The 114,503-nt window shown below is 34.7% G+C and carries 122 protein-coding genes and 5 tRNA genes (1 of these 127 running past the window's edge); 57 read left to right on the plus strand and 70 right to left on the minus strand.

The annotated features are described in order from the left end of the window. Positions 1-97 precede the first annotated feature (97 nt). From dnaA to queF, 4 genes are all read left to right on the plus strand, one after another. Positions 98-1,408 (plus strand): chromosomal replication initiator protein DnaA, encoded by a 1,311-nt coding sequence (gene dnaA, locus C3L23_RS00005; protein WP_127679129.1) that lies wholly within the window; start codon positions 98-100, stop codon positions 1,406-1,408. Between the two features lie 122 nt (positions 1,409-1,530). Then, positions 1,531-2,583: a DNA polymerase III subunit beta gene (gene dnaN / locus C3L23_RS00010; protein WP_127679130.1), complete on the plus strand. Its 1,053-nt coding sequence runs from the start codon at positions 1,531-1,533 to the stop codon at positions 2,581-2,583. Positions 2,584-2,616: 33 nt separating this feature from the next. Next, positions 2,617-4,893 carry a DNA topoisomerase (ATP-hydrolyzing) subunit B gene (gene gyrB, locus C3L23_RS00015; protein WP_127679131.1) on the plus strand — a complete coding sequence of 759 codons (2,277 nt, stop codon included), beginning with the start codon at positions 2,617-2,619 and terminating at the stop codon, positions 4,891-4,893. A gap of 8 nt (positions 4,894-4,901) precedes the next feature. Then, positions 4,902-5,291 (plus strand): preQ(1) synthase, encoded by a 390-nt coding sequence (gene queF / locus C3L23_RS00020; RefSeq protein WP_127679132.1) that lies wholly within the window; start codon positions 4,902-4,904, stop codon positions 5,289-5,291. Here queF and C3L23_RS00025 read toward each other — a convergent pair whose 3' ends face one another. From C3L23_RS00025 to C3L23_RS00060, 8 genes are read right to left on the minus strand one after another with little or no spacing between them, the layout of a single operon-like run. Then, positions 5,292-6,488 carry a type II secretion system F family protein gene (locus C3L23_RS00025; RefSeq protein WP_127679133.1) on the minus strand — a complete coding sequence of 399 codons (1,197 nt, stop codon included), beginning with the start codon at positions 6,486-6,488 and terminating at the stop codon, positions 5,292-5,294. It lies immediately after the preceding gene. Position 6,489: 1 nt separating this feature from the next. Next, entirely contained in the window at positions 6,490-7,992 is a 1,503-nt protein-coding gene (locus C3L23_RS00030) for a GspE/PulE family protein (RefSeq protein WP_127679134.1), read from the minus strand. Next, positions 7,976-9,736, minus strand: coding sequence for a secretin N-terminal domain-containing protein (locus C3L23_RS00035; protein ID WP_127679135.1), 1,761 nt, complete (start codon positions 9,734-9,736; stop codon positions 7,976-7,978). The genes C3L23_RS00030 and C3L23_RS00035 overlap by 17 nt, the downstream gene beginning before the upstream one ends. Next, positions 9,723-10,502 (minus strand): PDZ domain-containing protein, encoded by a 780-nt coding sequence (locus tag C3L23_RS00040; RefSeq protein ID WP_127679136.1) that lies wholly within the window; start codon positions 10,500-10,502, stop codon positions 9,723-9,725. Before C3L23_RS00040 ends, C3L23_RS00035 begins: the two co-directional genes overlap by 14 nt. Beyond that, complete coding sequence (locus C3L23_RS00045; RefSeq protein ID WP_127679137.1) at positions 10,489-10,977, minus strand: hypothetical protein; 489 nt, start codon at positions 10,975-10,977, stop codon at positions 10,489-10,491. The genes C3L23_RS00040 and C3L23_RS00045 overlap by 14 nt, the downstream gene beginning before the upstream one ends. Continuing rightward, entirely contained in the window at positions 10,974-11,327 is a 354-nt protein-coding gene (locus C3L23_RS00050) for a hypothetical protein (RefSeq protein ID WP_127679138.1), read from the minus strand. Before C3L23_RS00050 ends, C3L23_RS00045 begins: the two co-directional genes overlap by 4 nt. Beyond that, entirely contained in the window at positions 11,320-12,168 is an 849-nt protein-coding gene (locus C3L23_RS00055; protein ID WP_127679139.1) for a hypothetical protein, read from the minus strand. Before C3L23_RS00055 ends, C3L23_RS00050 begins: the two co-directional genes overlap by 8 nt. Next, the gene (locus C3L23_RS00060; RefSeq protein ID WP_127679140.1) at positions 12,146-13,018 is read right to left on the minus strand and encodes a hypothetical protein; all 873 of its coding nucleotides are present in this window, start codon (positions 13,016-13,018) and stop codon (positions 12,146-12,148) included. The genes C3L23_RS00055 and C3L23_RS00060 overlap by 23 nt, the downstream gene beginning before the upstream one ends. Positions 13,019-13,304: 286 nt before the next feature. On the opposite strand from C3L23_RS00060, the gene C3L23_RS00065 reads away from it, so the two are divergent. From C3L23_RS00065 to C3L23_RS00110, 10 genes are all read left to right on the plus strand, one after another. Next, positions 13,305-16,817, plus strand: coding sequence for a hypothetical protein (locus C3L23_RS00065; protein ID WP_168175680.1), 3,513 nt, complete (start codon positions 13,305-13,307; stop codon positions 16,815-16,817). Between the two features lie 138 nt (positions 16,818-16,955). Beyond that, positions 16,956-20,285, plus strand: coding sequence for a hypothetical protein (locus C3L23_RS00070; protein ID WP_127679142.1), 3,330 nt, complete (start codon positions 16,956-16,958; stop codon positions 20,283-20,285). A gap of 193 nt (positions 20,286-20,478) precedes the next feature. Further along, the gene (locus tag C3L23_RS00075) at positions 20,479-21,351 is read left to right on the plus strand and encodes a hypothetical protein (protein WP_168175681.1); all 873 of its coding nucleotides are present in this window, start codon (positions 20,479-20,481) and stop codon (positions 21,349-21,351) included. Between the two features lie 25 nt (positions 21,352-21,376). Beyond that, positions 21,377-21,796, plus strand: a complete 420-nt coding sequence (gene gspG / locus C3L23_RS00080) for a type II secretion system major pseudopilin GspG (RefSeq protein WP_127679144.1) — start codon at positions 21,377-21,379, stop codon at positions 21,794-21,796. Then, positions 21,784-22,236: a prepilin-type N-terminal cleavage/methylation domain-containing protein gene (locus C3L23_RS00085; protein WP_127679145.1), complete on the plus strand. Its 453-nt coding sequence runs from the start codon at positions 21,784-21,786 to the stop codon at positions 22,234-22,236. The genes gspG and C3L23_RS00085 overlap by 13 nt, the downstream gene beginning before the upstream one ends. Further along, positions 22,233-22,610, plus strand: a complete 378-nt coding sequence (locus C3L23_RS00090; protein ID WP_127679146.1) for a prepilin-type N-terminal cleavage/methylation domain-containing protein — start codon at positions 22,233-22,235, stop codon at positions 22,608-22,610. Before C3L23_RS00085 ends, C3L23_RS00090 begins: the two co-directional genes overlap by 4 nt. Continuing rightward, complete coding sequence (locus C3L23_RS00095) at positions 22,607-23,089, plus strand: type II secretion system protein (protein WP_127679147.1); 483 nt, start codon at positions 22,607-22,609, stop codon at positions 23,087-23,089. The genes C3L23_RS00090 and C3L23_RS00095 overlap by 4 nt, the downstream gene beginning before the upstream one ends. Then, on the plus strand, positions 23,089-24,429 hold the full coding sequence (locus C3L23_RS00100) for an FAD-dependent thymidylate synthase (RefSeq protein ID WP_127679148.1): 1,341 nt from the start codon (positions 23,089-23,091) through the stop codon (positions 24,427-24,429). Before C3L23_RS00095 ends, C3L23_RS00100 begins: the two co-directional genes overlap by 1 nt. Positions 24,430-24,457: 28 nt before the next feature. Next, positions 24,458-24,844: an Hpt domain-containing protein gene (locus tag C3L23_RS00105; protein ID WP_127679149.1), complete on the plus strand. Its 387-nt coding sequence runs from the start codon at positions 24,458-24,460 to the stop codon at positions 24,842-24,844. 67 nt (positions 24,845-24,911) lie between these two features. Then, a complete protein-coding gene (locus tag C3L23_RS00110) occupies positions 24,912-25,820 on the plus strand; it encodes an SAM-dependent methyltransferase (protein WP_127679150.1) in 909 nt (302 codons plus the stop codon). Here C3L23_RS00110 and C3L23_RS00115 read toward each other — a convergent pair. The 14 genes from C3L23_RS00115 to C3L23_RS00180 form a co-directional block, all read right to left on the minus strand. After that, positions 25,817-26,692 carry an LPP20 family lipoprotein gene (locus tag C3L23_RS00115; protein WP_127679151.1) on the minus strand — a complete coding sequence of 292 codons (876 nt, stop codon included), beginning with the start codon at positions 26,690-26,692 and terminating at the stop codon, positions 25,817-25,819. The two genes, C3L23_RS00110 and C3L23_RS00115, sit on opposite strands and share 4 nt — an antisense overlap. Beyond that, on the minus strand, positions 26,692-27,630 hold the full coding sequence (locus C3L23_RS00120; RefSeq protein ID WP_127679152.1) for a hypothetical protein: 939 nt from the start codon (positions 27,628-27,630) through the stop codon (positions 26,692-26,694). The genes C3L23_RS00115 and C3L23_RS00120 overlap by 1 nt, the downstream gene beginning before the upstream one ends. Beyond that, positions 27,630-27,863: a hypothetical protein gene (locus C3L23_RS00125; RefSeq protein WP_127679153.1), complete on the minus strand. Its 234-nt coding sequence runs from the start codon at positions 27,861-27,863 to the stop codon at positions 27,630-27,632. Before C3L23_RS00125 ends, C3L23_RS00120 begins: the two co-directional genes overlap by 1 nt. A 167-nt stretch (positions 27,864-28,030) precedes the next feature. Next, positions 28,031-28,600, minus strand: coding sequence for a V-type ATP synthase subunit D (locus C3L23_RS00130; RefSeq protein WP_127679154.1), 570 nt, complete (start codon positions 28,598-28,600; stop codon positions 28,031-28,033). Further along, the gene (locus C3L23_RS00135) at positions 28,587-29,915 is read right to left on the minus strand and encodes a V-type ATP synthase subunit B (protein ID WP_127679155.1); all 1,329 of its coding nucleotides are present in this window, start codon (positions 29,913-29,915) and stop codon (positions 28,587-28,589) included. Before C3L23_RS00135 ends, C3L23_RS00130 begins: the two co-directional genes overlap by 14 nt. 1 nt (position 29,916) lies before the next feature. Further along, positions 29,917-31,632, minus strand: coding sequence for a V-type ATP synthase subunit A (locus C3L23_RS00140; protein ID WP_127679156.1), 1,716 nt, complete (start codon positions 31,630-31,632; stop codon positions 29,917-29,919). Further along, entirely contained in the window at positions 31,620-32,132 is a 513-nt protein-coding gene (locus tag C3L23_RS00145) for a hypothetical protein (protein WP_127679157.1), read from the minus strand. Before C3L23_RS00145 ends, C3L23_RS00140 begins: the two co-directional genes overlap by 13 nt. Further along, on the minus strand, positions 32,110-32,403 hold the full coding sequence (locus tag C3L23_RS00150) for a V-type ATP synthase subunit F (RefSeq protein ID WP_127679158.1): 294 nt from the start codon (positions 32,401-32,403) through the stop codon (positions 32,110-32,112). Before C3L23_RS00150 ends, C3L23_RS00145 begins: the two co-directional genes overlap by 23 nt. Beyond that, positions 32,400-32,687 (minus strand): ATP synthase subunit C, encoded by a 288-nt coding sequence (locus C3L23_RS00155; protein ID WP_127679159.1) that lies wholly within the window; start codon positions 32,685-32,687, stop codon positions 32,400-32,402. Before C3L23_RS00155 ends, C3L23_RS00150 begins: the two co-directional genes overlap by 4 nt. Then, positions 32,662-34,356 (minus strand): V-type ATP synthase subunit I, encoded by a 1,695-nt coding sequence (locus C3L23_RS00160; RefSeq protein ID WP_168175682.1) that lies wholly within the window; start codon positions 34,354-34,356, stop codon positions 32,662-32,664. Before C3L23_RS00160 ends, C3L23_RS00155 begins: the two co-directional genes overlap by 26 nt. Before the next feature lie 19 nt (positions 34,357-34,375). Continuing rightward, positions 34,376-35,131 (minus strand): V-type ATPase subunit, encoded by a 756-nt coding sequence (locus C3L23_RS00165; RefSeq protein ID WP_127679161.1) that lies wholly within the window; start codon positions 35,129-35,131, stop codon positions 34,376-34,378. Then, the gene (locus tag C3L23_RS00170; protein ID WP_127679162.1) at positions 35,119-35,415 is read right to left on the minus strand and encodes a hypothetical protein; all 297 of its coding nucleotides are present in this window, start codon (positions 35,413-35,415) and stop codon (positions 35,119-35,121) included. The genes C3L23_RS00165 and C3L23_RS00170 overlap by 13 nt, the downstream gene beginning before the upstream one ends. Before the next feature lie 234 nt (positions 35,416-35,649). After that, entirely contained in the window at positions 35,650-36,255 is a 606-nt protein-coding gene (gene coaE / locus C3L23_RS00175) for a dephospho-CoA kinase (RefSeq protein ID WP_246831071.1), read from the minus strand. A gap of 14 nt (positions 36,256-36,269) precedes the next feature. Next, positions 36,270-36,770 carry a spermidine synthase gene (locus tag C3L23_RS00180; protein ID WP_127679163.1) on the minus strand — a complete coding sequence of 167 codons (501 nt, stop codon included), beginning with the start codon at positions 36,768-36,770 and terminating at the stop codon, positions 36,270-36,272. A gap of 94 nt (positions 36,771-36,864) precedes the next feature. Here C3L23_RS00180 and C3L23_RS00185 point away from each other — a divergent pair, with 94 nt between their 5' ends. From C3L23_RS00185 to C3L23_RS00220, 8 genes are read left to right on the plus strand one after another with little or no spacing between them, the layout of a single operon-like run. Further along, the gene (locus C3L23_RS00185; protein WP_127679164.1) at positions 36,865-37,083 is read left to right on the plus strand and encodes a hypothetical protein; all 219 of its coding nucleotides are present in this window, start codon (positions 36,865-36,867) and stop codon (positions 37,081-37,083) included. A gap of 50 nt (positions 37,084-37,133) precedes the next feature. Further along, the gene (locus tag C3L23_RS00190; RefSeq protein WP_127679165.1) at positions 37,134-38,282 is read left to right on the plus strand and encodes an epoxyqueuosine reductase QueH; all 1,149 of its coding nucleotides are present in this window, start codon (positions 37,134-37,136) and stop codon (positions 38,280-38,282) included. A 15-nt stretch (positions 38,283-38,297) separates the two neighbouring features. Then, complete coding sequence (gene fabZ / locus C3L23_RS00195; RefSeq protein WP_127679166.1) at positions 38,298-38,738, plus strand: 3-hydroxyacyl-ACP dehydratase FabZ; 441 nt, start codon at positions 38,298-38,300, stop codon at positions 38,736-38,738. Positions 38,739-38,755: 17 nt separating this feature from the next. Further along, on the plus strand, positions 38,756-39,535 hold the full coding sequence (gene lpxA, locus C3L23_RS00200) for an acyl-ACP--UDP-N-acetylglucosamine O-acyltransferase (RefSeq protein ID WP_127679167.1): 780 nt from the start codon (positions 38,756-38,758) through the stop codon (positions 39,533-39,535). Continuing rightward, the gene (clpX, locus tag C3L23_RS00205; protein WP_127679168.1) at positions 39,519-40,742 is read left to right on the plus strand and encodes an ATP-dependent Clp protease ATP-binding subunit ClpX; all 1,224 of its coding nucleotides are present in this window, start codon (positions 39,519-39,521) and stop codon (positions 40,740-40,742) included. The genes lpxA and clpX overlap by 17 nt, the downstream gene beginning before the upstream one ends. Next, on the plus strand, positions 40,732-41,757 hold the full coding sequence (locus C3L23_RS00210) for a rod shape-determining protein (RefSeq protein WP_127679169.1): 1,026 nt from the start codon (positions 40,732-40,734) through the stop codon (positions 41,755-41,757). Before clpX ends, C3L23_RS00210 begins: the two co-directional genes overlap by 11 nt. Positions 41,758-41,791: 34 nt before the next feature. After that, positions 41,792-42,505, plus strand: a complete 714-nt coding sequence (mreC, locus tag C3L23_RS00215; protein ID WP_168175683.1) for a rod shape-determining protein MreC — start codon at positions 41,792-41,794, stop codon at positions 42,503-42,505. A gap of 27 nt (positions 42,506-42,532) precedes the next feature. Then, positions 42,533-43,108: a hypothetical protein gene (locus C3L23_RS00220; RefSeq protein WP_127679171.1), complete on the plus strand. Its 576-nt coding sequence runs from the start codon at positions 42,533-42,535 to the stop codon at positions 43,106-43,108. Here the strand turns inward: C3L23_RS00220 and C3L23_RS00225 are convergent. Continuing rightward, positions 43,105-43,803: a YaaA family protein gene (locus C3L23_RS00225; protein WP_127679172.1), complete on the minus strand. Its 699-nt coding sequence runs from the start codon at positions 43,801-43,803 to the stop codon at positions 43,105-43,107. The genes C3L23_RS00220 and C3L23_RS00225 overlap by 4 nt on opposite strands. An 8-nt stretch (positions 43,804-43,811) precedes the next feature. Beyond that, positions 43,812-45,194 carry a Do family serine endopeptidase gene (locus C3L23_RS00230; RefSeq protein WP_127679173.1) on the minus strand — a complete coding sequence of 461 codons (1,383 nt, stop codon included), beginning with the start codon at positions 45,192-45,194 and terminating at the stop codon, positions 43,812-43,814. 133 nt (positions 45,195-45,327) lie between these two features. On the opposite strand from C3L23_RS00230, the gene C3L23_RS00235 reads away from it, so the two are divergent. Continuing rightward, positions 45,328-45,723, plus strand: coding sequence for a hypothetical protein (locus C3L23_RS00235; RefSeq protein ID WP_127679174.1), 396 nt, complete (start codon positions 45,328-45,330; stop codon positions 45,721-45,723). Positions 45,724-45,877: 154 nt separating this feature from the next. Here the strand turns inward: C3L23_RS00235 and ribE are convergent, their stop codons facing one another. From ribE to dcd, 11 genes are all read right to left on the minus strand, one after another. Continuing rightward, a complete protein-coding gene (gene ribE / locus C3L23_RS00240; protein ID WP_127679175.1) occupies positions 45,878-46,483 on the minus strand; it encodes a riboflavin synthase in 606 nt (201 codons plus the stop codon). Continuing rightward, entirely contained in the window at positions 46,476-47,420 is a 945-nt protein-coding gene (locus C3L23_RS00245; RefSeq protein WP_127679176.1) for a tRNA-dihydrouridine synthase, read from the minus strand. The genes ribE and C3L23_RS00245 overlap by 8 nt, the downstream gene beginning before the upstream one ends. Then, positions 47,392-48,315 (minus strand): hypothetical protein, encoded by a 924-nt coding sequence (locus C3L23_RS00250; RefSeq protein WP_127679177.1) that lies wholly within the window; start codon positions 48,313-48,315, stop codon positions 47,392-47,394. Before C3L23_RS00250 ends, C3L23_RS00245 begins: the two co-directional genes overlap by 29 nt. Before the next feature lie 6 nt (positions 48,316-48,321). After that, a complete protein-coding gene (gene dksA, locus C3L23_RS00255) occupies positions 48,322-48,675 on the minus strand; it encodes an RNA polymerase-binding protein DksA (protein ID WP_127679178.1) in 354 nt (117 codons plus the stop codon). A gap of 14 nt (positions 48,676-48,689) precedes the next feature. Continuing rightward, the gene (locus C3L23_RS00260; protein ID WP_127679179.1) at positions 48,690-49,121 is read right to left on the minus strand and encodes a 23S rRNA (pseudouridine(1915)-N(3))-methyltransferase RlmH; all 432 of its coding nucleotides are present in this window, start codon (positions 49,119-49,121) and stop codon (positions 48,690-48,692) included. Further along, positions 49,067-49,762 (minus strand): thiamine phosphate synthase, encoded by a 696-nt coding sequence (locus tag C3L23_RS00265; RefSeq protein WP_127679180.1) that lies wholly within the window; start codon positions 49,760-49,762, stop codon positions 49,067-49,069. The genes C3L23_RS00260 and C3L23_RS00265 overlap by 55 nt, the downstream gene beginning before the upstream one ends. 130 nt (positions 49,763-49,892) lie before the next feature. Next, positions 49,893-50,738: an acetyl-CoA carboxylase, carboxyltransferase subunit beta gene (accD, locus tag C3L23_RS00270; protein WP_127679181.1), complete on the minus strand. Its 846-nt coding sequence runs from the start codon at positions 50,736-50,738 to the stop codon at positions 49,893-49,895. Positions 50,739-50,740: 2 nt separating this feature from the next. Beyond that, the gene (locus tag C3L23_RS00275; protein ID WP_127679182.1) at positions 50,741-51,430 is read right to left on the minus strand and encodes a suhb; all 690 of its coding nucleotides are present in this window, start codon (positions 51,428-51,430) and stop codon (positions 50,741-50,743) included. Further along, positions 51,427-52,161 carry a thioredoxin fold domain-containing protein gene (locus tag C3L23_RS00280; RefSeq protein ID WP_127679183.1) on the minus strand — a complete coding sequence of 245 codons (735 nt, stop codon included), beginning with the start codon at positions 52,159-52,161 and terminating at the stop codon, positions 51,427-51,429. The genes C3L23_RS00275 and C3L23_RS00280 overlap by 4 nt, the downstream gene beginning before the upstream one ends. Further along, positions 52,161-52,853: an orotidine-5'-phosphate decarboxylase gene (pyrF, locus tag C3L23_RS00285; protein WP_127679184.1), complete on the minus strand. Its 693-nt coding sequence runs from the start codon at positions 52,851-52,853 to the stop codon at positions 52,161-52,163. Before pyrF ends, C3L23_RS00280 begins: the two co-directional genes overlap by 1 nt. Next, a complete protein-coding gene (gene dcd / locus C3L23_RS00290; RefSeq protein WP_127679185.1) occupies positions 52,853-53,413 on the minus strand; it encodes a dCTP deaminase in 561 nt (186 codons plus the stop codon). The genes pyrF and dcd overlap by 1 nt, the downstream gene beginning before the upstream one ends. 113 nt (positions 53,414-53,526) lie before the next feature. Between dcd and C3L23_RS00295 the strand changes: the two genes are divergently transcribed. Genes C3L23_RS00295 through C3L23_RS00305 form a run of 3 tightly spaced genes read left to right on the plus strand, consistent with a single transcriptional unit; the run spans position 53,527 to position 55,590 of the window. After that, entirely contained in the window at positions 53,527-53,784 is a 258-nt protein-coding gene (locus tag C3L23_RS00295) for a hypothetical protein (protein WP_127679186.1), read from the plus strand. A gap of 9 nt (positions 53,785-53,793) precedes the next feature. Beyond that, a complete protein-coding gene (accB, locus tag C3L23_RS00300) occupies positions 53,794-54,255 on the plus strand; it encodes an acetyl-CoA carboxylase biotin carboxyl carrier protein (RefSeq protein ID WP_127679187.1) in 462 nt (153 codons plus the stop codon). Beyond that, positions 54,256-55,590 carry an acetyl-CoA carboxylase biotin carboxylase subunit gene (locus tag C3L23_RS00305; RefSeq protein WP_127679188.1) on the plus strand — a complete coding sequence of 445 codons (1,335 nt, stop codon included), beginning with the start codon at positions 54,256-54,258 and terminating at the stop codon, positions 55,588-55,590. On the opposite strand, the gene C3L23_RS00310 is transcribed toward C3L23_RS00305, so the two are convergent. After that, the gene (locus C3L23_RS00310) at positions 55,574-56,308 is read right to left on the minus strand and encodes a hypothetical protein (protein ID WP_127679189.1); all 735 of its coding nucleotides are present in this window, start codon (positions 56,306-56,308) and stop codon (positions 55,574-55,576) included. The genes C3L23_RS00305 and C3L23_RS00310 overlap by 17 nt on opposite strands. 157 nt (positions 56,309-56,465) lie before the next feature. Between C3L23_RS00310 and C3L23_RS00315 the strand changes: the two genes are divergently transcribed. Beyond that, positions 56,466-57,389 carry a D-2-hydroxyacid dehydrogenase gene (locus tag C3L23_RS00315; RefSeq protein ID WP_127679190.1) on the plus strand — a complete coding sequence of 308 codons (924 nt, stop codon included), beginning with the start codon at positions 56,466-56,468 and terminating at the stop codon, positions 57,387-57,389. Here C3L23_RS00315 and C3L23_RS00320 read toward each other — a convergent pair. From C3L23_RS00320 to secG, 10 genes are read right to left on the minus strand one after another with little or no spacing between them, the layout of a single operon-like run. Continuing rightward, a complete protein-coding gene (locus C3L23_RS00320) occupies positions 57,386-58,186 on the minus strand; it encodes a mechanosensitive ion channel family protein (RefSeq protein ID WP_127679191.1) in 801 nt (266 codons plus the stop codon). The genes C3L23_RS00315 and C3L23_RS00320 overlap by 4 nt on opposite strands. A gap of 54 nt (positions 58,187-58,240) precedes the next feature. Beyond that, the gene (locus tag C3L23_RS00325) at positions 58,241-58,933 is read right to left on the minus strand and encodes a glucosaminidase domain-containing protein (protein WP_127679192.1); all 693 of its coding nucleotides are present in this window, start codon (positions 58,931-58,933) and stop codon (positions 58,241-58,243) included. Between the two features lie 9 nt (positions 58,934-58,942). Next, complete coding sequence (locus tag C3L23_RS00330; RefSeq protein ID WP_127682091.1) at positions 58,943-59,518, minus strand: ribonuclease HII; 576 nt, start codon at positions 59,516-59,518, stop codon at positions 58,943-58,945. Next, positions 59,500-60,465 (minus strand): ATP-binding protein, encoded by a 966-nt coding sequence (locus C3L23_RS00335; RefSeq protein ID WP_127679193.1) that lies wholly within the window; start codon positions 60,463-60,465, stop codon positions 59,500-59,502. The genes C3L23_RS00330 and C3L23_RS00335 overlap by 19 nt, the downstream gene beginning before the upstream one ends. 28 nt (positions 60,466-60,493) lie before the next feature. Then, positions 60,494-61,540 carry an MFS transporter gene (locus C3L23_RS00340; protein ID WP_127679194.1) on the minus strand — a complete coding sequence of 349 codons (1,047 nt, stop codon included), beginning with the start codon at positions 61,538-61,540 and terminating at the stop codon, positions 60,494-60,496. After that, positions 61,530-61,934, minus strand: a complete 405-nt coding sequence (locus tag C3L23_RS00345) for an HIT family protein (protein WP_127679195.1) — start codon at positions 61,932-61,934, stop codon at positions 61,530-61,532. Before C3L23_RS00345 ends, C3L23_RS00340 begins: the two co-directional genes overlap by 11 nt. Further along, a complete protein-coding gene (gene pyrE / locus C3L23_RS00350; protein WP_127679196.1) occupies positions 61,934-62,542 on the minus strand; it encodes an orotate phosphoribosyltransferase in 609 nt (202 codons plus the stop codon). The genes C3L23_RS00345 and pyrE overlap by 1 nt, the downstream gene beginning before the upstream one ends. 12 nt (positions 62,543-62,554) lie before the next feature. Continuing rightward, positions 62,555-63,112 (minus strand): ribosome recycling factor, encoded by a 558-nt coding sequence (gene frr, locus C3L23_RS00355; RefSeq protein WP_371264366.1) that lies wholly within the window; start codon positions 63,110-63,112, stop codon positions 62,555-62,557. Then, on the minus strand, positions 63,109-64,032 hold the full coding sequence (locus tag C3L23_RS00360) for a polysaccharide deacetylase family protein (RefSeq protein ID WP_127679198.1): 924 nt from the start codon (positions 64,030-64,032) through the stop codon (positions 63,109-63,111). The genes frr and C3L23_RS00360 overlap by 4 nt, the downstream gene beginning before the upstream one ends. Then, positions 64,032-64,358 (minus strand): preprotein translocase subunit SecG, encoded by a 327-nt coding sequence (gene secG, locus C3L23_RS00365; protein ID WP_127679199.1) that lies wholly within the window; start codon positions 64,356-64,358, stop codon positions 64,032-64,034. The genes C3L23_RS00360 and secG overlap by 1 nt, the downstream gene beginning before the upstream one ends. Before the next feature lie 53 nt (positions 64,359-64,411). Between secG and C3L23_RS00370 the strand changes: the two genes are divergently transcribed. Beyond that, on the plus strand, positions 64,412-65,068 hold the full coding sequence (locus C3L23_RS00370) for a methyltransferase domain-containing protein (RefSeq protein WP_127679200.1): 657 nt from the start codon (positions 64,412-64,414) through the stop codon (positions 65,066-65,068). 1 nt (position 65,069) lies between these two features. Here C3L23_RS00370 and C3L23_RS00375 read toward each other — a convergent pair. From C3L23_RS00375 to serS, 5 genes are all read right to left on the minus strand, one after another. Beyond that, positions 65,070-65,145, minus strand: a tRNA-Ala gene (locus C3L23_RS00375). Beyond that, positions 65,136-65,534 (minus strand): thiamine-phosphate pyrophosphorylase, encoded by a 399-nt coding sequence (locus tag C3L23_RS00380; protein WP_127679201.1) that lies wholly within the window; start codon positions 65,532-65,534, stop codon positions 65,136-65,138. The genes C3L23_RS00375 and C3L23_RS00380 overlap by 10 nt, the downstream gene beginning before the upstream one ends. After that, positions 65,524-66,270, minus strand: coding sequence for a Bax inhibitor-1/YccA family protein (locus C3L23_RS00385; protein WP_210402419.1), 747 nt, complete (start codon positions 66,268-66,270; stop codon positions 65,524-65,526). The genes C3L23_RS00380 and C3L23_RS00385 overlap by 11 nt, the downstream gene beginning before the upstream one ends. An 82-nt stretch (positions 66,271-66,352) precedes the next feature. After that, on the minus strand, positions 66,353-68,575 hold the full coding sequence (locus C3L23_RS00390; RefSeq protein WP_127679202.1) for a tetratricopeptide repeat protein: 2,223 nt from the start codon (positions 68,573-68,575) through the stop codon (positions 66,353-66,355). Between the two features lie 8 nt (positions 68,576-68,583). Then, on the minus strand, positions 68,584-69,834 hold the full coding sequence (gene serS, locus C3L23_RS00395) for a serine--tRNA ligase (RefSeq protein ID WP_127679203.1): 1,251 nt from the start codon (positions 69,832-69,834) through the stop codon (positions 68,584-68,586). Positions 69,835-69,909: 75 nt separating this feature from the next. Here serS and C3L23_RS00400 point away from each other — a divergent pair, with 75 nt between their 5' ends. The 7 genes from C3L23_RS00400 to C3L23_RS00430 all read left to right on the plus strand — a co-directional run bounded on the left by C3L23_RS00400 (position 69,910) and on the right by C3L23_RS00430 (position 76,824). Then, positions 69,910-71,049: an ABC transporter substrate-binding protein gene (locus tag C3L23_RS00400; protein ID WP_127679204.1), complete on the plus strand. Its 1,140-nt coding sequence runs from the start codon at positions 69,910-69,912 to the stop codon at positions 71,047-71,049. 92 nt (positions 71,050-71,141) lie between these two features. Continuing rightward, positions 71,142-72,809, plus strand: coding sequence for a diguanylate cyclase (locus C3L23_RS00405; protein WP_127679205.1), 1,668 nt, complete (start codon positions 71,142-71,144; stop codon positions 72,807-72,809). 1 nt (position 72,810) lies between these two features. Next, a complete protein-coding gene (locus tag C3L23_RS00410) occupies positions 72,811-73,242 on the plus strand; it encodes a PAS domain-containing protein (protein ID WP_246831072.1) in 432 nt (143 codons plus the stop codon). Then, positions 73,243-74,157, plus strand: coding sequence for a branched-chain amino acid ABC transporter permease (locus tag C3L23_RS00415; protein ID WP_127679206.1), 915 nt, complete (start codon positions 73,243-73,245; stop codon positions 74,155-74,157). A gap of 2 nt (positions 74,158-74,159) precedes the next feature. After that, positions 74,160-75,212: a branched-chain amino acid ABC transporter permease gene (locus C3L23_RS00420; RefSeq protein WP_127679207.1), complete on the plus strand. Its 1,053-nt coding sequence runs from the start codon at positions 74,160-74,162 to the stop codon at positions 75,210-75,212. A gap of 15 nt (positions 75,213-75,227) precedes the next feature. After that, on the plus strand, positions 75,228-76,007 hold the full coding sequence (locus C3L23_RS00425) for a thiazole synthase (protein ID WP_012663827.1): 780 nt from the start codon (positions 75,228-75,230) through the stop codon (positions 76,005-76,007). A gap of 55 nt (positions 76,008-76,062) precedes the next feature. Next, positions 76,063-76,824, plus strand: coding sequence for an alpha/beta hydrolase (locus C3L23_RS00430; RefSeq protein ID WP_127679208.1), 762 nt, complete (start codon positions 76,063-76,065; stop codon positions 76,822-76,824). On the opposite strand, the gene C3L23_RS00435 is transcribed toward C3L23_RS00430, so the two are convergent. After that, positions 76,821-77,861: a GGDEF domain-containing protein gene (locus C3L23_RS00435; RefSeq protein ID WP_127679209.1), complete on the minus strand. Its 1,041-nt coding sequence runs from the start codon at positions 77,859-77,861 to the stop codon at positions 76,821-76,823. The genes C3L23_RS00430 and C3L23_RS00435 overlap by 4 nt on opposite strands. A 232-nt stretch (positions 77,862-78,093) precedes the next feature. Here C3L23_RS00435 and C3L23_RS00440 point away from each other — a divergent pair, with 232 nt between their 5' ends. Both C3L23_RS00440 and C3L23_RS00445 read left to right on the plus strand, forming a co-directional pair. Continuing rightward, on the plus strand, positions 78,094-78,723 hold the full coding sequence (locus C3L23_RS00440; RefSeq protein ID WP_127679210.1) for a LysE family translocator: 630 nt from the start codon (positions 78,094-78,096) through the stop codon (positions 78,721-78,723). 15 nt (positions 78,724-78,738) lie between these two features. Next, entirely contained in the window at positions 78,739-79,329 is a 591-nt protein-coding gene (locus C3L23_RS00445; RefSeq protein WP_127679211.1) for a LysE family translocator, read from the plus strand. A gap of 93 nt (positions 79,330-79,422) precedes the next feature. Here C3L23_RS00445 and C3L23_RS00450 read toward each other — a convergent pair. The 10 genes from C3L23_RS00450 to C3L23_RS00495 all read right to left on the minus strand — a co-directional run bounded on the left by C3L23_RS00450 (position 79,423) and on the right by C3L23_RS00495 (position 85,429). Then, positions 79,423-79,512 (minus strand) — tRNA-Ser (locus C3L23_RS00450). 33 nt (positions 79,513-79,545) lie between these two features. Next, positions 79,546-79,633: transfer RNA gene (locus C3L23_RS00455), tRNA-Leu, on the minus strand. 46 nt (positions 79,634-79,679) lie between these two features. Beyond that, a tRNA-Cys gene (locus tag C3L23_RS00460) sits at positions 79,680-79,754 on the minus strand. 25 nt (positions 79,755-79,779) lie between these two features. Beyond that, positions 79,780-79,856 (minus strand) — tRNA-Gly (locus tag C3L23_RS00465). A 78-nt stretch (positions 79,857-79,934) separates the two neighbouring features. Beyond that, on the minus strand, positions 79,935-81,512 hold the full coding sequence (gene pckA, locus C3L23_RS00470; protein ID WP_127679212.1) for a phosphoenolpyruvate carboxykinase (ATP): 1,578 nt from the start codon (positions 81,510-81,512) through the stop codon (positions 79,935-79,937). A gap of 127 nt (positions 81,513-81,639) precedes the next feature. After that, on the minus strand, positions 81,640-81,852 hold the full coding sequence (locus tag C3L23_RS00475) for a hypothetical protein (RefSeq protein WP_127679213.1): 213 nt from the start codon (positions 81,850-81,852) through the stop codon (positions 81,640-81,642). 9 nt (positions 81,853-81,861) lie between these two features. Beyond that, positions 81,862-83,058 carry a cytochrome d ubiquinol oxidase subunit II gene (locus C3L23_RS00480; RefSeq protein WP_127679214.1) on the minus strand — a complete coding sequence of 399 codons (1,197 nt, stop codon included), beginning with the start codon at positions 83,056-83,058 and terminating at the stop codon, positions 81,862-81,864. Further along, complete coding sequence (locus C3L23_RS00485) at positions 83,058-84,632, minus strand: cytochrome ubiquinol oxidase subunit I (protein ID WP_127679215.1); 1,575 nt, start codon at positions 84,630-84,632, stop codon at positions 83,058-83,060. Before C3L23_RS00485 ends, C3L23_RS00480 begins: the two co-directional genes overlap by 1 nt. Position 84,633: 1 nt before the next feature. Further along, positions 84,634-84,864 carry a DUF4492 domain-containing protein gene (locus C3L23_RS00490; RefSeq protein WP_127679216.1) on the minus strand — a complete coding sequence of 77 codons (231 nt, stop codon included), beginning with the start codon at positions 84,862-84,864 and terminating at the stop codon, positions 84,634-84,636. Positions 84,865-85,042: 178 nt separating this feature from the next. Continuing rightward, positions 85,043-85,429 (minus strand): class II SORL domain-containing protein, encoded by a 387-nt coding sequence (locus C3L23_RS00495; RefSeq protein ID WP_127679217.1) that lies wholly within the window; start codon positions 85,427-85,429, stop codon positions 85,043-85,045. Positions 85,430-85,542: 113 nt separating this feature from the next. Here C3L23_RS00495 and rnhA point away from each other — a divergent pair, with 113 nt between their 5' ends. The 4 genes from rnhA to aroC all read left to right on the plus strand — a co-directional run bounded on the left by rnhA (position 85,543) and on the right by aroC (position 88,567). Continuing rightward, positions 85,543-85,965, plus strand: a complete 423-nt coding sequence (rnhA, locus tag C3L23_RS00500) for a ribonuclease HI (RefSeq protein ID WP_127679218.1) — start codon at positions 85,543-85,545, stop codon at positions 85,963-85,965. Then, the gene (locus tag C3L23_RS00505) at positions 85,965-86,741 is read left to right on the plus strand and encodes an HDOD domain-containing protein (protein WP_127679219.1); all 777 of its coding nucleotides are present in this window, start codon (positions 85,965-85,967) and stop codon (positions 86,739-86,741) included. Before rnhA ends, C3L23_RS00505 begins: the two co-directional genes overlap by 1 nt. Beyond that, positions 86,731-87,411: a ribonuclease III gene (rnc, locus tag C3L23_RS00510; protein WP_127679220.1), complete on the plus strand. Its 681-nt coding sequence runs from the start codon at positions 86,731-86,733 to the stop codon at positions 87,409-87,411. Before C3L23_RS00505 ends, rnc begins: the two co-directional genes overlap by 11 nt. Before the next feature lie 82 nt (positions 87,412-87,493). Further along, complete coding sequence (aroC, locus tag C3L23_RS00515; protein WP_127679221.1) at positions 87,494-88,567, plus strand: chorismate synthase; 1,074 nt, start codon at positions 87,494-87,496, stop codon at positions 88,565-88,567. Here aroC and C3L23_RS00520 read toward each other — a convergent pair. Together C3L23_RS00520 and C3L23_RS00525 are read right to left on the minus strand one after the other, a co-directional pair. Then, complete coding sequence (locus C3L23_RS00520) at positions 88,561-88,869, minus strand: cupin domain-containing protein (protein ID WP_127679222.1); 309 nt, start codon at positions 88,867-88,869, stop codon at positions 88,561-88,563. The genes aroC and C3L23_RS00520 overlap by 7 nt on opposite strands. Next, positions 88,866-89,510 carry an MqnA/MqnD/SBP family protein gene (locus tag C3L23_RS00525; RefSeq protein WP_168175684.1) on the minus strand — a complete coding sequence of 215 codons (645 nt, stop codon included), beginning with the start codon at positions 89,508-89,510 and terminating at the stop codon, positions 88,866-88,868. Before C3L23_RS00525 ends, C3L23_RS00520 begins: the two co-directional genes overlap by 4 nt. 37 nt (positions 89,511-89,547) lie before the next feature. On the opposite strand from C3L23_RS00525, the gene C3L23_RS00530 reads away from it, so the two are divergent. The 6 genes from C3L23_RS00530 (at position 89,548) to nspC (ending at position 93,942) form a co-directional block, all read left to right on the plus strand. Continuing rightward, positions 89,548-89,769, plus strand: coding sequence for a MoaD/ThiS family protein (locus tag C3L23_RS00530; RefSeq protein WP_127679224.1), 222 nt, complete (start codon positions 89,548-89,550; stop codon positions 89,767-89,769). 43 nt (positions 89,770-89,812) lie between these two features. Continuing rightward, positions 89,813-90,244 (plus strand): molybdenum cofactor biosynthesis protein MoaE, encoded by a 432-nt coding sequence (locus C3L23_RS00535; RefSeq protein WP_127679225.1) that lies wholly within the window; start codon positions 89,813-89,815, stop codon positions 90,242-90,244. A gap of 17 nt (positions 90,245-90,261) precedes the next feature. After that, positions 90,262-91,449, plus strand: coding sequence for a molybdopterin molybdotransferase MoeA (locus C3L23_RS00540; protein WP_127679226.1), 1,188 nt, complete (start codon positions 90,262-90,264; stop codon positions 91,447-91,449). Positions 91,450-91,482: 33 nt separating this feature from the next. Next, a complete protein-coding gene (locus C3L23_RS00545; protein WP_127679227.1) occupies positions 91,483-92,004 on the plus strand; it encodes a hypothetical protein in 522 nt (173 codons plus the stop codon). A gap of 76 nt (positions 92,005-92,080) precedes the next feature. Beyond that, positions 92,081-92,530, plus strand: coding sequence for a DUF1931 family protein (locus tag C3L23_RS00550; protein ID WP_127679228.1), 450 nt, complete (start codon positions 92,081-92,083; stop codon positions 92,528-92,530). A 296-nt stretch (positions 92,531-92,826) separates the two neighbouring features. Further along, complete coding sequence (gene nspC / locus C3L23_RS00555) at positions 92,827-93,942, plus strand: carboxynorspermidine decarboxylase (protein ID WP_127679229.1); 1,116 nt, start codon at positions 92,827-92,829, stop codon at positions 93,940-93,942. Here the strand turns inward: nspC and C3L23_RS00560 are convergent. Both C3L23_RS00560 and C3L23_RS00565 read right to left on the minus strand, forming a co-directional pair. Next, positions 93,923-95,902, minus strand: coding sequence for an EAL domain-containing protein (locus tag C3L23_RS00560; protein ID WP_127679230.1), 1,980 nt, complete (start codon positions 95,900-95,902; stop codon positions 93,923-93,925). The genes nspC and C3L23_RS00560 overlap by 20 nt on opposite strands. A 52-nt stretch (positions 95,903-95,954) precedes the next feature. Beyond that, positions 95,955-98,000 carry an EAL domain-containing protein gene (locus C3L23_RS00565; protein WP_127679231.1) on the minus strand — a complete coding sequence of 682 codons (2,046 nt, stop codon included), beginning with the start codon at positions 97,998-98,000 and terminating at the stop codon, positions 95,955-95,957. Between the two features lie 172 nt (positions 98,001-98,172). Here C3L23_RS00565 and topA point away from each other — a divergent pair, with 172 nt between their 5' ends. Genes topA through C3L23_RS00585 form a run of 4 tightly spaced genes read left to right on the plus strand, consistent with a single transcriptional unit; the run spans position 98,173 to position 102,867 of the window. Further along, positions 98,173-100,356, plus strand: coding sequence for a type I DNA topoisomerase (topA, locus tag C3L23_RS00570; protein WP_127679232.1), 2,184 nt, complete (start codon positions 98,173-98,175; stop codon positions 100,354-100,356). Between the two features lie 31 nt (positions 100,357-100,387). Next, complete coding sequence (locus tag C3L23_RS00575; protein WP_127679233.1) at positions 100,388-100,912, plus strand: metallophosphoesterase; 525 nt, start codon at positions 100,388-100,390, stop codon at positions 100,910-100,912. A gap of 1 nt (position 100,913) precedes the next feature. Next, on the plus strand, positions 100,914-101,744 hold the full coding sequence (locus C3L23_RS00580; protein WP_127679234.1) for a biotin synthase: 831 nt from the start codon (positions 100,914-100,916) through the stop codon (positions 101,742-101,744). Next, complete coding sequence (locus C3L23_RS00585; RefSeq protein ID WP_127679235.1) at positions 101,734-102,867, plus strand: cation:proton antiporter; 1,134 nt, start codon at positions 101,734-101,736, stop codon at positions 102,865-102,867. The genes C3L23_RS00580 and C3L23_RS00585 overlap by 11 nt, the downstream gene beginning before the upstream one ends. Here the strand turns inward: C3L23_RS00585 and C3L23_RS00590 are convergent. Beyond that, positions 102,864-103,316 carry a hemerythrin domain-containing protein gene (locus C3L23_RS00590; RefSeq protein WP_127679236.1) on the minus strand — a complete coding sequence of 151 codons (453 nt, stop codon included), beginning with the start codon at positions 103,314-103,316 and terminating at the stop codon, positions 102,864-102,866. The two genes, C3L23_RS00585 and C3L23_RS00590, sit on opposite strands and share 4 nt — an antisense overlap. A gap of 116 nt (positions 103,317-103,432) precedes the next feature. Here C3L23_RS00590 and gltX point away from each other — a divergent pair, with 116 nt between their 5' ends. Further along, positions 103,433-104,818 carry a glutamate--tRNA ligase gene (gene gltX / locus C3L23_RS00595; RefSeq protein WP_127679237.1) on the plus strand — a complete coding sequence of 462 codons (1,386 nt, stop codon included), beginning with the start codon at positions 103,433-103,435 and terminating at the stop codon, positions 104,816-104,818. Here gltX and C3L23_RS00600 read toward each other — a convergent pair. Then, positions 104,815-105,954 (minus strand): amino acid permease, encoded by a 1,140-nt coding sequence (locus C3L23_RS00600; protein ID WP_127679238.1) that lies wholly within the window; start codon positions 105,952-105,954, stop codon positions 104,815-104,817. The genes gltX and C3L23_RS00600 overlap by 4 nt on opposite strands. A gap of 87 nt (positions 105,955-106,041) precedes the next feature. Between C3L23_RS00600 and C3L23_RS00605 the strand changes: the two genes are divergently transcribed. From C3L23_RS00605 to C3L23_RS00620, 4 genes are read left to right on the plus strand one after another with little or no spacing between them, the layout of a single operon-like run. Continuing rightward, the gene (locus C3L23_RS00605; RefSeq protein ID WP_127679239.1) at positions 106,042-106,884 is read left to right on the plus strand and encodes a helix-turn-helix domain-containing protein; all 843 of its coding nucleotides are present in this window, start codon (positions 106,042-106,044) and stop codon (positions 106,882-106,884) included. Continuing rightward, the gene (locus tag C3L23_RS00610; protein ID WP_127679240.1) at positions 106,871-107,740 is read left to right on the plus strand and encodes a DMT family transporter; all 870 of its coding nucleotides are present in this window, start codon (positions 106,871-106,873) and stop codon (positions 107,738-107,740) included. The genes C3L23_RS00605 and C3L23_RS00610 overlap by 14 nt, the downstream gene beginning before the upstream one ends. After that, positions 107,730-108,398, plus strand: a complete 669-nt coding sequence (locus C3L23_RS00615) for an allophanate hydrolase subunit 1 (RefSeq protein ID WP_246831073.1) — start codon at positions 107,730-107,732, stop codon at positions 108,396-108,398. The genes C3L23_RS00610 and C3L23_RS00615 overlap by 11 nt, the downstream gene beginning before the upstream one ends. Next, positions 108,391-109,293: a biotin-dependent carboxyltransferase family protein gene (locus tag C3L23_RS00620; RefSeq protein WP_127682099.1), complete on the plus strand. Its 903-nt coding sequence runs from the start codon at positions 108,391-108,393 to the stop codon at positions 109,291-109,293. The genes C3L23_RS00615 and C3L23_RS00620 overlap by 8 nt, the downstream gene beginning before the upstream one ends. On the opposite strand, the gene C3L23_RS00625 is transcribed toward C3L23_RS00620, so the two are convergent. After that, positions 109,290-111,221 (minus strand): transglycosylase domain-containing protein, encoded by a 1,932-nt coding sequence (locus tag C3L23_RS00625; RefSeq protein WP_127679241.1) that lies wholly within the window; start codon positions 111,219-111,221, stop codon positions 109,290-109,292. The two genes, C3L23_RS00620 and C3L23_RS00625, sit on opposite strands and share 4 nt — an antisense overlap. Before the next feature lies 1 nt (position 111,222). After that, positions 111,223-112,281 carry a pyridoxal phosphate-dependent aminotransferase family protein gene (locus C3L23_RS00630; RefSeq protein ID WP_127679242.1) on the minus strand — a complete coding sequence of 353 codons (1,059 nt, stop codon included), beginning with the start codon at positions 112,279-112,281 and terminating at the stop codon, positions 111,223-111,225. Positions 112,282-112,330: 49 nt separating this feature from the next. Between C3L23_RS00630 and alaS the strand changes: the two genes are divergently transcribed. Continuing rightward, a protein-coding gene (gene alaS, locus C3L23_RS00635) for an alanine--tRNA ligase (RefSeq protein WP_127679243.1) crosses the window boundary here: on the plus strand, positions 112,331-114,503 show its 5' portion. 365 nt of this gene lie beyond the right edge of the window; 2,173 of the gene's 2,538 nt are visible here — the first part of the coding sequence; it begins with the start codon at positions 112,331-112,333; its stop codon lies off the right edge, out of view.

The raw sequence follows: 114,503 nt of genomic DNA on the forward strand, positions 1-114,503 counted from the left end.
ATTTTACATTTATTCTCCGATATGATAAAATTTAATTCACATAATTTTTCACAAAATATTCACAATGTGAAAAAAAAGTTATTCACAAAGGACGCATTTGAGTATATTTAAAAAAATAAAAGATTCACTAAAAAGTGAAAACCTTGTGAATTATAATAAATTTATTAAAAATTTGGAATTTGACGAAAAAAATTCAACCTCAACACATTTAATAATAAAAGCTCCTAATATATTTATAGCAAATTTCGTAAAAAGAAAATATCTTAACAAAATAAGCGAACTGTATGAAAAAGAAACAGGCATCAAACCCAAAATAGACATAGTTACAAAGGAAATAACACATAAACCCGTAACCCTTGAAGAAATAATAGAACCTTCAACGCCAAGCGTTCTAATACCTGAATATACCTTTGAAAGCTTTATAGTAGGACCTTCAAACCAGTTTGCATATACCGCAGCAAAAAGTGTAGCGGAAAATCCGGGGAAAAATTACAATCCTCTGTTTATCTACGGAGGGGTAGGGCTCGGTAAAACACACCTTCTCCAGGCAATAGGAAATTATTTAAAAAGCTCTTTAAATGTATTATACGTTACAAGCGAACAGTTTATGAACGAATTTACGGAAAACATCAGAATGAAAACTCCTGAAAGATTTCACGAAAAATACAGAAACTGCGATGTTTTACTAATAGACGACGTACAGTTTTTCGCCGGAAAAGAAAGAACCCAGGAAGAATTTTTCCATACCTTCAACGAACTCTATAACCAAAAAAAACAGATATGCCTCACGGCCGATAGACCTCCTAAAAAACTCTACGACCTTGTAGACAGACTAAGAAGCAGGTTTGAAGCGGGACTTATCGTGGATATTCAGCCGCCTGAGCTTGAAACAAAAATAGAAATTATCAGAAAAAAATGCGAACTAAACGGTATATATCTTCCGGAAGAAATAATCGAGTTTATCGCAACAAAACTTGATTCAAACATAAGAGAAATCGAAGGAATGATTACAAAAATAAACGCTATGTCTAAAATTTTGGGAATAAACGAAATAACGCTTGACTTTGCAAAACAGGCACTTAAAGAACATATAAAAGACAAAAAAGAAGTAATTACTCTTGAAGACATCATAAAACTTATCGCAAAAGAGTTTAATATAAAACCTAGCGAAATAGTCTCAAAAAGCAGAAATAAAAATATAGTGGCTGCAAGAAGATGCGCTATTTACCTTGCAAGGGAATTTACAAAAGAATCAACTCCGATTATTGCAAAATATTTCGGACTCAGAGATCACAGTGCCGTTAGCCACGCTATTAAAAGTTTTAATAAAAAACTGAAAGAAGACAGCGAATTCAGAATAAAAATTGAAGAGCTTAAAAATAAAATCCAAATAAGAAAAAGTGAATAAAGTGAATAAAAAAGTTTTTCACATTCACCCGTTTTTTTTAGGTATAATGGGAAAAAAGTTATCTTTTCACATTTTAACGCATCTTATTATTATTACTATTTAAATTTAAATAAGGAGAAAGAATGCACATCAAAATAGAAAAACCGGTAATCGAAAGCATTTTAAACCAAATAATACCCTTTACCGAAAAAAAAGACAACACCCAAATAACATCCCACATACTCATTAAAGCCAACGAAAAACTGATACTAAAAGCAACAGACAAAGAAATCGGAATCAAAGTAGTAACAAATGCAGATATCTTAGATTCAGGAACAATAACAATAAACGGAAAAAGATTTTTGGATATCATTAAAACACTTCAAAACAAAGAAATAGAAATCAAAACAGAAGATAATCAGATAACAATCACACAAGACAGCTCCATTTATAAACTGACATCATTTAATGCAAGCGAATTTCCTGAATTTCCAAATACGGACGAAATGAGTAAAATCGATATAGAAATAGAAGAATTAAATAAAGCTATTAAAAAAATCTATCCGGTAATAGACAACAACAACCCTAAATATGAATTAAACGGTGCTCTTTTTGATCTGAAAGATAAAACAAACTTTGTTTCAACAGACACCAGAAGATTAGCCGTATATTATTCAAATGCAAAAGCAAAAGAATCAAAAATAATAGTTCCTAAAAGAAGTATAGCTGAAATAAAAAGAGTAATCAGAGACGATATGGAAATTTTTTATGACGATGTGTATTTAATTCTTAAAAACGGTGAAATTATGTTTTTCACCAAACTTATAAACGGAAAATTTCCTGCATACGAAAAAATAATTCCTCAAAGCTTAAAATATGAGCTTTCAATACCAAAAGGAGAATTCTTATCACATTTAAAACAGGTAAGTATTATTTCAAACGAAGTAAAAATTACAATCAATACAGATAAAATTACTTTCGAAAGTATAAGTGATGAAACAATGCAGGCAAAAACAAGCTTTGAAATTAACACTCCTTTAGAAGAATTTACGTTTGCAGTAAACAGCAGATATATTATGGACTTTTTAAATGTAATTGAAAGCGATACATTTGTACTGGGTCTTAATGAGCCGAATATACCGTTTATGCTAAAAGACGATAATTTCATAACAATAGTAATGCCGCTTAATATTTGATATAATATTAAAAAATGACTCAAAAGGAATTTAATGAGCGATTACGGTGCTAAGAATATTAGAGTATTAAAAGGTCTTGAGGCAGTAAGAAAAAGACCCGGAATGTATATCGGGGATACTTCTGTAAAAGGTCTTCATCATTTAATTTATGAAGTGGTTGATAACTCTATTGACGAAGCAATGGCTGGATTTGCCAATGAAATCAAAGTAAAAATTAATAAAGACGGAAGTGCCGAAATTTCAGATAACGGTAGGGGTATTCCGGTTGATATCCATCCTGAAGAAAAAATTCCTGCGGCAACCGTTGTTTTAACGGTTTTACATGCCGGGGGTAAATTTGACAATAAAACATATAAAGTTTCAGGCGGTCTTCACGGGGTAGGGGTTTCAGTAGTAAACGCCCTTTCAAAAAAACTCATTATGACAATTAAAAGAGACGGCAAAATATGGCAGCAGGAATTTGAAAGAGGTAAACCCGTTACAGATCTTGAAGTAATAGGAAATACAAACAGAACAGGCACTACTATACAGTTCTGGCCGGATGACGAAATATTTGAAACTACTACTTTTAAAAGCGAAATACTTCAAAAAAGATTAAAAGAACTAGCTTACCTGAATCCTAATATTACTATCAAGTTCGAAAATGAAAACGACGGTGTTAAAGAAGAATACCACTACGAAGGCGGTATTAAAGATTTTGTTAAAACTTTAACCAACAAAGAATGTATAAGCGATGTTGTTTATTTTAACGATCATTACAGTGACGAGGAAAAAGCACTTGATGTTGAGGTGGCCCTTTGTTACGACAGCGGATATGACGAAAAAGTATTAAGTTTTGTTAACAACATAAGAACCCCGGAAGGCGGTACGCACGAGAGCGGATTTAAAGCGGGGCTCAGCAAGGCCGTAATAAATTACATCAATAAAAATATGAAGCTTAAAGAGAATCTTAAAATTACCGGTGACGACGTAAAAGAAGGTCTTAATGCAATTGTCAGCGTTAAAATGAGCGAACCTCAGTTTGAAGGCCAGACTAAAGGTAAACTCGGAAGCTCATACGTTAAACCTATTACTCAAAAAGTTACGTATGAATATCTTACGAGATTTTTTGAAGAAAATCCTAATGAAGCAAAACTTATAGCCGAAAAAGCAATTGCAGCTGCCAGAAGCAGGATTGCAGCCAAAAGAGCCAGGGATCTTACTAGAAAACAGGCAAAAGTAGGTGTAGGTACGCTTCCTGGAAAACTTGCGGACTGTCAAAGCAAAGACCCGGTTGAAAGCGAATTATATTTAGTTGAGGGTGACAGTGCGGGAGGAAGTGCAAAACAAGGAAGAGATAGAGTATTCCAGGCTATTCTTCCATTAAGAGGTAAAATATTAAATACCCAAAAATCTACTGACGCAAAGGCTCTTAGTTCAGAAGAAATTAAAAACATAATCACTGCACTCGGAACCGGGATAGGCGAAGATTTTGACATTGATAAAATAAGATACAATAAAGTTATAATTATGACGGATGCCGATGTAGACGGAAGTCATATCCAGACGCTTATTATGACATTTTTCTTCAACCATTTAAGAGAAGTTATTGAAAACGGATATCTTTATATCGCACAGCCGCCTCTTTACAGATATAAAAAGGGTAAAATTGAAAAATACCTTAAAGACGACAAAGAACTGAATGAATTTTTAATAGAGCAGGGTATAAATTCTATCGATATTACCGGAGTAGGAAAGCCTGAACTTAAAGAGTTGTTAAAATATGCAGCGCTTTACAAACTGCTTCTTGACAGACTTTCAAAAAGATTCAACATCCCTGAGGTTATAAGATTTTTAATTGAAAACGGAAACTTGGAAGAGCTTCCTAAGTTCCTTGAAAGTCTTGGATTTAATATTATTTCCAGACACGATGACCATTACTATATCCAGACAAACAGAGGACTTGAAGAGATTACAATTGATGATAAACTTCTTAACCATCAGCTTTTTGTGGAAGCTAAAAAAGTTTATCAGAAACTTCAGGAATATAAAGATATTATTGATAGAGATTATCTGGATCTACTGGATGAAGTTGTAGAAAAAGCCAGAAAAGGGGCCCATATCCAAAGATACAAAGGTCTTGGTGAAATGAATCCTGAACAGCTTTGGGAGACTACAATGAATCCTGAAAACAGAGTGCTTATCCAGGTGACTATGGAAGACGCCGAAAAAGCCGCTGAGAAATTCGAGCTGTTCATGGGAAGCGAAGTAGGGCCTAGACGTGAGTTTATCCAGGCTAACGCAAAAGAAGTAGAAAATATAGACGTATAAGGAATATAATGAGTGAAATCAGATATGGGGAAAAGGAAATTTTAGAATTTAATCCCGAAAATATGGAAATATGGCCGAATAAACATAAAAAAAACTATTTAATCAAAATCACTCTTCCCGAATTTATGTGTAAATGCCCAAGAAGCGGATATCCTGATTTTGCGACTGTATATCTTGAATATACGCCTGATGAGTGGGTGGTGGAATTAAAAGCCCTTAAGCTGTTTATAAATTCTTTTATGAACAGATACATTTCCCACGAAGACAGCGCAAACGAAATATTCGATACGCTTTATAATAAGCTTAAACCCAAATATATGAAAGTAACAATGGATTTCAATCCGCGAGGCAACGTTCATACGGTAATAGAAATAGACAGCGATAAAATAGAAAAATAATTATTTTATTATATTCATACTAAACATCGGAAGCAGCATTGCTGTTACGATGAATCCTATCGTTCCCCCTACTATTACGATAAGAGCCGGTTCTATTAAACTTAAAAGAGTGTTTATTCTGGCTTCGTTTTCTTCAAAATAGATTTCGCTTAAATTTTTTAAAACAGTATCGATTTGTGACGTTTCTTCACCTAACGCAATGGCCTGCAAAAAGCTAATATCGTAATTAAATCCGGCTTTTTTGAGGGAGACTGAAAGTTTTTTACCTTCTATTACGTCTTTTAACGCTTTTTCGAATTTTTCTTTTATTGCTTCGTTTTGTATTGTATTAACTGCAAGATTTACAGCGTTTATATAATTAACGCCTGAATTGACGAGTGTTGATGTAAGATAACTGAATCTTCCGAGTTCTTTGGCTATTATTATCTGTTTTATAATTGGGATTTTTAAAAGTATTTTATGTATTAAAAGTTTAAATTTCCTGTTTTTAGTATAAAAAATATAATAAGTTATAATAAGTATTAATATTGCGGCGAAAATAAATAAAAAATTGTTTTTTAAAAAATTTCCGCTGGCAATAACTATTTTTGTTATTGTCGGAAGCTGTTCGTGCAGATTTTGAAACACCTTTACTATTTTAGGGACTACGGTTGTCAGCATAAAACTGACCGTAAAAACTGCAACTATAATAATAAAAAGAGGATATATCAACGCCTGTGATGTTTTTGATGAAAGTCTGTTTTCATCTTTTAAAAACCTTGCTATTTCTATAAGGACAATATCAAGTTTTCCGCTTTCTTCTCCTACTTTAATGGTACTTTTTACATAAGAAGGGAGTTTTATTATTTTTTGTGATTCCAATGAATTATACAGTGATTTTCCTTCCTTTATAGACTGCTGCAGATAATCCAAAAATTTTATAATTTTATTGTTTTCGCTTTGATTTTTTGTAAGGTTAAGCGCACTTACTAACGGTATGGATGATTTTAAATATAAACCTAGTGTATTGAAAGTTTTGATAAGCTCTTTTTTCGGTACTTTTGTAAATGAAAAATTAAAATCTATTTTTTTAACAGGTTTGATGTCTGTTATATATAAACTGTTAAGTTTTTCTTTGGCCTCGTTTTCGCTGTCGGCTTCTATTTTGCCTTTTATTTTTTTACCCTCTTTATCAAAACCTTCATATTTGAAAAGCATCTTAATCCTTAATACCTACTCTTACGGCTTCTGATACCGATGTTTCTCCGTTAATTACCATTTGCGCTATATTTTCTTTTAAAGTTTTCATACCCATTTGTATCATTTTGTTTTTGAGTTCGATGTCGTTTGTGCCTTTGGCTATTAAGGATTTTATTTCATCGTTCATTATAAACAGCTCTCCTACTGCTTTTCTTTTTATGAATCCGGTAAAGTTGCATTTGGGACATCCGTTTTCCTTGTATATTTTTTCGGGTGTAAATTTGGAAAGAATAGGATTTTTATTTATTATTTCTTTAAATTTATCCGGATCGTCTTCTGTTTTACACTCACACAAAACCCTTACTAGCCTTTGGGAAAGAATACCTATTAAAGACGAAGCTATTAAAAAAGGTTCAACACCCATGTCCATTAGTCTTGTTATAGTTGATGCAGCATTGTTAGTATGAAGAGTTGAGAGCATAAGGTGTCCTGTCAAAGCCGCCTGGATAGCTATAGTGGCCGTTTCTTTATCTCTAATCTCTCCTACCATTATAATATCCGGATCCTGTCTTAAAATGCTTCTAAGGCCGCTGCTGAATGTAAGACCTACTTTATTGTTTACCTGAATCTGATTAATATTGTCGGCTTTATATTCTACCGGATCTTCAATAGTGATAATATTTTTAGTTGGAGTCGCTATTGTTTGTAAAAAACTGTGAAGAGTGGTTGATTTACCGCTTCCCGTAGGACCTGTAACCAGTATCATTCCATATGAGTGTTCTAGCAGTTCCTTAAAACCTTCTGTTATTTCATCTCCGAAACCTAGTTCTTTTAAACTCGGAATATCCTCGCTTTCCATAAGAAGTCTTAAAACCGCTTTTTCCCCGAAATAAGTGGGAATAACCGAAACCCTTATATCTGTTGTTTTATTTGCTATTTTAATCTGCGTTCTTCCGTCTTGAGGTATTCTTTTTTCGCTTATATCCAGATTTGAAATTACTTTAATTCTGTTTATAATTAAATTGATAATGTTTTTTTGAAGAGTGGCCTGTGTTATAAGCACACCGTCAATTCTGAAACGTATAGTTCCGAAATTTTCATGCGTTTCAATATGAATGTCGCTTGCTCTTTTTTTAACAGCCTGAAAAAACATAGAGTTTACGAATTTAATAATAGGAGCGGAATTTTCGGAATTTAATATATCAAGTCCGCCTTTTATAAAATCGTCAAGTGATAATTCTTCCTCCACTTCTATGTCGCTGTTTTGAAGCTCTTTTTGTGTTTTTAATTCCAAAAACTGGTTTAAAAGTCTGTTAAAAGATTCGGTGTCTGTTATTATGAGTTCAAGAGGCAGATCTGTTTTGTTATAAAAATTAAGAGCGTCTATTAATGAATCCTGAGTTGTAAAAAAAAATTTTTTATCTTCTAAAATACCCGGAAGCAGAGAATATTTAATACCTTCTTCAATATTAAAATTTTCAATTTGCAGAGCTTTCGGATTTATATTATTTATCTGTTTCATTTAATTTTCTTTTGTTGATATACTCAATTGCAAATTTTCTTTCAAGCTCGTTTAATTTGCCGAGAGTCAGTCTTAATTTATCCAGATCTTTACTTTTTTTAACGATATAAGGTGTAAGAACAATTACTAGTGTTGTTCTGTCTTCATTTACTTCTTTGTGTCTAAATAAAGCTCCTAATATAGGAATATCTCCAAAAAAAGGTACTTTTTTAATGGTGATATCTTTGTTGTTTTTAACAAGTCCTCCAATAATAATACTTTGTCCGTTGTTGACAATAGTGGTTGTTTTGATATCTCTTTTTGAAGTTATTGGCAGTGTATTATCAGGAGAACCCGGAAGTATGTCTTCTACTACGGCTTTAACGTCAAGAGATACTTTATCGTCGCTGTCGATTCTTGGTTTTATATCCAGAGTAAGACCTATATCCTGTCTTGAATATGATACACTGGTAGATGTTGATGTTGTCTGACCAGTTTTTACAGAAACTGTTTTACCTACATATATGGATGAGGGGGTATTATTTATACAAAGAATTGAAGGTTCGCTTAATTTTTTAGCAGCACCGAATGTTTCAAGCAGATCTATTGTGGCGCCCAGTGCCAGTCCCTGTCTGATTGTAGGAATACTGAGTCCAAGAGTTTGTATGTCTGTTAGTGAAGCAATAGCCGGGCCGCCCATATTTAAACTCATGGTATAGAGTCCGCTGCTTGTTGCGCTTCCTCCGAATAGGCCAAGTTTTGCACCTATCTGTGAGGCTTTAAGATTGCTTATTTCAAGTATTCTGGCTTTTACGTATACCTGCATTTTAGGTATGTCAAGAGCGCTTATAATTGTTTTAATTGTATCCATCTGTTCTGGTGTTGCAATAATTATAAGTGAATTTGTTTCTTTATCTTCCGTAACAGAAGGTTTGTTTTTTTTATATTTTAATGAAACTATTTTGCTTATTATTTTAGACATGTTTGAAACGTCTGAATTTTTAAGTGTAATAATTTCCGTTATCTGGTTAAGCTGTTTAGGTTTTGTATCCAGTTTTTTAATATTTATTAAAATTTTTTCAATAACTTTTTTTTCTCCGACTAAAATAACTCCATTGTTGTTATCGTTTTTTATAATTTTATATTTATAAATTCTGGGATTAAACAGTGTTTTTGCTATATCTGATATTTTAGGATATACCTTGTTGATCTGAGTGTTTTTTAAATTAAAATATATAATATCAGGTTTGTTTAATGTGTCTATTTTGCTTAACAGCTGTTTTATTACTTTAAGGTTTTTTGGATAATCAGTAATAATTAGCATATTTTTTTCATTATTGATTACTATTTTTCCGTATCTGCTTTTTAAATAGCTTATTTGAGTATATGCTTCTTTTGCAGTTATGTTTTTAAGTTTTATTATGTCTGTTGTTATTTGAAACGGTGATTTAGAATTTATGGAAGGTGCTTCTCTAAGCGCTTCTGAAGATCTTACAACTTTTAAATATCCGTGTTCGGAAACTATTGTGTAGCCTTTAGAACGGAGAATATTTAATAAAATATCGTATATTTCATTTTCATTGACAGGTTTGACTGAAATAAAATTGACTTCTCCTCTTATATCATTAGTGAGCAGTATGTTTTTATTTGTAATTTTAGCCACCATTTTAATAAAATCTTTTATTTCAAGGTTTTTAAAATTAAGTTCTATCTGTGCTCCGAAAAGCATCACGCTTAAAATAATTAATAATTTAATTAATTTCATAATCTATCACCTTTGTTTTATTATGTCTTTTTATTTCTATTTCTATATGGTTATATTTATCAATGTGATTGTATAAATACCATGCTTCAGCGTCATTTTTAAGTTTTATACCGTTTACTTTTATAATTATATCGCCTCTTTTTAATCCTAATTTATCAAAAACACTACCTTTTTTTATATAAGTGATTTTATAACCGCTTTTTGCTCTGATTATTCCTATTTCATTCCATATTTTTGAAAAATTTTTTCTGTATTCTTCAAGTATGTGTTTTGAAATAATTTTTTTATTTGAATTAATTTTAAATTTCTGTTTATTTTGTTTGATTTTATTTTTTATTTGTTGATTAGACTGGTCAGAATTAAAAGATAAAATGTATTGTTTTGAATTTTTTTCGAATACTGCATATGAATTATATACTTTTATAAGTTTATATCCTTTATATGTCTGATTAATATCTAAAAATATGCTTTTTCCTTTATCATCTAAAATGATAAAAGCTTTTTTTCCGTCATTATAAACTGCTTTTAATTTTATACCTTCTAACGAAGATACGGTTTTTTGATTGTTTTGTGTTTTTATAGGCTGTGGTTTTATTGTTTCTGTTGTAAAAATTCTGGTTAAATCAATATTATAAAATATACTGTCAAATTTTGGAGGTATGTAAGTAACAGGAAGTTTAGGTAAAAATATACTTATTACACTCCATAAAACTCCGGCTGATAAAAAAGATATTGTAAATATAAACAGATATTTAAAATTTTTCATAATAGTAATATCCCTTTTTATCTTTTTTTAAGAACTGTTTAATTGCATTGTTATATATTTTTATGAAATATATTCTAATTTCTTTATTTGATAAATTTATATTTCCGTAAATGTTTTTTGCAATATTTGATTCTGCTTTTATCTGAATAATAAAAGGATGTATAATATTTTGAGTTAAAGACACTTCGTTTATTTTTATATTGTCTATAGGCAGTGTTATATCGGTAATATATAGTTTATTATAAAAAATGTATGGATAAATTAATGCTTTTTTAAATTCTGCGGTTTTTATAGATTTGTAGTATATTTTACCGTTTGAGAGATTAAGCTTATATATGTCTGATTTTGTATTCGCTGTTAAATAAATACCGTTTTTTGACAGTATATTTTGGATAAAGTAAAAAATTTCCGTTTTCGGCATAAATATATAAAACCCGATAATAAAACCTGCTAAGACGGTTATAAATTTTTTCATTTAATAATCTCCGCATAAAAATCAAAATTTCCTTTATTGCTGCTTATACTGAATTTTTTGATTTTAACGTTTGATTTTAAAAACTGGTTTATTGTTCTTAGCTGATTTTTGGACAAATTTGTACATTTTATTTTTGAATTTTTAATACTGCATATAGATTTGAGCATTTTTACGGGTTTTTCGGAATATCTGTTTTTAAGATTGATAAATTCATTTGCGGATTTATAAAATACAATATAATTTTGGTATTCATTTTTTAATTCTTTTTTGCTTTTAATGTATAAATTAAAAAAATTTGCCGTTATAAGCAGCAGTAAAAGTCCTGTTAATATAAGTATTTTTTTATTCATACAGACTCGCTTTATAAATACCGTTTTTTAACGATGATGTTACTTTAAATTTTTTTGAAAAATATTTGTCAAAATTTCTGTCAGTTTTAATTTCAATATTAAAATATTTATCATATGACAGCTTTAAAAATTTTTCTCCTTTTTTTAGAGGTGTTTTAGTAATAAATTCAAGACTTTTTCTGATTTTTTTCTGAGTATTGTCTTCATTTTTTAGTTCGTTTAAAATAGACTTTAACTGAAAAGTTGTTTTTGGAAGATTATATTTTTTAATAAGTGATTCTTTTTGATTTTCCAGACTTTTTATTGCATTTTCATTTTGTATAAATCCTGAAATAAAAATAAAATTTAGCAAAATTAAAATAACAGCCGAATAAATCAGTATAGATTTGTCCAGATTCAGGCGGTTATATATATTTACGGTATTTTTTGAAAGCTGTATGCTGTTAATAACATCATTAATATTCGGAGCGTCTTCAACATTTGGAAAGCAAAAAAGCAAATCGTCTACCTTTTGAATTGAATGTTTGTCTGAGACATTTATTTTTTCAAAATTATACAGTTCAGTCTGAGCCAGTCTTATGGAATTAATATATTTTTTGTCAATATTGATTTTCAGATTTTTTTTAATTGCATAGGCAAAATATTTGCCGTTAAGTTTAAAAGCGTCGTAAATATAGTTTTCATCAAGTTTAAAAAGGGTTTTTGAAAGTTTTTTTGCATCTTTTAAAGATTTGATCGGTATATCTATCTTTTTAATCCAATAGTATTGCGGAGAAAGAATAACATCGACGGGTTCGCTGATTTTTTCGTTAAAATCTTTAGTATACAGGATTACTCTCAACAGAAATCACCTTTTTATTGTGCAGATCATACACAATCTTAATATTTTGCATTTGACTGTTTAAAAAATAAGTTATATCGCTCTCTATCCAGAAACTTTTGTTTTTATCATATGCAATTATATTTAAATTTTTTATTGTTTTATTGTTTTCTTTATTTTCTATACTTTTGCATGATACAGAATCGCTGAAAGTAAGACCTAAAAATTCTGCAACTTTTTTTGTCATTAAGTTACATTCAAGAATATGTTTTCTGCCGTTTCCGAAAAATATAAACTTTTTCCACGGTATACTGTATATATTTTTATCATTAGTCCTTTTATAATAATAGTTTTCTATCTGTTCAAGATGCTTAAAGTTGTATATTTTTCCGTTTTGAAAATATGGATTTTGTGAAACTATCTCACTGTATGCTTCTCTTTCTTTACTGTCGGTATCGATTGTATCAAGCAGAAGATCTTTAAAAAACAGGGGATCTTGTATCTGATAATAACTGAGAATATTATCTATATAATTTTCAATATATGTATTTATTTTATTTCCGTTTATTAAAGTGTTTATGTCTATTTTATTAAAGAGAGGTTTAATTGTATAAATAATTCTAAAATTCCCTTCTTTACTTGATAAAGGAACAGTGGTAAAAATTTTTTGAAGGTCTTTTGATGTTTTGATTTTGTCTGAAATTTTAAATAGTATTTGCAGATAATCTTTAATAACAAGGGAATTTTCTGCTATATATGAAGGTTTTAATTCTTTTGAATATTTTTCATAGCTATTTAAAACTATATTTAAAATAAATAAAACTGACAATAAAAAAAACAGTGTAATTAAAAGTGCCACAGATTTTTTCATAATTTCCTTTTAAAGTTGAAATAATTTTTAATTAATATTAATTTAATATATTGACATTTTATCATATAAAGATTTATAATATATTAATCCAATATTAAAAGGATATGAAATGAAAAAGAGTACTAAAATAATTCTTTCTAGTGTGGCAGCATCAATTATATTGATCGGTTGTGGAGGTGGAGGGAGTTCGTCTACTTCAACATCATCAACTGGAACTGTAAGCGGTACAGTAGCTGATGGTTATATTGTGAATGCAAAAGTATGTTTGGATTTAAATTTTAATGGAATGTGTGATGTTGGTGAACCGTATGATAATAAAACAGGTGTAGATGGTAGATTTTCAATTTCATATAACAGTAATTTAAAAAATGTAAATTTGGCACCTATAGTAGCAGAGCCTGGAAGCGATACATATGATTCTAATATACCTGGTGAGCCTTTTGTATTGAAATTAATTGCTCCTCGTATTGGGGATTCATTGGTTAGTGTTACTCCTTTGTCTACGGTAGCGGGGTTAAAAGTTGTTGAAAACTTTGATGATGATAATCCGCCAAGTGAAGAGAATATTACTGAAATAAAAACAAAAGTACAAGAAGCATTGGATTTAAACGAGGATATTGTTAAAGTTAATCCTTCAGATCCTGAGATTTTAGTAAAAGCGGTTACGGTTTCTCAGTTATTAGAAGAAAACGCTTCAGGTATTGTAGAGGATTTAGTGGATAATGATAAAAATTTAACAGATATCGTTCCGGAAGTATCGGATATAATAGAGAAAATAACAGATTCTAATACTACATTATCTGATGCGGAAATTCAACAATTAACACAAGCAGTTATAAATACGGATATAGATATTGATGAAGTAAATTTATCTGACGTAAACAATATTAATAAAACTATTTTTATCGGTTATTTAGACGGTATTTATAATGAGTTTAACAGTTCAGGATTAATTGAAGAGTTTAATCTTACGGAATGGAATTCTACATCACTTGCGGAATCGTTAATGGATAATAATATAAGCAGCTTGGATGATTTAATTGCAAAAATGAAAGAAGACAACTTTGTTATTGATGATATTAATTTAAGCAGTGTTTATGAAATGTATAACAGAATCTTAAATATGAAAAGAGTTAAAAGTATTGTAGGGGAAGAGTATAGCGAAGATATAAATTTAACACAAAAAGCGGTTTATGATATACAAACGGGAGAACCTATTGAATTTTATGACGACGGAACATACAAAGTAGGTGATAAAACCGGTAAATGGTGGAAAATAGGTAACGTATTGGATTTAAACGATACGTTATATGGAGTAATTACGAGTGTTGTAAATAACAATTATATGTTTAATATTACATACGTTGACAGTAACAATGAAAAAATTGAAAAAACAATGCTTAGTACACCTTTTATGGACGGTGATTTTAATGAAACAGCGGTAAATGAAATATTTGCAAATAATTATTTAACTATTGATTCATTGAGGTATATTTATATGATATTGAATATTGAAGGTAGTTCCATTACGTTAAACGATGACGGGACTACGTCTAATAGAGGTACTTGGGAAGTTTTAAATAGTAGTAGTTTTAAAATAACTGATAATGGTTATACCTATTATTTAATACTCAAAACAAAAAATTTAGATAACTTCGACGCTTATGTTTTAAAAGTTAACGGCGAAGGAAAAGTCGAGTATATAAAAGAGAGTCTAATTCCTTTTAGCGTGGATGTTGAACAATTAAAAGAGATGTTAAAAGAAGAAGATGAGATAAGTTTATTACCAATCAGTGATGATATGTTCGCTAATAAAAATGCATTAATAGAAGGAAAATTATTTAAATTTTATAGTGATCATACTCTTGATGTAAGTTATTTGCATTTTTTAGAAAAAGGTAGTCCTCTGGTTTTAACTCAAGATCACGGATATTGGAAAATTATTGATAATACCCTTTTGGAAGTGCAGTATGCCGGAGACGTTTATTTTATGGCGGTAAATGAAGACGAGGGTTATTTTTATAAAGTGTTAAATTTTGAAAAAAGTATGACAGATTACTTTGCTAATTTTATGGTGTTTAACAATTTAGATTCTATAGAAGTAAACAGTACAGATGAATTAGTTGAAGGATTAAACGGTAATCCTGCATTGCTGTCTGATGTAAACGGAAGTATTTATTATGCAAATATGTTTATAAATGCTGAAGATGATGGAGTTGAAACTACTTGCTTATATTTTAAAGAAGACGGGAGATTTATTGATTATACAAATTATATAGATGAATGGAAGTTAGATAATAATATTGTAAGCATATATGGCGGGTATATAATTCCTGTAAATGAAGAAAACGGTGTTATTAACGCTTTTTATGTAGAATATGATGAGGATGAACATTCAATAAGTTATATGTTTCCAGTTCAGCTTGAAAAAGCTACTTCATTTCCTCTTAAATACAGTGTAGGTAATTTATTTGGATATACATGGAATAAAGTAGTAGCATGGTTTAAAGACGATATGAGCTTTTATAATGAAAGTATCGAAACAGAACTACCGTATGTAACAATAAAAGCTTCTAAAAACAGTATTGACAGTGTTGGAAAAGCTGAAGCAAATGTTGAATTAAATAATGCTAACTATTTAAAAGCAACATTGGAGACTAGCTTATTTGATGATTATACAACAAATTATGTAATGGTAACAACACCTCAGTCTTTAACTGACGAAAACGGTTCAAAAGTTTCATTAATGAGTAAAGTTACTCTTTCAGAGTATAATATTACTGTCTCAGGAGAAGTAAATACTGATGAAAACACTGAAACTTTTGACGTTGGAAGTTGCAGTGTTGATGATTTAAATAATACAAAACTATCCGTTATGATAACAACTAACGGAAAAGATATGATCTATTACAATGTATTTACGTTTGATGATAATGACAATGAAAGCTCTATTTGTCAACTAGAATACAATATCAGCGAATCAAATTTAGAAGGAGTATTGAGTTTCGACAATGTATATATCGGTACTCAAATTATTACAAACGATAATGCGCAAGACTATAATATTGTTAACATCAGCGATTTTGAGGCTTATGCTATTAGTTCCGAAAATATTGCGTCAATTTTAGGTGTAACATTACAGCCTATAACTAAAGATAATTTTGTAAATAAAATTTTGGTTACTGATGTGTATAGCGGTGATTTGGAAGATAGGGATTATTTAATTTTCGGAACAGACAGTGTGTTTGATGTTGAAGATAATGCAAGCTATGCTTGGAATGTGGAAAACAATATTTTGCAAATTCAATCATCAAGTCCGGTATATGTAGGAGCAACAGAAGTAAACGGTTCTGTTTATAATGTTAAAGGGATTGATCTTGAAGACGGATTATTTACAGACACAGTATTAGTTGTAAATGCAAATGAAGATACTATTGTAAATAATCCCGATGATTTCAAAAATCTGTTTGACAATGAGTTTATTACATTAGATACTGATGATATTAATGGAACTGCATGGGATGTTGTAAGTTCCGACAATTCTGAAGTTTTCAAATTCAATGATGACGGAACATTTGAATATTACTGGTCTGTAGACGGAAATGACTTTAATCTCACAGGAACTTGGGAAGTAAACAACAGCGTTATTGTTGTGGATTTGGATAGGAATGATTATAACTTTGCAAAAGCATATTACGGTGTATATAAAGAAGATAATTTGACTCTAATAGGTGTAATAGTGGACAGTGACGGTGATGTTGAAGATGTAAATATGAAAGAGTTGGTTCCTCAAAGATAATAAAACTCCTTTTTGGAGTTTTATTTTAATCTCATCATATCTTCATAACTTCCATATTCATTCATAACATTTTATATATTAAGCAAACATTAAGATTATCATAATAAAATATTATGTCAAATCAAAAAAGGAGAACGGATGAAAAAGAGTACAAAAATATTACTTTCAAGTATAGCAGCATCAATTTTATTAATTGGATGTGGCGGAGGAGGTGGAAGTGGAAGTTCGTCAGCTAGTACTACCGGTACCGTATCAGGAACTGCAGTAGATGGTCCGGTATCGTATGCGAAGGTTTGTCTGGATTTAAACTTTAACCAAAAATGTGATTCAAATGAACCTGTGGCTACTACGGATGCTAGTGGTAAGTTTTCTATTACATATAATTTAAGTGAACAGAATAGTTCAATTGCACCTGTGTTAATGCTGCCAACCCCTGACAGTAAAGATATTTATACAGGTAATGTTGTAACAGTTTCGATGTCTGCACCAAGAGCGGGACACAGTACGTTAGTTGTATCTCCTATTACAACAGTAGCGGCTGCAGCCGTATATCAAAAAGTTGAAAACAATGAAACTGTTACTCCGGATGTAGTTGAGGAAGTTGTAAATAAAGTTGCGGAAGCGTTGGATCTTAATGGAACAGATATTACTCAGGTAAATCCTACTGAGGATCCAAAGCTTTTAGTTACAGCTGTAACGCTTGCTAATGTTATTGAAGATGGTAATATTACACAAGTGGCTACAAATATTGTAGACAATAATGAAACAAATATTACTGCAGCGCTTCCTGCCGATTATCAAAGTGTTTACGAAACAATTGTTAATTCTGTGGATGAAAACACATCTTTAGAAAGTGATCAGCTTCAGCAGTTAGTAGAAAGCAGTTTAGATTCAAATGATACTACTGTTTTAGAAAAAGTTGTCAGTGATAATAACGTTACGGATGCTGATATTGCTCAAGCACTTGTTGAAGGTCAGTTAAATGTTATTTATAATGATTTGAATTCAAGTGGATTATTGGCATTAAATGCTCCTGGATTTGATTACAATATTTCAGATATGAATAGTACTTACGTTGCTGAACAGTTAGTTAATGAATATAATATAACTGATGCCAAAACATTAATGGAAGAATATAAAAATACTGATTTAGAAGTTAATTTAACTACTTCAGGAAATGAGACAAACCTTTCAAGTGCTATAGAAATGTATAATGTCCTTCAGGCTGTCAGAGCATTTAAAAATTCGGCTGGAGTTCAATTTGCCGGTATTAATTTAGCAAATGTTACAATATATAGAGCCGGAGGAGATGGAAGCCCGCTATATTTTGATCAGAATGGAAGTTTTTCTGATTATTTATTTGATGAAGACAACGGAACATTAAATCAAAATGGAAACGGTGTATGGAATGAATTAGAAGATGTAGTTGTATTAAAATACAACAATTTTGAAAATCCTGCATATGTAGGTGTAGAAGAAACAAATAATACTCTGGTTCCTGTGGTAGGTTATGATGCCAGCGGTCAGGAATTTAATGACAATGTAGTAATTACAAATCTTACTCCGGTAACTGAAGTTAATTCAAGTACAGAAATTGCAGCGTCTATTCTAAATGCTCAATTTGGTGAGTTTAATGCTACTGATATTAACGGAAGTACTTATATTACTCAAACAGGAACTACACTTACATTTAATACTGACGGAACTATATTGTTGAATGGAAAAGATATTGGTGATTGGAGTGTCGATGCTAACGGTGCGATTGTTCTTCCTTATTATGAAGGAAAAGTATATGTGCTTAAAGGAAAAGATTTAAGCGATTATTCAAGTGAGGCTTATTTTGTGTTTGTTGATGCAAGCGGACACGTATTGTCCATTCAGGAAAGAACGTTTACAAAATATGTAGAAAATGCTGATGCTGTTCTTTTGGCAAAAAATATATTCTCTTCATTGAGAACTCAGATTAATTCAGTATCAAATGCCGATGAAAACGGTACTTTAGATATGGAAGCCAACAAATTTAATGAACAGTTACAAGATATTACTTTTGATAATATTGAAACAGCAGGAAACACATTGGCTTCATTAATTAGTGGTATTGTGGATAGCAATTTAAGCGGTACTGTTGAATTGGATAATCCTGATTTAAACAGAACGTTTACTTTATCAACTGATGATAATTTAACTTATAGTTACAGTATAAAAGATGATTTAAACGGTACTGTAAAAGAATATAATGGTACTATTGTGTTAAATCAGCAGATACCTGAAGATTTAAACAGTTCTTTTGATATTACAATGAATGTTGTAGGTCAGTTACCTGCTTCAGATGAAGAAGAAGTTGCTCAGGATATTAACACTTCAATTGAATTAAAATATGACGCAGATACTTATACATTTGATTTATTAGTCAGTAAAATGAATGTAACAGATGAAAATAAATCCATTGAAGCAAGTAATATTGAGATTGAAGCGGCTGGAACTGATCAAAACTTAAGTGAATTAAAATATGTAAAATTAAACAGTTTTACTATTGATGGTAAAGCAGGAGATTTTGAAGCAGACGGAACTGTAAATGTGCAATATGTTCAAAATCCTTTAGTAAAAGCTGAAAGTAACGATCAGGCGTTTAAATATTACTACAATATCAATGGATATTTTGTATGTATGGATGATAATGGTAACGAAGAATTCAATATGACACTTCCAAATGAACTTAATATCAGTATTGACGGAACTACATATCAGCTTCCTGTAAATCCGTCTGATGCGCAACAACAGGGTGCACCATGGTATAATGTTTTTGCAACTGTTGAGTCAAGTAATGAGATTGATATTGATGACTGGTATTATTCTTTAGAAGGGGCTGTAGAAAGTCAGGTTGTATGTAATGATGCCAATTACACTGCCCATATTTACGATAATTATGGACAACAAACAATTTGGGTAGATGAAGATGATGATTTCTTAAATGACGGATGGGTACCTAATAATATTACATTTACAGGTACTGTTAGGGACGTTAATACTTCTACCACTTTGCAAGGAACTATTTCAGCATCGTCAAATGATATAGGCAGTGTTGATTTGGAAAATACAGAAGGTTTAAATACAGAAATTTCACTTGCAGTAAAATTAATAAGAGAAGGTTTTGCTGATACTAATGTAAATTCAACATTTACTTCTTCTGTAGACGGAAGTACTACATTAGATTTATCTTATAATGTAGACGGAACTGATTTTGGAACAGTAACTTTATCAGGCAAATGGGATGATAATGGAAACGGAACAGTTACCGTTACTTCTACAAGCGGGTTAAAAGTAACAATTCCTGTTAAAAACGGTGATATTGACTATACAAATTCTATTCCGGTTTATGTAACTGACAAAGTTGTAGGATATATCGAACAAAGAGACGGTATACCTGTAATTAAATACAATGACGGAACTTTTGAATCAATAAATTAATATGAAAAAGTTCCTTCTTTTTCTTCCTTTTTTTTTATTTGCCAGTGAGCTAAGTTTTTTTAATCCTTGGAATAGAAACAATTCTGTATATTTTAATTTACAGTTAAAAAATTCTAATGATTTTATACCTTCATGTGATTTTCTCCATAATTGGAATACTTTTTATTCCAAAGGCGGGACAAATTACGCATATATGAATTCCAGAATTGATTTTGGAGGATATTATAAAAGCTATTATATCGGTATAAGTAAGAGGTTGGATTTTTATATAAAAACAAATAGAGACACTGCTGAATTTATTTATGATTTAATATCTGGAAACAATTTAACTCCTGATTATGTTTATGATATTGATTTATATTTGAAAGCATATATGCTGAGCAGTTTTATAGTTGGTAAAAAATTTATAAATGAAAAATTAAGTATTTTTGTCGGAGGAGAGCTTATATCAGTGCAGGAATATCAGGATGGATCTGTGACTGGTAAAGTTATTTCATTGTCAAACAACGATTATTATTATAATGCGAAAGCGGATTACTATTTTTCTAAAAATTATCTTTACAGCGGCTGGAACTACGAAAAACCGTCAAACGGTTATGGAAAAAGTTTTTATTTAAGTTTGAAATACAATATAAATAATATTTCAAAAATTTTATTAAATATTAATGATTTATTCGGAAGGCTTTTTATAAAAAATTCACCGCACAGTATTGTATATCTTAACTCTTCAAATAAAAAATATGATTCCAGCGGACATATTGTATATGATCCTTTAATTTCAGGAAAAGAAGAATATGTCAATTATACACTCAAAATGGTTACAAAATATAATATTGAATATGAGTATAAAAAATACTTTATAGGATGTGATAAATATGATAAGCTTGTTTTACCTTATATAGGGTTAAAATATTATAAGTTTAAGTTTACTTATGGAAGTAGATTTAAAAATTTTACAGTTAACTTTAAGAACAGATATTTTTCTATAGGATTGAATACAAATAAATTAAATTTGAAAAAAGCCAGTTCTTTTGGTGTTTTTGTTGGTTTGAATTACAACTTTTGATAAAATTATTTAAAAAAGGTATTGGATGAAAAAAGCGTTCAGTTTGATTGAGGTAATGATTGTAGTTGTTATTTTGGGACTTATTGCGTCTCTTGTGGTTCCGAATCTTATAGGTCAGAGCGAACAGGCTAAAAAAAAGCTCGTATGTGTTCAGATGAAATCCCTTAAAGACGCACTTGATTCTTTTAAAGTAAACGAAGGAAGCTATCCGACAACGGAAGAGGGACTTGAAGCGCTTATTCATAATCCTGATCCTCAGAAATACAAAAACTATCCTGCAAACGGATTTTTAAGCTCAAAAAAACTGCCGAAAGATCCTTGGGGAAATGATTATATATACGTCAACAATGACGGAAACATTGATATTATTTCATTAGGAGCCGACGGAAAAGAAGGCGGAAGCGGAGAAAATAAAGACATAAAATTCAGTGAATGCGAAAATTAGCTTTTAGTTTAATCGAACTTATTATTGTAATTCTGATAATAGGGATCGTAAGTTTTCTTGTTATCAGACTTCCCTCTTTTTATTTTTCTTCCGATATTACCGATTTGCAAAGCAGACTTTCTCCAAACGGTGAAATAACCGTGTATAAAAACGGCACCGTTGTCAGCAGCAAAAAAGTAATTTTTAACTGTGAAAATCCTGAAGTGTATGAGTTTATTAACGGAAGTTTTGAGAAAAAAATATATCAAAAAGAAAATGAGAAAACCCCCGTATTTAAATACAGGGTTGAAAACGGAGCGGGGGAAAGTTTTATATTAAAATGTAAAAATGTCTGGTATGTATTTAAACCGTTTAGGATTTTGAAGTTTAAAAATGAAAATGAAGCCGAAAATACTTTTTTAAACAGTAAATATTTTCCTAAAATAGGGAGTTACTATTGAAAAAAGCGTTTACTCTGATAGAAATAATGATAAGCGTTGCTATTGTTTTTGTAATAATGAGTGTAGCTTTACAGATTACTTCGAATGCGAAGCATCTGTTTTTACTAAATAAAGATTATGATACGTTTGTATATAAGTCAAGTGCCGCTCTTTTCGGAAAAGGCAAAAATTTATATGAAAAACTCAGAGATTTTAATATCCGTAATGACAAAATCATTCATATTTTAAAAAAAGAAAGATTAAATGTGAAAAATGAACTTGAATTTTCGGAAAATGAAAATATCAATTCCAAAAATATTCAAATTATTATGAATAAGATAAAAGTATATAATAAAGCCCATCAGGTTAAATATTATTCTGTGGAAATAAAATGAAAAAATCTTTTACGTTGATTGAACTTTTGATATCTATAGTGATTCTTTCGATTATGGTGTTTGTTTTAAGCGGGGTGGTTAAAAATATGAATATTTCAAAAAACATGCTTCAAAATACTTTAAACAACGAGCACTATAAAAAACTTGCGTTAAAAGTGCTTTATTATGATATTTTAAATGCCAAATATATAAATCTTTCTCAAAGAGGGGACTATACGGTAGTTTATATGCAGACTACTGATTCTTTGCATAATATGCCTGCGCCGTATGTTGTATGGTATGTAAGCAAGACCGGTAACACATTAATGAGAATGGAAATGCCTAAAAAAGTAACTTTTTTATCAAATGCAAGAAATTATTATTTGGATAAATTTGCACAAAATGTTAAAATATTTAAAATATACAGGTATTTTTATAAATATTTTGTTTATATTGATGACGGAAAACCAATTTATTTTGAAATGTATAAAGGATTTTGATGATTGTAAAAGCGCTTGAGAGCAGATACAAACCGACCGATATAGCTGTAGGAAGTGCGAGGAGCTGTTATTTCGGCAAGCATATTGTAACTCCTGAAAGTGCGGCTGAGTGGGATAAAAAGAATGATTTACTAAATTCCATATTTAAAGCCGGGCATCATACGACTCTAATGCATTATAACTTTACGTTTTTAATTGAAGGTATGAGCAGGCTTTTAATCTGGAGGCTTTTGCACGCGCATCCTTTTTACAATTCCGAGCAGGTAAGCCAGAGATACGCCAAAATGAAAATAGAAAATTTCACTTACCCGAAAAACGCGGACAGGGAAAAGTGGCAGAAATATTATGAGAATATGTTTTTTTATTATGAAGAGCTTATTTCAAGACTGACTCCGGAAATTGAAAAAGTACTTCCAAAGTTTAAGAAAAAAGAAGCGAAAAAAAGGGCCCAGGAGTTTGCAAGATATCTGCTGCCGATGGGTATGAACGCGCATCTTTACCATACCGTAAACATCATTACGGCTTTAAGATATATAAATGCCGTAAAGGTGATACCGGAGGCAAAAGCTGAAGCTGAAGAGTTTGTATCTCAAATGAAAAGGGAAATGCTGAAAATTGATGAAAATTTGGCTCCTTTAATAGAGTTTGCCGAAAATGAAGAAGTAGTGTTTCCGAATATTGATATAGAAAAAATTAAAAAGGCAAAAAACGTAACCAAAAAGGTTGAGGTGTTTGACATAGTTGATTACGATTTTGATCTCAATGCCAATTATGCGGGAGTGCTCAGAGTTTCAAACATTTATCTTGATGAAGCGATACTCGGAAGTTTTAATTCTTATATTAAGCTGTCTTTAAGCGCAGATGCTCAAAACCAGCGTCACAGACGCTCACCAGCAGTTAGGCCGAAGCTCGAGAGCATTTACAAAAGAGATTTTTATATGCCGAAAATATGTAACAGTGTAAAAGAGCTTTATTTAAGGGCTGTTGAGTATTCGTATGATTTTTTTGAAAATCAAAAAGAAACATTAGGTTTCGGCGAAGCGGCGTATGCTCTTCTTAATGCACACAATATTGAAATAATAGAACACAACGACTTCCAGGAATTTGCGCATAAAGCTCAGATGAGGCTTTGCTATAATGCCCAGGAGGAGATATTCGATATAGTTTACGCACAGGTGGAAGAGCTTAAAAAAGCCGGAGTTAAAGCGGCTGAAAAATTCATGCCTCCTTGTACACTGAGACATCAGGAAGGTATAAAACCTGTATGTCCTGAAGGAGACAGATTCTGTGGCACTAAAGTGTGGAAAATGGATTTTGAGGAGTATGAAAGAATAATTTAGCTGCCTCTCATTGCAAAGGGGGCTTAAAATGGGAATTCAGGATTATTTATATAATGAGTTTGATTCAAATATTATCGAAGAATTTTTGATGATGCTTGATATTATGGAAGACAATCTTGATCTGACGATCGAGAGACTGTATACGAATTATGACGAAGCCGTTAACGATTTATTCAGAATGTTTCATAATCTGAAATCGGCAACGGCGTATCTGAAAATTGACAGAATTAAAAATTTTGCGCATTTTGTGGAGGACGTGCTTGATAAAGCAAGGGAAAAACACGATGTAAAAGAAGATCTGATTGACTGGCTGTTTAAAGTGGCTGACCAGTTTCACGAATGGTACGGCAATATAGACAGAAATGAAGAACTGGCGCCTCTTCATCCCGATATTTTTAAAGTGCCGAAATTATAATTGTGTTTTTTGAAAAATATTATTTTTTAGAAGATTAATTGATAATATTGATAAAGAAAGGTTAAAAGTGAGAAACAGGGAAAACGAAGCGATTTTTATTGAAAGAATAAATAAAATAAACCCTGAAATTCTTGAAGGGCTGAAAGAAAAAAAAGAGTTCTCATTCAGAATAAACCGCCATAAGGCTGGGCTTGAAGCGGTTGAAGAGTTAAAAAAAGAAGGATACAATCCCAAGCCTGTGGAATGGAGCGAGTGGGTGTATACGCTTCCTATAGAAGAGAGGAAAAAAATAACCAAATCCAAAACATATACAGCAAACAAAATATACATACAAAACCTCTCATCCATTATTTCAGCGCTTTCTCTTGATATAGACAAAAACGACTGGGTGCTTGATCTGGCTGCGGCTCCCGGGGGCAAAAGTTTGATATTCAGCGAAAAAGCCAAAAAAGTCAGTGCTGTGGAGCCGGATAAAAACAGATTTTTCAGGATGAAAAGAAACTTTAAAGAACACGGTGCCAAAAACATACAGACATACAACAAAGACGGAAGATTCGTTTATAAAGCCACCGGAGAGATGTTTGACAAGGTTTTTTTGGATGCGCCGTGCAGTTCCGAAGCGCATATAGATTTTGACGAAGGGATAACATGGTGGAATCTCAAGAGGGTCAGAAGATTTTCAAAACTTCAAAAAGAGCTTATAATATCGGCTTTTGAAGCTCTAAAACCCGGAGGCGAGATGATATTCGCCACATGTACGTTTGCTCCGGAAGAAAACGAGGAAAGTGTGGATTTTCTTTTAAACAGGTACGAAAACGCGGAAGTTGTGGATGTGAACCTTCCGATTGACAATGTCCAAAAAGGTATTACCGAGTGGGAAGACAAAAAATATCACCCGGATGTGGTCAAAACAGTGAGAATACTTCCAAAAGGCGCATATTCAGGGTTTTATTTCGCAAGGATAAAAAAACACTAAAATATCTGTTTTAAAAGGTTTAAAAGCCTTTTTTTATATTCTTCTTTTGCAAAAAATTCAGCTTCTTTAAAACTTGATGCCGATTTTCCAAGAAACGTAATCGTGTAAGGAGCATTTAAAAATACAGTGGCTTTGCCTTTTATAAGATAATAATTAAACAGTTTTAGTTTTTTGACTGATATAATTATTTTAATTTCGTTTTTAGAGTGTTTGTCTATATTTAAATATTTAGACAACACTTCAGCGCTCGGTGTTTTGTATATGTTTGCGGATATTTTGAATTTTGTGTTTAATATAATTTTTCGGGCTTTATTTTCAATTTTTTGTATCTGATTAATATAGCCGTCTATCGGTTCTCCCAAAGATTCTAAAATAAAAATACGGCTTTTTATTTTTTTGATCGTTTTTAAGGCATGATATGCTTTTATAACTTTTTTTATCGGAGAATCTGCGGAAAAATTAACAGAGCCGATTTGCATATTTATTTTATGTTTCAGGTTTGATATGAGTTTTTGTTTGTTGACTCTCAGTAAAACGTAATATTTACCGTCTTCTTTTTTCAGTTTTATTATTTCGTAATTGTTAAAATCGATATTTTTTATCTGCGTGTTTATCTGCTGGTATATTTCGCTGTATGTTTTTTGATTGTGAATGCCTTTGTTGATTACGAAACTTGATGATATTTTTACGTTTATTCTGGAAGCTATGTCGTTTAAAGCGTTTTTTAAAGCGTTTTCTTTCGTGTAGCCTTCGGCGGAAGAGTAAAAATATAAAGTTGTGTCTTTTGGAGTGTTAACATACCATTTCGGAATTTGAGGCGAGCCGCATGAAACAAAAAGAAAAACCGTTAAATAAATTAAAAACTTCTTCATTAAAACAGATCCCAAAAAGACGTATTAAAATCAGGTATTACCATATCGCCTATTTCAAGTTTCGCATTGTCGTTTAGATCTGTTTTTATCCAGCATGAGTTGTCGAATATTATATTGCTCACAGTCCCTTCGCCTATTTTGTATTTTTCTATTTCTCCCGTAACGGGGTCTTTTTGAAGTCTGTAAATATTCAGTTTAAGCCCCTCATACATGCCCTGGTTTTTGCCGAGTGTTATTTTTGCTATTAAATCGTCTCCGTCCGTTTTTACTTCATATATGTATCCTTTGGGAGCGAAAAATCTTTTTAGTGAACTGTATGCGTATTCTGCGGCTTTACCTGATGATTTTATAATTAAATTCGGATAAAACCTTTTATAAGAAACTGTATCGCTGAATGATGAACAGGCCTGAAAATTTTCACTTAAAGCGTTATTTAAATCCGGCAGGGCAAGTACGTCGATATGAAGCTGCGTACAGGCTTCATATGAGTAATAAGGAGGAGAATATTTAAGTTTTTTGCCGTTTTTTGTTTTTATGTAGTAATAGTAGCCTTTATGGTAAAAAGGAGTGTATGTTACATTGACAATACGGCCTTTGATTATATAGTCCGCTCCCAAATCGGAATCGGTTTCTTTGGATATTTCGGCTGCTTTTACTTCTTCGTTTATTTTATCGGGTGTAATGACTCTTAAAATTTTTACGAATCTAGAAGATGATAAAAGATTTTTTAACGTATAAAAAGTATCAGAAGAAACATCTATATGTCTGAATCTGTATTTTGGAAATTTTACCATGGATATTTTTTTTATTTTGGGTGAAAAATTTGAAGGAGCCGCACTGTTTTTAGGTACGTAATACGGTCTGTAATCGGCAAGATTGATCTTGTTTGAACATCCTAAAAACAACAGTGCCGGTAAAAGAAAAAAGAGAAATCTCATTATTTGGCGAATTTCTCTTTTGCAGCTTTAAGAGCCGCTATAACGTCGTCAATGTTTTCATAGGGAATATGCGCTTTCCAGTCCGGTTTTTCATTGTCTCCGTTTAGAGAAATACCGATACTTACAACAGGTTTGCTGCCTTCTCCGTAAGGTTCTTTAATGTGTGATACGGTAATTAACCCTTCTTTTGTGTTTGCAAGAGGAAATTCCGCTATAACTGTGTTTGTTTTCATGTGAAGCCTTTTTATTAATTATATCATTTTAGATCTAAAAAGTGAAAGAAAGTTATTAAGGTTGGTTAAGTTTTTAAGTTAGTTGAAGTTTATTCAAGTAATCCTAATAATCTCAATAATTTCAACAACTCTAACAACCTTAATTAACTTATAAACCTTAATAACTTTTATTTCAGCTTTTTAATTACCGCTATAAATTCCCTTTCGCTTTCTTCAAGATATGTTTTGATTTCTTTTATCTCTTTTTCGTATTTGGGAATGTAGTGGTATTTAAGGGCGTTTACCCTTACAAGCGTCTGTTTGAGTTCCGTTGAGAGTTTCCATATTTTTATTTCGAGCTCCGCAAGTTCGAGTATCATTTTCAGGCACTTAAAAAAACTTTCCCTCGCCAGATCTTCAAAAATATCGGTATTAAGGCTTATTTGGGGTTTTTGTGTTATTTTAAAGTCGATTTTCGGAATAACGATTCCCAAAAAGCTTTTTTGAACTACTTTTAGTTCTGTTTTGACAAAAGATTCAAAAGAGAGGTTTTGGTTTTCCATGAGAGCTTTTATGAGGATATTGTAGCTGCTTTTGACGGTTTCGTTGAGCTCTTTTCTTCTTTTGTCGACAGTGTCGGCAATCTGCATAATTTCTTTAAGCAGGATATCCCTTTTTTTGCTTAAAATCTCCTCGCCTTCGTTTACGATTTCCAGGTCTTTTTTCAATTCAAGAAGAGTGGATTTATTCTTTATCATAAATTTCTCCGAGTTCTTTTTGGGAGAGTCTTGTCATTTCGCTTTTTGGGAGTATTTTTAAAAGTTTTTTGGCAACTTCAAACGTTTCATTCATACTTCTCGGAAGATCCTGGTTTATAAACGTATTGTCAAATTCCTTTGAAAATTTCAGATATTTTTTTTCCAGATCGCTTAGTTCGCTTTCTCCTATAATAGAAGCGAAACTTTCTATTTTTTTGGCGTTTGCGTATGATGCGTAAAGCTGTGAAGCAAATCTTTTATGTGTTGAATTGACTGCTGAATTCATAAGTCTTGAAAGTGAGCTTAGCACGTCTATCGGAGGAAAAACACCCTTTTTGTGAAGAGAACGGCTGAATACTATCTGCCCTTCGGTGATATAGCCGCTTAAATCCGCAACAGGGTGTGTTATATCGTCATCAGGCAGGGTAAGTACCGGAATCTGTGTGATTGAGCCTTTTTTGCCTTTGATAATCCCGGCTCTTTCATAAATGGACGCCAGGTCGCTGTACATATATCCGGGATATCCTTTTTTACCGGGGATTTCCTCTTTTTTGGCCGAAATTTCCCGCAGGGCGTTTGCGTAGTTTGTCATATCGTAAAGTATCACTATTACGTTTTTGCCTTTTTCAAACGCCATATATTCGGCAAATGTAAGGGCTGTGCGGGGCAGCAGCAGGGAATTTACCGTCGGTTCGTTTGCCAGATTTAAAAATACGGTGATTTGGGAGTTTTGATTCGATATGGAGTTTATAAGATATTCGGCCCTTTCAAACCTCATGCCTATCGCGCCTAAGACTATCAGGGAGTTTTCTATTGAAATCTGTGTTGCGAGTTTTGTTACAAATTCGTCGTTTTTAAGTCCGCTTAAAGCAAACACCGGCAGTTTCTGGCCTTTTATGAGTGTGTTGAGCGCATCAACCGCACTGAATCCCGTCTGGATTATGTCTTTTGGATATTCCCTGTAAGCCGGATTGTATGCGCCGGGGTTTATATCGGATTCTTTTTCAAAAGATTCGGTTATTCCTTCTATGGGATTTGCAAACGCGTCAAGCGCTTTTCCGACATATTCTTCACTGAGTTTTATTTTAAGGGGTTTTAAGTGAAATTCGGCTTTAATTTTGTTTATATCAAGTCCGTATGTATCTCCCAGAATTTCTATAACCGTTACTTTTTCGTCAACGGCGCTGACAATTCCCCTGAGCGTTTTATCCCCGCATCTGAGCGTTACGCTTTCGTTGTATCCCACGCCTTTTACCGTTTCGAAAAAAAGCAGGTTTCCTTTCAGCTTAAAAGCCCCTTCGTATTCCACTCTCATGTTATTCTCCGTAGTTTTTTATAAATTCGTTATAAAAGTTTTCTATTTTTTTTCTTAACAGTCTGTATTTTTTGTATTCCGCATTCGGAATTTCGTATTTTGCCCTTATAAATTCAGAAATTACCGGCTGGTTTTTCAGTATATCAGCCGGAATCTGTCTGGTTAAAAACGCTTTTTGCCACATATCGTGTATCAAAACAACCGTTTTTGCCATTTCCATCTGTTTTTGAGGAGTGCAGAATGCGTCTGTTTCGTCAAAGGCGTTTTGCTGTAAAAACGCTTCTTTTATCAGTTCAGCGGTGTAAAGCGTTATTTTTTCTTCTTCCGGAAGAGCCCCGAGCCCTAAAAGTTTTACTATTTTTTGAAGAGACGCGTCTTTTTGCAGGATGTCGTTAAAAAACTGTTTTATCTCTTTTTGTTTTCCGATTTTTTCCCACCATTCTTCCAGTTCGTATCCCGAATAGCTGTTTAGGTAGTTGATGGCGGGATAAAACCTTGCGTTTGCAAGGGATTTGTCAAGAGCCCAGAATACGCTTGTAAAACGTTTGGTGTGGATTGTCACAGGTTCTGAAAAGTCGCCGCCTGCGGGTGAAACCGCCCCGATGATGCTAAGAGAACCCGTATTTGAAGCAAACGTTTGAACTATTGAGGCCCTTTCGTAAACGGAAGCTATTTTGGAAGAAATATCAGCAGGATACCCTTCTTCCATCGGCAGTTCCCCCATTCTGCTAGAAAGCTCCCTCATAGCCTCCGCCCATCTTGAAGTGGAATCGGCCATAAGCGCTACGTGGTATCCCTGATCCCTGAAATATTCGCCTATCGTAATTCCCAGATAAATGGACGCTTCCCTGGCCGAAACAGGCATATCGGATGTGTTTGCTATCAAAACGGTTCTGTTCATAAGCGGTTTTTTGCTGTAAGGGTCGGAAAGTTTTGGGAATTCCTCCAAAACTTCCGTCATTTCATTTCCCCTCTCGCCGCATCCTATGTAGATAATTATGTCCGCATCGCAGTATTTGGCAAGAGTCTGCTGTAAAATTGTTTTTCCCGTTCCGAATCCTCCCGGGATTGAAGCCGAGCCTCCCTTTGCTATCGGAAACATAAAATCAATTACCCTCTGTCCCGTAATAAGAGGGGTTTTGGGAGAGAGTCTTTTTTTAAAACCTCCGGGTATCCTTAAAGGCCTTTTTTTTATCATTGTCTGTCTGTTCCCGCTTATTACGGCTACGGTGTCTTTAACGGTGCAGGTTTTATCTTTTATTTCTTCCAAAATTCCGTCAAAATCGCTTAAAATTCTGTGTTTAATCCCATTTTCGTCAACTTCTCCGATTATTTCGCCTTTTTTGACCTCATCGCCTGCGGATTTTAAAGCTTTGAAAAAATATTTTTTTTCTTCATCCAGCGCTTTTGTTTTAAGCCCTTTTTGTATTCTTTCAGGCATGGAAAAAAGAGCTCTTTGAATACCGTCATATACACTGCCAAGAAGTCCCGGGCCCAGCGTTGCGCTTAACAGGCTTCCGGTTAAAAAAACAGGTTCGTTCAGTTTTAGTGAAGTGGTGTCTTCATATACCTGGACGGTTACGGAATTTTTATTGACGCTTGTTATTTCCCCTATTAATCTGTTTTCCCCGACATATACGTATTCGAACATCAAAGGTGTTTCGTCTTTGTATTCCGCTTTTACGATAGGTCCGTTGACTGATGTTATTTTAAGCATAGTTCGCCTTGTATTGTTTTATTTACGCTTTCTTCCGGGTCGAAAACGATATATTTGCTGCCGGTTTTGAAAACAAAGCAGTTACTCTCGGTGTAAGTTGTTTTAAAACGGCTTTGGCATCTGTTTTTGAGAAATTTAGGCAAAAACAGCTCCCCATTTTCATAAGATGAAAGTTTATTTATAAAACATTCGCATAAAACCAGGGCGTTTTGGCGGATTTTTTCCAAAAGGGATTTTTTCAGGTTTTGAATAAAGTTTTGATAAAACTTTTCAAATTCCAGCTCATACCGCTGATTGATTTCGAGTTCTTTTTCTTTTAAAATTTTTTCGTATTTCAGTTTTAAAAGCTCTTTTTCCCTGTCTAAATCGAGACTTTTAAAAAATTCTTCTTTTTGGCGCAGAAGTTTTTCTTTTGCTTTGTTTATTTTTTGTTCCGCTGTAAGTTTTGCCTCTTTTAAAGCCTGGTTTTTCAGTTTTTCAAAGTCTGATTCCGAGAACATTTGATAAATATCCTTTTATGCTTTCCTGTATATATGTTTTTTCAAACGACGGTATAAACACAATCGCAGGGAGGGCGTTTTTTTTGGTGTAGTTTGAAAATTTGAGTTTAAAGGTTTCGTAATATCTGTCGGCTATAATCACAAGCCCGGTATTTTTGTCTTTTAGCACTTTTAAAAAGTCTTCTTCAAAATTTCCGACTTTTACCGTTTCTATGCCGCAGAGCGAAAACCCAAGGCATTCCTCCCTGTTTCCGAGAAGAACGATTTTCATATTTTCCCCAGTATCATTATAGAAACGATAAGCCCGTAAATAGCGATACCTTCGGCAAGTCCCAGGAAAATAAGCGCTTTTGTAGAAATTTCGGGTTTTTCGCCTATGCTTCCCATGGCGGCTGCTCCCACCATTCCTACGGCAATTCCCGCGGCTATACTTGAAAGCCCGACTGCCAGGGCCGCGGCAATGTATGCGTAAGAATTGTCACCCGCCATTAATACCATAGGCAGAAACAAAAACAGTTTTAAAACACCTTTATAATTCGAACGGTTTGTATTCATATCCTCCTCCTTCGTAGAATCTTTTAAAAAATTCGTAATATTCAAGCCTCAGTGTCTGGATTGTTACAATAACCCCTTCAAGTATTATAACGAATATATTGCCGAGAATTACCGTAATCCAGTATCCCGTTTTACTCATCATATCGGCAATGGTAAACACCGCCAGGAAAAGAGCCGCATGTGCCAGGGCAAACGCGCCCGTTCTCATAAAGGAAATCGTATTGGTAATGTTTTCCAAAAGAGCGATTACCGAATGAAAAAGGGACTGGGAGGTTTTTTTGCTCTCATATATCGTATATCCGGTAAACGCCGTAAACAGCAAAGCCAGAATAAACAGGTCTATTTTGATATCGGTACGGAGTATAAATATTTTAACGCCTATCCAAATCAGAAGAAGATAAATGGCAAACGGCAAAAGTCCGTTTTCCCCGAAAAGAAGCTTTTTCATATCCCCTTTTTTGTAATTTGTGCTCATATACAGAATAAACCCTATGGAAATAATAACGCTTCCGGCAAATATGCTTAACGCAATAAGCGAATTTATATTTTCCATAGGTGAAAAGAAATGATAAAGCTCAAATCCGAAAAAATGCCCATAAACGGCACCGAAAAATATTGATGAAAGTCCGCTTAGAAACATTATTCTTCCAAGAACCGCCTTTTTGTTTTTTAAACAAAATCCCGTTACCGCCAGGACGGCTCCCTGTCCTATATCGCCGAACATCAGACCGAATAAAAACACGAAAATTACCGCAAAAAATATTGTAGGGTTTATTTCATACGGTTTTGGCAGGGAATAAGTTTTTACAAGGTTTTCGAACGGTTTGAAAAATTCGGGGGTATTCAGCAGTGTGGGGGAGTTTATGTAATCCGGCTCTTTTTGTTTTAGAAAAGGGAGATTTTTAAATCTCTTTTTTGGTATCCAGCCTTCAAGGATGTAAAACCCGTTTTTTTCTTTTAAAAACGTTTTGACTTCATAAAGGTTTTTTATGTATAAAAGATGGGAATATATTTTTTTTAATATATCTTTTTTTTGTGCTATTTTCCGTTTTTCTCTGTTTATTTCTTTCAGTTCGTTTTCAAGTGTTTTTTCGTCTGTTTCAAACACTCCCTCATTAAAAGGCGTAATTGAAAATTTTTGCAGTATTTCAAGAGCTTTTTGCTCGCTTTTTGGCGTATATACGGCTATTACGGCGATAAAATCCTTTAATTCCTCATATACGCACAGAATATTGTAAGCACTCATAACAAGCCTGATTTCCTCAAAACTTTCATAAGGGGCGTAAAACGCTTTGAATTTTAAAAACCTGAATTTAAGTTTTTCTTTCGATATACCGAAGGCTTTTAAAAATTTATTCAGTTTTTGCAGCGATTCTTTTTTTCTTTTATACTCTTTTTCCCTGAATGAAACGCTTTCATATACGGAAATAAGAGATGAGAGTTCGTTTTCAATCTCTTCAAGAGTTAAATTTCCTTTTTCAGGAGGCGCAAGAGGCTCGTTTATTACTGAAAGCAGAGAAGCAGTTTTTTTTAAAAGAGTTTCGGTTTTGTAAAGAAGAGGGTGTTTTTTTGTTTTTTCTTTTTTTATGTGAATGAGTTTTTCTTTTCCGAGTGTTTCCAGAAAAGTGTCAATTTTTTCTTTTGGGATTTCAAAGGTTGTTTTATACATCTTTTCCGGAAAAAACATCTTAGAGCACCATATTTTCAATTTCGTTTTTTGCCAGATTATAGCTAAAAGCCGTCCATACGGCTTTGATATTGGAAATTTCCCGTTTTTTAAGCACCAGAAACACAAAAGGTACGGAAAGTTTGAAAGGATATCCGAACCATACGCTGTTGAGCGATTTATAATAGTTTTTGAAAAGTTCTTTTTTTAAAGAGGCGAAACTGTACTCTCTGCCAGGCAGATTTATTATGTTTTGCAGGTTTTGGGTGAATTCATACAGGTTTTCTGATGCTGAGAGTATTTGAAGCTGAGGTTTTTTAATGGTTCCGTACGGCAGGAGATACGGAAAAAAATCTTCAATTTTAAGATTATAGATTATTTTGTATTTCAAAACGGTGAATATGTTAATCAGGTCAAAATAGCGTCCTATAATGGTTTCAAACTCTTTTTGATCTTTTGATGGGATTTTTTTAACGGATTCTTTTATAAGGGACGCTTTGGTTTTGTCTGTTTTTTCATTTGAAAAGAAAAGATAAAACAGATTTTTTTCGTTTTTATTCAGAGGTTTTGTAATTTTTTTATAAAGTTTTTCAAAATATACGTCAAGGTCTTTATACAGGTTTTCCGGCGCCGTAAGCACTGTTGCGTAAGGTGTTGAGAGCAAAATATTGAATAAATCCGCTTTGTTTTCAGCTGCAAGAAGTTTTTCGGAGGTTACAAATCCGCTTTTGAGGCTTCTTACAAGAGCGTTTACATAGGCGTATTTTACCGGCCGCATAGTTCATCTTTTATTTTATTAAAGAGTTTATCCGTATTAATCGAAAACGATGAAAGTTTTTTCTGTTTTTCTTTAAAAGATTTTTCAATGGAGTTTTTGTATTGTGAAAGTTTTATATTAAGTTCGTTTTTCAGATTTTCTTCGTAAGAATTTAATTCTTTATTGAATTTATCAAGATGTTCTTTTTTTTCTTTTTCGAATTCGTCAAAAAGTTTTTTTATTTCATTGTCCGCATTTTCGATTATTGAAGCGGCTTTTCTGTCAAGACCGAATATCTTTTCCATCTTAATCCTTTTGAATATTATAGCACTTTATTAACGGAAAATGAAAGTATGGGGAAGTTTTTATATTTTTAAAGCAGTGAATGAAGTTTTCTGAAAAATATTATTTTTTTCAAACGGCTTCGCTATGGTTACCCGAAATTTCAAAGAAATTTCGACCATTACGCTGCAGATGTTTTCTTAAAATAATTTTTTCAAAAACTTTTAAAAATAAATCTGGTAATTACAACAATTTATTCATAGGTTTTTTATAAACTTTTCAATCTCTTTTTGAAGATGTTTTAGATCTTTTGAGTTGTCGATTACGAAGTCGGCTTTTTGCTTTTTAAGCTCAATATCGAGCTGGTTGTTAAGAATTGAACGTGCTTCTTTTTCGCTTACGCCATCCCTTTGCATAACCCTTTTTACCTGCAGTTCTTTCGGAGCGTAGATTACGAGGACTTTACTGAATTCCGGATAGTTTTGTTTTTCAAAATAAAGCGGAAGGTCTACAAAATACTTAACGCCGTCTTTTTCATATTTTTCGGCGAAATTTATTACTCTTTTTCTAACTTCCGGCAAAATTATGTTTTCTAAGGTTTTTAGTTTTTCTTTGTCGTTAAATACTATGTTTCTAAGCTCTTTTCGATCGACTGTTCCGAAGATTTTTTCTATTTTTTCTTTCTGTTCTTCGAAAACCTGTCTGCTTATCTCGTCCGCGTCTATTATTTTGTAGCCGAACATTTTTAAAAAAGAAGCGACGGTGCTTTTGCCCGTCCCTATGCCGCCTGTAAGCACGACCGCATTTTTAAATTTCAAAAAATCCGATGATTTTTCGGAAATTTCATTATTCTCAATTCTCAATTCTCAATTCTCCATTAAAGTTTAATTACGTCTTTGATATTTTCAAAAATATACTTAGGAAGCACAAAACTCGCAAGATGAATGTCTGTATGGTAGTAGTGGGTGTTTTCCACGAAATCGCTTCTGTGTCTGATCAGATCCGCTGTAGGGTGAATCTTTTTGCTTGCGAATACGAGCGCTTTTCTTGAACCGTTGTCTTCAATGAAATAATACGGCATTACAATATAAAAAAGTTTGCTCAAATTCGCAAAAAGATCCCTGTCTTCAAGTGATGAGGCGGTTGTGATATATATACCTTTATCACTAAGTTTTTCGTATATTTTAATCAAATCGCCCGGTTTTTCGTCAATAATAAGATCATATTTTTTCTGAGTGTCTTCATTAAAAATTTCAAACTTTTTGGTAAGAATTTTATTAAATTCACCGTTTAATACGCTTGGAACCAGAAATTTATCGCCGGCTTCCTGGGTGCAGGCGCCCACAAGAGCCATCATCTCTTTTTGAGTATTTGTCATTACTGTCCTTTTTTTGGCTAAATATATCAAAAAAATTTGATTTTGCAAAAAAATTTGGTATATTTCGGACAAAATTTATCTCAAAGGAGCGAATATGTATAAAGTTGACGTAGAAAAACTTTGCGGATGTATCAAAAAAAGCGATCTTGAGTTCCCAAAAACGTTCGAATCAAAAGAACAGGCTGAAATGGAAGCTTTAAAAATCGCAAACTACATGAACGGAAACTTCTGTAAAAAACACAGATTTTTCGTAAACGAAGAAGGCGATACGTTTAGAATTTACGTTGAACTTTCATGCCCGAGCGTTAGCTAAGGGTTGAAAACTCTCTCCTTTTTTTATATTATCTCCCAAAAAGGCTTTTTATGATTGCCCATCTCTGCTGCAGTGTCGATGCCGGATATTTTTTGAAAAGATTAAAAGAAGATTTTCCTGATGAAAAAATTACCGGTTTTTTTTACGACCCCAATATCCATCCTTACAGCGAATTTAAACTAAGATCTTTAGATACCGAAAGAATATGCAAAAAACTCGGAATCGAATACGTAGAGGGCGAATATGATTACGAAAGCTGGCTTAAAGCCGTAAAAGGCAAAGAAAATGAACCCGAAAAGGGTGTAAGGTGTTCTGTATGTTTTGACCATTCATTGGAAGCCACCGCCGAGTTCGCATTAAAAAACGGCGATGATAAAATAACCACTTCTCTTTTGATGTCGCCTATGAAATCCCAGGAGCAGTTAAATTCTATAGGAAAAGTGATAAAAAGAAAATACGGTATTGACTTTTACGCGCCCGATTACCGTAAAAAGGGAGGAACCCAGGCACAGCAGATGTATGCGAAAGAAACCCAGATGTACAGGCAGGATTACTGCGGGTGCATATACGGAATCTGGCGGCAAAAACAGGATCAGGAGATTATAGATGAACTGTTAAGCCCTGTAACGGGGCAGATTCTTCCCGCAAGCATAGAAGAGAGGCTTGAGATTTATAAAAAAAGGCTTGAATATGAAGATGAGGAAATTAAATATAAAATAATCAAAGAAAATTTCCTAAATTATAGACTGCTTAGGGGCAGTATAAAATGTAAAGTGAAAAGTGAAAAGTATAAAACGGAAAATCCGGGCTTGCCGGAAAATCGTAAGACTTTTTGGGGTGGAGATGGAAAATGGGAAATCGAGGATAGTTATATTTTGTTTTATTCGTTTCTTCAAAGGCCTGCAAGGGGTAAAATCGAGTTTGTAAAAGACGGAATCGGTTATTTCAGCAGAATGCAGATAATTTTCGCGGAAATTTCCAAATTTAATGAAATTTTAAATAAAAAATATCACAATGTTAAAGAAATTTTACTTTCTCCTCCAAGTATCGATGAAGAGATACGTTTTAGGGAAAAAATTACCCATACAGAATATTCTTTGTCGCCGATTATTATCGTGGATGAGATAAAAGATAAATATGAAATAGATATTGAGGCTAAAGTATATCCCGATGTAAGAGAAATTTTGATAAAATTTTAATAAAAAAGGCAGAATATGGTTTATGATATTAATCAGATTCAGGAAATGTTACCTCACAGATATCCGTTTTTGTTAGTTGACAGAATTACGGATGTAAAAGAGGGCGAATATGTTGAGGGGTATTTGAATATTTCTATTACAAATCAGGTATTTCAGGGTCACTTCCCGGGGCATCCTATTTATCCGGGCGTGTTAATCATTGAAGGTATGGCTCAGACTGGAGCTATTTTACCTTTTACAGTAATGAGCAAAGAAGACTTAAACGATAAAGTTGTATATTTTATGAGCATTGACAAAGCGAAATTCAGAAAGCCGGTGCTTCCGGGGGATAAACTCGTATATAAAATTTCTACTATCAAGCACAGAGGTAAAATATGGCAGCTTAAGGGTGAAGCGTATGTTGACGGAGAGCTTGTAAGCGAAGCTGAACTTAAAGCCATGATAATGGACAAATGAAAATAAATGGAAAAACTATGGAAAATGTAAGCGAAAAAGCAATAATAAAAGGCAAAATAGGCAAAAACTGTAAAATAGGCGAGGGTGTTATAATTGATGAAAACGTAGTTATCGGCGATAACAACGTTATTGATCCTTATACGTTAATTACCGGATATACGACTATAGGCGATAATAACCATATTTATTCTCATGCGGTACTCGGAAGCGAACCGCAGGATTTGAAATATCACGGTGAAAAAACTGAACTTATTATAGGAAACAACAATAAAATCAGAGAATTTACGTTAATAAATCCCGGAACGGAAGGCGGAGGAGCCGTAACCAAAATAGGAGATAACAATCTGCTTATGGGATACGTACACGTAGCACACGACGTTATAATCGCAAACAACTGTATATTGGCCAATGCGGCTACCCTTGCGGGGCATGTTGAACTAGAGGATTATGTTGTAATAGGCGGAATGACACCTATTCACCAGTTTGTAAAAATCGGAGCCCATGCTATGATAGCCGGTGCTAGCGCGGTAGGGCAGGATATTCCTCCGTTTACCATTGCCGAGGGCAACAGGGCGAAATTAAGAGGTCTTAATCTTACGGGACTTAGAAGAAGATTTGAAAACAGAAGCGACATAGACGCTATCAAAAAAGCGTATAAAGAGCTGTTTGAAAGCGGAAAACCGCTTAAAGACACAGCAAAAGAAATACTTGAAAACACCAATAACGAATATGTAAAACATTTATGTGAATTCGTATTAAATTCAAAAAGGGGAATACCATATGACAGAAAAGTGTAGTTTCTGCGGAAGTTTTGAAACGGAAGACAATCCGCTATTGGCAGCTCCCGACGATGCGGCGTTTATATGTAAAAACTGCGTATTGACGGCGTATGAAATTATAATGGGGGCAACTGATAAAAAAGAAAAAAAAGAAGAAAGCTCCGATATAAGGCTTCTTACTCCTAAAGCTATAAAAGCTCATTTAGACGAATACGTAATAGGACAGGAAAGAGCCAAAAAAATTATTTCGGTTGCGGTTTACAACCATTACAAAAGAATACTCTTCGGAGCAAAAAGCGACGTTGAAATTCAAAAATCGAATATTCTTATGATAGGACCTACCGGAAGCGGTAAAACGCTTATCGCAAGAACGCTTGCAAAGCTTCTTGATGTTCCGCTCGCTATTGCGGACGCCACGTCTTTAACGGAAGCCGGATATGTGGGTGAAGACGTTGAAAATGTACTCTTAAAACTGATTCAGGCTGCGGATTTTGATGTTGAAAAAGCCGAAAGAGGTATCGTATTTATCGATGAGATTGATAAAATAAGCAGACTTTCCGAAAACAGATCAATTACAAGGGACGTTAGCGGTGAGGGAGTTCAGCAGGCACTGCTGAAAATCATAGAAGGGTCAATCGTAAACGTACCGCCTCAGGGGGGAAGAAAACATCCTAATCAGGAATTTATACAGATAGACACTTCAAATATTCTGTTTATATGCGGAGGCGCGTTTGACGGACTTGAGGAGATTATTCAAAAAAGACTTGAAGGCGCTACTGTCGGATTTTTGGGTAAAACAAAAGAAAAACTGACAAAAGACGATATTTTTGCGCTTGTAGAACCGGAAGATCTTGTTAAATACGGTCTGATTCCGGAACTTATCGGCAGACTTCCGGTCATTGCTACATTGAGAGAGCTCGAAAGAGAAGATCTGATAAGAGTTCTGACAGAGCCTAAAGACGCGCTTATAAAACAGTATCAGGCTTTGTTTGCGCTTGATGACGTAGAACTTGAATTTGATAAAGAAGCCCTTGAGGCAATAGCAGACAAAGCTATTAAAAGAGGAACAGGAGCCAGAGGACTTAGAGCTATTTTGGAAGAAGCGATGGTTGATATTATGTTTAACCTGCCGGAATACAGAGGATATAAGATTATTATCACAAAAGATGTAATAGAAAAAAAAGCAGAGCCTATTTTGGTAAAAAAGGAAGAAAATGCTAAATAAAATTTTGGGATTTTTCAGTAACGATTTGGCGATAGATTTAGGTACCGCCAATACACTGGTTAGCGTAAAAAACAAAGGTATAGTAATTAATGAGCCTAGCGTAGTTGCCATTAAAGAAGACAAACATAAAAAAAAGGTTCTTGCAGTCGGAAAAGCCGCAAAGGAAATGGTCGGAAAAACTCCTAAAAACATTGTTGCGATCCGTCCTATGAAAAACGGAGTTATTGCGGATTTCAGCGTAACGGAAGAAATGATAAGATATTTTATTCAAAAAGTACACAACAGAAAGGGTCTGATCAGGCCTAGAATAGTAATATGCGTTCCGTACGGGCTTACTCAGGTTGAAAGAAAAGCGGTTAAAGAATCCGCTATGAGCGCAGGAGCCAGAGAGGTATATTTAATTGAAGAACCTATGGCTGCGGCAATCGGTGCGGGGCTTCCTGTAAAAGAGCCTCAGGGAAGTATGGTAATCGATATCGGTGGCGGTACTACTGAAATCGGTGTTATTTCTTTAGGCGGTCTTGTTGTAAGTAAATCGATCAGGGTTGCAGGTGATAAATTTGACAGAAGCATAGTGGATTATATCAATAAAAAATACAATTTAATTATCGGTGAAAGAGTAGCTGAAGAGATCAAAATGGAAATAGGAAGCGCCGTTAAACTTGAAGAAGAGCTTAAAATGCAGGTTCAGGGTAAAAACAGAATTTCCGGTCTTCTTGAAACTATTACGGTTACAAGCGAAGATATAAGAGAAGCCCTTAAAGAACCGGTTAAAGAAATCGGAGAAGCCGTAAAACAGGTGCTTGAAGAAACACCGGCGGATTTGGCAGGAGATATTGTCGAAAACGGTATTGTTTTAACAGGTGGCGGCGCTCTGCTTAAAGGGCTTGATAAATATTTAAGCGATTTGGTGCTTCTTCCTGTTTATATTGCGGAAGAGCCTCTTTTGGCCGTTGCTAAAGGTACAGGCAAAGTATTAGATGAAATAGAGATACTAGCAACACTTGATGAGTAAGCGGCTATTATTAATAATCACACTTTTAACGGTTTTGTTTTTTCAGATACCGGTTGTTAAAAAATATACGCTGGAAAGCGCTAATTCCCTTAAAAACTCCTTTTCTTCCTTTATTACTTCATGGAAAGTGATATATGAAGAATATATAGATCAAAAAGATACACTGCAAAAAGTTCTTGAAGAAAATAAATTTTTAAAAGATGAAATTCAAAAATTTGCCGTAAGATATGCCACTTGTAAAGATTTAAAATATTTTAGATATATAAATTTTCCAAACCTGGTATTTACTCAGGTTATATCTTATGCCAAACTTCCTGATTTTACCGAAGTATATATAAATTATGACAAACCTTTTAAAACGCCGAGGGGATTGGTATATAACAATATGGCGGCAGGGATTGTTGTTAAAAACTATTCTAATTATTCGCTAGCTCTTCTTAATTCCAACGAAAAAACTTCTTATACCGTATATATAGGAAAAGACAAAATTCCCGGAATCTTTTACGGGAAAATAAATACTATTAAGTATATACCGAAATTTAAACCGATAAAAGTCGGGGATCTGGTAATTACAAGCGGTCTTGACGGTGTTTTTTATAAAGGCGCTAAAGTCGGAGTGGTAACCGAAGTTATTGAAAAAAAACTATATCAGGAAGCTAAAGTGAAGCTGTTTTATAATGATTTAAACCCTGAATTTTTTTATGTTGTTCAAACTCCTCTGGAAAAAATACAAAAAAGCAAAAAATAAAGATATAATTAAAAAAAAGGAGTAAAGATGGATACTCAAAACATTGAAAACACTCTTAAAAAAATGGGTCTTGTTCTTGAAAAACTTGTTCAAAAAGTAGATGAACTAGATAAAAGGGTTGCAAAACTTGAAGAAATAAACGAAAATAACGAAAAAAAGTTCTCAAGCGAGGATTTCAAAGTAAAACCTCAGCCTCAGACAACCGTTCAGAATTCAGCTTCAAACAGTTTATCAAGCGGTTTTGGAGGTAGTTTTTTAGGTTCTATGGCGGGAGCAATGGCCGGTATGGGACTTTATAATCTTCTTTTTAATCATAACGTTTCACCTGTGGAAATGGGACAGAGTCTGGGTATGGACAATAATGAAATAAATGAAGTATTGCAAAACGATATAAGCGAAATAGATACCAAGCTTGATGAAATAGATGCAAAACTTGATGAACTGGATGAAAAAATAGATAATGTTTCTTCAGGACTTGATGAAGATGTTATGAGCAGCGAATATTTTGAAAATTATGAAGATGAAGTGGCGGACAATGATTTTGAAGGAGGTTTTGACGATTTTGAAGGCTTAGATGATTTCGGAGGCTTTGACGATATTTAAAAAACCTCGCACACAATTTCTTTTACTCCTTTTTTTTTCTGTATTTCTATAATTTTAATGTCTTCAAACGGTATTTTTAATACATCTTCTATGGTTTCGGGTCTGTGTTTTGAGATAACGGCACTCAGTTTTCCCCTGTAAGCTTTTGCAAAATGGCTAACTACTTTGCCGTTTTTAATGAATTTAAACGTAATTGCGTTTTTTGGTTTATAAATTTTTTCGTAAAACTTAGCCCTTAAATCTATAAAAGGCTCGCTTTCGTTAATTTTTTCAAGAACAGGCGAAAACACTTCTTTATAATATGAATAAATATCAAATCCGGGTTTGCTTCCCTGTTTTAGGGTATAGTGGGGGATTAAGTCTCCGGCGCTGATTACACCGAACAGATTTGAAAAAATATATACGTTTTCGTCTATCCACTTTTGTGCACTTTTATCGAGTTCTTCGTATTTCATATGTTCAAACGCCACACCGCTGTATCTTAATACTGCTTTTTTTACAGGTCTTTCAAAAACGGAAGTTTTATCATCTCCGAAATTTTTAATATCGTCTGTCGTTTTTAAAAATTCATCATATTTTTTAACGGCTTCTTTTCTTTTTTCGTAAATTTCGGGGAAAATAAAACTATTTTTTGATATAGGAGGAAAATTTCCCCCTAATGTTTTTCTTTCACTGGGCGCTAAAAGTATTTTCATTTATTTCCTTACATTTGAACGATAAATATTGAACCGTCTCTGTTAATTTCAAGTAAAGTGTCGCCTCTGTCAAGGCCTTTTAACAGTTTTTTAAGTTCGTCAATAGATGTTACTTTTTCCCATTTGCCTGTTTTAACTGTTTTTACTTTTAGAATTATATCGCCTTTTTGTAATCCTACCATTGCCGGATATGTATTAGGCGCTACCTTATCTATTACAATGTGGCCTTTTTGCTCTTTAAGCGTTACGCCTTCAAGCAGTTTAATGTTTTGAATTGTTTCAACTTTTGTTTTCAGCGCTTTTAATTTAGCTGTTAAAGTAATGTATTTTCCGTTTCTGTATACTTTAATATGAACTTTCGCATCAGGCCCTTTAAACGCTATCTGGTTTCTAAGCTCACCGGCATTTTTAACTTCTTTGCCGTCAACCGCTACGATAATGTCTCCCGCTTTAAGACCTGCTGCCGCCGCTGCGCTTTTCGGTTCTACTTTATTGATTAGCACACCGTGGTCTATTCCGTAAAGTTTCGCTTTGCTTGAATCAATATTGCTGATCATTACGCCTAGATATCCTCTTTCCACTTTTCCGTGTTTGATAAGAGATGTAATAACGAATTTCATCATATTACTCGGAATTGCAAAACCTATACCGTTGTTTCCGCCACTTCTACTAATAATAGCAGAGTTGATACCTATCAGTCTTCCTTTAAGGTCAACCAGAGCACCTCCGCTGTTTCCAGGGTTGATTGCCGCGTCTGTCTGGATAAAGTTTTCATAGTCGTTCAGACCTATTGAAGTTCTGTTTAGCGCACTGACTATTCCGTGAGTTACGCTCTCGCCTAGTCCGAAAGGATTCCCTATTGCAAGAACTATATCACCTACTTTTACTTTGCTTGAATCCGCAATAGTGATAGGTTTTAAATTTTTGGCATTAATTTTGATGATTGCAATATCTGTTTTCGGATCGGTTCCTATGAGTTTTGCGGTATATTTTCTTCCGTCATGCAGTTTTACTATAATTTTCGTAGCACCTGCCACAACGTGATTGTTTGTAACGATATATCCGTTTTTTGTAACGATTACACCGCTTCCGAGTGCATATTCTTTTTGTTCCTTTTCTTTCGGCAGCTGACCGAAAGGACCAAAAAATCTTCTGAAAAACGGATCTTCAAAAAATCTCCTGAACTGCTCAGGAATTTTTGTTTTTACCATTTTTTCAGTTGAAATATTTACAACACTAGGTACAACTTTTTGTACAATTGAAGAATAAGACATAACTAAACCGTTTTGGTTAGGGCTTACCCTGTGTAGATTTGAATTATCTACTTTTAAATTTAAAGTTCCGGCCATTAGTGCGACACTGACACTTACCGTCATAATCAATTTCTTCATTTCCGCTCCTTAAAAGTTAATTTCCCAATGTCAGTATACAACAATAGGGTTAAAAAAGAATTAAAAACATTAAATTTCTTAAAGTTTGCTTAAAATTATTTCTTATATTATGATTCGTTAAAAAAGAGTAACTATGGATTTTTCAAAATACACTGATGAAGAATTAAACGACATTATAGAAAAAGCAAAAGCCGAACTCGCCAAAAGAAGAGAAGGCAAATGGATTCATTTTAAAACGGAAGGGTGTTTTATTCCTAAATTCGGTCCGGCTTACGTAGCTAAGCTTTTTTTGGCTGGAGATGAAATTGATAGGGATTTTGTACCTTCAAACGGAAAAGAGTGGTGTAAAAAAGCAAAATCTTACAAAGAAGACTGGGACGTGGAGATATTTGAAAACGATGTAATAGAAACAAGGCTCACTACAGGCAGGAAAATTGATAAAAGAGAGTGGTATTACGTAAAAGACGGTGAATTAGTACCGCTTATGGATCTTGACGAAGCGAAACAGTTTTTGAAGAATTTGAAATAAGGAAAGGTTTTTAGGGTTATTGAGTTGTTAAGGTTGGTTAATTAGTGTATTAGTAATTGGTATATGGGTAATTGGGATTTTTCAATAGCAATAAAATTTAAACAATTTTAAAAACCTCAATAATAACTTCAACTAACTTTAATAATTATTATTCCTACCACCAGGCAAGGATTTTTTCGTTTATGTCATCAGGTGAGTTTTTCAGCATATGATATATGTATCTGGCAAACATATCCGTTTCTATATTTACTTTCTGGTGCAGCTTATATGTTTTAAATAGTGTGTTTTCGAATGTATGTGGGATAATGGTGAGTCTGAACCTGTCACTAAATACATCATTGACGGTCAGGCTTACTCCGTCTATTGCTATTGAGCCTTTAGGAGCTATGTATTTTATAATTTTGGGATCAGTTTTTATTATTACATCGTATGAGTTGGCGTTTTTTTTGACTTCAAGTATTTCCCCTATTGCGTCTACATGTCCCTGGATCAGATGTCCGTCTATTCTGTCTCCGAATCTAAGAGCCGGTTCGATATGTACTTCTTTCCCTGCCTGATAATTTTCTAGAGGGATTATTTTTTGTGTTTCAGGGGAAAGTTCTACTTCAAATCCGTCCGGATATACCTTAGTGGCTGTAAGACATACTCCGTTTATTGCAATACTGTCGCCGATTTGAGGTTTGTATTTTGCTAAAAGTCTTAATTTATTATTACTAAAACTTCTTATTTTTGCCGTTTCTCTTATCAGTCCGTTAAACATTAAAATATTCCTCAATAAGTTTTCTCGCGGTTTGGGGATCTTTTAGCTCATTCATTTTACTTCTGAATTCACTGGCTTTTGGAATGCCTTTAGAGTATGCATGAGCGTGTTTTCTAAATAAAATTACTCCGTATTCACCATACCAGTATACCATTTGATTAAAATGCTCTATTATAACTTCTTTTTTCTGCTCAGAGGTTATGTTGCCCTGCTGTTTCATTTCAAGAAATATCCAGGGTTTCCCTACCGCGCCTCTTCCGATTGATACACCGCTGGCGCCTGTATATTCAAGTACATATTTTGCCTTTTCATAATCGGTAATGTCGCCGTTTGCAATTACAGGGATATTTACGGCGTTTACGCCTTTTTTTATTTCATCATAATCGGCGGTGCCTTTATACATCTGTTTGACCGTTCTTCCGTGTATCGTCAAAAACACAATACCCAAATCCTCAAGCAGTTTAGCCCTGTCTTCCACAACACTTTTGTCAAAACCTATTCTCATTTTTGCGCTTACCGGTTTTTTGGATGTTTTTACTATGGCGTTTACCACTTCTTTTAGAAAATCCCTGTTTTCGTCTTTGAGCAACACTCCGCCGAATCCGCTTCGTCTGGCTTTATTTACAGGGCATCCTAGGTTGATGTCTATTCCGTATATCCAGTCAAGTCCATTTATAGTTTCAACAGCTTTAACGGCATTTTCAACGTTGTTTGCGGCAATCTGTACAAAATAAGGATTTTCAAAAGGAGATTTTTCCATCATTTTTTTTGTTTTTTCATTATCGTATGCGATAGCGTTAACGTTTGTCATTTCACTAAACGTCATATCGCATCCGAATTTTTTAACAACGCTTCTGAAGGGAAGGTCTGTATAACCCGCAAGAGGGGCTAAAAAAAAATAGGGAGGCTCAGATTTCAGAATCGATATATTCGTCAATATCCGCCCTTATTCCGGCTTCACGTAGTTTTAGAAAGAATTCAAAAAACTTAAGATCGTTTTCTTCGATAATTTCTTTTGCCTTTTCTATATGTTCGTATTTAAGAGCAAGATAAGCGCTTGCCCATTTTAACGGTTCAAGAATTTCAAATTCTTTATCCGGTGTCATCGTCTGATGAATGGCTTTTGCAATTTCAATTTCTTCTTTCGGGATAAGTTTTGCTTTTTGAAGCAGGAATTTTACATCCGGATCGTCAAGATGAGCTTTAATAATTTCTAAGTCAATTTCGTAATCATATTTTAATATTTCATTAATGCTTGCGTATTTTGCGTAAATTTTAAAAGCAAGTTTTTTAAGCTCTTCGTTTTTATATTTTTTTAAGACTTCTTTTGCAAAATTTTCATCTTTCGAAAGTCTGTTTTTAATATTTAAAATGAACCAAGGGTTGTTTTCGTTAAGTCTGTATTTGCTTATTTCTATGACTTCTCCGTTTTTAAGCTTTTCTATATCTTCTAAAAATTCGAATTTTTCACATTTTTTCGGAATAATGTTCAAACCTTCGATATTGTTAACGAAATTATTGCAGTGTTTTAAAATTTTTACTTCTTTATTTACAGGGTCTTTATAAAGAATTCTGTTTTTAATATTTGCAATTAAAGTTTCAATGTCTTTTTTTATATTTTTTTTGTAAAAGTATTCTTTTATATTCAGTACGCCGAAAAATATTATAGAAAAAATAAAAAATATACCTAAAAATATAGCAGTCCATACGGCATTCGGAAGGGTGATATTGAGTCCCAGCATACTGAACGTCGTGGCGCTGTTTTCTTCAATATACACAAAAAGTGTAATAAGGGCTATTAATATAATGCTAAAAAGGGTATATTTTTTCATTTTTTGTTATTTTCCTTCTTTTTCGATGATTTCTCTACATATTATACAATATTTTGCGTAAGGTTTTATTTTAAGTCTTGCTTCCTGAATCGGATCTTCGCACATTTCACAGATCCCGTAAGTTCCCTCATCAATTTTTTTCAAAGCTTCATTAATCTCTTCCAGTTCTTTTTTCTGATTAATATATATCTGATAATCTCTTCCGCTGTCCATACTTGCAGCTGCATAATCGGCTTCGTCGTTAATTTCGCATTTATTAATGTCTTTAATGTCGTTTGTTAAAGAATATAATATTTTTTCAAGTTCAGCTTTTCTCATTAGCAGCATTTCCTTGTACAGATGGTACTTTTTCATATTCATTCCTTCTCCTTGTTTTATTTGTGATACGGATGATTGTTTTTAATGCTTAGAGCTCTATATATCTGTTCAAACAATACTAATTTTGCAACTTTATGGCTCATTGTAAGCGGACTGAGAGATATATTCAGTCCGTTTTTTTTAAAACTCTCATCAAATCCCCAAGCACCGGCTATAAAAAAATTAATTTTAGAGTGCTCGAAAATATCTGCAAATTCATAACTGTCCATCAGTTTTCCTTCAGGAGTAAGTATGACGTTAAAACCGTCGTTAACATATTTTGCAAATATTTTGGAGTACTCTTCTTTGGGGTTGTTTGATTTTGATAGATTTTTAGAATATAGGGTGTGATTGTTAACCTGTGCGAACTGTTTGGATTTTTTTATAAAGTCTTTTATTTCATTTTGAAAGTCTTCTTTTTTCTCAATTGAGAAAACGTTAATCTGCATATATCACTTCCTATAACTTTAAATTTTGACGGAATTTTATCATAAATTTTAACTCCACCGATAACCGCAACAGGAAAATGTGAAATTTTTATTAAATCCATAATTTTTTCTTTTAATATATTGTCTGTTTTTTTTGTTGACGTAGGACGGTATGCCCCGAGACCTATATAGCTTAAGGGTAGTCTGTTCGCTTCGAGGATTTCTTCTTTGTTGTGGGTTGAGAGACCCACAATAAATTTAGAATTGAGAATTGAGAATTGAGAGTTTTGGTTTGCAAATTGAGAATTATTGTTAATTATTTTAAATTCTCCATTCTCCATTCTCCATTCTCCATTTTTAATTGCATATATTATTTCAAAAGCAGATAAATTGTAAGTATCACATAAATTTTGCAGGTCTTCCTGGCCGATATGTATTCCGTCGCAGTAAGGCAGCAGTTCTACAGTATCGTTGATAATAAGAGGTTTTTTCCAGTGTTTTTTGATTTCCAAAAGACGCTCTTTTTTTTCTTCTAAAGAAGAGTTTTTGTCCCTGTATTGAAGTATTTTGGCCTTAAGCCCTTTTGCCGTTTTACAGAAGTCTTTGATTGAAATATTGTATTTTTGCAGTGTGTCCCAGTCTAAAAGAGCATATATAGCCACGTGCCGCCTTTTTGGGCGAATTATATTAAAAAGTTAGTAAGTTGTGAAGTAGGTAAGTTGTGAAGTTGTGAAGTGGATGAGTTGTAAAGTTGTGAAGCAGATAAATTGTGAAGAGGAAAAAAAAGTGGGGTCAGCTTGCCTGTTTTAGTGTATATTTTAATAAGTTGGCTATAGTGTCTTTTAATTCATTTCTTTTGATTACCATATCTATAAGACCGTGTTCCAGTAAAAACTCAGCCCTTTGGAAACCTTTTGGAAGATCTTCGCCTATTGTCTGTTTAATAACCCTAGGGCCTGCAAAACCGATAATGGCACCGGGCTCTGCTATGATGAAATCACCTAAAAACGCAAAAGACGCACTTACTCCTCCGAAAGTAGGATCGGTAAGAACTGAAATATAAGGCAGGTTGTGTTCAGCAAGACTTGCAAGCGCTGCTGAAGTTTTTGCCATCTGCATAAGACTGAATGTACTTTCTTGCATTCTGGCTCCGCCTGAAGTTGAAACTATTACTACGCCCTGATTTTTTTCAATGGCCCTGTTAACGGCTCTTACTATTTTTTCGCCTTCAACGCTTCCGAGACTTCCTCCCATAAAAGCAAAATCGAATACCAATAACTGTGTCGGAATTCCGTTGATTTTGCATTCTCCGCTGATTACGGAAGATTTTCTTCCCGTTTTTTTAAAATTTTCTTCTACTCTTTTTTTATAGCTTTTTTTGTCTACGAAATTTAGAGGATCGTTCGGTTCTAAATTTTTGTCATATTCCGTAAAGGTGCTTTCATCGGCGAGCAGTTTAATTCTGTCTTCAGCGCTCATTCTGAAATGGTACTCACACTTAGGGCATGTGTTGAATTCCTTTTGAACCTCTTTATAAAAACTGATGGCTCCGCACGCCGGACATTTAATCCATGTGCTTTGCTCCTGTTTTGTCGGCTGAGGTTTTTTAAATTTTTTTAAAAAGTTGCTAAATCCCATTTTTATTCCTTTATTATACTTAAAACTTCTTCCAGATCCTCTTTTTTTGGACTCATTAAAATTAAATCGTCTTCAAAATGCCAGTGATATTCGCTGTTGTAAAATTTAGCCGCCGCAATATCGAATTCTCTTATTTCGCCTTTGTAAATAACCGCTTTTGAAGACTCGCCGTAACAAAGTGACAGGCTTAAAGCTCCCGGCGCTCTGAATTTAAGGCCGCGAGTGCTTAATTTTTGCACTATGTCAGGATTTTTATACGCTTTTTCAAAAATAATTACATCATGTCTGTAATTTGACGCAAAAGGTTTTCTGAATAAATTGTCGAATCTTTTTCCGTTTTTGTCTTTAACAAAATAATCACCGTTGCTCAGGTTTACTACGATTGCCGCTTCGTTTTCAAGATAAACGCTGCATCCGAAATAAGGGATATGGTTTGAAACATTGTAGCTTCCGTCAATAGGGTCGATAATAATCTTTTTTTCTTTGCCGTTGTCTATAAATCCTGTTTCCTCGCTTAAAATATTTCCGTAGTCGCTAAGAGCTTTTATAAAAATTTTTTCGGCGATAAGGTCGATGTTTAAACTTCTGTCGCCGCCGAAGCCGATACCTTTTTCTTCAAAAAGGTTTTCTTCTTCGTGTAGCGCTCTTATGATTTTTAAACTGGCGCATAAAGTTGCATCGATAAAACTCATTTTTTTGCTCCCAGTGTAGTCCAGTTTATTTTGTTGAAGTTTTTGTCGTAAACGGTAGGGGTTCCCCTTGCTCCTAATTCTTCAACCGCTTTTTTAGAATTTTCTAACATTTTATCAAATTTTGCTTTTTGCGCTTTTGTTGGATGGAAGTTTTTCCATTCGTTGCTTCCGCCGAGTATTTCCTGGAGTCTTTTTGCTTTTTCCTGATCAGTTTTAGCTGCTAGAATATAATAGCTCATAGCTTTTGCATATTTGTGGAAAGGAAGAGGGAACAGTATTACGTGAACTTTATAGTTTTTATTAAGGAAACCTTTTTTCTCTTTTTCCATCATTCTGCAGAAAGGACATTGAGGGTCTGTTACAAGATATATCTCTTTTTTCCCGTTTCCGAATGTAAATAACACGCCTTTTTCAACTATTTTTTTATTTACAGGAAAGTTGCCTGTGAGGGGCTGTCCGTTTTTGTTGTTTAATATATTTCCGATAATAGTGTATTTTTTATCTTTTGTTATGTATATATTTCCGACTCCTCTAGGAGTTTTGATATTGATTATATAAAACCCGTCTTTTTCCACTCCTCTTACTTTTACGATGCCTTTTTTAATGTCTTTAGAAAGTTTCGGATATATAAGACTTGATTTTAACACTTCGTTTAATTTTTTTTGTGACAGCAGTTTGTCGCTTGCAAACAGACTTGCGATAATTCCTAAACTTAAAATGATTTTTTTCATTAAATCTCCTTGATTTTATTTAATATTTTTTCTACTTTTTCTTTTGGGTTTGCGTCTTTGTATATAGGTCTTCCGACTACTATAAAATCAACTTTTTCTTTTTTTGCCAGAGTTATGTCCGCAACTCTCGCCTGGTCTCCCGCATCTTCCCCGAAAGGTCTGATTCCAGGAGTCAGGGTTATAAAATGTTCGTTTGTTATGTTTTTTATCATACCGCTTTCAAATGCGGAGCATACCACTCCGTCAAGCCCCGCTTCGAAAGAGATCTTAGCGAACGCTTTTGCTTTGTTTTCAATACTATCACCGTAAATTTTCTCAAACTCTTCGTTGCTGAAGCTTGTAAGAGCCGTTACGGCTAATACAAGAGGTCTCTTTTCATACTTTTCAAGTCTTTTCATAACGGTTTTTAAAGCAGTGCTTCCGGCACTTGCGTGAACATTAAACATATCAACGCCGAGTTTGGCTATTTCTTCCGCGGCATCGGCCATAGTGTTCGGAATATCATAAAGTTTCAGATCCAAAAACAGATTATAACCCAATAACTTTAATTCTTTTATAAATTCATTTCCGTCTCTTATGTAACTTCTAAATCCTATTTTTAGCCATAAATCGTTTGCGTATTCTTTAAGTTCTTTTGCGAGTTTGAGATTTTCTTCTTTTGTCGGATTGTCCAAAGCAATACACAGTTTCATTATTTATCCACCTTTGGCAGCGTTATTCCCTGCTGGCCGTGATATTTTCCGCTTTTATCCGCATAGCTTGTTTCGCATATACCGTCATCCGCACCTAAAAAGATCAGCTGGGCTATACCTTCGTTTGCATATATTTTAGCGGGAAGGGGAGTGGTGTTGCTGATTTCTATAGTGATATGACCTTCCCATTCCGGTTCTATGGGTGTAACGTTTACGATAATTCCGCATCTGGCGTAAGTGCTTTTCCCTACGCATATTGCCAGTACGTCGCGCGGCATTTTAAAATATTCAACGCTTCTGCATAAAGCAAAAGAGTTTGGAGGAATAATACAGTCTCCTTTAATATTTACAACGTTTCTTTCATCAAAATTTTTGGGATCCACAACCGTTGAATTTATATTTGTAAAAACCATAAATTCGTCGCTGACTCTTATATCGTATCCGTAAGAGCTGACTCCGTAGCTTATAATCCCTTTTCTTACCTGTTTTTCTTCAAACGGGGAAATCATTGAAAAATTTTTTGCCATTTTTCTAATCCACTTATCGGATTTAACACCCATTACCGTCCTTTTTTTGCATTAAATTGTTGTTATATCACCGATTTATAAATATTTCGTGTATTTAAAATTGTATCAAATTTATGTTATTATTTTAAAATATTAAAGGAGAATAGATGAAAAAGCTACTAGTTTTATTAGGTTTAGCAGGGGCGCTTTTTGCAGCGAGATATCCTATGATTGCAGAATATAATTATTTAAAAGGATGTATAGGTACGCATAGCAATATGGAAGATTACTGCATATGTACGTTAAACGCTATAGAAAATAAATATTCGTTAGAAGAGTTTATTACTGCCCTTCAGGATAAACAAAAAGCAAAACAACTGATTGATTTTGCTGTAAACGAATGTCTAGACAAACTTAAGAAATAAGGAGTATGAATGGATTTAAGAGAAATTAAAAAGCTTCTTGAAGCATTTGATAAATCAACGGCAAATATTTTAGAGTATGAAAATGAAGAGTTCAGAATTTATCTGGATAAATCTGCTACAGCGGTTCAGGCTCCGGTTGTACAGGCGGCTCCTGTGCAGCAGAGCAGTGCAGCTTCTCAGGAAACTCAGGTTTTGGCAGAAAGTACTGCGGAAGAAAAAGCTGAAATAGAAGGAGAACTTATAACTTCTCCTATGGTTGGTACATTTTATCAGGCTCCTAGTCCTGATTCTCCTCCTTACGTAAAAGTGGGAGATAAAGTAAAAAAAGGCCAGACTTTATGTATTATAGAGGCTATGAAGATTATGAACGAGCTTGAAGCGGAGTTTGACTGTGAAATACTCGAAATTTTAGTTGAAGACGGACAGCCTGTTGAATTCGACACACCTCTTTTCAGGGTAAAAAGGGTATAAATGAAAAGAATTTTAATTGCAAACAGGGGAGAAATCGCTCTTAGGGCTATTAGGGCGATTCATAAACTTGACAAAGAAGCTGTTTGTGTTTATTCAAAAGCCGATAAAGAAGCTATTTATTTGAAATTTGCCGACGGTGCCGTATGTGTAGGACCGGAAAGAAGCAATGAGAGTTATCTTAATATTCCGGCAATAATAACAGCTGCAGAAATGACTGAATGCGACGCTATTTTCCCAGGATACGGGTTTTTAAGTGAGAACCAGACGTTTGTTGAGGTGTGTAAGGCTCATAATATTGCATTTATCGGACCTTCTTTGGAAGTAATGGAAACAATGGCCGACAAATCCAAAGCAAAAGAAGTTATGAAAAAAGCCGGTGTTCCTGTAATTCCGGGAAGCGAAGGCGCTATCAGTTCTGTTGAAGAAGCTAAAAAAGTGGCAAAAGAAATCGGATATCCGGTAATTCTTAAAGCAGCCAGCGGAGGCGGCGGAAGAGGTATGAGAGTAGTTGAAGACGAAAGCTATATCGAAAACGCATTTCTTGCAGCAAGCAGCGAAGCAGAAAGCGCATTCGGAGATCCGACTATTTATATGGAAAAATATATTGAAAAACCTCGCCATGTTGAGGTTCAGATTTTAGGGGACAAACACGGAAACGTAATTCATCTGGGTGAGAGAGACTGTTCTCTTCAAAGAAGACATCAAAAACTAATAGAAGAGTCCCCTGCGAATATTCTTGATGAGCAAACAAGAAAAAAACTTCACGAAACGGCTGTAAAAGCGGCAAAAGCAATAGGGTATTACAGTGCAGGGACGATAGAATTTTTAGTTGATAAAAACCTTAACTTTTATTTTATGGAAATGAACACAAGATTGCAGGTAGAACATCCTGTAAGCGAAATGGTAACGGGACTTGACCTGGTTGAATGGATGCTGAGAGTTGAAGAGGGTGAGAAAATACCTTCTCAGGAGGAAGTTCAGGTTAAAGGCCATGCCATAGAATGCAGAATTCTTGCAGAAGATCCTGAAAAATTTATTCCGAGTCCAGGAAAAATACAAAAGCTTTACGTTCCGGGCGGTAAAGACGTCAGGGTTGATACTCATGTATATGCTGGATACGTTATTCCTCAATATTACGACAGTTTGATTGCCAAGGTAATTACGTGGGGAAGAGACAGAAACGAAGCCATTACGGTTATGAAAGAGGCTTTAAAAGAGTTTCAGGTAAGCGGAATAAAAACATCTATACCGTTCCATCTTAAAATGCTTGAAAATGAAGATTTCATAAATAATAACTACGATACAAAATACCTTGAAACTAAGGGATTAGTTTAAAATTTTTAATCCCTCCTTTTAAATCCCCTATTTTAAGAACGTTTTTAACCATTCCTTTAATTGTTACCCAGTTTTTAGGATCTATTACCAGATATAGGATCCCTTTGTCTCCGGCAAATACTTTGTTGTAAAGGTTGGCTTTGATATATACCCCTTTAACGTCGTCAAAAGTATCTTTTACTTTTTCCAGTTCTTTGCCTTTCGGAAAAGTCACATCAACCCTTCCGTCACTTTTTCTTCCTCCTAATGCATAAAAAGTATATAAGTTTTTTTTACCTTCTTTTTTGAAATAATACGGAAGATTAAAATAAAGACTGAGTACGTCATCGGGCGTATAATAAGGCATGGTTTCATTTGATTCCAGTTTTCCGTTTTTATATTTTAATCTTATTATTTTTTTATCGGTGTGGTCAAAAAGATATACTCTCTTATAAAAATCGTCCCCCTTTTTTCTTGTTGAAATATATGCTGTAGGAACCAGCCTTCCGTTAATAACCTTTCCTATACTTGAATATGTCTGAACTATGTGTTTAGACAAAGCTGCAGCAAGACCCAGCGCTTTGCTTTGTGTATAAATTTTGTAATCAGTCGAATTTACTTCATAAATGGCATTAGCTTCCGCAATCGTTCCGAATATGCCGTATTTTGCATAATAGCTGGCTATCATTGTTTTTGCGTTAAGTAAAATGGCGATTAGCAGCAGCAAGAAAATTCTCATTCAGACCCTTTTTTGAGTAATTATAACACAATGTTTTTTAACGGATATAAAAATATAATTTATAAAAAAGTCGGGAAAAAGGGCTGATTTGATGTTTTAAACAGTGACAGACACAAATAGATGTTTGATATAATTATTCAAAAATTAAAGGATATTAATGAAAATAGTTTTTTTAGATGCATTAACATTGGGAGATGTGGATTTTGAAAGATTTAAAAATTTGGGAGAAATTGAAATTTATCAGACAACTAATCCGGATGAAACACTCGAAAGAGTAAAAGACGCCGATATAGTGGTGAGCAATAAAGTAGTAATTGACAGATATATTATGGATAATTCTAATATAAAATTTATTCAGATAGCGGCAACCGGTATGAATAATGTTGATTTGGAATATGCATCCAAAAAAGGAATTATTGTAAAAAACGTTGCCGGGTATTCCACCAAAGCAGTAATACAGCATACGTTTGCACTGGTTTTGGGGCTTTTAAATAAAATATGCTATTTTGATAAGTATACTAAGGAAGAATATCCGAACAGTGAAATTTTCACACATATACAGAACTGGTTTGAAATCTCAGGAAAAAGATGGGGAATCATAGGACTTGGAGAAATAGGAAGAGGAGTGGCTGAAATTGCCGAAAGTTTCGGTGCGGATGTTGTATATTATTCAACAAGCGGAAAAAACAGAAACAGCAGATATAAGAGGGTTGATTTAACAGAGCTTTTATCTTCCAGTGATATAATTTCTATTCACGCTCCTTTAAACGATAATACTAAAAATCTTTTAAACTATGAAAAGCTGTCTTTAATAAAACCCGGTTGCGTTATTGTTAATCTCGGAAGAGGAGGTATTATTAACGAAAAAGATTTGGCTGAAATATTGAAACAAAAAAATATATTGGCAGGACTTGACGTTTTTGAAAAAGAGCCTTTAAATGCAGACAGCCCGCTTTTAGAGGTTAAGGATAAACTGCTGTTAACGCCTCATGTTGCCTGGACGAGTATTGAAGCAAGAAATAAACTGATGGATGGAATTTATAAAAATATTGAGGAATTTGTAAAACAAAGCGGAAATTAAGCCGCTTTGTTGTCTACATGAACGTCCATTTGAGGATAAGGGATATTAATTCCTTTTTCGTCAAATGTTGTTTTGATTTTTTCAAGAAGTTCGCTTCTTACACCCCAGTAATCTTCGCTTTTGACCCAAGGTCTTACGTTAAAGTTTACACTGCTGTCAGCAAGTTCCGCAAGTGCTACAGCTGGAGCCGGATCTTTTAGAACTTTTGGGTGGTCGTTTAAAATTTCTTCCAGAGTGCTTTTTACAAGTTTAAGATCGTCTTCGTAACCTACACCTATAACAAGATCTATTCTTCTTATAGCTTCTCTTGAATAGTTTGTAATATTTCCTCCAATAATATTTGAATTAGGAACGATTATTATTCTGTTATCACCCGTTTTAAAAGTCGTATTGAAAATACCTATTTGGTCAACGACTCCGACTGCTCCACCCGCTTCTACAAAATCTCCTACTTTAAAAGGTCTTAAGAATAAAATCACAACTCCCGCACCGAAATTGGCAATATTCCCCTGAAGAGCCAAACCTACAGCCAAACCGGCAGCACCTATAATTGCCGCAAATGAAGTAGTATTAACCCCTAAAGTTCCGAGGGCTGCAATTATTACTAGTACGATTAAACCGAAATAAACCAAATCTCCTAAAAATTTAACCAGTGTAATGTCGGTATTAGAACGCTCAAGCATTTTTCTAAACAGTTTTGTCAATACTTGTGCTATCCATTTACCGATAATGTATATGGCAACGGCACCGAGAATTTTAATCCCCCATGCTATGGCCAGTGTAACGAATCCGCTCATTTTTTCTCCTTTTTTTAAGATTAATTGTATATTAAAATAGTGACATATAAGTGATTATTTATCGTATTTGCTCCATTTATTGTTTTTTATCATCTGTTTGAGAAGTTTTACATATTCTTCTTTTTTTTGAGAATAGTTAATCATAGTATTTGCAGCGGCAAGTCCTGTAAAGGTTTTGTTTTCTTCACTGTATTTTTCTCTTAAATCTCTGAATGATTTATATGCCGGATTTCGGTTTAAGTTTTTCATATATGCAGCTATTGAAGCTTCAAGCGAGGGAAAAATTTTTAAAGAATAATTTATTTGTATGTCATCATATTTGCTTTTCGGTGCAAGACCTTTGTCCGAATACTCCCAGTGTCCGAAAATATTATTGGCCTCTCTTACAAAACGGCTTTTGCCCCAGCCGCTTTCTATTGCTGCCTGTGCCAGAGCCAAAGAAGCAGGAACGGTGTTGATTTTTTTTAAGAATTCTTTTTTATCGGTTATGTTTTTAATTTTGTATATTTTTGCGATTTTCGCCAAAAATGCCACTTTTTTAGGATTTATAAGATAAAAAGGATCGTTGAAAATATCTATTATGTGCTTTCTTAAATGTTCTAATTTTTTGTTTTCTGCCTGAATAAGAGGCAGCATAATTTCGACAAAAGCCTGTTTTTGCTGCGTAGTTCCTTTGACTTTATAGTACCAGTCGGGAAACGCTCCATATAAATTTAAGGTCAGTGCCAGTGAAATAAGTCTTTTCAATAAATCTCCTTAAAAAAGTGTAGGCTCAAGTGCTTTTAATCTGTAGCTTTTTCTGTGAATATCGCTAAAACCGTTCTTTTTAATTTCTTCGATATGTTCCTGCGTAATATAACCTTTATGTTTTTTAAAATTGTACATAGGATATTTATCGGCAATTTCAAGCATATATTTATCCCGGCTGACTTTGGCCAATATGCTCGCAGCGCTTATCTGTTTGATTTTGGAATCGCCTTTGATTATTGTTTCAATACCGCTTACTCCGAAATTGGAATTTCCGTCAAACAGGTATTTCGAGGCTTTCAGTATTTCTTTTATTTCGGATAAAGCCGATTTAATTGCAAAAGAAAGCCCTTTTTTATCAATCGTTACGTTATCGATAAAAACTATATGATATTCACACGTTTCTTTAATAATCTCAAAAAGCTCCTCTCTTTTTTTTGCGCTGAGTTTTTTCGAGTCGTTTAACATTTCTAAATAATTCTCAATTTTCAATTCTCCATTCTCAATTTTAAAAATGCATCCCGCTACGACAAGGGGTCCCGCAATAGGCCCTCTTCCCGCTTCGTCTATTCCGCAAATCTCCATTGCCAAAACGGTATTACCTCCACTTCAAAATTTTTGTTTTTTATTTCAAATTCGTTTGAAATAGTTATAACCTGAATTTTTTTTACGTCTTTTACTTTTTTCAGTTTTTCTTCCAATACCTCTTCATTTGCAAACGGCATAACCATAATTCCCAGTTCTTTTTGAGGAAGATAAAAACTGAGAGTGTCTTTATAATATATCTCTTCTTCATTTAATTCTAAAAATACGATATTTTCAAAAGTTAAAAGAATATTTTTTCTGGTTGTGAGAATATTTTTAAATGCAAAATTGTATGAATAAAATTTTTTAGGCGATTTAGGCGAATTAAATTTATTTACTTCGTATATAACTTTTTTTTCTATGAGTTCGTTTGTCGTTTTGTAAAAACTGTCTTTGCTTATTTTGATACGTTTTTTTAAAATCTGGTATATTTGATAAAGCGTAAATTTTTCACCTATATGGGCAAAATAAAATTTCAGTATTTCTTTATTAAAAGGCATCAGCTCAAACTGTTCTTTTAAATATTCCTCTTTGAAATAATCGTCTAAAAACAGGCTTCTGGGGAAATTGCCCGTTTTTAAAAACTTGTCAAAGCTGTGTGTTATGCTTTGTGAATTGTCAAATGAAAAAAACTCTTCAAAATCCAGAGCTTTTAAATTTATCTGTTTAAAGTTTTCAATCTTTAAAGGTTTATCGGAGATTATGAAAGTCGTCACCGGAGGAATTTCAGCCGAAAAATCAAAATTATCATATATAATTAAATCGTATCCGTCAAAATCCAGGTTTTTTTCCCTGTAATCTTTAAAATCTACATATTTGTATTTTCCGTTGAAATTTTCTAAAAAATTGAATACTAAAAACGTCTTTCCGACTGCTTTAGGCCCGGATATTACGGTATTTTCAAAAGATAGTTTAGTTTTTCTGTCGTGAACTTTTTTCGGTAGCAAAATGCTCCTTTAATTTTGTATTAATGTATTATAACATAATCAAAAATCCAAAAAACACTATTATGCTTTCATATAAAAACAGATTTTCTCCATATAAAACACCTGAAAGAATACTTCCAAGAAAAGCGGACATACCGTAAGCAATACCTGCATAAAACTGCTGGGCGAGGGTTTTGTTTGTATAATGTTTTGAAATATATAAAAGTGCGGAAGTATGAAAAATAGCAAACGAAAACGCATGTATAAGCTGAGAAAGAGCTACCATTATCAGATTTCCGGGAAACAGATAAAGTGTAAACCATCTGAATGAAGTAAGCAAAATAGAAATCTTAAGAAGAAACGACGGTTTGAAATTTTTAATAAACCTGTGCTGGAATATAAAAATGGCTATTTCGGCCGTTACGCCTATAGCCCATAGCCATCCGATGTATTCTTTAGGTATACCGTGGTTTAGATTGTAAATAGTGAAGAAATTGTAAAATCCTCCGAAACTTATCTGTAAAAATATAACAGCCAGCCAAAATTTCCATTCTTTGAGAAAATTAATAGAAGAGGAAGATTTTTTTATTTCCGTATCTCTTAAAAAGTATAAAGCCGTAATATTAGTCAAAATCATAAGAATAATGAAAAGCCAGACAAGATTGCCGTTTATATAAGAGAACACTATTCCAAAAAGCATAAAACCTATACTGCCGTATACCCTTGTTTTTCCATATTTTTCTTTAAGCTTTTCTATAGCAATCGCTTCAATATACGGGAATACAACACTGAAACTGACTCCAATTAGAAAAAATGCGGCCAATATCAGATAAAAATTTTGAGTTAAAAGCAAAAATGACGCAAATGTAGAAACAATCAGCGCTGAAATATAATCAAGTTTTGTTAAAGGTTTTTTAAGATAAATAAAAGGAGTAATAAATCTGGCTATCGGAAGCATTGAAAATATTATACCTATTTCAGCCGCGCTGAAACCTATCTGTTTAAAAAATTTGGGCATAAAAATAACATAATCCCCGATAAGCGAAAAAAAAAGAAAATAAAACAGGCTAAGAGCTATAAATGTTTTATTTACCATTTAGCTCTTTTACCGCTGTTGTTAAATTTTTAATCTGCTCTTCAGTTACAGGATAATTAAAATCCCTGATTTTAGTACAGAAAGTTGCTCCGGGCCACCATGGATCGTTTATAAATCTCGGAATAATGTGAATATGCAGGTGAGGAACCATGTTGCCGAGCATTGCAATATTAATTTTGTCAGGATTTAAAGTTTTAATCATTACTTTTTCAATTTGTTTAAGCAAAAGCATAATTTTCGCGGTTTCTTCGTCATTTAAATCGCTGAATTCTTTAATATGTTTTTGTGTGATTATTCTTATATATCCGGGAATTTCGTCAACTAAAACAACTCTTAAAAAATCATTTTGAAAAATAATGTTTTCATTTGACGGATTACACAGAGGGCAGGACATTAATTCCCTCTGCTGCCGGGTTTAACAGGTGTGCTTCCGGCTTTGCACATAGGACAGTTTTGAGGATCGTAAACTTCAAAATCGAAATCGTCTAACGCAAAAAACGGTTTATCGGCAGGAAGTTTGCACTCCGGTTTTCTTTCACTTTTGCCGTTAACTCTTTTACATACGCCTCTGTTTGCTATAGCTGCGAACGCAACTACTTCGGCGCCTCTTGTTTCGACTTCCCTTGCGGCTTCCATTGCGCTTCCGCCGGTTGTAATGATGTCTTCACAGATTAAAATTTTTTCGCCTTTGCTTACTTCAAATCCTCTTCTTAAAGTCATTAACCCCTTAACTCTTTCGGTAAAGATAAATCTGACTCCAAGAGCCCGTGCAAGCTCGTATCCGGCAAGAAGTCCTCCGATTGCCGGAGAACATACGGTGTCTACTTCTATTCCAGCTTCTTTTATCTGTTTTGCAAGTTCATCCGCAAGTTTTTGGGCAATTTCCGGATGTTCAAGCACTCTTGCGCTTTGAAGATAATATTCGCTGTGTTTACCGCTGCTGAGTAAAAAATGGCCTTTTAAAAGGGCTCCCTGGTTTTCATATATTTCTCTTACGTTCATTTTAGCTCTTTATTAAACTTTCATAACGTCATCGATTTTTTTGTTAACTATTTCGTCAACTTTTTCAACATATGAATCCGTAATTTCCTGAACTTTGTCAAGTCCTCTTTTTTGATCGTCTTCTGTTATTTCTTTATCTTTAAACATTTTTTTAATATCGTCATTTGCTTCTCGTCTGATATTTCTGATTGCTATTTTTGCTTTTTCTGCAAATTCTTTAGCTTTTTTAGCCTGTTTTTTTCTCTCTTCTTCAGTCATTGGAGGGAAATAAAGCTTAATTACATCACCGTCATTATTCGGATTTGCACCGACGTTTGCTTCCTGGATAGCTCTTTCGATATCGTTGATAATTGATTTGTCCCATGGACTGACTACGATGGTAGTAGCGTCTACGGCGTTTACGTTAGCCACCTGATTAAGCGGAGTCGGCGCTCCGTAATATTCCACTTTTACACCGTCAAGAACGTGAATTGAAACTTTTCCTGTTCTAAGAGTGTTTAAATCTTTTTTAAGCACTTCTATACTCTTTTCCATATGCTCTTTGGCAAACTCGAATACTTCTTCCATTATTCCTCCTTTAAGATTAATTTTGAAACTATTTTATAATTATATCTTATGATAACCCTGTTTCTGTATTTTTTTAGTGTGAAATTAGGTTTATATTCAAAATATCCTTTTTTGACTTTTACGCCTTTCCACCCGAGTTTGGTAATGTATATGTTTACGTAGGGTTTGTCTGTATAGCCGCTTATTTTAGTAATTGTGTTTTTGTTTCTTTCTATTTTTAGATTTTTAATGTGAAGTATTTTCAGTTTCAGTTTATCCGCTATATTTACTTTTCCGGTAAGGGCAATTCTGTCGATATCGTTTACAGGTGAAGTTAAACCGAACGCACCTGCGTTTTGATTGGCTATAACAGGGAAAAAAGAATTAATAACTTTTTTAACCCTTTCGTTGTATTCTCCATACGGGTAAGCGTACATGTCGGGAACGTATCCGATGTATTTTTTAAATGCGTTTATCGCTTTATTGGTGTCTGCAATTATCTGTTTATTGTTCAGCATCGCCAAATGCGGGTGTGCCCAGCTGTGAACCCCGAGTTCCCCGTATTTCGCACATTCTTTAACTTCTTTCCAGCTCATAAAGTCGCCCCAGTGTTCGGTGGTTGCTTTGCCGTAAACAAAAAGTGTAAAAGGAATATGGTATTTAATAAACAGCGGAAGTCCGTTTTTATAAAAACTTTTATAAGAGTCGTCAATGGTGAAAACAACGATTTTATCTATATTTTCGTGTTTTTCTTTCATTTTTATAAGTGTTGAAAGTTTGACCGCTTTGTATCCGTGGGAGTGTATGTATTTAAAATATTTAACTAATTCCTGCGACGATGTATTAGTATAAGGATGGCGGTTATCGTCTATTCTGTGCAGAACGAACAGATGCGCTTCGGCAAAAAGCCAAAGCGGCAGAAAAAATAAAAACAGATATTTCATTATTTAGTCGGAGCCTGAGGTACGCTCGGAACCGCAGGAGTAGTTTTAGGAGCCTGCTTTGTAGTTTTGATTTTTACTTCGTCAAGAGCAGAAGTATTTGCCTGTTTGTTATATAAATAAACTAAAGTAAGAGTGTTTAAAACAAACAGAAGTCCAAGCACCATAGTGGCTTTTGTTAAAAAGTTCATAGGCCCTTTTGCCCCGAAGACAGTGTTGTTAGAGCTTGAATATGCGCCAAGCCCCATAGATTCAGATTTTTGAAGTAACACTAAAATAACTATAGCTACAACAATTATAATCTGGATTGTGAATAATATACCGGTCATTTTATACCTTTTTTGGGTAGAATTATATCACAATTTAAAATGGAAAATAAAAAATGGAAAACGGAACATTGAAAAGCTTTGACAGGTTTGCTCATACATACGGAGAATACAACGTAATACAGAAAAGAATAATAAAAAAATATCTTTCTTTAGTAAAAGACAGGATAGTTGATCTTGGATGCGGCAGTGAAGGACTGTGCAAATATAAAAATTTTGAATTTTATCTTGGAATCGATTCTTCGGAAGAGATGTTAAAAAGAAATCCATGCAATTCATTAAAAGCCGATTTTAATACAAAAGAGTGTTTTGAACTTATAAAGAAATACAAATTTGATCAGATTGTTTCATTTTCCGCACTTCAGTGGTCTAAAGATTTAAATTTTGTATTTGGAGAAATCAGAAAATTAAATAGGGATTTTCTGCTTGCTGTTTTTACTTCAAATACTTTTAAAACGCTTCATCGTTTTCTTAATATAAAATCTCCGATTTTTTCAAAAGAAGACATACTCAAAAGCGCAGGCATACTGAATCCTAAAGAAGTGGAAATTTTAAATTACGAAATGACTTTCACTAATCCTAAAGAACTTTTGGAGTATATAAAATATTCGGGTGTCGGAGGCAATGTAAAGGCAAATCCCGTAAAAATAAAAAACTTTTTAAAACAGTTTCCGGTTAATTATTTGGAGTTTGAGGTGATTGTAATCAGGTAAATGGTGGAGACAACGGGACTCGAACCCGTGACCACCACGCTGCCAGCGTGGTGCTCTACCAGCTGAGCTATGTCCCCAGAAGTTTGAGTATTTCTTTTTCCAGATTATAAAGGCTATATCTGGCGGTTTTGAATTTTTCAGATGTTATTATATCAAAAAGTTTAAAACTTTCTTCCAAAACCCTTGCACTTTCTTGAGATCTTTTTAAATTTGCTATAACTATTTCTTTTATTGAGCTTCTTTGCTGTTCGCTTTTTGTGGACGGTTTAAGTATGTCGTTTATTGAATCTCTGTAATCGACATATTTTTCATAATCCGGGATATTAATATGTCTTAGTTTTTTTAATTCTTTGGCTAAAGGAGAGTCGAATTCGTATCTTAAAATATCTTCAACTACCCTTATACCTTCTTTGTATCTGTTTATATTGGCGTCTATAGTGCGGAAAAGAGGAGGATTAGTCGTCACTGTTTAAGAATCCTAAGATTTGAAGTAAAGAAATAAATAGGTTTAGAAAATCTAGATATAGCGCAACTGCGGCTTCTATTTCGCTTGATACGTTTCCTCTTATTATGTTTTGAGTGTCGTATAGTATAAAAAAGCTGAAAAGTATTGCGCTTACACTTGCTATTGCAAGCTGCAGCATAGGCAGATGAAGGAAAATATTGGCAATACTTGCTACGATTACTATAATTAATGTAATAAACAGAACCTTACCCATTGTTGAAAAGTCTCTTTTTGTATTCATTGCAAAGATTGTCAAAGAAGCAAAAGCGACTGCAGTCAGTCCGAACGCTTCACCGATCACGTATCCCATATTAGCGGCAATGTACATAGCTAGTGTAGGTGCTAGGGTAAATCCTGTCATAAAAGTAAAGGCAAATAAAAGCACAAGGTTAAGAGGAGTTTTATTTTTAGCCACAAACAGACCGAACAGAAGAATAAATTCTAATATTACAGCACCCCAGTAAGTAAATGTTAAAGAACCCGTGGCATAATTTACCATATTACCGACGAAGCCCATTCCAACATATGCGCCTACCGCTCCCGCTATTAATGAACCTGCAAGTAGCTGGTAAGTTCTTTTAACAAATGCGTTTATATCCGTAATCTCGTGTGTATGAGTATAATTATTTACTGTTTTTTCTGTTTGCAAATCTACATTTTTTGGGTTGCCGCCAAAGTCATTAGAGCTGAATTTCATAAAACCTCCTCTTTTTTTATTGAGATTATACAACAAAAAGGATTAAATTAGTGTTAAAATCGCTTTTGAGGGGTTTTAAGAATTAAAATTGTTGATTGGAAGGAGGCTTGATATTGAAGTCGAAATATCTACTTTCAAATCCGTCCGGAATTCTCGAATACTGTATGGATGCCGCTCTTAAATTATTTGCTTCCTGCCATAAAAGTCCAAGTCCGTATCTTGCTTCGTAATAGGTAGGGTTTTTAAGTTTTGCCAGTTCCATTAAAGCCACTGCGTTGGCATGATGATTGGCGCCTATTGCGGCTACTGCGGCATGATAAAGAGTATGAGGGTCCATTACGTTTTTGTTGTTGATTAAGTCGTTGTAAATTACATAAGCTTCTTCAAAATGTTTGGTATACAGATCTGCAAAAGCCACCCTTTTTAATATAGGTATAAGATCGAAGTTTTCTTTTTTTGCTTTTTTTATTAAATTTAATCGGACTTTGTTTAGAAGACCTGAAATTTTTGCAAAGGTAAAATACCAGTCTCTGACTATTTTGGCTCCGTAATAAAAATCGTTCATATCAAAATGCTGTGAAAAAAACAGAGACTGATAATTCAGGGCCTGTTTATATACAGGCAGATTTTTATTGGTTGCGTAAAAATATAAAAGATTGGCGATGATCTCATTAGGATACATGCTTTTGAGTTTTAACGCTTCATATGTAAAGTCTCTGTCCAATAGAGCTTTTGAAGTCAGTCTTGCTATTATCCAGGTTGGATTGTTTTTGTCGTTTTTGTCTAAAAACGCCGCCATTTTTACCGTATTGTTTTGAGTAATGGCAAGCATGGCTTCTTCTAAAGGAGTATTTGAATTTAAATCTTCTTTGATAGAAGCTATGAGGTAGTCGTTTGTTTTTTTAAGTTTGCCGAGAGCCATAAGCGCGTAAATACCACTTTTTAAATCGTTAGGATTCAAATGATATGCTCTAAGGAAATGGATATAAGCGTTTTTATAGTCTCCAAGCTGTGCATATGTCAGCGCCAGGTCGTAATGGAGGATATATGATGTTTCTCTGTGTTTGATAAGTTTTTGAAATTCTTTGTTAGCCAGATAAATATGGCCGTTAAGAGCCAGTTTAAGCGCATGGGAAATTTTTATGTTTAATGCTGAATAAGTGGCACTTTTGCTTAAATATGACTGTGATTCTTCAATTGAGCCTATAGGTATTCCGGCAATACCTTTTTTCAGATAGGAGATAGTCTGATTCATATTAAATACTTTGTAAGGAGCATAGTAGAAAAACAGGTCGTAAAAATCTTCTTTTTGTTTTAAAAATGATTTTTGAAACTCTTTTTGAGCTGTTTTTGTTTCAAATAAAGAAGGTTTTAAATACACTAAAATCGGATATATGTTATTGTCCTGGAATTTTTTAAATATTCTTGATGCTTCTTTAAAATAGGAAAGTTTTAAATCCACCAGTCCCAAAGCAAACTGGGACTCGTTTAAATCGGACATTGAAAGATAGTTTTTGGCCAGGGAGTATTCGCCTATCCTTGCAAGGGATATTCCTTTGTAGAAAGGATTGTTTTCAATTGCCTGTGCTTTGGTGAAATCCTGGTAGTATTCATATATAGCGCTTAAAAGTTTTTCAGATTTTTCTTTATATAAGTTTTTTGTTTTTAAAGCCGGAATGGCTTCAAACTCATATCCCATATAATACATAACAACCGCATAATAGTAAGGGTAGCTTTTTAATTTGGCAATTTCAGGAAGGAACGTATATGCCAGATTCCTGTAGTAGTTAAAAAGTTTTTTATTGCCCATCATCAAGGCGGCATATGTGGCGTTAATGGCGCTTAAAGTTCTGTTGTCTTTGTTCTTAATGGCTTTTTGGAAGTATTCAAGAGCTTTTTTATAGTTTTTTTCTTCCAGTTTTATAACTCCTAAATTGTAATAGGAAAGTGCTTCTGAATAACTGGAAAGTTTGTTAAGAAGCTGAAGGGCTTTTATTTTATTGCCCTTTTCATAAAGAATTGTCGCTTTTTTGATAAGCTGTTTTATTTCGTCTTTTTGTATAATGTGCCGTTTTTCAAGTTTTTTGGTTATCTGTGCAATTTCCTGCGGCTGAGCCGGTGTTTCGGCTTCACGTTTTTTCTTAATGATTATAACGGCGGCCAGAACCAAAACCAATATAATGGTAACCAAAAGAAGAATAATAATTATGTATATTAATTTGTTTTTCTTTTTTTCTTCTTTTTCCCCTTCTTCAATTACGATGACGTTTTCGTCTTGAGAATTGGTTTTGTTCTCTTCAGCCACATTTTACCTTATAAGTATTTTTTTAAAACTTTGGGTATTTCGATATTTCCGTCTTTTGTCTGGTAATTTTCCATAATTGCCACGAGTGTTCTTCCGACGGCCAGCGAACTTCCGTTTAATGTATGAACGAGTCTGTTTTTCTTGCCGTCTTTATATCTGATTTTTGCCCTTCTGGCCTGAAAATCTCTTGTATTTGAAACGGAACTTATTTCCCTGTATCTGTTTTGGGAAGGAATCCATACTTCCAGATCTATTGTTTTTGCCGCGCTGAATCCCAGATCTCCGGTACAGAGCATCAGTTTCCTATACGGAAGACCCAGTTTTTCTAAAGCGCTTCCGGCACATTTTACCATTTCTTCAAACATTTTATCGCTCTCTTCAGGGCGGGTGATGGCTACGAGCTCCACTTTGTCAAACTGATGCTGTCTTATGATTCCTTTGGTGTCTTTTCCATAACTTCCGGCTTCTTTTCTGAAACACGGCGTATAAGCCGTCAGTTTGATAGGCTCGTTTAAATCAGGAATTATTTCGTCTCTAAAAAGATTGGTTAAAGGCACCTCAGCTGTAGGAATGAGATATAAATCCTCATTGTCAATTTTAAACAGGTCCTCTTCAAATTTCGGAAGCTGTCCTGTGCCTGTCATTGTTTCTTTATTAACCATAAAAGGAACATATACCTCTTCAAACCCCCATTCTCTGTTGTGGTCTAAAAAGAAGCTTATTAATGCCCTCTCAAGTCTTGCGGCGTCTTTTTTCATAACCGTAAAACGGCTTTTTGCGAGTTTTACTCCTCTGACAAAATCAAGCCAGTCCAGCTTTTCTCCGAGTTCATCGTGAGGTTTCGGTTCAAAGTCGAACTTTCTCGGCTCTCCGATTCTTTCAATTTCAACATTTTCGTCTTCGTCTTTTCCTACCGGTACGTCTTCATCCGGAATATTCGGAATGACGAGGGCTTTTTGCATTAATTTATCATCTATGGATTTTAGTTTTTCTTCCAGTTCGGAAATATGCTGTTTTAAGTCGGAAACTTCTTTTTTAATGTTTTCAGCTTCTTCTTTTTTTCCGTCTTTCATAAGGGCACCGATCTGTTTTGAAAGAGAGTTTCTTTTTTCAAGAAGTTTATCAAGAGCTGTTTTTATCTCTTTTTTTTCTTTAAAAAGGTTTTTAATCTCTTCAAGGCTTTTTTCATCTACACCTTTTAACTGCAGGCGTTTAGCTGTTTCGTCAAAATTTTTCTCAAGCAGCTTCAAATCTATCATCAAATTCCTTTATTCTTTATAGTAATTTCATTTTTGGTATAATACTTGGGTAATTTTAACATAAAAGGAGCGTGAATGAAAAAGAAATTATTAGCATTGGGGCTTAGCGCATTAGTTGCAAGTACTTTAATGGCGAAAGATATTAAAGTTGGTGTTTTACAACCATTAACAGGACCTATTGCGTCATTTGGTCAAAAAACACTTGACGGTATTAAACTTGTACATGAAAAATACAACAAACTTCCAAACGGTGATAAAATCGTATTGGTTGTAGTTGACAATCAGTTTGACAAAGTACAGACTGTTAACGGTTATAAAAGATTAGCTAGCGGTGAAAACGTAGTTGCAATTGAAGGGCCTCTTGCAAGTTCAATGGCATTAGCTGTAAAAAGATTCGCAGGAGCTACTAAAACTCCTACAGTTACACAGATTGCTACAAACCCAAGAGTTACAAAAGGTAGCAAATATCTAACAAGGGCATGTTTTACAGATGATTTCCAAGGTACTGTGGCTGCTAAATACGCACTTAAACACAATCTTAAAAATGCAGTAGTTGTATTCGATATGAAACAGGATTATTCTGTAGGTCTTGCCAGAGCTTTTGAAAAAGCATATAAACAAGGCGGAGGAAAAATTCTTAAAAAACTGTTTATCAATACTGGTGATAAAGACTTCAACGCACAGGTTGCACAGATTAAAAAACTTCATCCTCAGTTTATCTATACTCCGATTTATGCACCTGAAGAAGGACTGTTCTTAAGACAGTTAAGAGCGGCTGGAGTTAAAGCGCCTGTAATGGGTGGTGACGGTATTGCGGATCCTGGACTACTTAAAAAACTTGCAGGAAAAGCTGCAAACGGCGTAATGTATACTGACCATTTTGACCCTGCAAAAGCGCCTACTCCGTTATCAAAACAGTTTATTAAAGATTTCAAAGCTAAATACGGAAGACTTCCAAGTGCGTTCGCGGCAACTGGAGCTGACGGATATTTATTAATTTATAACGCAATTAAACAATGCGATACTAAAGCAAACAAAACAAATCTTCAATTCAAACAGTGTATTAACGATGCTTTAAGACATACTAAAAACCTTGAAGCTGTTACAGGTTATTTAACAATTGATCCTAAAACTGGAAACCCAGTTGACAAACCGGCTGTTATTGAAGCAATTAAAGACGGTAAAGTTGTATTTAAAGAGCTAATTAAGCCTTAATTACAGTTTTTCTCCCTTTTGGGAGTAAAAACACTAAAATGCATTATAAAAATGCTGTTTAGTGTTTTTATGAAGATATAAAAAGAGGAAAAATGGATTTTAGTAAACCGATAGAAATAGCACATGATGTGTTTTGGGTAGGGTATGTTATACCCAACGATCCTTTTCAGTGCCATGTTTATTTAATTAAAAACGGAGAAGAGTCTATACTTATAGACCCGGGCAGTATGATAACTTTTCCTGTAGTTTTGGAAAAAGTGACATCTCTGGTAGATTTGAAAAATATCAAATATATAATAATGCATCATCAGGATCCTGATATAGTGGGATGTTATTCTACATTTGAAAAAATAATGCCGAAAGCCGAAAGATATATCGTTACACACTGGCGTACCGAAATGCTTCTTAAACATTATATGTGGGATACGCCGTTTTATCTTATAGACCAGCATAACTGGAAACTCAAAGCCGGCAAGAGGGAATTGGAGTTCGTATTTACTCCGTATGCGCATTTTCCGGGAGCTTTTTGTACTTATGACAAAAAAACCGGGATTCTTTTTTCAAGCGATCTTTTCGGCGGATTGACGGAGGAGTTTTCTTTGTTTGCGAAGAATGTGGACGATTATTTTGAAGCGGCAAAACCTTTTCATAAACATTACATGCCGAGTCAGGAAGTACTCCATCATGCGTTAAAACAGGTGCAGAAAAAACATCCTTTAATGATAGCACCTCAACATGGGTCGATTATAAAAAAAGATTTGATAAATCCGTTAATAGAAAAATTAAAAGATCTGGAATGTGGGCTTTACCTTTTAGACGATTATGAGAGTGATCTGTATATTTTAAATAAAACTGATGAGGTTTTAAAACAGTTTTTTAAAGACACGGTTTCTCTAAGTTCTTTTAATCTAGTGCTTAGAAATCTTTTTGACAATATTAAAAAAGTTATACCGTCTATACAAAAAATAGAAATCTGCGGTATTTCCCCTTTATCGGAGGCAGAGCACTGTTTTTCTTTCGGGGAGGACCATAAAATCGTAGAAATTGACAAGATGGATGAAAATTACTCGTTCAAAAAAGAGCTTAAACAAAATGATAAAAAAATAGGCGATATCTATATTATAATCAATAAAAATATGAATAAAAGAGAAAAAAAACTTCTTGAAATGCTTTTAAATAAAATTGCGGTGCCTGTGGCCATTTCATTGGAAAAAGAGCTGATATTAAGAGAATTGGAAGACAACAATAAAAAACTTTACGAAAAATCTATTACGGATCCTTTGACTAAACTTTACAACAGAGAATATATGAAAGAATTTTTAAACAAAAAAATAGAAGAAGCCAAACGTTATAATTTTCCTTTAAGCGTTGCTATGATAGATATAGATTTTTTCAAAAAAATAAACGATACATACGGACATTTGATAGGAGACTGTGTTTTAAAAGAGCTTTCAGAGCTTCTTAAAAATAATTTCAGAGGTTCAGATATTGTTTCGAGATACGGCGGGGAAGAAATATTTATTATTATGCCTTTTACGGATTGTGAAAATGCATGTAAAAAACTGGAATATTTCAGAAGTCTGGTAGAAGAATATACATTCTGCGACAAAAAAAGCGTTAAAATAACCATAAGCGCTGGTGTATGCGAATTTGACAAAGAAAATGACGGAATAGAAGATTTAATATTAAAAGTTGACAGAAAGGTTTATTTTGCTAAAAAACAAGGCAGAAATAAAGTAGTCTGCGAAAAGGGGGGATAAAATGAGCAGAATGGTGAAGGTTGTTGACGAAGAGGTCCGTTTTGAAGATGTCAATAAAGAAAACAGACCGGTTGTTTCAAAAACAGATATCAGAGGAAAAATCACATATACCAATTCGGTATTCAGAGCATTGTCCGGATATGATAAAGGGGAGATGGAAGGACGTCCTCATAATATTGTAAGACATCCTGACATGCCTAAAAAAGTATTTGAAGAGATGTGGGATACCATTTTAAAAGGTGAAGAATGGAGCGGAATTGTAAAAAATTTAAGAAAAGATGGAAAATATTACTGGGTAGAAGCCACAATTATGCCTATAAAAGACGAAAATAATGCTATAATCGGTTTTATTTCTGCGAGAAGAAGTATCAGTGACGAAGTGAAAAAAGAGTACGAAAAAATTTACAAAGAAATGAGAGAAAAGGAAAAGTAGATGGATGTTGGATTTGTTTTACAGCAAATTGTAAACGGTTTTTCATTAGGTAGTATGTATGCCCTTATCGCTATCGGGTATACATTGGTTTACGGTGTTCTTAGACTAATCAACTTTGCACACGGAGATATTATGATGGTAGGCGCTTTTATGGCGTTTATCTTTTTTAAAATATTAGGGCTTAACTTTTATGTAGCTGTGCTGTTTGCAATTATTTTTACGGCTGCAGTGGGTATTTTGACATATGCAAGCGCATATAAACCTTTGCTTGACAAAGGTGCGCCTAAAATTTCACTTTTAATTACAGCAATCGGTATTTCGTTTTTCCTTGAATCTTTATTTAACGTAATTGCCAACCAGTATCTAGGAGGTACTTATCAGGCGTTTTATTTTCCAAAATGGTTTTCTCACATTATTCATATAGGTTCATTAACAGTGCCGGTGTTAACTATACTCGTACCTATTTTAACGCTTGCTTTGTTGGGACTTGTACTTTTTATTTTATACAGAACAAAAATCGGTATTGCTATTAGGGCTCTTGCATTTGATATCCAGACAGTAAAGCTTATGGGAGCGGATTCTAATAAAATTATTGCGTTTGTATTCGCATTAGGAAGCGGTCTTGCCGCAATCGGCGGTATAGCTTATGCGATGGCTTATCCGAGTATTGACCCGTATATGGGTATGCTTGTTGGTCTTAAAGCATTTGCCGCCGCTGTTGTAGGAGGTATCGGAAGTGTTACAGGTGCGGTTATTGGTGGATTTATTTTAGGATTTGCTGAAGTTGCCGTTCCGGGATTTTTTCCGGAACTAGGAGGATGGAAAGATGCGTTTGCATTTATATTCCTGATTTTCGTACTTTTATTTAAACCTACAGGTATTATGGGAATAGACTTTGAAAGACAAAGGTTTTAATAATGGAAAAGGCAAAAGTAAAAATGGCAAACTTAAGCGCGCCGAAATATTTTGCGATTATTGCGGTAGTAACGGCGCTGTTTTTAGGATTTTTGTATATTTCTCCGAAATGGTTTAACGATTATACCATTACAGTTTTGGGAAATGTTTATATTTTCATAATATTGGCTGTAAGCTATAACCTGATCAATGGTGTAACAGGCCAGTTTTCACTAGAACCGAACGGATTTGTGGCAATCGGTGCGTATGTAACCGCTTTACTGATGTTGAGTCCTGATGTAAAGGCGGATATGTATATTATTGCTGATCCGTATCCTTTTATTAAAGATATATTTTTACCTAATCCGTTTTTCACACTGATTATCAGCGGTATTGTTTCCTCGCTTGTGGCATTAACGCTTGCTTTCCCTGTATTTAGGGTTAGAGGAGACTATCTTGCTATCGTTACTTTGGGATTCGGATTTATTATTAGAATCTTTTTAATCAACAACCCGGAAATTTCAAACGGTTCGATGGGGCTTGATTCTATTCCTGGATTTGCGAGTTATTTTTGGATAGGGTTTAGTGCTCTGGTTACTGTTGTCCTCGTTTATAATATAGTTTATTCTAAATACGGAAGAGGAATGAAAGCCGTAAGAGACGATGAGGATGCGGCATTGGCCATGGGTGTTAATACGTTTAAAGTAAAAACAATAGCATTTATGACAAGTGCGTTTTTTGAAGGAGTCGGAGGAGGGCTTCTTGCAAGTTCTATCGGTTCTATTTCACCGGATCAGTTTACATTTATGCTAACGTTCCAGTTATTGATTATTATTGTTCTTGGCGGTCTTGGAAGTATGAGCGGAGCGATTTTAGGTACTTTATTATTCCTTGGCGGTATGGAAGTATTGAGACCTTTAGACGATGCGACATGGACGTTAGGACCTGTTCACGGTATTCCTGGACTCAGAATGGTTGTATTTAGTCTTATCCTTTTAGGAATAATGCTTTTTGCAAGAAAAGGTCTTTTCGGAGATAAAGAAATCTGGGATTATATAAAATTTAAAAAGAAATAGTTTTAAGGAGATTTAATGAGCGATATTTTAAAAATTGGCAAATATGAATTTACAAGCAGACTTATAGTCGGAAGCGGAAAATATCCTGATTTTCAGACCACGAGAGACGCCACTCTAGCCAGCGGTGCGGAAATGATTACCGTTGCCGTAAGACGTGTAAATATTATGGATCCCAATGAAGAGAATTTAATGGATTATTTTAAAGATACTGATGTCAAAATTCTTCCAAACTCTGCGGGATGTACAACTGCGGAAGAAGCTATTACATTATTCAGACTCGTAAGAGAAGCAACGGGAATTGACATTATTAAACTTGAAGTAATAGGAGATACGGCAAAAACTTTATATCCTGATGTAATGGAAACGTTAAAAGCATGTGAAGTTTTAGCCAAAGAAGATTTTACTATTATGGCTTATACAAACGACGATCCGATTATGGCTAAAAGACTTGAAAATGCCGGCGCTCATGCAGTAATGCCTCTTGCCGCTCCTATCGGAAGCGGACTGGGCGTTCAAAACAGATACAATGTTGTGTTTGTTAAAGATGCTGTAAATGTTCCTGTGATTGTAGACGCGGGTATAGGTACTGCAAGCGACGCTGCGGTTGCCATGGAGCTTGGAGCGGACGGTGTGCTTACGAATACAGCCATTGCACAGGCTAAAAATCCTATTGCAATGGCGGAAGCCATGAAACATGCCGTAATAGCCGGAAGAATGGCTTATAAAGCAGGAAGAATACCTAAAAAACCTTATGCGACGGCCAGTTCACCGTTAGAAGGTCTAATTGAATTTTAACGGGCTTTTCCCCGTTTGTTTTTGTATAATTGAGTGACAGACACTAGGAGTTTTTATGAAAATAATAATCGGTTTGGCGGCTTTAGCCTTTTTTATATATATCGGTGCTGCTTTATATTTATATTTAACACAGGACAGTAAAATTTTTAACCGTAAATGGGCAAAACCGTATGAACCCGCCGTTGCCGAAAAAATATATTTTATCACTAGTGACGGGATAAAGCTGGAAGGAGCATATACTAAAAACGGCGAAAAATTGCCTCTTGTTCTGTATTTCAGCGGTAACGCAAATAATGTTATAGAGTTTTTGGATAAGATCGCGCCTAAAATTAAAAATTATAATTTTATAGGGTTTAATTATCCCGGATATGCCGGAAGCGAGGGTAAACCGTGTGAAAAATGTATACTTAAATACGCTTTGGAAATATATGATAAATATAAACCTCAAGTAGTAATAGGCAGGAGTCTCGGAACGGCCGTAGCTTCATACGTCGCATATAAAAGGCCTGTGAAAAAACTAGTTTTGATTACCCCTTTTGATTCTATATTGAATATTGCAAAAAACAAATACCCTTTATTGCCCGTGGAAGTGCTTGTAAAATATAAATTTAACGAGTATTTATGGGTTAAAGAATTAAATATACCTGTAAGCGTTCTGCTAGTCAAAGACGATGATATTATTCCTGAAGAAAATATAAATAATTTATTAACGCATATAAAACATCTTGATAAGAAAATAACTGTTTCAGGTGTAAAACACGGAAATGTATATGAATATGAGAATATTACAGAAGTTTTAAAACAGCTTTTGGATTAATAATAAACTACACGGTTTCTTCCGGTTTTTTTCGCTACGTATAACGCTTTGTCTGCATTAATAAGAGCCTGTTGAATTTCAGATTTTTCTTCGGGTTTGAATGTATAAACTCCCATACTTGCCGTTATCTGTAAATTTTTTCCGTTTTCAAGAGGAATCTGCAGTGTTCTGATTCTGTTTAATATTTTATTGATTAATGTATCTGTCTCTTTAAGGTTAACATCATACAGAAGTAAAACGAATTCTTCACCGCCTATTCTTGCAAGAAAGTCATTTTCCCTGATTATCTGTTTTATTGCATTTACAAACTCTTTTAAAACTATATCTCCCGTTTTGTGGCCGTATGTGTCATTTACTTTTTTAAAGTGGTCTATATCCATCATGATAATACTTATAACTTTTCCTTCCCTTACAGCCTGTTTTAACAGTTTGTGGCCTATTTTAAAAAATGCGCGCCTGTTAAAAGTATCCGTTAACTCGTCAACAAGGGCGAGACGTTCAAGTTTTTTACTTTGTTCGATATTCTCTTTATTATATCTTTCGAGTTGAACGGCTACCAAAAAACCTAAAATAGAAAATGCGATTATACTCATTATTAACGTAACGTATGAATATAAATCTATATTGTAATGGCCGGTAATTCTTATTAAAAGCAGGGTAAGGAGAGAATATACAGAAATATATACCGCTATTCTTTTATTTGTAACGATATAAGCCGTCATTAACGTAAAATCCAGCCATATAGGTATAAATATATCTCTTGTGGATAAAACGGTCTGTGCGCTAATAAAAGTAACTAATACGAAATATGTTATCAGCTGAATTAATTTAAGTTTTTCTTTGCACTTTAAAAGACATATATACATAGAGATTAAAAACAGCAATAAACCTGTAGTATTTAGTGTGGCTAATACGTTTTCCGGAATAAAGTCTATCGTTCTTAATACAAAAAAAGTAAATGTAATAACAATAGCCAGAAAAAGACTTATCTTAGTAACGTTATATTTAAAATATTTTAAATAATTTATATCGTTCATACTTAATATTATACCTTATATTGCTTAAATTTACATAAGTTTTTCTTTAATTTGTATTTTGAGTGTGGGACATTTTATTAGCAAGTGTATTTTGGTTACGTTTTTTTGTTTTTAAGAATATAAAGTGCTACTTTTTGATACATTTATAAAACTTTAGCTTTTTATGCATTTTAAATTAATAAAAAAATCTTTATAAGAGTTACAATTATACACATGTATTAAAGGATGAAAAATGGATTTGCATAATTACCTGGGGTATTTAATCGTTTCGGTTTTAACTATTACGAGTCCAGGAGCGGCTATTTTGCTTGCCATTAATAATTCAATGAAATATGATTTAAGAGCAGTTGTTTTTTCAAGTTTTGGAAATATTTTAGGGCTTTTTATATTGTCACTTATTGCAATGTTTGGTGTCGGAATACTTATCAAAACATCCGATACTTTTTTCTGGATTTTAAAAATTGTAGGAGCGGTATATCTTATTTATCTCGGAATTAAACATATGATGAGTGGACATAAAGAATTTCACTTAAGTAAAAGCTGCGAACATTTAAGAAATTACAGTCCTAAAAAAGTTTTTGTTAAAGGATTCCTTGTAGCCGCTACAAATCCGAAACCTATACTTTTCTTTACGGCGATTTTTCCGCTTTTTTTATCTCAGAACCATTCCGTTGTTTTGCAGTTTTTTATAATGACGTTTACTTTTATGGCTATATCTTTTATTTCTCTTATGAGTTATGGTCTTATTTCTAAACATGCAAAAGCCTGGTTTTTCGATGATAAAAGTTTGGAGCTGTTTTATAAAATATCCGGGGCGATATTTGTTTTAATGGGAATCGGTATGCTGTTTATAAAAAAATAATTCGGAAGGTAAGATATGTTTTGGTTTATTCCTCTTGTAATATTTTTATCAGCAGCTATTTTTTCTCCGGGACCTAATAATGTTATAGCAATGAGTGTAGGGTTTAATTACGGTTTTAAAAAGGTGATTCCTCATCTTTTAGCGGTCGTCGTAGGATTTTCAATTATGCTTTTTGTTGTCGGTATAGGTATAAAAGAGATTATTTTAAAATATCATAACGCGTTTGAAATAATGAAATATCTTTGCAGCTTATATCTTTTGTATTTAGCTTATAAAATAGCTACCTCTAAAGCTGAATTTAATTCAACAGAGGTTAACCCAATTACTTTTAAAGAATCCCTGATGTTTCAAGTAATTAATCCTAAATCATGGATAGCGGCATTATCAGTTATTACTATTTATCTGCCTAAAGAAAACTTTATGACTGCATTATTTGTTACGATATTAATTTCCGATGTTTTAATAATAATGGCAATTTCTGCATGGGCTGTACTTGGTAAAAGTTTTAATAAATTATTCAATAATGAAAAAACTGCAAGGATTTTCAATTATTCTATGGCGATGCTTCTTGTGATTTCAGTATTGATGATATTGTTTGCTGAGTAGGATTATTGTAAAATAATGTATTAAAAAATTTTAATAAGAAAAAAAAGTATAAAATATTAATAATTGTGACAGACACTTTTATTGTTTAAAAAGTGGCGGAGAGGGCGGGATTCGAACCCGCGGAGGCCTTGCGACCTCAACGGCTTTCAAGGCCGCCGGTTTCAACCACTCACCCACCTCTCCATTAAAAACTTAAATTTAAGTTTTACAAGTGGATGGTGCCCGGGGCCGGACTCGAACCGGCACGGGAAAAGCTCCCGAGGGATTTTAAGTCCCTTGCGTCTACCAATTCCGCCACCCGGGCATTGTGAAGTGAAAGTTTATCTAAAATTGCTTAAACTTCCCTTAAATGGAGGCGCCACCCGGATTCGAACCGGGGATCAGGGCTTTGCAGGCCCCTGCCTTAGCCACTTGGCTATGGCGCCAGATAAATCCAAAGCTTTGAATTTATGGAGCGGGCTACGGGATTCGAACCCGCGACCTCCACCTTGGCAAGGTGGCGCTCTAGCCAGCTGAGCTAAGCCCGCATATCAGGACTAGAATTATATAAAAAAACTAACTAAAATGCAATACTTAAGATAAAAGGAAAAGAAAAAAAGTATAAATTATATTTTTGGACCTGCTTTTTCGAACTCTTTTCCTTCAGGTACGTCTTCGTATCTTTTGAAGTTTTCTACAAACATACTTGCAAGTTTTTTAAGCTGAGCATCGTATTCGTCTTTATTTTCCCATGTATTTCTCGGATTTAATACTTTTGTATTTACACCCGGCAGTTCTTTTGGAATTTGCAGATCAAATACCGGAAGCACTTCAAATTCCGCATCATTTATGCTTCCGTCAAGAATCGCATTAATACACGCTCTTGTGTCTTTAATGCTCATTCTGTGGCCAATTCCGTAAGGACCTCCTGTCCACCCGGTATTTACAAGATAAACGTTAACTTCGTGTTTGTCTATTTTTTCTCCCAGAAGTTTTGCATAAGCAGTAGGGTGTAACGGTAAGAAAGGCTCGCCAAAACATGCGCTGAATGTTGCTACAGGCTCGGTAATACCTCTTTCAGTTCCTGCAACTTTTGCAGTATAACCGCTTAGAAAATAATACATTGCCTGTTCTTTTGTAAGTTTGCTTACAGGAGGTAAAACACCGAATGCGTCTGCACTTAAGAATATAATATTTTTCGGGTGTCCTCCCTGTAAGGTGCATTCATGGTTTTCAATATGTTCTATAGGATATGATACTCTTGTATTTTCCGTTTTGCTTCCGTCTGTATAGTCTACTTCTCCGTTTTCGTTAATAACAACGTTTTCAAGCAATGCACCTTTTCTAATCGCACCGTAAATTTCAGGCTCGCTGTCTTTATCAAGGTTGATTACTTTTGCGTAGCATCCGCCTTCAAAGTTAAATACGCCTTTATCGTCCCATCCGTGTTCGTCATCACCTATAAGTTTTCTTTTCGGATCTGTTGATAAAGTAGTTTTTCCTGTGCCGCTTAGTCCGAAGAAAAGAGCGACATCTCCTTTTTCACCAACGTTTGCAGAACAGTGCATTGAAAGTTTCCCTTCAAGCGGCAGCCAGTAATTCATCATAGTAAATATACCTTTTTTAAGTTCGCCACCATATAATGTTCCGCTCATTACGGCAAGATTTTCCTCTATATTAAAAGCAACGAAAATATCGCTGTTAAGACCTTCTTCTTTCCATTCAGGATATCTGGCTTTTCCGGCAACCAAGAAGGTGAAATCAGGTTTAAAGTTTGCTTTTTCCTCTTCAGAAGGCAATATAAACATATTCATAACAAAATGTGCCTGCCATGCTATAGGTGTTACGAATCTGATGCCTCTTCTGCTTTCTTTGCTTGCTCCTACGAAAACGTCAACAACATATAATTCGTCTTTTTTTGAAAGTTCATCTTTTGTGAATGCTTCTAATTTTTTAAATGTATCTAGAGAGATCGGCTGATTTATGCTTCCCCACGCTATATATTGATCACTTGGAGCCTGTTTTACAAAATATTTATCTTTTGGGCTTCTTCCTGTAAATTCTCCAGTATCAACAGCTGTAGCACCGCTTGCGGTTAACTCTACTTCACCTTTTTTAAGTGTGTCTTCAATAATTTTTTCATAGCTTGGATTGTGTATTATTTTATTTGCTTTAATACCAATCTTATCTAATTCGGTTATCATAAAATTCTCCTAATAAGTGTGGTTGTATGGATTAAAATTATAACAAAAAAATGTTAACACAAATAGTTGAAAGTGAAATTAAATATATGAAGATTTGCAGAAAAAAATGAAAGAAAAAGAGGGAAGATTAAAGATCTTTTTCAACCCCGCTTTTTTTAAGTGTAAATTCAACGAATTTGTAGCATATTACTATTAAAATAGGCCACATAAAAAATAGAATTAATCCCCATGTGGTATTAATATGCTGTGCTTCCGGATTAATTCCGTTTGGTAAAAGCTGTTCAGAAGCGAAAAGAAAGCTTCCGAAAAACAGTGTTATTAATGCTAAAAATTTTCTCATAGCCACTCCTTAATATGCATGGTCATCAGTTAAGATTTCTTCTTTTGTAATAGGACCAGCTTTTTTCATTTGATACCAAACGTAAATAATGTATCCTAAAACAAAAGGAACAGCAACACTAACCCATGCCATAACCATTAGTGTATATTTAGAACCAGATGCGTTTTGAATAGTTAAACTGCTTTGTAAGTCAGCATAGCTTGGATAAAACGCTGTACCGTTAAGACCGGCTAATGTAAATACGATAATTCCGATTAATACTGTACCTAAACCTGCAGCCCAGATACCTTTTTTAGAACTACCGAATCCGCTTTGGAATACACCAAGAACAAATAAAACAACACCTACTAGGAATACGATTAACTGAATAGCACCGAATGCTAATAGGTTTTGTAAATATTTACCTGCAACTAATGAAACAGTACCTTTTGGATCATGAATATTGTATGCATAACCTTTCATGGTAATTAAACCGTAAAGAACAATTACTAAAGCTACAAGTAAAACGATGAAACATCTTTTTACTACCGCTCTTAGTCTTGCGATTACATCTGCAAAATCATTATCGTCAAGGTCGTTAATTAGCCATAACGCTCCTAAAATTCTAGCTACTGCAAAAACTAATACACCCATTGCAAGGTTAAACCATGCACCGTGTCTGAAGTCGATAGCAGCTTCAAGACCTCTTAGGTTGAATCCGTTTGCAGCAGTTCCCCATTCTAAAACTCTTGTAGCAGGATCGTAAGTAAAGTTTGAACCTGTAAAGAATGTACCAACAGCTGCACCGATTAAAACGATACCAACTAAACCGTTGAAATATAGGAAAAATTTATATGCGCCTTTACCGATAAGGTTGTTGCTTCTGTTCATATATTCATATGATACCGCCTGAAGTACGAATGCGAAAAGAATTAACATCCATACCCAGTAAGCACCACCGAATGATACTGAGTAAAATAGTGGGAATGCCGCGTATAACGCACCACCGAACATAACTAATGTTGTAAATGTAAGTTCCCATTTTCTACCAAGTGAATTTAAGATACCTCTCTCTTCCACTTCAGTTTTAGCTACGTGAAATAGTGTTTGTCCACCTTGAACAAATGTCATAAATAAGAATAGTCCTCCAAGAACCGCAACGATTATCCACCAGTAAAACTGTAGATAAAAATGCGTTGCGTCCACTGTAATTGGTGCCCAAGTCATTAGTGCGCTCCTTTTGGTCCGTTTTTAACGACCGTAAATAGGATTTTAAGCTCTGCAATACCAAGGATTACGAATGCTGTTAAGAACATAAAGAATGTTGCTTGCACATTTGTTAAGGCGATTGGTGTAACAGATTCGCTTGTCGGTAAAATACCGAATACTGTCCAAGGCTGTCTTCCGATTTCTGCAGTCATCCATCCGAAACTTGTACCGATCCATGGTAACGGAACTGAAAGTACCGCAAGTTTTTGAACAAGTGTATTGTTTTCGAAAGTACCTTTTATGATTGCAACGTAAGCTAAAATGAATAGTAAAATGAACCAGAATCCAAGTGCAACCATGATATGGAATGAATAGAATACTGGTGCTACAGGCGGATACAGTTTAGTAGGGTCAGTTAAATATCCGTATCCCATTAAGTCTGCTCTTGTAACAGTTACACCGTCAACTGTCGCAACTGGTGCATAGAATTTAGCTTTTGCAGCTTCCATTCCGGCTTTGTCTCCTCTTGCTTTAGCAATATGGTATGCTTTAAGTGCTTCAATTGCGATAGCACCTTCTTCATGTAATTTTTCAAACGGCCAGATTCCGTATTTAGGATTTCCGTTTACTAAATCTTTTAAACCTGGCACAAATGCATTGATATTTCTTTTCCCAAGAAGTGACAACATTCCAGGAAGTTCGATTTTAAATGCAAATGCCTGATCATTGCTAGCAGTAGTTCTAGGATCTACTGTTTTAGGAATACCGATCGCTACTATTGGTGCACCTTTTTCACCTACGATCAGACCTTCTGCCGAAGCAATTTTAGTAGGCTGTGTGTTCGCTACTTCATATGCGTGTTCGTCACCGATTACCGCTGTAAAGATTGATGCGATTAAACCGAATGCTGCTGCAACTGTTGCAGATTTTTTTGCAAATTCTTTATGTTTGCCTCTAAGCAGATATAAAGATGAAATACCAAGAACGAATACAGCTGCCAATGTATATGCGCTGCTCACAACGTGTAAGAACTTAACCTGTGCAACAGGCTGAGTAATCATTGCAAAAAAGTTTGTCATTTCAAGTCTAGCGTTGTCTATATTGTATCTGTAGAATTCGCTGCTTGGATGCTGCATAAATCCGTTTGCAATAAGAATCCATAATGCAGAAAGATTTGAACCTATTGCAAGCAGCCAAGATGCAGTTAAGTGAACTCCTTTGCTAACTCTTTTCCATCCGAAGAATGCGATAGCCGCAAATGTCGCTTCTAAGAAGAACGCAACAATGCCTTCAACCGCTAATGGTGCTCCGAATAAGTCACCAACAACCCATGAGTATGTAGACCAGTTTGTTCCAAACTCAAATTCGTGAATAATACCTGTAGATAAACCGATTGCAAAGTTAATACCGAAGATTAACTGCCAAAATTGCGTAATTTCTTTCCATTCAGCTTTTCCAGTTTTTACGTAAATCGTTTCAAAAAACGCTACTATAAACGACATACCGAGAGTAAACGGTACGAAGAAAAAGTGGAAAAGTGCCGTCATAGCAAACTGGGCTCTCGCCCATTCAAGCATGCTGTAATCTACCATGCTATTCCTCCTTTTTTTGTTTGTCGGCTGTGATTTTAGTCAATTGATTGATGTAAAGCGCTTTTTGAGCTTCTTTCCCTTTTACTTTAGAGTTTAAAGTAGGAAAGAAAAAAACTTTAAGCACTACAAAAATCACAACCAACTTAATAATGATTATCAGCCAAAGTCTTTGACCGATGCTTGACATGTTTTTAAAACCGTCAATGTAAAAAAACAGAATGCGTTTAATCATAAGCCCTCCTTCGAGGCTACGGAAATTATATATCAAAAAAAAGGGGGTGTCAATAAATTTTAATTTATATTTAATAGAAAAATAGTCTTTTTATACATATGAATATTCATTTAGTTTAATTAATGTAAAATTTTTGTCAGACTGCCCTAAAAAAGGGCATTTCGGAGAAAAGTATCTTTTATTCTGATATGGTAACTTCTTTAACTTCGCTTTCCCATAAACCGTGTTTAGTACAGTAAGCCATAGCAGTAAGTTTTAGTTTGTTTGAAGTAGGAACAATGTAGAAGTCAACTTCAACGTGGTCTTTTTGATTACCAAGTGTTCCAGGTGTAAATGTCGCCTGTCCCAACAGTGTTTCACCGTTCCATAATTGAACATATGCGATGTAATGATCAAAATCGTCCGGATGAGAGTATTCGTTTCCGACTTTAACTTTAACTTTAAATTTTTCACCTTTTTTAGCTGTGTCTTCACAGTGTACGAATGGTGAATGTCTGTCGATGTAGTCTTTTTTTGCTTCTCTGTCTATTTGAGAAATGTCTTGATATCTGTTAATTTTTGGCATTTTTGCCTCCTTTTGTTAAAATTTTTAAGTATTATAACAGAAAAAAATAAAAAAGACAAATTTTATCTTTTTACTTAAATACTCAATTAATAAAAAATATTAAAAAGGCGACAATGAAAAGTATAGAAATTTTTACGGACGGAAGCTCCCTGGGGAATCCCGGACCCGGCGGATGGTGTGCTATTTTGAGATATAAAGGACATGAAAAAATTTTAAAAGGCGGAGAAGATCATACTACAAACAACAGAATGGAACTGACAGCTGTAATTGAAGCTCTCAAGGCATTAAAAGAGCCCTGTGAAATTAATCTTTATTCCGATTCCACTTATGTGCTTAAAGGGCTTAGCGAATGGCTTGAGGGATGGATAAAAAAAGATTTTAAAAACGTAAAAAACCCGGATTTGTGGAAAGAGTTTATAAATGTAAGCAAAAAGCATAAAATTAATGTGAACTGGGTGAAAGGGCATTCCGGACACAAGGAAAATGAAATTTGTGATAAAATTGCAAAAGAGGAAGCTGAAAAAAGGAAAAAATAATGCTTATTTCCCAGGAAGATATTAAAAAATACCTTTCACAGGTGCCGCCTATTCCAGAAAATGCAATGAAAGCGTTAAAATATTTAAAAGAAGGCGATTTGAAAAAAGCGGCACAGGAAGCCGAAAACGATCTTGTATTAAAAAAGCAGATTGAACATGTTGTTAATTCCGCATATTTTTCTCTGCCTAACAAAGTTGAAGATACTGTGCAGCTGTTTACAATGATAGGTATTGAAATGGCCAAAAGCCTAGTATACAGTTATATTGTTTCACTTTTAGAGCCAAAGGAATGGAAAATATTCAATATTAATTTTAAAGATTTTCAGGCTCAGTTTCTTGCTTCGTATGAAGAATATATGATTTTGGAATTTGGAAAAGAGACATATAAAAAATATCCGGAAATAGGAGCAATTATACCTGTGGCGGTGTGCGTATGCGATATGCTGCTCGGAGACAAAAAAGATAAACTTGATTTAATATTGGAATCTTCCCCTCTGGAAATCGGAACTCTTCTTAAAAGAATGACTGGAGTAACGCTTTTTGGTATTGCGGCTGAAATAGCGAAAATCTGGGAACTTGAAGAGGAAAAATGCGAAATAATCAAAAACAGCGAATGTATTAAATGTGAAAATCCGATCAGCGCTCTTACGCATTTTCTGTTTTTTTACATGGCCAGTAAGCCTCAGTTTATGGATTTAAACTCTTTAATAGAATTTAATCCTAAATGTATGGATTTAATACCTAAAACAACACAAAGGATAATGAATGCAGATTAAGGAATTAGAAAAGAGCTTGGGGTATCAGTTTAAGAATGAGAAATTGATAACCGAGGCTCTGACACACAGAAGTTATAAAAAAGAGGTAAACAACGAAAGGCTTGAATTTTTAGGCGATGCGGTTATGGATCTGATTGTAGGGGAATATCTTTTTCATCTTTTTCCAAAAGCAGAAGAAGGGACACTTTCGAAATTAAGAGCCGCTCTTGTAAATGAGGATTCTTTTACTAGGCTTGCAAAAAGACTTAATTTAGGAAAATTTTTATATCTCTCTCCTGCCGAAGAGAATAATAACGGAAGGGAAAAGCCGTCTATTCTTTCAAGCGCTTTTGAAGCGGTAATAGGTGCTATTTATCTTGAGTCCGGGTTTGAAAAAGCAAAAGACGTGGCTCTTAAACTGTTAAAAGAAGAATTTCCTATTATTACGCCTGAAGAGCTTCTTAAAGATTATAAAACCACTCTTCAGGAGATTACACAGGCACATTTCGGGGTTGTTCCCGAGTACAGGCTTATAAGTGCGAGCGGACCTGATCACAAAAAAGAGTTTGAAATCGGAGTGTTTATTCAAGACAAAGAGTATGCCAGAGCAAAAGGTAAAAGTAAAAAAACCGCACAGCAGGAAGGTGCAAGGCTTACTATCGATATGCTGAAAAAAGAGCTTAATTTATAAGTGGTTAAGTTGTGAAGTAGATAAGTGGTGAAGAGGTGTAGGAAAGAAAAGATGGGGATAGATACGGACAAAAAGGAAAATAATGTTTAACAGTTTCGGAGAGATATTCAGATTTACGACATTCGGCGAATCTCACGGTAAAGCCATAGGTGTTATAGTTGACGGGGTTCCTGCCGGGCTTGATTTTGACGGAGAATTTTTGCAAAACGAGCTTGACAGAAGAAAACCCGGCAAAAACAGATTTGCCACACAAAGAAAAGAAAGTGACACCGCAGAGGTGTTAAGCGGGGTGTTTGAAGGCAAAACGACCGGTACTCCTATTGCAATCGCTATTTTTAATAAAGATCAAAAAAGCAAAGACTATTCAAACATAAAAGACCTGTTCCGTCCGGGACATGCGGATTTTACTTACTGGCATAAATACGGAATCAGAGACTACAGAGGCGGCGGAAGAAGCTCAGCCCGTGAAACGGCCGCAAGGGTTGCAGCCGGAGCTGTTGCCAAAATGATTCTTAAAGAGCTTAATATAGAAGTAAAAGCCGGAGTTATCGAAATAGGCGGAGTAAGAGCCGAAAAAGAAAATTATGAATACGCTAAAACCTCTCCGCTTTTTGCCCTTGATGAAAAAACTGAAGAGAAATGGATAGAGCTTATAGATGAAAAAAGAAACGAGCATAATTCTTTAGGAGGGGTTGTTAAGTTAAAGATAGAAGGTCTGCCTGCGGGGCTTGGAGAGCCGGTATATTACAAACTGGATAATATTCTGGCAAGCGCAATGGTAAGTATAAATGCCGTAAAAGGCATCTATATAGGCAACAGCGAGGCACATAAACTCACAGGTCTGGAAAACAACGACGAAATCTCAAAAGAAGGGTTTTTGAGTAATAACGCAGGAGGGGTTTTAGGCGGTATAAGCAACGGAGAAAGCGTTGAAGCGGAAATTTATTTCAAACCAACACCTTCTATTTTCAAAACCCAAAAAACAGTTGATATATACGGAAATGAGGTTGAGGTTGATTTGAAAGGAAGGCATGATCCGATTGTTGCAATCAGGGGAAGTGTTGTTGCCGAATCAATGGCGGCGTGTGTAATAGCCGATATGCTTATGCTTAATATGACCAGAAAAATGGAATATATAAAAAAAATATATCAGTAAATATGAACGGCAAGCCAAACGGCCGTTTTTTTTGTTTTGAGCAGTGTATGAGGCGTATTTGCGGGTATAAACAGCCAGTCTCCCGATTTTAGTTTTTTTACATCACCGTTTATTTCTATTTTTGCACAGCCTTTTAAAAGCACTACGAATTCGTCTTCTTTTTGTATAAAAGTCTGAGGAGTTTTCAGGGTATTTGAAACAATTTTTTTTATTTCTATATTTTTGTGTTTTAAAAGAGTATAAAACAGTTCACTGTCGATTTCAGGCAGTTTGTTTATTTCAAATAAATTTTCTTTTTTCATTTTATTTTTTTTGAAAGTTCCCAGAATTTTTTAAGCGCCCTTTTTTCCTGCCAGCCTATTTTGTAGTAAATGATGTTGTCAAGATAATCTTTTGCCTCTTTTGCCGAAATTCCGGTTTTGTCAGCATATTTTTTAAGTGTAAGATAAGGTATTTTCTGTTTTTTTCTTAAAAATTCGTTTATAAGTTTTTTGTATTTATCATGGCTGCGGTTTGTGCAAAACAAGGCAAATACAAAAGGCAGTTTATATTTTTCATACCAGACTTTTGCCAGGTCCGTGCAGTTTTTTTCTTTAAACGCTTTGTCTCCGATGACCACTTTTCCGTTTGCATGAAGAACTTTTGCCAGAACGTTTGAAGTGGCTGATTCTATATCGGATCCTTCCCCCGGGCAGACTAAAACGGTTTTAACTCTTTTTTTTGCAGCAATGCCTGCATTTAAGCATTTTTTGTTTTGTGCTTTTATAGAAGAGATAAAGGCTGCGTCGATTATACCTTTTTCAAACCAGCCGTTTACTATTGAAGGATATGCTTTTTTTGTTTTTATCCCTTTTTGTTTTAAAAATTGATAAAATGGCAAAAGGTTTAAATAATCGATATGACCTATTAGCATATTAACCTTTTTTGGGTAATATTTTATCATATAATATGCTGTTGATATAGCAAAGAAGGAGTTTTTGATGGTAAAAGTAGAATTTTTGGGCCCTATTGGAAAAGAAAGCATTGAACTGGACGTGAAAAATCTGAAAGAATTAAAAGAAGTTTTAAATAAAGACGAGGAGCTTTCCAAATGGCTGGAAAACAGCGCTGTCGCAATTAATGATAAAATAGTAAAAGAAATCGACGCTGTTTTAAACGATGGAGACAGAGTAGCGATACTTCCGCCTGTATGCGGAGGATAAACTTTAATGAAAAATAAACAGTGAAAATTAATAAGGAGAGCCGATGTTAGAAGTTTTTAAAGGAGGAGTTCCCGTAATTCCGACACTGGAAAGATGGTATGAAGAATTTAAACTTGAAGGATACGGAGCTATGATACCGTTTATCGGAATAGTAAGACCCGATAACGGAATTGAAGGGCTCAGTTTTGATCTTTATCTTCCGATGCTTAACGACTGGTTTAAAAAATGGCAAAATCTTGAAGACTGTAAAATAACCATGGCGCACAGTTTCGGCGATGTTATGGTAGGCGAGACAAGTTTTTTATGCGCTATTTTTACAAGACACAGGACGGAAGGTTTTAAGTATCTTGAAGAGTTTGTAGAAGATTTTAAAGCAAACGCGCCGATTTGGAAATACGATTTGATAGACGGAAAAAGAATTTTTGCCGAAGACAGGGCGAAAGACCTTCCCGGAGCCGGTTTGTTAAGCGAATAAAAACATAAGGAGAAGTAATGGCACATATAAGTTTTGATGATTCAATAAAAATTTTAAAAGAAAACCTTCCGGATACAAAAGAAAGCGAGAGAGTTTTTTTGGAAAATGCCTTAAACAGGGTGTTGGCGGATGATATTAAAGCAAAATACGATAATCCGTATATGCCGACCGCTTCAATGGACGGATTTGCGGTTAGACATGATGATATTGACGAAGAAATAAAAATAATAGGAAGAAATCCGGCCGGAACTTTTGAATATACAAAAATTAAAAAAGGTGAAGCGGTTAAGACGTATACCGGCAGTTTTATGCCTGAAAACAGCGATACGCTTGTGCCTATAGAAAATGTAGAAGTCATGGGAGACAGACTAATAATAAAAGAAAAAGTCCAAAAGGGTTATTCCGTAAGACCTGTAGGGGAAGATTTTAAAAAGGGAGAAGTCCTTCTTAAAAAAGGCACTTTAATCAAAGCCGGAGAAATCGGCGTTCTTGCTTCTCTAGGCATACCTGTCGTAAGCGTTGTCAAAAAGCCCGTTGTATCTGTTATAGCGACTGGGGAAGAAGTGGTTGACCTTGATGAAGAGTACAAAATGGGGCAGATAAGAAGTTCAAATAATTATACACTTGCCGCACTAGGTAAAAGCCTGGGATATGAAACCCATAATCTGGGAATAGCGGGAGACAACAAAGAAGATATAAAAAGAAAAATAACATCGGCTCTTAAAAACAGCGATATTGTTGTGACAACGGGAGGCGTAAGCGTCGGGGATTTTGATTTTGTAAAGGAAATCACAGGTGAATTTGAAGTTCTCTTTCACGGAGTAAACATCAAACCTGGACAGTGGATTATGATTGCGCGTGCAGGAGACAAATATATTGTTTCTCTTCCGGGATTTCCGTACAGTAGTTTCGTAACGTTTTTATTATACGTAGTTCCTATAGCCGACAGTTTTGAAAATAAAACCTCGTTGAAAACAGTAGAGGCAAAACTGAGAGACGAGTTTGTGAAAAAATTTAAAAAAACCCAGTTTGTAGCGGTTAATATTTCTTTTGAAAACGGTGAATACGTTGTAGATGTAAGAGGCAAAAAACAGGGAAGCAGCGGAATTCTTACGAACCTGATAGGCAATGAAGCTCTTATGATGCTTCAAGAAGGACTGTATACGTTAAAAGCCGGGGAAAAAGTAAAAGTGATTCTCTATTAGATATAATTTTAAAAAAATACAAAAGGATGTGAAATGAAAAAATTGGTATTAAGCGCATTGGCGGCGGCAAGCCTTTTTGCGGGTAATTTTATTAATCTGCAGGTTAGTAGTGACAATGTAATGGTAGAAGGTCAGGCAAAAGTTACTTATCAACAGCCTTTTTATGTAAGAGGCGGATATCTGATTCATTCTGATAAATCAAATTTCTTTTATGCGGGAGTTAAAAGCGAAGGTCAGGCGATAGGACTTGATCTGCCTGTTAAGTTTTCACTGTTTATGGATTTTGTTCATACTGATCACAACTCTGCTCTTCCTATAGGTTTAGGTGCGTCAGGATATATTCAGCAGTTTTCTCTTCCGGTGTTTGTAAGAGGAGAGTTTGAATATGCTCCGAATATTTTAAGTTTTGACGAAGCTGATAAATTTATGAAATTTAAAGTGGAAACGGGAACACAGTTTATTGAAAACGGAGAGGTTTTTGCAGGTTACAGGGATATAAAATTTAATCACACTTATGACAGCAGTTTATATGTGGGAGTGGGCTTTACATTTTAATTGAGCCTATTTCACTAATACTACTTGACATTTAGATGATAAAGTTTTATAATTATAAAAAACTTAAGGAGAGAAAATGTCAAGAGTAGTAGGATTCAAAAAAATAGAAGCTGTATTTAAAAAAGCGGCAAGTTTAGAACTGGATAAATCTAAAGCAGACAGAATTATCGATATTGTTGAAAAAAAATTTCATGATTTGCTGTTAGTTGCAGTGGAAAAAACAGGATTTAACGGCAGAGATATTATTATGCCGGCTGACATGCCTTTAACAAAAGGTTTTGAAGAAAGCATCAGAGAATTTAAAAAACTTGAAGAAGAAGTTGATTTGAAAGACGTGTTATTATATTTAGAGCAGATTCCGCCTCTAAAATATCCGATTTCAAAAGAGCTTGAAGAAGTGCTTCCGGAATATATCGGAGCTTTAATGTTAATTGTGGCAAGAGTTCTTAAACAGCTTGGAGCTCATAAAAAACCTAGTGTAGAAGATATTGAAAAAGCTGAAAGAATTTTAGACCTGACTTTATAATCGGGTCTTTTATTCTTTTTTATTTTATTACTGATTGGTGACAGACACTGATAAAATTGTGGAGTGGATAGGTGGTGAAGTAGTTAAGTTGTGAAGCAGTTAACTTGTGAAGGCTGAAGGGTAAGAATTGAGAATTAAAAAATCGGGGTCCCTGAAAGTCGTAAGACTTTTTGAGGTGAAGAGAGAATGGAGAATTAAGAATTATTTTAGTGTCAGACGCTTATAAATTCAAAATAGATAATAAAGTTAATCAGTTTGATGATGTATTTAGTATAATTTCATAAAAAAGGCTGTTAATGGAAATTAAAACACCCGCATATGTTATAGAAGAAAACCTGCTTGAAAAAAACCTTAAAATTCTTGACAGGGTGCAAAAAGAAGCCAATGCCAAAATTCTTGTGGCTTTAAAAGGTTACGCTACTTGGTCCACTTTTGATTTGCTTGAAAAATATCTCAGTGGAGCTACCGCAAGCGGTTTATGGGAAGCGAAACTTGCCAATATGAAACCATGGGAAGTGCATACATACTGTCCGGCATTTAAAGAAAGCGAAATTGACGAAGTGGCTGATATTTCACATACTGTGGTATTTAACAGTTTTAATCAGCTTGAAAGATTTGAAGACAGGGTAAAAGAAAAATCTTTAATAGGACTTAGGGTAAATCCCGGAGTGTCAAGTTCTCCGGTACCGTTATACGATCCCTGCGCTCCGTTTAGCCGTCTTGGTGTTCCAAAAGCCAATTTCAAAGCAGATAAACTTAAAAACGTAAGCGGGCTGCATTTTCATGCGCTTTGCGAACAGTTGGACACGGCGCTGGAAAAAACTCTGGAAGGGTTTGAAAAGCTTTACGGAGAGTATCTTAAAGACATGCAGTGGGTGAATTTCGGCGGAGGGCATCATATTACGAGAGAAGGATACGATGTCGATCATCTGATAGAAATGATAAAAGAATTCAGAAACAGATATCCGAATATAAAAGACGTTTATTTAGAACCTGGCGAAGCGGTGGGGCTTAACGCCGGATATCTGATGGCGGAGGTGCTCGATATTATTGACAACGGGATGAAAATAGCCATACTCGATACATCTGCCGAGGCTCATATGCCAGATGTATTAGCCATGCCTTACAGACCTGTAGTAAGGGGAGCGGGAGAGCCTAATGAGAAAAAATACACTTACAGACTCGGGGGAGTTACATGTCTTGCCGGGGACGTCATAGGGGATTACAGTTTCGATGAGCCTTTACAGATAGGAGATAAAATTATATTTGAAGATATGGCAATTTATACAATGGTTAAAAATACGGCGTTTAACGGTATAAAACTTCCTGATATAATTATAAAAAGAAAAGACGGATCAGTTTATAAAGCAAGAGAATTTCATTATGAGGATTTTAAAAACCGTTTAAGTTAAAGTTCTCGCTGAATTCTTTTACTTTTCTAAACGGTATGGCAGGAGAGAATATATATCCCTGTATATAGTCTATTCCCATTTCTTGTAATAAATTTAACTGTGATTTTTTTTCCACCCCTTCCGCCACTACTTTTATATTTAAATCTTTACAGAGGTTTATTGTGTTTTTACAGACCAAATAGCCTTTTTTGTCTTCTATTTCGTCAATGAGGGATTTGTCCAGTTTCAGCTCTTCTATTGTATATTTAATAAGCGTTTCGAGAGATGAATAGCCTACTCCAAAGTCGTCTACTGAGATAGGGAAATTTTTGCTTTTGAGTTTTTGAATGTTTTTTTGCGCATCTTTATTTATAAAACTTCTTTCAATAATTTCAAACATTATATTTTCATTTTCGAATATTGATATGATTTTTTCCATAGCATCGCTGCTTTTTAACGTATCTGGATGGAGATTAACGCTTATTTGAGGGTAAAAATTTTCATTCTTCCATTTCTGCAGGTCTTTTTTTACTTCTTTGCACACCCAGACGTCTATAATGGGAGCCAGTCCAGATTTTTCTATGATATCCAAAAAGAAAGGGCCTTTTATCTGACCGTTGTCGTTGTATCTTATAAGCGCTTCGTATTTTAACGCTTTATTGTTTTTAATGTCTATTTTCGGCTGGTAATAGATTAATAAATTGTCCTGGTTTAAATTGTTTATAAGTTCGTTTAATTTTGTATTCGCCTCTATTACTTCCTGATTTGCCAAAAAAGCTTTAATGTCTTTTTTAGCTCTGATTTCTTCTTCAATTTCCAGGTTTGTCTGAAGTATGTGTTTTTTGTTTTCGAGTGACTGTATTTTGAAATATTTTTTAATGAAATACGAATATACGGCCGTATCTACAGCCAGTAAGAATATTTGAAATAAAGGTATGGAAAATGAATTGCTTTTAAGAAAACCGTCAAATAAAATAGGAGTGGACCAGACTACGTGGTAAGAGGTAAAATGTACAGGCACCGTATGTACAAATATATATGCGGCTGCAAGATTAAAAAGAGGCAGCAGCACAAACGGCAGAAACAGAAATCTGTTAAATACAACGATTAAGAAAATCAGAATATCGTTTATATTAAATATCACGAAAGGGGACGCTATTTTGGCTACCGTTTTAACGGTAGAGTTTTTAGCGTTAATTAAAATAGCAATAAGAAGACTGGCGCCTATTCCGGCTCCTCCGATATTGATAAAAATCCTGTGAAATTCTCCGTAGGTAAGATTTGGAAACATATGTTTAAAAAGTATTTCTTTTCCGAAAAGTGCATTTACCATATGTTCCCCGTGTATTCCGAAAAACCAGAAAAGCTGTACGAAAAAATCTCTTATTGCGAGAATTACAATATCCGGAAGATTGAGTTTTAAAGGATTGTATTTATCGATAATTATGTCCATAACCGCGTCTATGGCTATATATGCCGCCATAGCCGCAATGTATGCAGCAAAAAATACGAAGATATAATTAAAAAATCTGTATATATGATAGTTTCCGTCTGTTACGTTTATATGCAGTGAAAATTTTGGGTAAAGTATTTTTAAAAAGTATGTACTTACAATCGGTGCAAAAATCGTAGCAGCCGTAAAACCGTACGGCAAAACCAGTTTTGAGTGAGGGTGCTCATATATCAGAATGGACAGAAATGTAACCATTGAAAGAATAATGGCTATTATTTCGGAAACTTTTATCCTTTTCGCCACAAAAAATGCAATTGACACTATAGCTACGAGAGAAGTGAATGAAAGAACGGATCTTTCAAAACGGAAAACTATATCCGTAGGTATAATGTTTATGTGAAAGTATGATACGAAAATATTAAAAAGAGCAAGAAAAGCGCTAAAAATAATAAAAGGTATTACAGCTATAAAAGCCTCTTGAAGAGTTATAATAAATGCAATGATTTTTTTATTCAAAAAAAATTTCAAGTCCCGCCTTTTTTAAATTTTTGGAATTATATCAGATGTTTTGTGTCTAAATTTAAACACTGAACGACTCTGCATACCGTTTGACCTTGTTAAAAGGTATTGCAGGAGAAAAGTAATATCCCTGTACCAGATCGACATCTATAAATTTTACGCTGTTAAACTGCTGTTTGGTTTCAACTCCTTCTGCGACTACCGTGCATTCCAGATCGTGACACAGACTTACTATATGTTTACAAACAACGTAGCCTTTGTGCGTGTCTATTATATCAATCAGGGATTTGTCGATTTTTAACTCATAAATATTTAATTTTGTAATTACCTCCAGGCTCGAATATCCTATGCCGTAATCGTCTATGGCAATTTTGAAGCCGTGTTTTTGAAGGTTTTTAATGTTTTGTTCGGCATTTTTACCGTAAAGAAAGCTTCTTTCAATTATTTCAAACACCACTTTTTTATCTTTAAAAATCTGAATTATTTTTTCAACAGCATCTTTGCTGCTGAGGGTGTCCGGATGAAGGTTAACGCTTATTTCGGGGTAAAAACTTTCATTTTGCCATTTTTCAATATCTTTTTTTACTTCTTTGCACACCCATATGTCTATAATAGGAGCCAGTCCCGCTTCTTCGATTATAGGCAGAAATGAGGGGCCGGTTATTTTGCCGTTGTCGTTATATCTTATTAACGCTTCGAATTTATTGCATTTGTTGTGTTTAATGTCTATTTTTGGCTGATAATATATTTTTAAATTATGTTTATTGAGTGAACTGATTGTCTCATCCAGTTTTGCCTGTGCGGCTATTAGCTGTTTTTGGGCTTTAAAAGCGTATACACCTTCTTTTGATTTTATTTCTTCCGAAATATCGAGGTTGTGCTGAAGGATTTCTTTATGGGACGAATATGATTTGGAGTTTACGAATTTTTTGGTGAAATAAATATAAACGGAAGTATCTATAACGAGCAAAAACAGCTGCAGAGCCGTGACCCATAAATTGCCTCCGGTTTTTAAATACGTATCTATAAATACGGGTGTCGTCCACGCAACATAATAATCGGTAAAATTTATATGTACGAAATGTAAAAAAGAATAGGCTATTACGATATTTAAAATCGGAAGGAATACAAAAGGTATTAAAAAGAATCTGTTTAAAACGATTACGGAATATATCAGCAGGGTGTTAATGTTAAAAAACACAAAAGGAGTCGAAATTTTTGTTATGTACATTAAAGCTTTTTCTTTAAAATAGATCCAAAAAGAGATCAGCATACCGAGTCCTACACCGGCTCCTCCTATAAGAACGAACATTCTGTTGAATTCTCCAAACGTAAGGTTCGGGAAAGCTTCTTTAAAAAGTATGGCCTTTCCGAAAAGACCGTTTACGGTGTGGCTGCCGTGTATTCCGACAAACCACAGTATCTGTACCAGAAAGTCTCTAATTATCAGGGTTAATATATCAGGAATGTTTAATTTCAAAGGATTGAAGTTATGTAAGAAGTAACTGACTATCACTGCAAAGAATATATATAAATTAACGGCTGCAATATAGGCGGCAAAAAATACAAATAGATAATTAAAAAGTTTATAAATGTGATAATTCCCGTCTTCTATATTGATATTTAAGGTTAGTTTCGGATAAAACAGTTTCAAAAGGTAGGTTGAGAGCACCGGGGATATCAGCGTGGCCGGGGTAAAGCCGTAAGGAAGAACAATGGGGATAGATATGTCGTCTATAAGTTTAATTGTGGAGGTATCACCCTGGATATTGAAAATATATATTGACGAATTTTCTATAAGTACGAGTGTGACAAATACGCTGACGGATAAAATAACGGCGATTATCTGTGAAACTTTTAACCTCTGTGCAAAAAAATAGGATATTGCTATTACAGATACGATAGATGAAAACGACTGAAGTATTTTTGAAAGATACAGAATGTTTTTTTGGGAAATAAAAAAAAGATCCGTATTAAAATAAAGCAAGAAAGAAAACAGCAGGGTAATAACCGACGTTAACAGAAAAAAAGGAACAATTGCCGTAAATGCTTCTTGTAATGTAATAATAAAAAGCAATATTTTTTTATTTTTTATAATTTCGTTCAAAAAAGGCCTTCTTTGAAAAGAGATACTGCTTATATACATATTATCAAATAAAAGTGACATAAAAGTGAAAAAACATATTAATGTATATGCAGTTTGTTACGGGTGTGTAAATTCGTTTAATAATGCATAATTTCATCTTTGGTATAATACCGCCAAAAAAAAGGCATATGTTTTGGCAAAAAAACTTATAATTGTCGAATCACCGGCAAAAGCAAAAACGATTAAAAATTTTTTGGGTAAAGATTATGAAGTAGTGGCGAGCAAAGGGCACATAAGAGATTTGCCTAAAACTTCTTTCGGGATTAAGATTGAAGACGATTCTTTTATACCTCAGTACAGAGTGACAAAAGACCATCAGGCGATTGCCAAAGAACTGAAAGAAAAAGCAAAAAAAGCCGACACGGTTTATATAGCGACGGATGAGGACAGGGAAGGAGAGGCTATCGGCTATCATATTGCCCACGTAATAGGTAAAAAGCCGGAAGAACTTCCAAGAATAGTGTTTCATGAAATTACCAAAACAGCTATAAAAAAAGCCCTTGAAAACCCGAGAACCATTGATTTGAACAGGGTAAACGCCCAGCAGGCCAGAAGACTTCTTGACAGAATAGTGGGATATAAACTTTCCCCTCTTCTCAATAAAAAAATTCAAAAGGGTCTTAGTGCAGGTAGGGTTCAAAGTGCAGCCCTTAAACTCGTAGTGGACCGTGAAAGGGAAATTAAGGCCTTTAAACCTCAGGAATATTGGAGTATTGAAGGGATTTTTAAAAAAATAGAGGGTTCTTTAATTAAATATAACGGTAAAAAACTTGATAAATTCGATATTAAAACCAAAGACGAAGCTCATAAAATAGTAGACGAGTTAAAACCTCTCGAATATACCGTAAGAGAAATAGAAACCAAAACAACTACCGTAAAATCCCCGGCGCCGTTTATGACTTCGACACTTCAGCAGGTAGCCAGCAGCGAGCTCGGGTTCAGTCCGAGAAAAACAATGCAGATTGCGCAGAAACTTTATGAAGGTGTTAAAACGCCTGTGGGTGAAACGGGTATTATTACATATATGAGAACGGACAGTCTTAACATTGCCAAAGAAGCTCAAAAAGCGGCATTGGAATTTATTAAACAAAATATAGGCGAAGAGTATGCCCAGCCTAAAACATACCATACGAAAAACCAGACCGCACAGGAAGCGCATGAAGCTATAAGACCTGTTGATGTAAGGCTGACGCCGGATGATCTTAAAAACTATTTAAAGCCTGACGAGCTTAAACTTTACACTCTGATTTTTAACAGATTTTTGGCAACCCAGATGAAAGACGCCAAATTTGAAACTCAGAATATTTACATATCAAACGATAAGGGCGAATTTAAAATAAGCGGAAGAAAACTGATATTTGACGGATTTTATAAAGTATACGGAAAACCTAGCGCAAATACACTGCTTCCTGAATTTGAAAAAGGCGAGAAATTAAAACCCGAAGAGGTTAAAGCAACCCAGCATTTCACCAAACCGCCTGAAAGATATACCGAAGCCAGCCTTATTAAAAAACTGGAATCACTCGGAATCGGAAGACCTTCGACATACGCTCCTACGATTACGCTTTTGCAAAACAGAAACTATGTTGAGGTAAAAGAGAAAAAACTCCATCCTACGGAAATAGCTTTCAGTGTAATTGAAACGCTTGAAAAACATTTTCCGGATATTGTGGACGCCAACTTTACGGCAAATATGGAAGAGATGCTTGACAGCGTAGCCGAAGCGAAAAAAGACTGGCAGGAGGTGTTAAAAGAATTTTATAATCCGTTTATGGAGCTTGTAAACAAAGGATACAAAGAGATCCCTTCTCAGAAAATTGCAAAACCGATTGACGAAACGTGTCCTCTTTGCGGCTCTCCTCTTGTAATAAGAAAAGGAAGATTCGGCGAGTTTATTGCATGCAGCAGTTATCCTAAATGTAAATATACAAGGCCTCTCGAAGAAAAAGAAGAGAAAAAAGCCGATGTTAAATGTGACAAATGCGGTGCCGATATGGTTGTGAAAAGAGGTAAAAGCGGAGAATTCCTGGCGTGCAGCAATTATCCTGAGTGTAAAAACACAAAACCTCTAAACGAACCTGAAATTTTAGACGATGTAAAGTGTCCGGAATGCGGAGGCGATATCGTAAAAAGAAAGTCAAGAAGAGGGGAATTTTACGGATGTGCAAATTATCCTAAATGTACGTTTATTTCAAAATACAGACCGGTTAACAAACAGTGTCCGGAATGCGGATATCTGATGGCAAAAAGAACATACAGAAAAAAAGAGATTTACGAATGTATTAAATGTAAACATAGAGAAGACGCTGCAGATTAAGCAAAGAAAATTTTTTATTTAAGGATAGGATTTGAAAATAGGAATAATGTCCGATACTCACAGAAAGACCGGAAGGGCAAAAAAAGCTATAGATTTATTGATAAATGAAGGGGCGGAGTTTATACTTCACGCCGGAGACATTGTTCAGGAAGAAGTGCTTGAATATCTGGAAAAAGCTCCTGTGAGATATGCGGCGGTGCTTGGAAACAACGATTTTCATCTGTATAAAGTGGTAGACAAATACAATCTTACAACAGAGCCTCATTATTTTAAACTGGCGGGTAAAACATGGAAACTTATGCACTATCCCAAATATATGTTTCCTTTGGATACTGATATTATCGTATACGGGCATACTCATGACGTGGATATAACATTCAACGGTAAAAACCTGATATTAAATCCGGGAGAGGTTTGTGCCAGGGATCACGGGTTCAGCACCTGTATGACACTTGATATTACGGATGAGAAGTATATTGTTACGCTGTTTTACAGGAAAATAAAAACGGATGAATGGAAAACTAAAGTAAAAGAGTTTACTCTGCCAAAGGTATAATATGAAAAAAATATTTTTGTGTGCGATCAGCAATATAAGAAGCGGCGCATGCAATGAAGACTGCAGATTCTGCACGCAAAGCGTGAAATGGGGAGCGGATATAAACCGTTTCAGACAAAAAGAGATTTCCCAGATTGTAAATGAAGCAAAACTGGCCAAACAAAACAGAGCCGCCGGTTTTTGTCTTGTAACCAGCGGCAGGGGACTTGATGAAAAAACGCTTGAATATGTCTGCCGCGCGGCTGAAGCTGTTTCCAAAGAGGTGGATATTTCCATAATCGCGTGTAACGGCACCGCCGATAAAGACTCTCTTAAAGAGCTTAAAAAATCCGGAGTAAAAATATATAACCACAATCTTGAGACAAGCCGGGAATATTATCCCGAAATATGTTCAACCCATACATGGGATGAGAGGTTTGAGACATGTGAGAACATTAAGTCAGCAGGACTTCAGCTCTGCTGCGGAGGGATATTCGGAATGGGAGAAAGCAAAAGCGATATTGAAAGTTTTATAAAATCGTTAAAAATGCTAGACCCGGAAGGAATACCTCTGAATTTTTTTATTGAAAACGAAAAGCTTCCTTTAAAAGCTACACATGATAGAGAGTTTGCGTTAAATCTTGTAAAGAGATTTGCAAATGAGTTTAAAGAAGCTATAATAATGCTGGCAGGGGGAAGAGAGATCGTCTTTGGTGAGAGATGGACCGAAGCTCTGAAATCCGGTGCTAACTCCATAGTTATAGGCGATTATCTTACCACAAAAGGCGAAAGACCCGACAGGGATCTTAAAATTTTAATTGACGAAGGGTTTGAAATAGCCAATGAGTGCTGAATTTTTAATAATTTCATTATCGGTAATACTGTTAATATCACCTTTTTTAAGCAATATATTAAAACTTCCTATTTCCATGGTTGAAATAACTCTTGGAGCGGTATTCAGCGCAGTCGGGCTTATACATCATAACGAAATGTTCAATTTGCTGGCGGAAGTGGGATTTTTGTATTTAATGCTTTTAGCCGGAATGGAGGTAAATTTAAAAGATCTGTTAAAAATGGAGAAATCCCTTTTTAAAAAAGGCGTTCTTTTTTTATTTATTTTAGTTGTGTCGAGTTTTATTTTTGTGTTTTTATTCAGCTATTCAAAAGTGTTTTTGGTAATTATGCCACTGATTTCCATAGGTCTTATGATATCAATTCAGCAGGAAATAGGTAAAAAAGAGTGGCTGGATCTGGCAATTAAAATAGGCGTGCTGGGAGAACTTATTTCTATCCTTATTTTAACGGTCGTAAGCGGATATTTTGAGTTCGGCTTTGATAAAAAACTTTTAATCAATATAGGCATACTGTTTTTGTTCTTAATTTTTCTTGTTTTGGCGTTTTTTCTTATCAGAGCAATTTTTTGGTGGTTTCCGAAACTTAAACATTATCTGATGCCGGGGGTGGATAAATATCATCAGGATGTAAGAATAGCAATCAGTTTTTTCTTTATTATGATCGCTTTTTTAATGAAAATACATCTTGACGTTGTACTCGGCGCTTTTGTTGTAGGGGTGTTTATTGCAACGTTTTTTGAGCACAATAAAGACCTTGAACACAAACTTGCGCCTTTTGGATTCGGGTTTTTGATTACTATATTTTTCGTGCATGTCGGAAGCTCGCTAAATCTTTCTTTGATTTCTATGCAGATGCTGAAAGATTCTTTAATGATAGTGGGAGTTATGATTCTTGTGAGAATTTTTGCTTCTGCTGTTTTTTATACGATGCTGGGTATTAAAAAAACGCTTCTTTTTGCGTTGTCGCTTTCTATGCCTTTAACGTTATTGATTGCAACCGCAACCCTTGCGCATCAAAACGGGACTATAAGCGATTACTGGTACAATGTGCTTGTTTTTACGGCTGTTCTTGAAGTAATAATCGTTATGATAAGTGTGAAAATAATAGAGAAAAAATTTTAGCTGTAAAGCGTATACAGCTCTTTTTCTTCAAACTCGACCCTTGCTTTAAGGGCTTTTCCGAGTTTTTCAAGTTCGTTTTTAAACTGTTCTGATTCAATTTTTTTAACGTTGTCAAATCTGTTTATAAATCCTGAAATTGCTTTTGAGATCGATTTCATTTCTTCCTGTTTCTGATTTATAAAATTTAAGATTTTTTCGTTGTATTTATATTTGCTTTTCATATACGTGTAAAAGTAGTTATCCTCATAAATTATGTGCAGTCTGTATTCGTAATGAAACTTTTTAAGTATTTCCGGGATTTTTTCAAAATTCTGTTTTTGAAGGTGTTTTTCGATTTTGTTAAAAAGTGAAAAAAGTGTTTGATGATCGTCTTTTAATTCAATGATCAGTTTGTCTTCATAAGTATAAATTTTTCTGAGTTTTGCCAGTATGTTTTTTAGTATGCCCATTGTCTGTCCTTTCCGAACTTTTTATATTATAGCTTATATTAAATGAAAATTAATTGATCATAATCAATAAAACTCTAAAAGTCTTATTTGATATAATTTCATCAAAAAGGACATTAATGGTAGTTACCAGATTTGCACCCTCACCTACGGGATATTTACATATAGGAGGACTCAGAACCGCACTTTTTAACTGGCTTTGGGCGAAAAAAAACGAGGGAAAATTCAGACTCAGAATCGAAGATACGGATTTAAGCCGTAACAAACAAGAAGCGGTAGACGCGATACTTGAAGCATTTAACTGGACAGGGCTTCACTGGGACGATGAAGTAGTGTTCCAAAGCGAAAGATTTGATAAATATAAAGAATACGTAAACGAGCTTTTAGAAAAAGGCATGGCCTATAAATGCTACCTTACAAAAGAAGAGCTTGAAACTATCAGGGAAGCCAGAATGAAAGGCGAAGAGCCTCCTATTGATATCAGAAAATACAGAGATTTCGAAGGCGAGCTTGATCAGCCTTACGTTATCAGATTTAAAGCGCCTTTAAGCGGGACAGTCGGCTTTGAAGACGGAGTAAAAGGAAAAGCCCAAATCGACGCAAGCCAGGTTGACGATTTCGTAATCGCAAGAAGCGACGGAACACCTACTTATAACTTCGTAGTGGTAATAGACGACCACGAAATGGGAATGACGGATATAATAAGAGGGGACGACCACTTTACGAATACATTTAAACAGGTGCTTGTATATAAAGCGTTCGGGTGGGACGTGCCGAAATTCTACCACGTGCCTATGATTCACAACGAAAAAGGCTCTAAAATGTCCAAAAGGGACGGAGCCGTTGACGTTATGGAATATAAAAGAGAAGGTTATCTTCCGGAAGCTCTTTTAAACTTCCTTGTAAGACTTGGATGGAGTCACGGCGATCAGGAAATATTTTCAATAGATGAGATGATTAGACTTTTTGATCCGAAAGACATAAACAAGGCTCCTAGCAGATACAACAAAGAAAAACTCGACTGGCTGAACCAGCACTATATTAAAAATTCTCCAAATGTTAGAATCGTAAAACTTCTTAAAGAAGATTTCGGTGTGGATATCGAAGATCATGATAAAAAAGAAATATTAATTGATGAACTTAAAGACAGGGTAAAAACACTTAAAGAAATGGCCGAAGAAATTAAGAAGATCCTTTCAGAACCTAAAGAATACAACGAAAAAGCGGTAAAAAAATTTTTAAAAGACGAAGTTATTGCAAATCTCAGGGAATTTTTAGTGTTTTTAAACGATAAAGACCCTAAAACACCGGTTGACTGGCATGATATAATGAATGAATTTTTAGAACTTAAAGGTATAAAACCAAAATTCCTTATGCCGCCTTTGCGTATTGCGATGGTGGGGGATACCAAAGGTATAGACCTCTCTGCTATGTTAAGTATTCTCGGCAAAGAAGAAGTTAAAAAAAGAATCTCTTCTCTTCTTGCAAAATTTGAGGTTTTTTAAACCTCTTTTGCTTTTGAAAACAATAAAAATAAAGCATACATAACTGCGGCATAAACCATATCAAATCCTAAAATCACAATAATTACACCCATTGTAACAACAGCCGAAAGGGCTGTTTTGGTTTTAAGCAGTTTAAGTGCCGATAAAGATACCAGAAAGTAGATTAAAACAAACACGCCGTTTGAATATGTTATTAAAAGATCCACTTTAAAGTTGAATATAAATTTTAAAATACTGATTGCCAGAATAATTCCCATAATAACAAAAAGAGCCTTTTTAAACCCGATATTCAGGGTGGTGGCAAGGCGTGTAAGGGAAGCGACGTAAAGATTAAGAGCCATTATGCATATGATAAACGCGACAACGGCCATAATTTTATCGGCATAAGGCATAATATGCGAAGCTACAATAACCAATGAACGCAGGTTTTTGCTCTCATTCCCGTAAGCGTTAAAGGCAAGAAGGGAAAAAGTTACCGCCATATACATAAACGCCACAGTAATTATCCCTATTACAACCGCTTTGAAAAAGTCGTTTTCGTTTTTAAATTCGTGCGAAATATGGCTCATGGCTTCAATACCGACAAAACACCAGAAAATTATCCCAAGTGTTTTTATGATGTGAATTTCATGCGGCGTTATTTTGTAACTGTGAAAAAGCGAAACTAAAAAAAATGCAGAAATTATGGTAATTATCGTAATTGTGATCAATATATTGATATTAGACGAAACTCTAAGGCTTAACAGGTTTAGAATAAGAATAATTAAGCTTGCAAGAATTATGAATTCTATAAGATAGCCGTTTCCGAATGCACCGGCGAGATATGACGCAGCAGTTATAATTACGACAGGAGGGCCTATGGGTATTATTGAAAGATACAAAAGTTTTGTTGCAAATCCCGTCTTTTTGCCGAAAGCCTCTTCCACAAATGTGGCGCTGCCGCCGGCGCTCGGATACAGATTACCTAATTTTCCGAAAATAAACGCCACCGGCAGTATCATCAAAGCCATAATAAACCAGAGTATAAGTGCCGCCCATCCGCTGTATGTCGCACTCAGGGCCGGAACTATAAAAACACCGCTACCAAGAAGCGTAATTACAATCGTAGCCGTGCCTTGTGAAAGGGAGAGTTTCATAAACCGCCTTTTTTAAAATTATAGCAACTTTTAAATAAGAAACAAGTATTATGATATAATTTCTTAAAAGAAACAAAAAGGCAAAATATGACGTTGGGCGATAAGATTAAGTTTCTAAGAGAGAACAAGGGGCTGAATTTAAGCGAATTGGCCAAAAAAGCCGGAGTCGCCAAATCCACGCTTTTTAAAATAGAAGAGAATAAAACAAACCCGACAATCAATACCATATGGGCCATTGCGGATGTGTTGGGGGTGGCTTTCGGAGAGCTTGTCGGAGAAGGGGAAATTAAAAGTGACGGGGTAAGTGTGGTTTTGATAGAAAAAACCGACAGATTTGAAAGTTATAAAATGACTTTAAAAGAAGGGGCCGAATATATTGCAAAACCTCATTTTCCGGGAAGCAAAGAAAAAATATACGTATTAAAAGGCGGCGTTATGGCAGGAAGCATAGATAATCCTGAAAAAGCCGAAGAGGGGGATTTAATCGAGTTTGGCGCGGACAAAACGCATATTTATAAAGCCGCAGTTAAATCCACGCTTATCGTAACCATTTTTTATCCTGAAAAACGCTATTTTAAAGAAGACGTTTTTATTGATGTTTTTGATGAAAAAGAATATAAACGCTTAAACGGGCTTGTCAGTTCAGGCGTAGCCATAATAAGGGTTATTGCAAAAGAGGATAAATATGACGCCGGTAATGTAATAAAAAACGAAAACGGAATTTTTATTTTTAACAAGAATATGAAAACGGATGTTTCAGGCACATTGAGCATACGGGAATATGAAAGAAAAGTGATTTTGAAACATTTCAGAAAAGAACTTGTATACGCCGCATATCTTGCGCTGATAGGTGAGGTGGAAGCCGCAAAAGCCCTGGTTTTAAACAGTGAATTTACAGATATTAAAAAGGCTTTAAATGGAAAAAACTAAAAAAGGTCTGTTGGAAATGCTCGGAGCGACCTTCATATGGGGATCAACGCCTCTTATGAGTATTTATTCCTCTCTTCCAAGCGGGGTGTTTGTATTTTTCAGGGTTTTGTTTGCGTTTCCGTTTATACTTTATTTTGCCGTCAGAAAAAGCGGTATAAGAGAATTTTTAAAACTGCGTCCGTTTTGGCCTCTTCTAATCAGCGGGATAGCTCTCAGTGTAAACTGGATATTTTTTTTCTGGGCGTTTAATTATGCCGATGTGGCGACTGTCGTTACGATATATTATGCCGGACCTATAATATCCCTGATTCTTGCCGGCGTGTTTTTAAAAGAGAGCTTAAACCGTTTTATTATTTTTTCCGCAGTTTTGGCTTTTGCAGGGGTAATAATAAGCAGCGGAGGGGTGAATTTTTCAAAAGGCGCGGTAATTGCATTGTTTGCGGCAATTAGTTACGGGGCGCTCGGATTTTTTTCAAAAATTGCCACAATGCATCACAGGGCTGCTGCAGTAACCGCCTGGCAGATTATTGTTTCGGTATTTATAACGGCTCCTTTTTTGTTTGTGTCCCGCTGGGAATTTAGCGTAACTTCTTTACTGATAGCGTTTATTACCGGTGTTGTGCATACGGCGCTTGCATTGTTTTTATGGTATGACGCGCTTAATTACATTAAAGTGTCGATTGCGTCCGTTTTGCAGTATCTTGATATTGTGTTTGCAATGATTCTTGCATATGTTTTTCTGGGGCAGATTCCTTACATTAATCAGCTTACAGGTGCGGTTTTGATTATTTCAGCAGGCGTTGTAAGCAGTTTGCATGAAATAAAATGTTATAATAAAACAAAAAATGGAAATTAAATTTAAACAGGCCGGTATCGATAGTTTATTAATAGAATTTGGAATTGCAATTGATCAGGATTTGCATAAAATCGTAATATTAAACAGTGAAATTTTAAAACCGTATTTTTTGGAAGTTACAGTGTCGTATACAACCATACTTGTAAAATACGGAATTGATCAGACTTTTGAAGCCACTGTTGAAAAAATAAAAGAAATGCTGGTTTTTAATGGCGAATTCAACGTTAATAAAGGTAAAATAATTACAATAGGCGCTTATTACGGGGAGGAAACAGGCTTTGATTTGAAAAGAGTCGCTTATTATCATAAAACAAGTGTTAAAAATATAATAAAAATCCATTCTTCAAAAATATATCATGTTTATGCTTTGGGTTTTTTACCCGGTTTTGCATATATGGCAGCCACGGATATTTATCTCCCAATGAAAAAAAATTTTATTAATGTGCCTAAAGGGTCAATAGGTGTTGCAGGTGTGCAGACAGGTATATATCCTTTGGAAAGTTTAAGCGGATGGAATATAATAGCAAGAACATATGAAAAACTTTTTGATGAAAATATTGACGGTTTTTCTCTGCTGAAAGTCGGAGACAGGGTAAAATTCGAACCTGTAACAAAAGAAGAGTTTATTAACAGAGGCGGTCAAATTGAGGGTGATTAAAGTATTAAACAGCGGATTTTTAAGCACGTTTCAGGATATGGGCAGAGCCGGGTATACGGATATAGGTCTTACCCACAGCGGCGTAATGGATGAATTTTCCTATCTTTTGGCAAACGCTTTATTGGGAGACAGGGAGAAAGCCTGTATAGAAGTTGCTTTTGGAAAATTTGAATTTGAGGTTTTAAGCGATGTTTCCGCGGCTGTATGCGCTCCTGAAGGTGAAATCGAAATAAATGGAGAAGTATTTAAAATAAACCGCAGTTTTAAGCTGAAAAAAGGCGATAAGGTTAAAATAAAATCCTTAAAAAAAGGCAATTTTTTATATCTGTGTATTAAAGGAGGATTTGACGCTCCGAAAAAATATTCCAGCGCCAGTGTGAGTATAAGAGAAAAAATACTCTCTCCTATAGAAAACGGGGATGTGTTAAAAGCAAACACACCTGATGTTGTACCTGTCAGATATTCCACTATTGCGCAGGAATCCGGGGAATTCTTAAATTTAAGAATAATATTCGGTCATCAAAAAGAACTGTTTGATACGGATGAGTTTTTGAAAAAAGATTTTGAACTGTTAAGGATTAACAGACAGGGAGCTGTTTTAAAAGGAGATATAAAGCCTAAAAAAGGCGATATTATATCCGAAGGTATAAGCTTCGGAACGGTTCAGATATCGGGCGGGGGCAATCCTATCGTGCTTCTTAAAGAACATCAGACCATAGGAGGCTATCCTAAAATAGGTAACGTATTGCCTATAGACTGTTTTAAACTTTCCCAGTTCAGAGGTAAAAAAATTAAATTTCAGGAAATAAAACTTGAAGAGGCAAAAAAAGAAGTAATAGATTTTTATGCTTTTTTTAAAAAACTGAATTTCAGTTTTTATGAAATGTATCATTAAAAAACAGGAACGTAAGTTTCCTGTTTCGGAGGAGGAGACTGTTTGGTAAACAGCTCTTTGTGTCCGTTTATAAAGTAGTAATGAACACCTTTTGGTATTTTGAATTTTCTTATAAGCTCAGGGTGTATTTCAAGCAGATGTCTGTAAAAATATGCAAAAGCCGGAGCTGAAACACGTCCGCCCGACATACTTTTGCCAAGTGTAGTCGAGTCGTCGTTTCCAAACCAGACCAGTGTTTCCGTATCAGGAGTGTAGCCGCAGAACCATGCATCTCTGAAATCATTGGTAGTACCGGTTTTACCGGCTATTTGAATACCTTTTACTTTTGCTTTTCTACCCGTTCCTTTTTTTACTACGTCTTCAAGGATATTCGTTATAAGATAAGCCTGGCATTCGGGTTCTATATATTCGTATTTAGGTTCCGTTGTTATTGTTACGTTTTCTCTTGGAATAACTATTTTTTTGATTATGTGAACTTTGCTTTTTGTTCCGTAGTTGCTGAATATCGTATACAGTTCGCTGAATTTCCACATGCTTTCACCCACACTTCCAAGGGCTATACTTAAATTGTCAGGCAGTTTGTCAAATCCGAACGTATACATTTCTTTAAGCACCGTGTCCAGTCCCATAGACATCACCAGGTTAATCGTTGCCAGGTTTCTTGAGTGGACAAGAGCTTCTCTGAGGGTAATCAGTCCTAATGTGTTTTTTTCATAGTTTTTAGGTTTCCAGTATTTGTCCTCATCGGGCACGTCGCTTGGAATTTTGAATGTTCTGCTTATATCCGGAACAAGACTCGCGGGATTGTATCCTATGTTTAAAGCGATCTGGTAGATAAAAGGTTTAATGGAGCTTCCCACGCTTCTTCTTGACTGGACGGCGCGGTTGAATTTGCTTTTCTGGTAATCCGCTCCTCCGACCAGGGCAAGCACTTCGCCAGTTTGAGGTCTTACGGTTATCATGGCTCCGTTAAGCTGTGTGCCGTTAAGGTCCGGATTCATGTTTAGAAGCCTCTGTTTATTCCATTTGACGGTTTCCTGCGCCAGTTTTTGCGTAGGCAGGTCGATTGTAAGGTAAATATCGTAGCCTTTGGTAAACAAGTCCGGATATTTCGGAAGCAGTCTCATAATAGCTGTATCTACTGCATAAGGGGCTTTTTCTTCAAGCATTTTTTTATAAACTTTAGGTCTTGCGAGAATGGCCTGTTTATATTCCTGCGGGGATATCCATCCCAAAATATACATTCTTTTGATAATTCTGTCTGCTCTTTTGATATTCAGTTCGTAATTTCTTGTAGGGTCGTATAAAGAAGGCCCTTTCGGAAGTGCGATAAGCATAGCGATTTCTTTAAGAGTGAGGTCTTTAAGGCTTTTATGGAAATATCCGTAAGCCGCAGTGGCGATTCCGTAATAGCCGTGACCTAAATAGATCTGGTTCAGGTATCTTTCAAGTATCTGTTCTTTTGTCAGGAAATGTTCCACTTTAAGAGAAATAATCATTTCTTTGAGTTTTCTCTGGATGGTTTTTTTACGGTTAAGATAGATGTTTCTTACAAGCTGCTGGGTTATTGTAGACGCACCTTCTACTTTTTTACCGGCTTTTATGTCTTTAACTAAAGCTCTGAGTATGGCATTGAAATTTATACCTTCATGTTCGAAAAATGACGTGTCTTCCGTTGCTATAAGCGTTTCTATGACTCTTCCGGGGATGTCTTTGTATTTTACGTAAAAGCGGTTTTGGTTTTTGTATTTTACGGCCAGCAGATTTCCGTTTCTGTCGTAAAATCTTGCACTAAGAGGTGGGTTGTAATATATGATTTTTTCGCTTGCGAATCTGATTGAGTTATATAAATATAAAAAATAGCCTAAAACGCCCAGTGTTATAATAAATCCCAATATAAGAAAAAATGTGAATATTTTTTTGAACAAATTATTCCTTTAAAAAATCAATTGTATTTTGAATTATATCAATTTCGACGTCAAGGCGTCCAATAATTCTAAAAATAGGCGTTTTTACGGTCGGGGGCCTTATGGCCCCTATCAGTATGTTGCGGTTAAATAAATGCTTTTGCTTTAAAAGGAGTGCTTTATTGTCTTGGGCAGGTAGAATTTTAATTAAAGAATCTGAATTTAAGATTAATTTTCTCTTATTTATTTCTCTTTTATAAAAATTTATGTTTTTTTCTATCTCTTCAAGCGAATAGTAGGCCGTCAAAGTATCCATAGGACTGAGAGCCGTAGTGTAAATAACGCTTTTTGCCCTGTTCAGAAGAAACTGTATTATTTCTTTATTTGCGAGAATGTAAGCTCCGTAGCTTCCTAAAGCTTTTCCCAAAGTCCCCATTTTAACTGTTTTTTCCGGATTAAGATTATATTCGTCCGTAATTCCCATCAGGTTGTCGCCCAGCACTCCCACACTGTGTGCTTCATCTATTATAAGAATGCCTATTTCCTGTGCAAAGTCGGTAATTTCTTTTAAAACCTTGTCTCCCTCCATCGAATATACGCCTTCCACGACTACAAATACTCTTTTATAATTTTTATAATTTTCGGCTTTTGCAGCTAAATCTTCAATGTCATTGTGGGCAAAAAATTTTACTTCGGCGCCTGTCAGCCTGCTTCCTATGATTCCGCTTGCATGGTATTCTTCATCCACTATAAACAAATCGCCTTTTCTTCCAAGCTCAAAAAGTGCCAAATTGGCCAAAAATCCGCTTCCGAGTATTAAAGCGTCTTCAAAATTATTGAGTTTTTTCAGCTTTTCTTCAAGCAGCTGATGTGAAGGGTGATATCCGTTTACAAGCATTGAAGCTTTTGCCGCATGGGATCGGTATTTTTTTGCGTGAGTGTATGCTTTGTCCAGGATTTGACCGTTGTGGGCAAGCCCTAAATAATCGTTGCTGGCAAGGTCTATTATGTTTTCGTCATATAATTTTCTTTCTCTTAATCTGTTTTTTTGCTTTAAAACGGCTAATTCTTTTTCATACATTATTAATTTAATGCCTTTTTTGTTAAAATTTTATCAAAAAAGGCCTTTTATGGATATAAGAAAAAAGTTTTTGGAATTTTTTGAAAGCAAGGGGCATAAAGTTTATCCTTCGGCTCCTTTGGTTCCGGAAGATCCTACCCTTCTTTTTACAAACGCGGGAATGGTCCCTTTTAAGCCTATTTTTACGGGTGAAAAACCGGCTCCTACACCGCCTAGAGCATGTTCTTCCCAGCTTTGTATGAGAGCGGGCGGAAAGCACAACGACCTTGAAAACGTAGGTTATACCAACAGACACCACACTCTTTTTGAAATGCTCGGAAATTTCAGCTTCGGTGATTATTTTAAAGAAGAAGCCATAGCTTATGCGTGGGAATTCGTAACCGAAGTGCTTGAGCTTCCAAAAGAGAGATTATGGATTACTATTCACGACAGCGACGACGAAGCCGGCAAAATATGGGAAAAATACGTTCCAAAAGAGAGAATAGTAAAAATGGGAGATAAAGACAACTTCTGGCAGATGGGTGACACGGGGCCTTGCGGACCTTGCAGCGAAATACATTTTGACCAGGGTGCGGATAAATTTAATTCTCCTGAAGATTATTTAGGGGGAGACGGAGACAGATTTCTTGAAATATGGAACCTTGTATTTATGCAGTATAACCGTGATGAAAACGGAAAACTGACTCCCCTTCCGAAACCTAGTATCGATACGGGGATGGGCTTAGAGAGAATTACGGCGATTAAAGAAGGCGTGACAAGCAACTACGACAGTTCTATTTTCAGACCGTTACTTGAAAAAATCGTAGAAATTACGGGCAAAGAATACCACACTGATAAAAGAGGCGCGAGCCACAGGGTAATTGCCGATCATATCAGGGCTGTTACGTTCCTGACGGCTCAGGGCGTGCAGTTCAGCAGGGAAGGAAGAGGTTACGTTCTTAGAAGAATTTTAAGAAGAGGCGTTAGACACGGATATCTTCTTGGACAAAGAGCTCCGTTTATGTACAAAATCGTAGATACTTTAGCTGAACAGATGGGAGAACAGTATCCGTATCTTCTTGAAAAGAAAGAATCGGTAAAAGATACTATAAAACTTGAAGAAGAGAGATTTTTCGAAACGATTGACAAAGGAATGCAGCTTTTCGAAGAAGAGCTTAAAAAAACAACAGGTGACACGTTCAGCGGCGAAGTTGCGTTTAAACTTTACGACACATACGGATTCCCGCTTGATTTAACTCAGGATATGCTTAGAGAAGTAAACAAACAGGTTGATATGAAAACGTTTAACACTCTTATGCAGGAACAAAAAGACAGAGCCCGTGCAAACTGGAAAGGAAGCGGGGACGTTAAGATTAACCTAAAAGATCTTGAAAAAGTGGAAAACAACAAATTCGTTGGATATGAGCATACGGAATATAAAACTAAAGTAAAAGCTCTTTTTGATGAAAATATGAATATGGTTGATTCGCTTAACGGCAGCGGATGGGTTATGCTTGAAGAGACTCCTTTTTACTCAGAAAGCGGTGGACAGGTAGGAGACAAGGGTGAACTTGTTAAAGACGGTAAAGCAGTCGCAAAAGTTGTGGATACTAAAAAGTTTGATGATAAGAACTTAAGCAAAGTAGTTGAAGCCGAGCTTAAAACAGGCGATGAGGTGTTGGCTAAGGTTGATGAAAGCAGAAGCGAAATTACCAAAAACCATACGGCTACACACCTTCTTCACGCGGCACTTAGAAAAGTATTAGGTGAGCATGTAACACAGGCAGGATCTTTAGTTGAAGCCAATAGACTCAGATTTGACTTCACGCATCCAAAAGCGCTTACAAAAGAAGAGCTTGAGAGTATAGAAGAGATGGTAAACAGGGTGATTGCCAAATCAATTCCTGGCGAAGTTAAGGAAATGAGTATTGACGAAGCAAAAAAAATGGGTGCTATGGCGCTTTTCGGAGAAAAATACGGAGATGTTGTAAGGGTTGTGAAATTCGGAGATTTCAGCGTAGAGCTTTGCGGTGGAACGCACGTAAACAACACGGCTGAGGTTAACAGCTTTTATATAATTAAAGAAAGCGGTGTAAGCGCGGGAGTCAGAAGAATTGAAGCCGTTGCGGGATTCGGTGCTTATAAATATGCTAAAGGATTCAGAGATCTTGTAGAAGAGATTAAGTCTGAAAACAAAGCAAAAGATCTAAAAGTGTTTGTAGAAAAACAAAAAGAAGAAATTA

This window comes from Nautilia sp. PV-1, assembly GCF_004006315.1.
GTDB lineage: Bacteria > Campylobacterota > Campylobacteria > Campylobacterales > Nautiliaceae > Nautilia > Nautilia profundicola_A.

What these genes read in the sequence shown, in the direction of transcription:
- clpX (WP_127679168.1), top strand. Translation starts at nt 39,519, where the DNA reads ATGACAGAAAAGTGTAGTTTCTGCGGAAGTTTTGAAACGGAAGACAAT.
- C3L23_RS00360 (WP_127679198.1), bottom strand. Translation starts at nt 64,032, where the DNA reads ATGAAATATCTGTTTTTATTTTTTCTGCCGCTTTGGCTTTTTGCCGAA.
- C3L23_RS00615 (WP_246831073.1), top strand. Translation starts at nt 107,730, where the DNA reads ATGGAAATTAAATTTAAACAGGCCGGTATCGATAGTTTATTAATAGAA.
- C3L23_RS00305 (WP_127679188.1), top strand. Translation starts at nt 54,256, where the DNA reads ATGAAAAGAATTTTAATTGCAAACAGGGGAGAAATCGCTCTTAGGGCT.
- C3L23_RS00550 (WP_127679228.1), top strand. Translation starts at nt 92,081, where the DNA reads ATGTCAAGAGTAGTAGGATTCAAAAAAATAGAAGCTGTATTTAAAAAA.
- C3L23_RS00060 (WP_127679140.1), bottom strand. Translation starts at nt 13,018, where the DNA reads ATGAAAAAATCTGTGGCACTTTTAATTACACTGTTTTTTTTATTGTCA.
- C3L23_RS00025 (WP_127679133.1), bottom strand. Translation starts at nt 6,488, where the DNA reads ATGCTTTTCAAATATGAAGGTTTTGATAAAGAGGGTAAAAAAATAAAA.
- C3L23_RS00535 (WP_127679225.1), top strand. Translation starts at nt 89,813, where the DNA reads ATGTTAGAAGTTTTTAAAGGAGGAGTTCCCGTAATTCCGACACTGGAA.
- C3L23_RS00505 (WP_127679219.1), top strand. Translation starts at nt 85,965, where the DNA reads ATGCTTATTTCCCAGGAAGATATTAAAAAATACCTTTCACAGGTGCCG.
- C3L23_RS00190 (WP_127679165.1), top strand. Translation starts at nt 37,134, where the DNA reads ATGATTGCCCATCTCTGCTGCAGTGTCGATGCCGGATATTTTTTGAAA.
- C3L23_RS00120 (WP_127679152.1), bottom strand. Translation starts at nt 27,630, where the DNA reads ATGAGATTTCTCTTTTTTCTTTTACCGGCACTGTTGTTTTTAGGATGT.
- C3L23_RS00050 (WP_127679138.1), bottom strand. Translation starts at nt 11,327, where the DNA reads ATGAATAAAAAAATACTTATATTAACAGGACTTTTACTGCTGCTTATA.
- C3L23_RS00160 (WP_168175682.1), bottom strand. Translation starts at nt 34,356, where the DNA reads ATGTATAAAACAACCTTTGAAATCCCAAAAGAAAAAATTGACACTTTT.
- C3L23_RS00065 (WP_168175680.1), top strand. Translation starts at nt 13,305, where the DNA reads ATGTGTGATGTTGGTGAACCGTATGATAATAAAACAGGTGTAGATGGT.
- C3L23_RS00070 (WP_127679142.1), top strand. Translation starts at nt 16,956, where the DNA reads ATGAAAAAGAGTACAAAAATATTACTTTCAAGTATAGCAGCATCAATT.
- accD (WP_127679181.1), bottom strand. Translation starts at nt 50,738, where the DNA reads ATGGGATTTAGCAACTTTTTAAAAAAATTTAAAAAACCTCAGCCGACA.
- C3L23_RS00180 (WP_127679163.1), bottom strand. Translation starts at nt 36,770, where the DNA reads ATGACAAATACTCAAAAAGAGATGATGGCTCTTGTGGGCGCCTGCACC.
- aroC (WP_127679221.1), top strand. Translation starts at nt 87,494, where the DNA reads ATGTTTAACAGTTTCGGAGAGATATTCAGATTTACGACATTCGGCGAA.
- C3L23_RS00310 (WP_127679189.1), bottom strand. Translation starts at nt 56,308, where the DNA reads ATGAGAATTTTCTTGCTGCTGCTAATCGCCATTTTACTTAACGCAAAA.
- C3L23_RS00210 (WP_127679169.1), top strand. Translation starts at nt 40,732, where the DNA reads ATGCTAAATAAAATTTTGGGATTTTTCAGTAACGATTTGGCGATAGAT.
- C3L23_RS00490 (WP_127679216.1), bottom strand. Translation starts at nt 84,864, where the DNA reads ATGATTAAACGCATTCTGTTTTTTTACATTGACGGTTTTAAAAACATG.
- C3L23_RS00345 (WP_127679195.1), bottom strand. Translation starts at nt 61,934, where the DNA reads ATGTCCTGCCCTCTGTGTAATCCGTCAAATGAAAACATTATTTTTCAA.
- C3L23_RS00485 (WP_127679215.1), bottom strand. Translation starts at nt 84,632, where the DNA reads ATGGTAGATTACAGCATGCTTGAATGGGCGAGAGCCCAGTTTGCTATG.
- C3L23_RS00075 (WP_168175681.1), top strand. Translation starts at nt 20,479, where the DNA reads ATGAATTCCAGAATTGATTTTGGAGGATATTATAAAAGCTATTATATC.
- C3L23_RS00145 (WP_127679157.1), bottom strand. Translation starts at nt 32,132, where the DNA reads ATGTTCTCGGAATCAGACTTTGAAAAACTGAAAAACCAGGCTTTAAAA.
- C3L23_RS00530 (WP_127679224.1), top strand. Translation starts at nt 89,548, where the DNA reads ATGGTAAAAGTAGAATTTTTGGGCCCTATTGGAAAAGAAAGCATTGAA.
- C3L23_RS00315 (WP_127679190.1), top strand. Translation starts at nt 56,466, where the DNA reads ATGAAAATAGTTTTTTTAGATGCATTAACATTGGGAGATGTGGATTTT.
- C3L23_RS00140 (WP_127679156.1), bottom strand. Translation starts at nt 31,632, where the DNA reads ATGCTTAAAATAACATCAGTCAACGGACCTATCGTAAAAGCGGAATAC.
- C3L23_RS00605 (WP_127679239.1), top strand. Translation starts at nt 106,042, where the DNA reads ATGACGTTGGGCGATAAGATTAAGTTTCTAAGAGAGAACAAGGGGCTG.
- C3L23_RS00540 (WP_127679226.1), top strand. Translation starts at nt 90,262, where the DNA reads ATGGCACATATAAGTTTTGATGATTCAATAAAAATTTTAAAAGAAAAC.
- secG (WP_127679199.1), bottom strand. Translation starts at nt 64,358, where the DNA reads ATGACCGGTATATTATTCACAATCCAGATTATAATTGTTGTAGCTATA.
- ribE (WP_127679175.1), bottom strand. Translation starts at nt 46,483, where the DNA reads ATGTTTAACGGACTGATAAGAGAAACGGCAAAAATAAGAAGTTTTAGT.
- C3L23_RS00520 (WP_127679222.1), bottom strand. Translation starts at nt 88,869, where the DNA reads ATGAAAAAAGAAAATTTATTTGAAATAAACAAACTGCCTGAAATCGAC.
- C3L23_RS00295 (WP_127679186.1), top strand. Translation starts at nt 53,527, where the DNA reads ATGAAAAAGCTACTAGTTTTATTAGGTTTAGCAGGGGCGCTTTTTGCA.
- C3L23_RS00230 (WP_127679173.1), bottom strand. Translation starts at nt 45,194, where the DNA reads ATGAAGAAATTGATTATGACGGTAAGTGTCAGTGTCGCACTAATGGCC.
- C3L23_RS00115 (WP_127679151.1), bottom strand. Translation starts at nt 26,692, where the DNA reads ATGAAGAAGTTTTTAATTTATTTAACGGTTTTTCTTTTTGTTTCATGC.
- C3L23_RS00280 (WP_127679183.1), bottom strand. Translation starts at nt 52,161, where the DNA reads ATGAAAAAAATCATTTTAAGTTTAGGAATTATCGCAAGTCTGTTTGCA.
- C3L23_RS00480 (WP_127679214.1), bottom strand. Translation starts at nt 83,058, where the DNA reads ATGACTTGGGCACCAATTACAGTGGACGCAACGCATTTTTATCTACAG.
- lpxA (WP_127679167.1), top strand. Translation starts at nt 38,756, where the DNA reads ATGGAAAATGTAAGCGAAAAAGCAATAATAAAAGGCAAAATAGGCAAA.
- C3L23_RS00095 (WP_127679147.1), top strand. Translation starts at nt 22,607, where the DNA reads ATGAAAAAATCTTTTACGTTGATTGAACTTTTGATATCTATAGTGATT.
- dnaN (WP_127679130.1), top strand. Translation starts at nt 1,531, where the DNA reads ATGCACATCAAAATAGAAAAACCGGTAATCGAAAGCATTTTAAACCAA.
- C3L23_RS00220 (WP_127679171.1), top strand. Translation starts at nt 42,533, where the DNA reads ATGGATACTCAAAACATTGAAAACACTCTTAAAAAAATGGGTCTTGTT.
- C3L23_RS00275 (WP_127679182.1), bottom strand. Translation starts at nt 51,430, where the DNA reads ATGAGTTTTATCGATGCAACTTTATGCGCCAGTTTAAAAATCATAAGA.
- C3L23_RS00185 (WP_127679164.1), top strand. Translation starts at nt 36,865, where the DNA reads ATGTATAAAGTTGACGTAGAAAAACTTTGCGGATGTATCAAAAAAAGC.
- C3L23_RS00135 (WP_127679155.1), bottom strand. Translation starts at nt 29,915, where the DNA reads ATGAGAGTGGAATACGAAGGGGCTTTTAAGCTGAAAGGAAACCTGCTT.
- C3L23_RS00495 (WP_127679217.1), bottom strand. Translation starts at nt 85,429, where the DNA reads ATGCCAAAAATTAACAGATATCAAGACATTTCTCAAATAGACAGAGAA.
- C3L23_RS00155 (WP_127679159.1), bottom strand. Translation starts at nt 32,687, where the DNA reads ATGAATACAAACCGTTCGAATTATAAAGGTGTTTTAAAACTGTTTTTG.
- C3L23_RS00385 (WP_210402419.1), bottom strand. Translation starts at nt 66,270, where the DNA reads ATGAAATTCAGCTCTAATGACTTTGGCGGCAACCCAAAAAATGTAGAT.
- C3L23_RS00100 (WP_127679148.1), top strand. Translation starts at nt 23,089, where the DNA reads ATGATTGTAAAAGCGCTTGAGAGCAGATACAAACCGACCGATATAGCT.
- C3L23_RS00580 (WP_127679234.1), top strand. Translation starts at nt 100,914, where the DNA reads ATGAAAAAAATATTTTTGTGTGCGATCAGCAATATAAGAAGCGGCGCA.
- C3L23_RS00420 (WP_127679207.1), top strand. Translation starts at nt 74,160, where the DNA reads ATGGAAAAGGCAAAAGTAAAAATGGCAAACTTAAGCGCGCCGAAATAT.
- C3L23_RS00250 (WP_127679177.1), bottom strand. Translation starts at nt 48,315, where the DNA reads ATGAAAAAATATACCCTTTTTAGCATTATATTAATAGCCCTTATTACA.
- gyrB (WP_127679131.1), top strand. Translation starts at nt 2,617, where the DNA reads ATGAGCGATTACGGTGCTAAGAATATTAGAGTATTAAAAGGTCTTGAG.
- gspG (WP_127679144.1), top strand. Translation starts at nt 21,377, where the DNA reads ATGAAAAAAGCGTTCAGTTTGATTGAGGTAATGATTGTAGTTGTTATT.
- fabZ (WP_127679166.1), top strand. Translation starts at nt 38,298, where the DNA reads ATGGTTTATGATATTAATCAGATTCAGGAAATGTTACCTCACAGATAT.
- gltX (WP_127679237.1), top strand. Translation starts at nt 103,433, where the DNA reads ATGGTAGTTACCAGATTTGCACCCTCACCTACGGGATATTTACATATA.
- C3L23_RS00600 (WP_127679238.1), bottom strand. Translation starts at nt 105,954, where the DNA reads ATGAAACTCTCCCTTTCACAAGGCACGGCTACGATTGTAATTACGCTT.
- C3L23_RS00045 (WP_127679137.1), bottom strand. Translation starts at nt 10,977, where the DNA reads ATGAAAAAATTTATAACCGTCTTAGCAGGTTTTATTATCGGGTTTTAT.
- C3L23_RS00170 (WP_127679162.1), bottom strand. Translation starts at nt 35,415, where the DNA reads ATGGAAAAGATATTCGGTCTTGACAGAAAAGCCGCTTCAATAATCGAA.
- C3L23_RS00425 (WP_012663827.1), top strand. Translation starts at nt 75,228, where the DNA reads ATGAGCGATATTTTAAAAATTGGCAAATATGAATTTACAAGCAGACTT.
- C3L23_RS00085 (WP_127679145.1), top strand. Translation starts at nt 21,784, where the DNA reads ATGCGAAAATTAGCTTTTAGTTTAATCGAACTTATTATTGTAATTCTG.
- rnc (WP_127679220.1), top strand. Translation starts at nt 86,731, where the DNA reads ATGCAGATTAAGGAATTAGAAAAGAGCTTGGGGTATCAGTTTAAGAAT.
- C3L23_RS00415 (WP_127679206.1), top strand. Translation starts at nt 73,243, where the DNA reads ATGGATGTTGGATTTGTTTTACAGCAAATTGTAAACGGTTTTTCATTA.
- C3L23_RS00260 (WP_127679179.1), bottom strand. Translation starts at nt 49,121, where the DNA reads ATGCAGATTAACGTTTTCTCAATTGAGAAAAAAGAAGACTTTCAAAAT.
- C3L23_RS00340 (WP_127679194.1), bottom strand. Translation starts at nt 61,540, where the DNA reads ATGGTAAATAAAACATTTATAGCTCTTAGCCTGTTTTATTTTCTTTTT.
- C3L23_RS00370 (WP_127679200.1), top strand. Translation starts at nt 64,412, where the DNA reads ATGGAAAACGGAACATTGAAAAGCTTTGACAGGTTTGCTCATACATAC.
- C3L23_RS00105 (WP_127679149.1), top strand. Translation starts at nt 24,458, where the DNA reads ATGGGAATTCAGGATTATTTATATAATGAGTTTGATTCAAATATTATC.
- C3L23_RS00445 (WP_127679211.1), top strand. Translation starts at nt 78,739, where the DNA reads ATGTTTTGGTTTATTCCTCTTGTAATATTTTTATCAGCAGCTATTTTT.
- C3L23_RS00405 (WP_127679205.1), top strand. Translation starts at nt 71,142, where the DNA reads ATGGATTTTAGTAAACCGATAGAAATAGCACATGATGTGTTTTGGGTA.
- C3L23_RS00525 (WP_168175684.1), bottom strand. Translation starts at nt 89,510, where the DNA reads ATGATAAAATATTACCCAAAAAAGGTTAATATGCTAATAGGTCATATC.
- pyrF (WP_127679184.1), bottom strand. Translation starts at nt 52,853, where the DNA reads ATGAAACTGTGTATTGCTTTGGACAATCCGACAAAAGAAGAAAATCTC.
- C3L23_RS00585 (WP_127679235.1), top strand. Translation starts at nt 101,734, where the DNA reads ATGAGTGCTGAATTTTTAATAATTTCATTATCGGTAATACTGTTAATA.
- C3L23_RS00030 (WP_127679134.1), bottom strand. Translation starts at nt 7,992, where the DNA reads ATGAAACAGATAAATAATATAAATCCGAAAGCTCTGCAAATTGAAAAT.
- C3L23_RS00320 (WP_127679191.1), bottom strand. Translation starts at nt 58,186, where the DNA reads ATGAGCGGATTCGTTACACTGGCCATAGCATGGGGGATTAAAATTCTC.
- C3L23_RS00235 (WP_127679174.1), top strand. Translation starts at nt 45,328, where the DNA reads ATGGATTTTTCAAAATACACTGATGAAGAATTAAACGACATTATAGAA.
- C3L23_RS00330 (WP_127682091.1), bottom strand. Translation starts at nt 59,518, where the DNA reads ATGGAGATTTGCGGAATAGACGAAGCGGGAAGAGGGCCTATTGCGGGA.
- C3L23_RS00435 (WP_127679209.1), bottom strand. Translation starts at nt 77,861, where the DNA reads ATGAACGATATAAATTATTTAAAATATTTTAAATATAACGTTACTAAG.
- C3L23_RS00400 (WP_127679204.1), top strand. Translation starts at nt 69,910, where the DNA reads ATGAAAAAGAAATTATTAGCATTGGGGCTTAGCGCATTAGTTGCAAGT.
- accB (WP_127679187.1), top strand. Translation starts at nt 53,794, where the DNA reads ATGGATTTAAGAGAAATTAAAAAGCTTCTTGAAGCATTTGATAAATCA.
- C3L23_RS00225 (WP_127679172.1), bottom strand. Translation starts at nt 43,803, where the DNA reads ATGAAAATACTTTTAGCGCCCAGTGAAAGAAAAACATTAGGGGGAAAT.
- C3L23_RS00545 (WP_127679227.1), top strand. Translation starts at nt 91,483, where the DNA reads ATGAAAAAATTGGTATTAAGCGCATTGGCGGCGGCAAGCCTTTTTGCG.
- queF (WP_127679132.1), top strand. Translation starts at nt 4,902, where the DNA reads ATGAGTGAAATCAGATATGGGGAAAAGGAAATTTTAGAATTTAATCCC.
- pyrE (WP_127679196.1), bottom strand. Translation starts at nt 62,542, where the DNA reads ATGAACGTAAGAGAAATATATGAAAACCAGGGAGCCCTTTTAAAAGGC.
- C3L23_RS00125 (WP_127679153.1), bottom strand. Translation starts at nt 27,863, where the DNA reads ATGAAAACAAACACAGTTATAGCGGAATTTCCTCTTGCAAACACAAAA.
- rnhA (WP_127679218.1), top strand. Translation starts at nt 85,543, where the DNA reads ATGAAAAGTATAGAAATTTTTACGGACGGAAGCTCCCTGGGGAATCCC.
- C3L23_RS00610 (WP_127679240.1), top strand. Translation starts at nt 106,871, where the DNA reads ATGGAAAAAACTAAAAAAGGTCTGTTGGAAATGCTCGGAGCGACCTTC.
- C3L23_RS00150 (WP_127679158.1), bottom strand. Translation starts at nt 32,403, where the DNA reads ATGAAAATCGTTCTTCTCGGAAACAGGGAGGAATGCCTTGGGTTTTCG.
- C3L23_RS00590 (WP_127679236.1), bottom strand. Translation starts at nt 103,316, where the DNA reads ATGGGCATACTAAAAAACATACTGGCAAAACTCAGAAAAATTTATACT.
- C3L23_RS00475 (WP_127679213.1), bottom strand. Translation starts at nt 81,852, where the DNA reads ATGAGAAAATTTTTAGCATTAATAACACTGTTTTTCGGAAGCTTTCTT.
- dcd (WP_127679185.1), bottom strand. Translation starts at nt 53,413, where the DNA reads ATGGGTGTTAAATCCGATAAGTGGATTAGAAAAATGGCAAAAAATTTT.
- C3L23_RS00165 (WP_127679161.1), bottom strand. Translation starts at nt 35,131, where the DNA reads ATGCGGCCGGTAAAATACGCCTATGTAAACGCTCTTGTAAGAAGCCTC.
- C3L23_RS00440 (WP_127679210.1), top strand. Translation starts at nt 78,094, where the DNA reads ATGGATTTGCATAATTACCTGGGGTATTTAATCGTTTCGGTTTTAACT.
- pckA (WP_127679212.1), bottom strand. Translation starts at nt 81,512, where the DNA reads ATGATAACCGAATTAGATAAGATTGGTATTAAAGCAAATAAAATAATA.
- C3L23_RS00035 (WP_127679135.1), bottom strand. Translation starts at nt 9,736, where the DNA reads ATGAAATTAATTAAATTATTAATTATTTTAAGCGTGATGCTTTTCGGA.
- nspC (WP_127679229.1), top strand. Translation starts at nt 92,827, where the DNA reads ATGGAAATTAAAACACCCGCATATGTTATAGAAGAAAACCTGCTTGAA.
- C3L23_RS00410 (WP_246831072.1), top strand. Translation starts at nt 72,811, where the DNA reads ATGAGCAGAATGGTGAAGGTTGTTGACGAAGAGGTCCGTTTTGAAGAT.
- C3L23_RS00630 (WP_127679242.1), bottom strand. Translation starts at nt 112,281, where the DNA reads ATGTATGAAAAAGAATTAGCCGTTTTAAAGCAAAAAAACAGATTAAGA.
- C3L23_RS00430 (WP_127679208.1), top strand. Translation starts at nt 76,063, where the DNA reads ATGAAAATAATAATCGGTTTGGCGGCTTTAGCCTTTTTTATATATATC.
- serS (WP_127679203.1), bottom strand. Translation starts at nt 69,834, where the DNA reads ATGATAGATTTGAAGCTGCTTGAGAAAAATTTTGACGAAACAGCTAAA.
- C3L23_RS00130 (WP_127679154.1), bottom strand. Translation starts at nt 28,600, where the DNA reads ATGATAAAGAATAAATCCACTCTTCTTGAATTGAAAAAAGACCTGGAA.
- C3L23_RS00040 (WP_127679136.1), bottom strand. Translation starts at nt 10,502, where the DNA reads ATGAAAAATTTTAAATATCTGTTTATATTTACAATATCTTTTTTATCA.
- dksA (WP_127679178.1), bottom strand. Translation starts at nt 48,675, where the DNA reads ATGAATATGAAAAAGTACCATCTGTACAAGGAAATGCTGCTAATGAGA.